Source organism: Clostridium estertheticum, assembly GCF_018861295.1.
In the GTDB taxonomy this organism is placed as follows: domain Bacteria; phylum Bacillota; class Clostridia; order Clostridiales; family Clostridiaceae; genus Clostridium_AD; species Clostridium_AD estertheticum_D.
Genome location: NZ_JAHLDM010000002.1, coordinates 115,343 through 230,685, shown reverse-complemented (window position 1 = coordinate 230,685; position 115,343 = coordinate 115,343). Strand labels below are relative to the sequence as shown.

Below are 115,343 nucleotides of genomic sequence, written 5' to 3'. Positions count from 1 at the left end.
TTGGACTTGAAAGGAGTAAATTTTTTATTGAAGTAAAACTTACAGATGAATTTTATAAAAATGGTTGTGATAAAGTTCAATTTTGTATAGCTACCAACCCAGGTGAACCATTAAATCCTTTAGAAGAAATAGTATCTGGGGGAGAATTATCACGTATAATGCTTGCACTTAAAACTGTGTTCGTGGATAAGGATGAAATACCCACTGTTATATTTGATGAAATAGATACCGGCATTAGTGGCAGGATTGCGCAATGTGTTGCAGAAAAAATGTATCTAATATCATTAAACCATCAAATTTTTTGCGTAACTCATTTGCCACAAATAGCTAGTATGGCAGATATAAATTATTTAATATCCAAAAATGTTGTAAATGATAAAACATATACTAATATTATACGAATGAATGATAATGAAAAACAACAAGAAATAGCTAGAATGATAGGTGGCACAGAGGTTACTAAATTAACATTAGAAAATTCTAAGGAAATGATAAATTTAGCTAATAATCGAAAGAAAAAATAGTTTTGATTTTTATAAGAATATAGTAATAAATATTTATTTAAAAGGGAAAAATAAAGTCATTATACTTGACTTTATTTTTTTTGTTTTTAAAGTTAGTGGAATTATAAAATTTTAAATGTGGGTAACATTATAATTAAATTAAATGAAATAGTTCAATGTTGTATTATTTATAAAATAATTGAAATACAGAAGAATTTTTTTAATTTATCATAATTTAGTTTTGAATCTATGTCTTTGACTGTTTTTGAATTAATATTAGAGCATAATATGGAGATTGTGAGGGTAACTTAAATTTATAACTATAAGAGAAAAGGAGATAAAGCTTATGAAAAAAAGATTGAATATATTTTGCTTACTTATAACGCCAATACTAATAATTGCTTTAGGTGTTTGCTACCAAAGTCAAAGTATAGCTGTTTCTGCATTTGACAAACCAATACAAACTTTATATTTTAACAACATTATAAATGCAAAAGTAAATACAAATAATGTTCTTTCAAATCATTATATAATTGAAAAAGGCAAAAAAACAAAAGAAGATACAGATAATATATTAAAAGCAAAATCGACTTTTGTGACGAAAAATCAAGATATAATGGTTTATCCAGGAGGGCAACCAATTGGTGTTAAACTAAATACTAAGGGCGTTTTAGTAGTGGCTTTATCTGATATTGATGGTATTAATGGTAAAACACAGAGTCCTGCTTCAAATGCAGGTGTAGAAATAGGAGATAGTATAATAAAAATAAATAATATTGTTATAAATCACGCCGAAGATATAAGCCGATTTGTTAACAAAGAAAAAGATCCGGAGCTTACACTTAAAATACAACGTAGAAATAGTTCCAAGATTTTTGATATAAAGGTTAAACCTACTATTGATTCCACAGATGGTAAACAAAAAATTGGGTTGTGGGTGAGAGATTCTACTGCGGGCGTTGGGACGTTAACATTATATGATAGTAAAACTAACAAATTTGCAGCTTTAGGTCACCCAATTACAGATACGGATACTGGAACAATATTAAGTATTAACAATGGTGTAATAATATCATCTAATATAGTTTCTATAAAAAAAGGTACGAGAGGAACACCAGGAGAGTTAAGAGGACTTTTTATAGATGAAAACAAAATAAAAGGTCAATTAATGAACAATACAGAATGTGGTATATTTGGAAATGGAAGTGAAAGTCTTATAAACAATAAATTTAATAAACCTATGAAAATAGGTCTTAGAAATGAGATAAAAGAAGGCGAAGCACAAATTTTAACTACTGTTAATGGTAATGAGCCGGAATTATTTAAAATAGAAATTCAAAAGCTATTATCACAAGATATACCAGGCTCAAAAAGCATGATAATTAAAATTACAGATCCCAGACTTTTAGAGAAAACAGGAGGCATAGTGCAAGGTATGAGTGGTAGTCCAATAATTCAAAACAATAAAATTGTTGGAGCGGTTACCCATGTTTTAATTAATAAACCTGACGTTGGATATGGTATATACATTGAATGGATGTTGAAAGATGCAGGCATTTTATCAAAATAACTAGCATTATCTAAAAAAAAGAGGTAAAATAGATATAATGAGATATAGAGTAGCATGTGTTATCCTATACATTACAAATAAATGATAATTTATCATTTATTTGTAATATTTTTTTTAATATAAGAAGGAATTGTAATTCTTTTGTCGAATTAATATTTGTTAAGATATGGGAATTTATTTATAAAGGGGAGTTAGAATATGGAAGAACCAAGAATTAGTGTGCTTATTGCAGATGATAATAAAGAGTTTTGTAATATTTTAAATGATTATTTGCTAAGCCAAAGAGATATTATGGTTACAGGTATTGCAAAAGATGGAATAGAGGCTCTTAAGCTAATAAAAGAGAGAAAACCTGATCTAGTAGTATTGGATATAATAATGCCACATTTAGATGGTCTTGGGGTACTTGAAAGATTAGGCAGTATGGATCTTAATCCAATACCTAAAATAATAGTTTTATCTGCAGTGGGACAAGATAAAATAACACAAAGGGCGATAGCACTTGGAGCAGATTATTATGTAGTAAAACCTTTTGATATGGAAGTTTTCACAAAACGAATAAGGCAGATGTTTAACAATACGATTTCTAGTGATAATAGTAAAAAATCAATCTCTTTTATTGATACAACTGAAGCTAGGAAAAGCAACCGTAATGAACCTATGGACTTAGAAGCTGAAATAACAAATATAATACATGAAATTGGAGTGCCGGCCCATATTAAGGGATATATGTATTTAAGAGAAGCAATTACTATGGTAGTAAATGATATTGAACTTTTATCTGCAGTGACAAAGGAATTATACCCATCTATTGCTAAAAAGTTTAATACCACTGCTAGTAGGGTGGAGAGAGCAATAAGACATGCTATAGAAGTAGCATGGGGACGTGGTCAAGTTGAAACTATAAACAAAATATTTGGGTATACCGTTCATAATGCTAAAGGTAAACCAACTAATTCAGAATTCATAGCAATGGTTGCTGATAAGTTAAGATTACAAAATAGAGTTAGCTAAATAGATAGATTAAGAGTGTCTTTAATAGATGCTCTTTTATTTTGTTTAAAATGAAAGCTTAAGAAAAATAATAGGATGTAAGCAAAAGCTTACATCCTTAATATTAATTAGAATTATAGTTATTAAGATATTCTTCAAAAGAATCGTAAATTAAATTATCATTAGAAATTGAATCTTCCTTAGAATTAAGTTTAGTAGTTAATTTTTTATTTGGTAGTTTTTCTATTTTTTTAGTATTGATATTGAATCACCTCTATATAAGTATTATAACATAAAATATGTAATTTGTAAAGGCGTTTTTTTATAGTGAAATTTATGGAGAAGAGGTGAATAAAATAAAATTGTAATGTGCTTATTAATGTTAAACTAAATATGCATATAAACTCCTTTGTTATCATAAATATTAATTAAGATATTGTAATTATTTATGCTCAATTTTATCTTAAATAAGGTGAAGCCAAGCATGAATATAACGTGAGTGGATTTTAATAACATATTATGAGTAGCTATAAAAAAATATAATGATTAACAAAGGGGGAAAAATTATGTCATCTAACGCATTAATAAGTAATGTAAATAAACATATACAAGAAAATTATTGGTTGTATATTATAAGTATTTTGTGTGTATTTACAGGTATAATTTTAGGGATTTATAGTGTGAAATATATGGGTGAATTTGAACACAAGGATTTAGTGAATTATTTAATTAATTTTATTGATCCTTCAAACACAAGTGGGATTAGTTACAAATTAATATTTTTTCAATCAATAAAAAACAATTTACCAGTAATTATTTTTCTATGGTTTTTAGGGTTAACTATTGTGGGTTTACCAATTATTGTGATAATTGATTTGTTAAAAGGGTTTACAGTTGGTTTTACCTTTAGCTTTATGATTAGTGGGCTAGGAAAGAGTGGTATTGGTATTGCAATACTAGGGGTATTACCTCAAAATTTAATTTATATTCCATGCATTATTTTTGCATCGGTGATATCAATGGAATTTTCTATAATGTTATTAAGAAACAAGTTCAATAAACAATGGACAAGTAGTATATCTAGCAGAATAATATATTATAGTGTAATATTTATTGTAATAATAGGTTTCTTGTTTATAGGGATAATTATAGAATCATATATTGCGCCTTATTTTGTTAAAAATCTTATTAATAATTTGGGAAGTCTAAGCAAATGAAGCATAAGGATTTATTCAGTTTTGTTATATTATCAATTAAATGTTTTATTATTTTAATAGTAATGGGTATTTTTCTCCCCAAATTTGTAGATTATTCACTTTCAAGATTAATTAATAACCCAAAGAGATATATAAACAGTGTTATGGTTTACAAATTAGTTGATAATAATTATAAATTAGTTTATAATTATGTTCTTACATTTTATTTATTTTTTAGAGTCTAATGCATGTAAAATATTAACATTCCCTATAATATAGGAGAGAAATTATGAATGATTTATTGACAATTTATATAAAAAAATTACAAAATAATAAGTTGACGAGAAATACTATTGACGCCTACACGAGAGATGTAAAACGATTCATTGACTTCACGGAGAATAGAAATGAGACCCAGGAAACGGTTGATAACATAACAATAATGGCTTATTCTGAGTATCTTAAAAAAGAAGGCAAAGCGAATAGTTCGATAGCAAGAAGTATTGTTTCTATTAGAAATTACTATAAATATCTTATTAAAAGCAACCTTGCCCAAAATGATCCAACAGCTTATTTTTCTCTCCCAAAAATCAAACGGAATATACCTCAGATTTTATCAATTGAGGAGATAGATGAATTATTAAATCAACCAGATCAATTAACAATTAAAGGATGTAGAGATAAAGTGATGTTAGAATTAATGTATGCAACAGGCATGAAGGTTTCAGAACTTTTAAGTTTAACAGTATATGATATTAATTTAGATTCGTTATACATAACATGTAATAATGGTAGAAAAAATGAAAGAATAATTCCAATAGGTAGACATGCGATTAGCTGTATGTCAGAATATTTAAAGATTAGATATAAAATAAACTTAAATAACTTAAATTTACTTTTTTTAAATACAAAAAGTGAGAAAATGACAAGGCAAGGTTTTTGGAAAATCATTAAAGAATATGCTAAAACCACTAGCATAAAAAAAACAATAAATTCTTATACAATAAGACATTCATTTGCTGTACATTTATTACAAAATGGTGCAGGTATAAGTGCAGTTCAGGAGCTACTTGGACATAATAGTATGTCCACAACTCAAATTTATTCAACAGTAGTTAAAAAAAATAAAATTTCAGAGATTTACAAGAACACATTTCCTAGAGCATAGATATTGATTTAGAAAATAATTTCAATAAATTAATTAGGTTTCATGTCATAAAGTGAACAGAGAAAAATAAGAATTCGTCTTTATAAATAAAGATGAATTCTTATTTTTGTTCTATGGATAAAATAAATTTTTTAATTATTATAGATAAATAGTGATAATATCAATATGTTTTGGTAAAAATAATGTTATGAATTTTAAGCAGTGCAGATGGCTTTTAAGAATTGTTATCTAGCATAAAGGATTATGAGGAGGATAAATATGAAAAGAAGATTTAGAAATGTATTATGTTTAATTTTATCATTAATTTTTACCACGCAGTTTTGTAATATTCCTGCTAAAGCAGAAAATAAAGATGACAAAGGGATTGTCGTTCAGGCAAAGTCAGCATTATTAATGGAACCAACTAGTGGTAAAATAATATATGAAAAAAATTCTCATGAAAAATTTGCTCCAGCTTCGGTAACTAAAATAATGACTATGTTACTTGCTATGGAGGCAGTAGATTCTGGTAAAATCAAATTAACTGATAAGATAACTGTAAGTGAAAACTCAAAAAAAATGGGTGGAAGTAGTATGATACTTGATACAGGTGAAGTTAGAACCGTAGAAGAAATTTTAAAAGGAATTGCTATTGCATCAGGAAATGATGCAGCTGTTGCAATGGCAGAGTACTTAGCAGGTAGTGAAGGGGCCTTTGTTAATATGATGAATGCAAAAGCTAAAAGTTTGGATATGAAAGATACTAGTTTTAAAAATTGCACTGGTTTAAGTGCAGATGGACATATTACAACAGCATATGATATTTCAATTATGTCTAGAGAATTATTAAAACATCCTAAAATATTAAAATATTCATCAACATACATGGAAACTATTTCTGAGGGAAGGAAAGCTCCTATAGGTCTCGTAAACCATAATAAGCTTGTTAGATTTTTTAATGGATGTGATGGACTTAAAACTGGATTTACAAATGAAGCGAAATATTGCATATCAGCTACTGCAAAACAAAATAATGTTAGAATGCTTGCAATAATTATGGGTGCGCCAACTTTTAAAATAAGAAATAGCGATGCAAGCATGTTGATGAATTATGGTTTCTCTAAATTTGAAACTAAAAAGGTAATAGTGAAGGATCAAAATTTAGAAAAAATAATTTTAAATAAAAAGGGTGACAAGTTTATAATTGCTAAAGCACAAGAAGATTTTCTTATAACGCTTGAAAGAGGTAATAAGAATATGATAACTAAAAAATTTGTTCTAAAACAAGGGTTGAAAGATTATAAAAAAAATGTAGTTATTGGATCTTGTGAAATATATGTTGATAACAAACTATGTGGCAAGATTAATATCTATAGTGATAGAGATATTAAAAAATCTAGGGTATGGGATAACATTATAAATAATTTTACAGACTTATTTGATAAAGCAATTTAACTACCATATATTTTAAAGATAAATAAAATAACTTTTGAGCAAATAAATACTTGCTTAGAGGTTATTTTTTATAAAATGTATCATTTTATATATTTTAATATTATACTTAAATTAAACTTGATATAAAGAAATTAAAGTAAAATGAATATTTCTTTATAATTATTTGTTTATAATAGGAGAGAGTGTACATGCCAGTAAGTATAAAGGTAACTAATTTTGAAGGCCCGTTTGACTTATTATTGCACCTTATAAAGAAAAATAGGATGAATATTTATGATATTAACATTGTTGAAATTACGAATCAGTATTTGGAGTATCTTAGAAGTATGAAAGAAATGGATTTAGAAATGACATCAGAATTTATTGTTATAGCGGCAACTTTAATTGAAATTAAATCAAAATATTTGTTGCCCAAAAATAAAGAAGACGTTAGTACTGAGGATGAATATGATGTGGAAAAGGAATTAATGGACAAACTAGTGGAATATAGAAAATATAAAGTTATAGCTGAAAATTTGAAGGTGATGGAGCAAGAGACAGGTATAATGATTAGTAAAAAACCTGAAATAATTGAAGAAGATAATCAGAATACTAAAGAAGTAGATTTTCTAAAAAATATTACAATTTTTGATTTACATAATTTATATAATAGTTTAATGGAAAAATATAAAAATAAGATGAATACAGATATTATTGTAAATAAAGAAATATTGATAGATGAATATAAAATAGAAGATAAAATGGAGGAATTAAAACAAAAGCTAAATCATTTTGGAAAAATCCACTTTACAAATTTAATCTATGGTTACTCATCTAAAATAGAAGTTATTGTTATGTTCTTAGCATTACTTGAGTTAATTAAGATTAAGAGTGTACGAGTATTTCAAGAAAGCAATTTTAAAGCTATATATTTAGAAAGGGTAAATTAATATGAATGAATTTAATATTAAACAATCAGTAAGTAAGGATATTTCTACTAATAATATATATTATTCTATTATTGAATCGTTGCTATTTGTTGCTGGAGAATCATTAAAACTAACAGAAATTGCAAATATTTTAGAATGTAGTATTGAATTTACAATGAAGTTAATAAATGAATTAAAAGTAAAATATGAGCAGGAGCAGAGAGGCATTAGAATTATAGAAACTAATGATGAATATCAACTTGTTACAAAACCATGTAATAGCGAATATGTCCAAAAGCTATTAAAGATAAATGTCAGGCAATCTTTATCTCAAGCTTCACTTGAAACTTTAGCCATAATTGCTTATAAGCAGCCAATGACGAGAGTGGAGGTTGAGGACATAAGAGGAGTTAAGAGTGATAGAGCAATTTACACCTTGTCAGAAAAAAGACTAATAAAAGAAAGTGGACGAAAAAATGTTCCGGGAAGACCAATCATATATGTAACCACAGATGAATTTCTTAAACATTTTAATTTTCTTAACCTAAATGAAATGCCTTCTTTAGAAGAGTTTAACAAAGAAAATTTGCAACCCGATGTTGATATTAATCAGGTAAAGTAAATATTTAAAATATTAATTATATATATAGCTGTAACCCCAACCTAATAAAGTTTTTAAATTAAAAAACTTTATTAGGTTGGGGTTATTATTTTAACTTTATAAGTTGTTATATATATTTAATAAAGATTATTCATCACACTTCTGGTTATTGTTGGATTCTTTATTTTCGGGTTCTGTATCATTAGCACATTTATCTTTAAACATACCTTTAATAATATCGATAACTTGTGGTACGGTATCAACAATTTTATCATATGTGTTTTGCTGATCTACAGATAATAGCCTAATTGAATCATTTTTAACAACTAAAAATGCGACTGGTTTAACCGTGACTCCAGCACCAGAACCACCTCCGAAAGGATATTTATTAGTTGAGTCAGTAGTATTGATATTATTAAATTCACTACCTCCAGATGCAAAACCAAAACATACTCTTGATATAGGAATAATTGTAGTTCCATCTAACGATTTTACAGGGTCGCCTACAATGGTGTTAACATCTATCATATCTTTTATACTCTCCATGGTGCTCCTCATTAAATTTTCAATTGGATGATTATCCATGTACATTTCCTCCTCTATATTTTTTAAAATTTGTTTTGTTATGTTTTATGTTTATAAGGCAAGGTAATATTATAAATGCCATATAAATAATTTTTACAAAATTGATGTATATTATACTCGAAATTTCCATATTTAGATTATTTTCTTTAAAATGAGGCGTAACTTTAAGATCAATGTTTTTAACTTTAACAAAATTTATTAATATCAAATACAAAATACTGTAGGTTGAATGAATTAAACCAAATACGATAGCTACCAAGGCAGCATCGTCGAATCCATATTCTAGTTTAGTATTTAAAATTAATGTTGGCTTAAATCTTAAATTCTTAAATTTATGACTAATTAAATTTATATCTATTAAATTTAATGGTTTAAAAGATATTTTTGCAGGTTTAGACTTTAATTGATCATTTGAATTACTTTTTAAAGGTTTATTTACCTCTAGTTTCTTTTTATATATATAAATTTCCAAGACTTTGTTTGTGTATTTAAGAGTTATTTTTAAATGGATTGGAAATAATATAATTGTTAACACAAAAAGAAATGCTACTATAAATTTAAACATCACAACCTCCAATCTATCTAATAATTGGTATTATGCTCAATAACCAATAAAAAAATCAATAAAGGACATAATATTTTTTAAGAGAAAGAGATACTTTAAAAGTTATGAAAATTAAAAGAGGTGAAATCATGACAAAAAAATCTAAAGTGTATTTATCATTATCTTTAAGCTTAGTTTTATTATTTTCAACCGTAGTTCAAACTGTTCATGCAGAAGATCTATATGTTAATGCGATAAGTGCTATAGCGTTAGATTGCGATTCAAAAGTTGTCTTATATGAAAAGAATGCATATACTCCAATTGAAATTGCAAGCACTACAAAGATAATAACTGCACTTGTTGCAATTAAATGTGGAGATTTAAACAAGAAAATGATTATATCAAAAAAGGCAGCAACTGTACGCGGTTCTGAAATAGGGTTGAAAGAAGGAGAGGAGATAACTTTAAAAGAATTATTGTATGGCCTTTTAATGAGATCTGGGAACGATGCAGCAATTGCAATTGCTGAAGGGGTAAGTGGGAGTGTTGATGAGTTTTTAAAACTTATGAATGAGTATGCCTTAGAAATTGGATTATTAAATAGTAATTTTGAATCTCCGCATGGATTAGATAGTAGTAATCATTATTCAACTGCATATGATTTAGCTTTAATAACTGCCAAGGCAAAAGAGGTTAAAACTTTTAATGATATAGTAGGCTCAAAAGATATTATTGCAAATGACTATGATTTTACTAGAAGTTATCATAATATCAATAAAATTTTGTCTATTTTACCAAATTCAACAGGTGTAAAAACAGGATTCACAGGCAAAGCAGGTAAATGTCTAGTGACTTCTGTCAAAATTCAAAATAGAGATATTATTATAATTACATTGAATTGTACCCCAAGGTGGAAAGAAACTGAAAAAATAAATAACTATATTGAAAAAACTTATAAATATAAAAAGCTTGTAAGTAAAGGTGATATTCTAGGAAAAATTATTTTGAAAAATGGAAATAGCAATGTAGAAATAGTAAGCAAAAGAGATATTATAATTCCAGTTAAAAATGATCAAAAAATTGAAATTAAAGTTAAAAAACCATTATATGAGGTTTATGCACCAGTACATCAAGGTGAAAAAATTGGAAGGTTAGATGTATATGCAAATAATAAACTTTTATTAACGGAAAGTTTGGTGTCTAAGAGTAGTGTCGAAAGTAAAACTAATTTTAGATTTAGATTTAATAAAATTAAAAATTTCATTTTACAATAAAAAAGAGCCATAATCGGCTCTTTTTTTGTTTTGTTTTTTAAATACATAGGTATATGTATTTAACATAGCTTATATACAACTCTTAGAGCTAGTATAAGAGAAAATAAGCCTCAATAAGTATATCTTATAGAATAAATGATTACACCTTTTTAAATGGCTTATATAGCTTTTTAATGACATTTGGCAATTACAGCTTTTAACTAAAAGTTGTAACCAATTTGGAGTTGGTTAGTTTTTATAGTAATTAAATAATGTTTACAACTTTATTTTTGTAAAATCATTGAAAGAATTGTAATTTTCCGTTAAAATAGTCTTTGAAGAAAGGACTGATTGTTTGAAAAATCTTTTTAAAAAGTTATTACCATTAGTGCTTATAGGTTCTGTTCCTTTTTCTAATTTGTTTTATTGGACATTAAATAGTACTCATAGAGGCGTTTATGATCTTACTACAGATTTGGATAGGTCTATGCCCCTTATAAAAATTTTTATAATACCTTACATGACTTTATGGTTTTTTTTAGCCTTTTGTTTTGTTTATTTGTGTTTTAAAAACAGAAAAGTTTATTATAAAATTATGATTACTTTATTTCTATGTTATGTTGTTGCATTTATTACATACTACTTTTTTCAAACTACGGTTATAAGGCCTATAGTTACTGGTAATGATATATTGTCAAAGATGATTTTATTTACCTATAATTCGGATGAGCCATATAATTGTTTCCCAAGCATTCATGTCATTACAGCATATCTAGCTGTTAAAGGAATCAATGCTACTAATGCTAGAAAGTCAATTAAAATACCAGTTAACATAATTGGATTTCTTATTATTATATCTACTGAATTCGTAAAACAACACGTGATAATGGATATATTTTTCGCAATGTTCTTATGCAGTGGAATTTATAACTTGGTTATTTATCTAGAACAACAGTATAATATTTATAATCCGTCAAAAACATATGATTTGGATAAACAAGAGATAGAACAATAATAAAGTTAAAAGCTACTGAAAATTATTCAGTAGCTTTTGACTTTTTATACTATAACTATTTTATCATCTTGTAATTCTACAGATATATTTGATCCTTCACTAAATTCATTTTGGAGATAATGCTCTGCAATCTCATCTTCAATATATTTTTGAATAGTACGTCTTAGCGGTCTTGCTCCATATTTATCATCGTACCCTTTTTCTAATATAAAGTCAGCTACTGCTTTTGAGACATTCATTGTAATATTCTTTTCGCCTACCTCTTCAATTACCTCCGTAATCATTAAATCTACTATTTCTCTAAGTTCTTTCTTTTCAAGAGGCGTAAATACAATTATTTCATCTACCCTATTTAAAAATTCAGGTTTAAATGTTTGTTTTAATGCATCTTTTACACGTGCCTCTAATATACCGTAATCACCGTTAACAAAGCCAATGTTGCTTGATTTAAACTCAGTTCCTGCGTTTGATGTCATTATTATTACAGTGTTTTCAAAGAAAACAGTTCTGCCTTGGCTATCTGTTAGGATTCCATCATCAAGAATTTGAAGTAACATATTAAATACATCAGGGTGAGCTTTCTCTATTTCATCTAGTAGAATTACTGAATATGGTTTTCTTCTTACTTTTTCAGTTAATTGTCCACCTTGATCGTATCCTACATAACCTGGTGGGGCACCAATTAGTTTTGAAACCGTATGTTTTTCCATATATTCAGACATATCAATTCTTATTAGTGCATCCTCACTTCCAAAAAGTTCACAGGAAAGCGTTTTAACAAGTTCTGTTTTTCCAACACCAGTCGGTCCAACGAAAATAAAAGAGGATGGCTTTTTCTTTTTTCTAAAGCCTGAACGATTTCGCCTTATTGCTCTAGACAAACTCTTAATAGCTTCATTTTGACCTATAACCCTTTTGTGAAGCCTGCTTTCTAAATTTAATAGTTTTTTCGCTTCTTTTTCTGTGATTTTTTGAATCGGAATTTTAGTCCATGATTCAATAACAAAAGCAATATCTTCTATAGTAATTTGAACCTCAGCACATGTTTTTTGAGTTTCGTTAATATCTTCTTTTACTTTGCATAACTTAGTCCTATATTCAGCAGCTTTTTCAAAATTCCCATTAGCCTCTGCTTCATCTTTCTCTGTTTGAATCCTGATTGACTCCTCTTTAAGTCCTAAGAGTTCAATGAGTCCTTTGTTTTTTAGGTTTGCTCTAGAACCAGCTTCATCAATTACATCAATTGCTTTGTCTGGCAAAAATCTATCTGTTATATATCTCTCAGATAAAGTTACAACTTCTTCAATTACTTCATCTGATATTTTGACTTTATGATAATCTTCATAGTAGCCTCGTATGCCTTTTAAAATCTCTATTGTTTCAGTTACACTAGGTTCCTCAACTAGAACTGGCTGAAATCTACGCTCTAGTGCTGCATCTTTTTCTATATATTTTCTATATTCTTCAAGAGTTGTTACACCAATAACTTGTATTTCACCTTTTGCTAAAGCAGGTTTTAAGATATTAGCTGCATTCATTGCTCCACCCTGAACTTCACCTGCACCCATAATATTGTGTACTTCGTCAATAACTAATATTATATTTCCATTTTCCTTAGCCTCTTCAATAATTGATTTCATACGACTTTCAAATTGTCCTCTAAATTGTGTTCCTGCAACTACAGCTGTTAGGTCAAGTAAATAAACTTCAGCATTAAATAATTTTTCTGGAACTTGTTTTTCTATGATTCTTACAGCAAGACCCTCAGCAATTGCTGTTTTACCTACACCGGCCTCACCGATTAGGATAGGATTATTTTTACCTCGTCTATTTAATATTTGAACCACACGATCAATTTCCTTATATCTCCCAATGACTTTGTCTACACCATTTTGTTTTGCTTTGTCTGTTAAGTTTATCCCATATGTATCTAAATGTTTTCGTTTCTTCTTAAACCAGTTCTTTTTTGATTTATCATCCGATGCATTCTTGATTTTTGGGGAAGGTTCAACATCACCGTCTATAAAATCATTACCTTTATCTACAGATGAGAACAATCCATTAAAAATGTTGCCAATAATATTTTTCTCTTCGCCATTTTTAATATTCTTATCTGATATGTTTAAATCATCACTATTTACATCTTCTAAATTCATATCGTTAAACATGGTACCCATTTGTTCATTTAAGCTTTCAATATCCTCTGAGGATAATCCAGCTTGCTGCATTAATTGATCCATTACCGGAATGCCCTTCTTTTTAGCACATTCTATACATAATCCTATAGTTTCAGTTTTGCCGTTTTCAATTCTTGAGGTTAATATCATTGCTATATTTTTTTTGCATATTTCACATAACTTCATTTAAATCATCTCCATATTTTATGATGTATTGAATATTATTATTATAGTATATCATTTATTAACAGAATTTGTTCAATATATTCGGATTGTTTACTTTTCATTATCAAATATTATTCTTTATTACCTTAAAATAGCACTCAATACTTTATTCTATTCTCATATATATATTCCTCTTTAAAATTAATAAATTATTAGCTTTTTTAATCTTAATATATTATAGTATGTATTTTTAAGATCAGTGTTACAAAAATGGGAATAGTTAGATATATTTAATATGCACATTTATTTGTAATTTTACATAGTTTAATATAATAGTGCTTAAGGAGGTTATATTATGAGTTATGAGCCCTACGACTGTATTGATGTAGGAAGTGAATTTTGTCCGTGTCACCTTGCTGAAACAGGAGATTGTATATTATGTTCACAGCTAGCGGGGAAGGATTTTTGTGACTGCTGCAACTTTAATGGGGTATGTATTTATCAAGAGTATGCAACGAATGGTTATAAAGCCAAAGAAAGTAGAAAAAATTATAATTGTAGAATATTAGAGAAAAATAGATTTGAAGACAATGTTATTGTACTTACTGTTTGCGCAAGTGATAAATTGGTAAGTGAATTGGTTCGTGTTGGAAGTTATATTTTTGCTCGAAGGCCAAGTGCAGAGGCTAGGTTTGATACACCGATATCAATAATGGATACTGATACGACAAATAATACAATCAGTATTGCGATAGAATTAAAGGGAGCTAAAACTAAAGCATTAGATACGTTAAAGATAGGAGATGAACTACTCATAAAAGGACCATTTTGGAATGGTACTTTAGGATTGAAAAACATAAATGGAATTAAAAACAGTAAGTGCTTAATTGTAGCAAGAGGTATAGGGCAGGCACCTATGATACCGGTACTTAAACATTTACATGCAAATAATAATGAAATTATAGTTGTGATTGATAATTCACCATATAAGAATAGCTTTGCATGTGAGTATATAAAGAAATATGCATCAAAGGTTATAGAATGTAATATAATAGCCGCAAATGGCATAATGACAGAGAAATTTAATAATTTATTAAAAGAACTAACTATTAATAATGATATTAGTTTAGTTCATTGTGACGCTGTAGATATCCTAAATTATGAACTGATGAAGAGTGTGGAATATATAGATAAAAACATTAAATATTCTTGCTGTAATAACGCAAAAATGTGTTGTGGAGAAGGAGTGTGCGGTTGTTGTACAAGAACTAATAACGATCTTAAATTAAGAAGACTCTGCAAAATGCAGACAGAACCTAAATATGTATTAGAAGGGAGGAGAACATTTTGAAGGTTATCGTAATTGGTGGTGGATGGTCTGGTTGCATGGCAGCAATCACGGCAAAACGAGCAGGAGCGCAGGTCGCATTATATGAGAAAACTGATATGCTTTTAGGACTTGGAAATGCAGGTGGTATAATGAGGAATAATGGTAGATATACTGCAGCGGAAGAATTGATAGCACTTGGGGCAGGTGAGTTGATACATGTAACTGATGAGAATAGTAGACATAAAAATGTTGAATTTCCTGCACATAAAAATGCTTGGTTTTATGATGTAAATAAAATTGAACCAGCAGTGGTTAAGTGTTTAAAAGATATGGATATAGAATTAAACATGATAACAAGGGTAGTAGATGTTGAAAAAGAAGAAAATAAAATAAAAGGGATATATTTATCAAACGGCGAGTATGTAGTGGCAGATGTATTTATAGAAACTACAGGTTCAACAGGCCCAATGGGCAACTGCTTAAAGTATGGAAATGGATGTTCGATGTGTGTGTTAAGGTGTCCAGCATTTGGCCCTAGAGTAAGCATAAGTTATAGAGCAGGTATTGAAGATTTAAAAGGGGAAAGGGGGGAGGATGTATATGGAGCATTCAGTGGTTCGTGTAAACTAGCTAAGTCTTCTTTAGGTGATGAGGTTATGAAGGAACTTAATGAGAGTGGAGTGGTTATTTTAAAAGTACCAGAGGAAGATGTGAATTTAGATAAGCTTAAAGTGAAAGTATGTCAGCAATATGCACTTAAAGAATTTGCAGAAAATATGATTCTCTTAGATACAGGTGATGCAAAGCTTATGACGTCATATTATCCACTAGATAAGCTTAGAAAAATCAAAGGTCTTGAAAAAGCAAAATATATAGATCCAATTGCAGGTGGGAAGGGAAACTCCATAAGATATCTGTCTGTAGCTCCAAGAACTAATAATATGAGGGTTGTAGGTCTCGATAATTTGTTTTGCGCAGGAGAAAAGGCTGGCTTATTTGTAGGTCACACAGAAGCCATGTGCACAGGTGCTTTGGCAGGACATAATGCCGTTCGAAATTATCTAGGAATGCCTCTTTTAATATTACCAAATGCTCTTGCTATTGGTGACTTAATATCATATGTAAATGAAAAAATGAAATCCAAAGAAGGAAGAAGAAACAGATATACATTTGCGGGAGCAGAGTATTTTAAAAGAATGCAGGAACGTGGACTTTATATTTTAGATATTGATGATATTAAGAAGAAAGTTGCAAAATTGAATTTGACTGATATATTTAAAGAAAAACTTATATAGAATTATTAGTATATTTTAAAATGTAACACACACAATATCATTATGTGGAAGAAATTTATTATATATGGACTTTTAGGTCTTTTAGGAGAGGTTTTTTGGAATGCTTTTGGCGCAATGCTTAATGGAGATATATTACTTAGGGGCACAACTTGCATTTGGATGTTTCCTATATATGGTCTTGCTGTGTTTCTTGAACCAGTCCATAATAGGATCAGGCATCTTCCGCTTATAGTTAGGGGAGGCATATATATGGTTCTTATATTTGCAGTAGAATTAATTAGCGGACTATTGCTTAGGTTGGTTTTAGGGGAGTGCCCATGGAAATATGTAAATAAAACATTATCAATATGCGGAGTAATCACATTAGATTATGCACCAGTATGGATCATCTATGGAATTTTGTTCGAAAAAATACATGATGTTTTCTCATGTATTGAGAAAAGAATTAATCGTAATGATAACTAGGGTTATATTAGAGATTGATAATTACAAAAAAATAATGTAGTAAGTTTAATTTTAAAAACACATTAAACTTACTACATTAAATTTTACATTTTTTTATTGTTAGAAGTTAAATTTGATAATAATGAATTAACATTTTCCTTAAGAGTAATTGCATTCTCAAGTGAAAGACCTGTAGAGCAAAAGATTTCTTTTGGTATACAAATAGCCATTTTTTTTAATTCAACACCTGCAGGAGTTAAGGTAATATATACATTTCTCTCATCTACAGTATCTCTAGTTCTTTTTACTAAGTTCATACACTCTAATTTTTTAAATAGAGGGGTTAAAGTGCCAGAATCAAGATGCAGTTTTATTCCAATTTCTTTTACGGTTATATTATCTTTTTCCCATAACACTAAAAGAGCAATATATTGGGTGTAGGTTATACCTAATTTATCCAATTCTGGCTTGTAAAGTTTTGTTATTTCACGGGAACAAGCATATAGAGCAAAGCACAATTGATTATCTAATTTAAGGGATTCATCTGTCACTCATAATCATTCCTTTTCATTTAAAGTAAATTTTGAATTTGATTTTATCTAATTATATGAAATTAAATTGAATAAAATCTATCCTCAAATTAAACATATCATTTCAGTTGCAGAATGTCAAGTATTAGCCTTAGTTGGTTATATACTTGATTTTTAATTAGAGGGTTTTGGAACATTAATTTTATTTACCATGAAGCCTGATACATAATCAAATTGATGCCATTTTTCAATTTGAACTTTATCACCTAAGTAAGCTGACTCAACTGGTGAACTACTACTAAGATAAAGGTTAGAGGTAGAGTTGAATAAGAATACTCCATCAGCACCAGCTTCATATACATCATAGGCCCGTAATAAATACTGCTCAATATCTAAATACTCTTTGTTGTTTATATATAATCCTTGTTTTACTAATTGTTCTTCTTCTTTTGTTATATCATGTCCACTAACATCTGCTGTGATAGCTACATATAATTTTACATTTGTATTTTTAACCATTTTTACATAAGATGAAATTTCAAAGGATTTGTCTTCAGTACCAATGCTTGAAGGTATTAACGTATCAAGTAAACCTTCTTTAACCCAAGTATTAACATCAAAGCCATACTGAATGGGGTTTTTCCAGGGAACTCTTATAGAAATTGTTTTATTTTTTGGAAGTTCTTTTCGCAAAGTTCGTAAAAATTCATTCATAATTAATACTTTTTGATCATTTGGAGTTTCACTTCCAAAAACTATTGGATACCTACAAAAATCTAATGTCACACCATTTACATTATTAAAAGAACCTAACTCTAGAAGTATATTTTTTATATAATCTCTAACTTCTGTGTGATAATAGCTTAGATAAAAACTACCAGGTTGAGCGAATTTTTTGTACTCATTATACATATTTCCATTTAAAAAACCGTAAATAGCTGGATTATAAAATGTATCCATTCTAAGGGAAGCATTAACAGCTATTCCTTTATCGGCGCCTCTATCAGCTACAATTTCGAGTGGTGACTTTCCAGAGGTTAATATATTTAATGTTTGAGATTTTGCTAACCTGTCTCCATCTCTAAGCTCAGAATCGAATTCTTCAGTTCCCTCAAACGCATTTCCAGCATATTTGCTATTATAACTTAAAGTACCTGTAGTTCCTAAACACCAATTTATTGTTCCGACATTTTTGCCATTAAGTCTATCTACAGTTTTATTCTTAAGTGTTTCAACAGTGGGGTATTTTCCGGAAAAGAAATCAGAATATCCATCAAAATCATACATAACTGTTTGTTTATTCATATTTTCCTTTTGATATAAAGTAACTTGATCAGCTGTTAATCCTATTAGTTTAACATATGCAATCCTTGCGTTTTTATAAGGAACTGCATTGATTTCAATTGAATTATTATTAAAATTTGATATTATTGTAGATTTTTCATTAATCCATTGATCTCCATATGAATTGTCAGACTTAAGAGAAACCTCACCATTTACCTGTGTCATTGAGGTACTTCCAGTTGTTCCTATCCTAAAACTATCTGTACCAGTAACATAACCTACATAAACTCTAAACCAACCATTTAGGGTTACTGGCATTTTTAATGTTAAGGCACTATTCCCATTTTCAATTATTGAACCACTCTTAGTGGTTTCAGAATTCACGTAGGATCCCAATTTCCAACCGGAACTCACTGCATCACTTTGGCCTATTGCTGCCATCTTATCCATTTGAGTATATAAATATATGCTTCCGGGGGTGGAAGTTATAGTTTGACCCGGAACTAAATTAGCTGTTGAAATATTCATGCTGATAGTCCTTGTTGTTTCATCAATTACCTGGTTGCCTGTAACAAGTTGCTGCACAAGCTTCATTTCCCCAGATTGGGTTATGTTATTAAGGGTCGATAAAATTGTTTTCTTATCCAGCGCAGTTGTAGATTCTGCTATGATCTTATCGTTTTTGTATAGGTAAAATTTAATATTATATTGTTTAACACTTATGAGATTTTCATCTGCAATAGTCATAGCTGTTGAAATATTTATAGTTTGATTTTTTTCATCAGGTATTACAGTAGAATTTTTTAGTGCTAATGATTTTACTATTGCAAAATTATCAATATATACTTTATTGGTGCCAGTAAGTACATCAGTCATATCACTATAGAGGATAACCTTATCAGTAAGCCCAGCAGCATCTAGTTCGGGATTAGAGAAGGTACCAATAGTTTTTCCATCTATCAATACTGATATAGTTTTATTTCCATCATTTTTGATTGACCATCTATGAATATCATCATCTTTAGGTAAATATGTAGTAAATGTTTGAAAAAGATTTGTTCCTGAATTTTTATTTAATAAGTTTATATTTACTTTATTGTCGGAGTCTTTGCTATTAATACTAAGACGGTATCTTTTATTGTTAGCAATTATATCCAGAGCAAAACCTCTCCAACCTCCATTTGTAGCTGGAGTTTGTAAATCTGTTATTTTAGCATCAAATTCTACATTGAAAGGACCAGTGCCTATTTTTACATCTTTACTTATTTTGGATATCGAATTTTGAGTGGTATTATAAAACAAATATTGCCCATATGGAATATGTGTATTATATTTTTCACTTTCACTAGTGTCTGCTATAAATGAGTCGTTAGTATATTCGTCACTTTTGCTCCAACAACTAGTATTAAGATTATTGCAGTTATCATTAAAAATTGACTTAATATTTTCATTATTTTCTACAGGTACATTATTATTGATTTTAAAGGTCATCTGTAAAATATTTTGCAATTGTGTATTGTCTGTTGAATAAATTTCTTTATCCATTTTCAAAGTATACGTTTCACCAAGAGTATATCCTTTTACTGGTGGATTAATTAAAATAGATTTCTTATCTAGACCGAGCTGCGTTGATATATCCGATGATTTCCCTTTGCTATCTACTATAGTTATAGATTTTTTTAAGGTATCATCAAATTTAAGCTCTTTATTAAACTGGATATTCCAGACTTTGTTTGCGCTAACTACTTGATTATTAGTTGGTTCAAACGCATATGAATTATGAGTAGATATTAATAAAAAACAAAACAATAGAATAAAGGTAGTTGTTAATAGTTTTTTCATTTCTTGTAATCCCCCTGTTTAAACTTTCTTTTATATTCTTTTGTATTTTAACACAATTTGCCTTATTATATAACAAGTTTGGGAAATATTAAAATATAAATTACTCACTTATATATATATTATCTAAAAGTAATTTAATATACCTTATATTTAAAAGTTGATAATTAATGAACTGAAATAAACAATTTAGTAAAATGTTTTAATCTAGTTATATAAAAATAAATTTTAGCTTATTACTACGTATAATATATAAATCTAGAGAGAAAATAATAAAGTAAAAGATTTTAAAATTATTTTAATTAAAGGGGGTTTTAAAGATGCCTGATCATCAACATGTTGGTGGTAGCAAAAATAGTAATATTGATATTAAACGTGATAATGTTCATAAACCTAAGAAAAGTAACGGAGATAAGAAAAACCAACCTTTGTATAAAAATTTTAATGGGGAAATTCTTGATTAAATCATAAAATATTACCTTGAATTTAATGTGTAAACAAAATAGTTTAAAATAACTTTATTTAAGGGAGTGACAATGATATGCAAAAGGGCAAGCAAAGTGAAACCAATAGTAAAAAGGTTAATATTGGCACTAAAAGAACGGAGCCTAGTGATAGACAGAAGAAGGGAGAAAAGGAAAGAAAAAATCAAATTTAAATCTAAGCTATATATCTGTGGATGTAAAAGGAGAGTGATTTAATGGTTAACGAAGGGGAGCATTTTATAAATGAAGGTTATAAAATAATGAAATTTGAGAGAGATATTGATAAAATTACTGGGCAAGAAATAGGTACAATTGAGGTAAAGGCATTGGATGGTCAAAGGCAGTATATAACATTTGATGATAACGGTGCGGATGAAATAGAGAAAAGTTTATTCGAATATTTAAAAAACAAATAGAATCATGAAAATAAGGCATGCTCATAATTTGTATGCCTTATTTTCATTTATTGTCATTTATGAAATTTTATAAATAAAAGATGTAATTTTTGCAGGTATATTGTAGAATAGAATTTGTTTCTTAAAACTCAAACATAAATTATCCAAAGTGAATTTATGTTTGAGTTTACATAATACACGAGAGTGAAAACAGATTATTTTATTTTAAAACTAAGATTAGGAGGCAATTTAAATGAAAAAAGTTGTGGTTATTTTTAATGGCGGCACAATTTCTATGACACTCGATCCAAGAATAAAAGCGGCAGTTCCAACTCTAAGTGGAGAAGAAATAATGTCTATGGTTACAGGAATTGAAAAATATGCGGAAATAGAATCATATACTTTTTCAAATCTGCCTGGACCTCACATGACGCCAGAACTCATGATGGATTTGTCTAAATACATACAAAAGTTTTTAACTCGAGAGGATATATGTGGGGTTGTGGTTACTCATGGTACAGATTCACTTGAGGAAACAGCATATTTGCTACATCTAACTATCAATAATCCAAAGCCTGTAATTGTTACAGGTTCAATGAGAAATGGTTCGGAACTTGGGTATGATGGTCCTGCAAATTTATCTGCTGCTATTTGTACTGCTATTTCGCTGGAGGCGCGTAATAGGGGAGTATTAGTGTGCTTAAATGATGAACTTAATTGTGCTAGTGAAGTTACTAAAGCACATTCAATGCATCTAAACACTTTCCAGAGTCCCGAGTTTGGGCCCATAGGAATTATAGACAACAATGAAGCAATATTTTATAGAGATAGTTTAAAAAAAGAACATATAATAACAGATAAGGTAGAAACTAGAGTAGATTTAATAAAAGCTTGTGCTGGTATGGATTCAAAACTAATTGATTTTTGTGTAAAGGAAGGCGCAAGAGGAATTGTTATTGAAGCTATGGGAAGAGGAAATATTCCGCCGGAAATGGCAGAGGGTGTAAAAACTGCTATTGAAAAGGGCGTAGCGGTTGTTATGGTGTCTAGATGTTTTAAAGGAAGAGTATTAGACTCTTATGGATACCCAGGTGGTGGAAAAGAACTCAGGAATGCAGGCGTTATTTTTGGGGATAGTCTTCCGGGTCAAAAGGCTAGAATTAAACTTATGCTGGCACTTGCGAGTACAACAAATTTAAAAGAAATAAAGCACATGTTCGAAAATGGAAGGTATAAAAGCCGAATTTAACGAGATAAATATAATTTAACATTCGCCATGGTATTGACGAAAACTTCCATTTTTGATATTATGTTTGTATAAAAAATAAAATACAAGATAGGGGAGAAACATGAAATCAACAGAAAACAGTGAAAAAAGTTCTATATTTGAGAAGCTTTTTAAATTAAGAGAAAACAAAACAACAGTTAAAACAGAAATACTTGCGGGTATAACTACATTTATAACTATGGCATATATTATAATTGTAAATCCCAATATTCTTAGATTTTCTGGAATGAATCTGCCAGGTATAAAGGGAGAGGGGGCAGCAGCTTTTACTGCCTTAAATGATCCAGTTGTAGCAGCAGTTTTTGCAGCTACATGCCTTACAGCTGCAATAGGTACTTTTGTAATGGCTTTTTATGCTAATCTTCCGTTTGCACAGGCACCCGGAATGGGATTAAATGCATTCTTTACTTATAGTGTATGTTTAGGCCTCGGATATACATGGCAACAAGCACTAGCTGCGGTTTTTATATCAGGAATTTTATTTATAATAATAACACTTACATCAATACGAGAAAAAATAGTAGATGCTTTGCCACAAAATTTAAAACTTGCTATTTCAGGTGGTATCGGATTATTTATAGCCCTTATAGGTTTTAAAGGTGGCGGAATAATTGTAAGTAATAAAGATACTTTAGTAGCCTTTGGTAGGCTTACATCTCCAAGTGCATTAGTGACACTAATAGGCATATCTATTACGGCAATATTTATGGCTAGAAAAATAAAAGGATCTATACTAATTGGAATTGTTATAACTGCTATAGTGGGGATTCCGTTTGGAATTACAAAACTAGCAGGTGTTCAGGTGTTTAGTGCACCACCATCTCTTGCACCAACATTTATGCAATTTGATTTTGCAGGTCTTTTAGGATCAGGAGCTGGTAAGGGATTATTTTCAGCAATAATGAGTGTAGTAATGGTTGTAATAACTTTTAGTTTAGTGGATTTATTTGACACAATAGGAACACTTGTAGGAACAGCAACAAAAGCTAAGATGCTCGATGAGAATGGAAGAGTAAAAAATATGAATAAGGCATTAATGTCAGATGCATTAGCAACTACTGCAGGAGCAATTATGGGAACAAGTACAGTAGTAACTTATGTTGAATCCACAGCAGGAGTTGCGGAAGGTGGAAGAACAGGTCTTACATCAGCTACAGTGGGAGTCTTATTTTTAGCTTCATTATTTTTTAGTGGACTTGTAGGAATAGTACCAACGGAGGCAACTGCCCCAGCACTTGTAATAGTTGGAGTACTTATGATGAGTTCAATTACAAAGATTGATTTTGAAGATTTTACGGAAGCACTCCCAGCATTCTTAACAATAGCAATAATGCCTTTTAGCTATAGTATAGCTAATGGAATAGCAGCAGGAATTATTTTCTACCCAATAGTAAAAGTAGCAACAGGGAGGTATAAGGAAGTAAGTCCTATAGTTTATGTTTTAGCAGGTTTATTTATAATTAGATTTATTATATTACCTTAAGGCTGAAATGTCATTAAACTGGTACTTATAGAATAGATATTTTAAGATATCTATTTTATAAGTGCCAATTTTTAATTTAAGATTCTTTTTTACTGTAAATCAGGCGAATGTAACAAAGTTAGTATTATCTGAATAATATAATAAAAACTATATAAAGGATGATACTATGAAAATAAATAATAGACTGTCTAATGTATCCGAATATCATTTTAAAAGGATTGATGATATTAAAAATAAAGCAATAACTGACCGTAAAAAGATTATTGACCTTAGTATAGGAGATCCAGATTTATCAGTCAATTCAAAAATAACAGATGCCCTAATAGAGGCCCTAAAATGTGAGAAATATAATAACTATCCTCCTTATGATGGAATAATGGAACTCAAAAAAGCAGTTATAAAATACTATAATGACGTTTACAATGTATGCCTAGGTTTAGATGAAGTAATAATTCTTATAGGATCAAAGGAAGGTATAAACAATATAATTCCGGCTGTATGTGATATAGGAGATTGTGTAATAGTGCCTGAACCTGCATATCCAGTTTATAGTATTTGTTCAAAACTATGGGGTTGTGTTCCATATACTGTGCCATTAACACAAAGCAATGGATATATGCCAAGGATTAATGCTATTCCTGAAATCATTGTTAATAAATGCAAATTGATGTTTATAAATTATCCGAATAACCCAACAGGTGCAGTAGCAAGTAAAGAGTTCTATAAGAATATTATAAATTTTTCTTATGATAATAATATTGTTTTATGCAATGATTCGGCATATAATGAGATAATTAAGGAAGATAAAGAACCGATTAGCCTTATGCAATATGATGTATTAAGGCAAAATGTGGAATTTGGAACTTTATCTAAAACTTATAATATGACAGGATATAGAATAGGGTATGCTGTAGGTAATGCTAAAGTAATAAATGCTCTTTTAAAAATAAAAAGCAATTGTGACTCTGGTCAATTCATACCAGTGCAAAAGGCTGCAGTTGCTGCTCTTAATTTAGAACGTGATTATGTTCATAATATAAGAAAAATATATGACGAAAGACGTGAAGTTGCTAAAAGTATTTTACTAGAAAAAGATATAAAATTCTTTGATGCTGAAGCTACTTTTTATTTATGGTGTAGAACACCTAAAAATTATACTACAAATGAATTTTGTGAAGAATTGCTGATTAATCATGGAATTGTGGTTACACCAGGCAATGTTTTTGGAAAAATTGGGTACGATTACTTCCGTATAGCGCTTACAAAAGATAAGCATATTATTGAAGAAGCTTTAAAATCTTTAAAAAAATGTGGTGATTAATATTATTATTGGTATAATATAAGTTATATAGGAAATATTTAATTAATAGTATGAGCTGTTTTTAAAATCTATAAAATTACAGCTTGATGGTATTTTTTTTATGAAAATCGTAATAAAAGTAAAAACTTATAATTTTAGCTTGAAATTAAGGTAATACTTTATGTATACTTATTACGAGGTCACAATGAACAATGGAAGGATGTCTTGTTATGATTAGGAGTATGACCGGATTTGGGAGAGGAAACTCTGAAAAAGATGGTAAAAGTTTTACAATTGAGATTAAAAGTGTTAATCATAGATATTTTGAAACTAATATAAGAATGCCTAGAGTATTAATATCTTTTGAGGATAAAATCCGTAAAATAATTGGTGAAAAAGTAAAAAGGGGAAAGCTTGATGTTTTTGTAACTCAAGGCAATTATGATAAGGAAGATGTCGAAGCATATTTGAATGAAAATTTAGCAGAAAGTTATATAAATTGCCTTGGAATCTTAAAAGATAAATATGGTCTAAGCGATGATATATCTGTTGAAACAGTAGCTAAATTACCTGAAGTAATAACACTTAAGCAAAAGGAAGAAGATGTTTCGGAAACATTTGAGCAGATTGACTTAGCATTAACAAAGGCGCTTAGGGCTCTTATTTTTATGAGAGAAAGAGAAGGCAGAAAGCTACTTGAAGATGTTATAATTAAGTGCGATTTAATTAATGGATTAGTTGATAAGGTTAAGACAAGGGCACCTCTTGTTGTTTGTGAGTATAAAGCTAAGCTAACTCAAAGGCTTGATGTTTTGCATAAGGAAATTGATTTTGATGAAAATAGAGTCGCTATGGAAATTGCAATTTTTGCTGATAAAGCAGGAATTGATGAAGAAATTGTAAGATTAAATAGTCACATAAATCAAATGAGGGAGACTCTGATTTTAGACGAACCAATTGGTAGAAAGCTTGATTTTATTATTCAAGAAATGAATAGGGAAACTAACACTATAGCATCAAAAGCAAATGATTTAGAAATTTTAAACACAGTAATTAGTATGAAAAGTGAAATAGAGAAAATTAGAGAACAAATACAAAACATAGAATAAACTGGAGGCAAACGATGAGTATAAAGTTGATAAACATAGGGTTTGGGAACATTGTTTCAGCAAATAGATTGGTAGCTATAGTCAGCCCTGAATCAGCGCCTATAAAAAGAATAATTCAAGAGGCAAGAGATAGAGGAATGCTAATTGATGCTACATATGGAAGAAGAACCAGAGCGGTTATTATCACTGATAGTGATCATGTTATCTTATCGGCTGTTCAGCCTGAAACTGTTGCACATAGATTATCTGTTAAAGATGATGAACATTTAGACGAGGTAGAGGAATAATGAGGAGCAAAGGACAGCTAATTGTAATTTCAGGACCTTCCGGTGCTGGTAAAGGGACTGTATGCGAGGCGCTTCTTAAAAAAAATGACTTCTGGATTTCAGTTTCAGCAACTACGAGAAGCCCAAGAAATGCTGAAATAGAAGGTATAAACTACTATTTTATATCTAGAGAAGAATTTCTAGAAAGGATAACATCAAAAGACTTTCTTGAGTATGCAGAGGTTTATGGAAATTGCTATGGTACACCTAAATCTGAGGTTCTAAAAGTGCTCGAGAGTGGCCGTGATGTAATACTTGAAATAGACATTCAAGGCGCTCTTAAGGTGAAAATGGCTTATCCAAATGGCTTATTTATTTTTATTCTTCCGCCATCTATGGAGGAATTAAGAAACAGAATTACAAATAGGGGCAGTGAAACACCGGAGTCATTAATGACTAGATTTGCATCTGCTCATGAAGAAATAAGTTTTGTATCAAAATATGATTATGCAGTTGTGAATGATACTGTGGATAGCGCATGTGAGAAAATTCAGAGCATTGTCATTGCAGAAAGATGCAGAGTCGATAGAATGAATGGAGATTTTTTAAAGGAGGAGATTATAAATGAATAATTCAATGATTAGTCCATCAATAGTAGATTTGTTAAAAAAGGTTGACAATAGGTATTCTTTAGTTGTAGCAACATCAAAAAGAGCAAGACAAATAATAGAAGGTCAAAGCCCACTTGTACAGGTGGATTCGACAAAACCTGTTACTATTGCTATAGAGGAGATTTCTGAGGGAGCTATTGTTGCCATCACAACCAAAGAAGGAATAAAATAGTATGGAAAATACAAAGACAGTAGTTGTTGGTGTTACAGGTGGAATAGCTGTATATAAGGCTCTAGACGTTATTAGTAGGTTAAAAAAAGAAAATGTTGATGTGCATGTTATAATGACAAAAGCTGCTATAGAGTTTGTAAATCCAATAAGCTTTCAATCACTCAGTCAGAACATGGTTATACATGATATGTTTGAGGAACCTAAAGCATGGGAGATACAACATATATCTCTTGCTAAAAAAGCAGATCTATTTCTTGTAGTTCCAGCAACTGCTAATATAATTGGTAAAATTGCAAATGGAATTGCAGATGATATGATTACTACTACTATTATGGCAACTAAGGCACCCGTGATTTTTGCTCCGGCAATGAATGTTAATATGTATAATAACCCAATCCTACAGAGTAACATTCAAAAACTAAAGGGTTTTGGTTATGAGTTTATTGCTCCGGTATCAGGAAGGCTTGCTTGTGGTGACATAGGAGAAGGAAAACTTGCACAAACTGAAGATATTTTTGAAGTAATTATGAGTAAATTATATCCTATAAAGGATATGATAGGTACTAAGGTTTTAGTTACAGCTGGACCTACAATTGCACCTATTGATCCTGTAAGATTTATAACTAATAGATCAACAGGGAAAATGGGTTATTCAATTGCGAGAGAAGCAAGAGACAGAGGGGCAGATGTAACTTTAATATCGGGACCATGTAATGAAAAAGCACCTTTTGGTGTAAGTATAATTAAGATAAATACTAATGATGAGATGAGGACCGCTGTAATAAGCAATTATGAAGATAGCGACATAGTTATAAAAGCAGCAGCTGTATCTGATTATAAACCTAAGGTATACTCGAGCTTTAAAATTAAGAAAAGTGAAGATATCTTAAACTTAGAGTTTGTACGGGATAACGACATTTTAAAAGAGCTTGGATTACATAAAAAGAATCAAATTTTAGTAGGTTTTGCAGCAGAAAGTAATGATTTACTTGAAAATGCAAAAGAAAAACTATTTAAGAAAAATTTAGATTATATAATTGCTAATGATATAACAAAAACAGACAGTGGGTTTGGAACTGAAGAGAATAAAGTGATTATTTTAAGCAAAGATAACGATCCAATAGTATTAGACATAATGTCTAAGAAACAAGTTGCTAGGGAATTGTTTAATTTAATAAATAAAAAGCGCTAATGCGCTTTTTTATATTATAGAAAATTATAAAATTAAAAGGGTGATTAAGTGTATCAGTATGCTGGAGTTGTAGTGAATAACGATTCAGTTCAAGTGGATAAAATTTTTACCTATAAAATACCTACTAGTTTATTAGGTGTTTTACAGTTAGGATTTAGAGTTAAAGTACCATTTGGTAGAGGAAACAGAACATTAGATGCTTTTGTACTAGAACTTTATCAGCAATGTGAGAATGTGAGTTATATTAAGGAAATAACTAGTATATGTGATGAAATGCCTCTTCTTAAAATAACCGATATTGAACTTGTAAAAATCATGAAAAAAAAGTATCTCTGCACGTATCTAGAGTGTATAAAAGTTATTATTCCCAGGGGAATAACAAAGGGAATAAAAAAGAAGACCTCACTATTATTAACTGTAGGTAAGCAAATAGAGGGCAAATTTTTAAATGAACCTTATAAAAATATTTATGACTTAATAGAATTAAATAAAATGAAATATAATAAAAATGAATTTAGCAAAAATTTTAATTTATCATTATCGTCAATTAATACAATGATTAAACATGGGTTCTTAATTGCGCAAGAGGTTACAATTAATAGGTATAATCAAAAACATTATGCTAAGTACGAAGAAAAAATACTGAATGAAAGGCAACGCCAATCAGTGGATTTTATAATGAATTCTAAGAAAAATAAATTCTTAATTCATGGAGTTACCGGTAGTGGAAAAACTGAAATATATATGAAATTGGTTAGTTATATGTTAGAGGAAAATAAGCAATCTATAATACTTATACCAGAAATATCGTTAACACCTCAAATGGTTGAAAGATTTAAAGGACGGTTTGGTCCTGAAATCGCGGTTTTTCATAGTAGATTGTCAGATGGCGAGCGTTTTGACGAATGGATGAGGGTAAAGCTTGGAAATACCCAAATTGCCATTGGAGCAAGGTCAGCTATATTCTTGCCTTTTGAAAACTTAGGATTAATTGTTATAGATGAGGAGCACGAGGCTAGTTATAAATCAGATAGTGATCCCAAATTTGATGCTCGCGAAATAGCATATATGAAATGTGAACTTGAAAATTGTAAGTTAGTACTAGGATCAGCTACACCGTCAGTTGAGAGCTATTATAAGTCTACCATAAATGAGCTTTCATTAATTACTATTAATGAGAGAGCAGATGGTGCAGCAATGCCAAAAGTAGAAATTGTAGACATGCGGGAAGAACTTATGAACAACAACCGTTCAATATTTAGTATGTCACTACATGATGGCATTACGCAGTGTTTAAGTAAAAATGAACAGGTAATTTTGTTTCTAAATAGAAGAGGATTTTCAACATTTGTATCCTGTAGAAAATGTGGGTATGTTTTTAAATGTAAAAAATGTGATATTTCATTAACATATCATAGCGCAGGTGAATACTTAACATGTCATTACTGTGGTGAGAAGGAAAAGATCAGTAAAGTTTGCCCTAGTTGTGGCAGTAGTTATGTGAAATATTTTGGTGTTGGAACAGAAAAAATTGAACAAGAAATTAATAGGATTTTTCCAAGTGCAAGAACATTAAGAATGGACTTTGATACAACACGGAAAAAAAATTCTTATGAATATATATATAATACCTTTAAAAATAAAGGAGCAGATATTCTAATTGGAACTCAAATGGTTGCTAAAGGCTTAGATTTTAAAGATGTTACATTAGTCGGAGTAATAGCTGCTGATTTATCACTTAACTTACCAGATTATAGGGCGTTTGAGCGGACATTTCAGCTACTTACTCAAGTCTCAGGAAGATCAGGTAGGGGTAGTAAGGAAGGTAAGGTTGTTATTCAAACGTATAGTGCAGATGAGTTAACAATTAAGTATGCAGCAAGCAATGATTATGATAGTTTTTATAAAAATGAAATTATGATGAGAGAGGCTATGGATTATCCGCCTTTTGCAAGTATTTTAGTTATAACTATGAGTTCTGAGGATGAAAATATGTTAATAAAAAATATACAAAATGTTGGCGAAAATTTAAAATATAAGATCAAAGATAACAATAAAATTACACTGCTGGGACCATGTACTTGTGGGGTCTCTAAAATTAAAAATTTCTACAGATGGCAAATTATTATTAAAGGTGATATTAATGAAACAATTGCTTTAGAAATAAAGAACTCAGTTTATGAATTAGTAAAAAATGTTTATAGCAGTATAAGAGTTAGTATAGATATTAATCCAAGTAATATGATCTAGCAGCACAAAGATTATAATTTAGTTAGAAGGAGGGTAACACATGGCTACAAGAACAATTAGAATATATGGTGATGAGTTATTAAGGAAAAAAAGCAGAGTCGTAGGTGAAATTAATCAAAGAATTTTATTATTAATCAAAGATATGAAAGAAACTATGTATATTTCTAATGGGATAGGACTTGCGGCGCCTCAGGTTGGCATTTTAAAAAGAATAGTTGTTATTGACATTGGGGATGGTCCTATAGCATTAATAAATCCAGAGATCATTGAAATGGAAGGTTCACAAATCGCAAGTGAGGGTTGTTTAAGCATACCAGGAACACAAGAGAATGTTGATAGGCCTCAAAAAGTAAAAGTATCCGCATTAAATGAGTTGGGAGAAAAGATAGTAATTGAGGGAGAGGGTCTTCTTGCAAGGGCGTTCTGCCATGAAATTGATCATTTAGATGGTATATTGTTTATAGACAAAGCAATAGAGGGTGAGGAATAATATGAAGATAATTTTTATGGGTACACCGGAATTCTCAGTGCCATCTCTACAATCACTTATAAATGAATTCGAAGTTTCCGCTGTTTTTACTCAGCCTGATAGACCAAAAGGAAGAGGGAAAAAATTAGCTATGTCACCTGTTAAGCAGTTAGCAAGTTCATGTAATATACCGGTATACCAACCTTTGAAACTTAAAAATAATGATGAAATGATAGATACAATTAAGAATTTAAAACCAGATTTTATTGTAGTAGTGGCATTTGGTCAATTACTTCCAAAGGAAGTACTAAATATTCCTAAATATGGATGCATAAATTTGCATGCATCTTTATTGCCAAAATACAGGGGGGCAGCTCCTATAAATTGGTGTATAATTAATGGTGAGAGTACTTCTGGTAACACAACAATGCTTATGGATGTTGGTCTTGATACCGGTGATATTCTCTTAACAAATGAAGTCGAAATTACTGCAGGTATTACAGCAGGTGAACTTACAGACATTCTTAGTAGTAGTGGTGCTAAGCTATTAGTTGAAACAATAAATGCAGTAATAAATAATAAAATTAAACCTATTAAACAAGGGGATAGTATTAGCTCATATGCGTCTAAGCTAGGTAAGAAAATGGCAAGTATTGACTGGGCATGTAGTAGTACTGATATTCATAATTTTATAAGAGGGTTAAATCCAACACCAACTGCATATACTCATTATGACAATATTGTAATGAAAATATATAAGTCAAAAATATTAAATGAATTATCAAGTAAGCAAGCTGGATGTATTATAGATGTTTCAAAAGAGGGGTTAAAGGTATCAACTGGCAGTGGGGTTTTACTTATTGAGGAGATTCAATTTCCAGGTAAAAAGCCTTTAAAGGTAAAGGATTATATAATAGGTAATAAAATAGATGTAGGCATGATACTTAAATAAAAGGGAAATTGAGGTAAGAGTATGAGTAATAGTAGACTAGTAGCAATTACAGTTATAGAAAAAGTATTAAATGAGAATGCTTATTCGAATATTGTTTTAGGGTTAGAACTTAATAAATCCGAACTAAATGATAAAGATAAAGCACTAGTTACAGAAATAGTTTATGGAACCTTAAAATACAAATATACTATAGATAAAATATTGCAACACTTCGTTAAAAAGGGTTTTGATAAGCTAGAAAGCTTTGTTTTAAATATATTAAGAATATCAGTTTATCAAATTAAATATTTAGACAAAGTTCCGAGTTTTGCAGCTGTTAATGAGGCTGTAAATTTAACTAAGAAAAAGAGCAACATAGGAGCATCAAAGCTTGTTAATGGTGTACTTAGGAGTTACCTTAGAGAAACAGATGCAAAGTATTACAATGAAGAGAATGATATTGAAAGATTATGTTTTGAGTATTCATTTACTAAAGCGTTGGTTAAACTATTTATAAAGCAATATGGACCTCAAAAGGCTGAAGAAATTCTTAAGGGGCTAAATTATAAACCTGATGTTACAGTTAGAGTTAATACTTTAAAATTAACTTATAAAGAAATATGGGAAAAACTTATAGAAAATGGCTATAATATAGAAGAAGGTTATGCATCATCTGAAGCAATCCGAATTATTAAAGGAAAAAATATAGAGAATAATGTTTTATTTAACGAAGGTAATATAACGGTTCAAGATGAGAGTGCAATGCTTACGGCACCCTCTATGGATTTAAAACTAAATATGAAAGTTTTAGACCTTTGTAGTGCACCAGGTGGAAAAACAACACATATAGCAGAACTTATGAAAAATACAGGTAAGGTTCTGGCGTTTGATGTGCATAAAAACAAATTGTCTTTAATCGAAGAAAGCATAAAGCGAATAGGAATTACAAATACAACTTGTGAAGTTCAAGATGCTACTGTATTTACCAAAGATTTATTTGAATATGCAGATAGAGTACTTATAGACGTACCATGTTCAGGGCTAGGAATCATCAGAAAAAAACCTGAAATAAAGTGGAGCAAAAATATAAAAGATATAAATAATATAATAGACATACAAAGAAGTATAATGGATAATGCTTCAAAATATGTAAAAAAAGGCGGAGTACTTGTATATTCAACATGTACCCTAAACAAAGATGAAAATGAAGGTAATATTGATTGGTTTATAGAGTCACACTGCGAATTTAAGATAGAACCTGTATTTTTTGGTGAATTTGATAATATAAAATATAGTGACAAAGGTTATGTTACTATATTTCCAAATGAATACATGGATGGCTTTTTTATAACCAAACTTATAAAGTCATAGTGGCCTTGTAAAATTAATTAGTGTTTAAAATGATTGGGTGTGTAAAATGATAAATATATTAGATATGGATTTAGAGGAACTGAAACAGTGGATGAAAAGTAATGGGGAAAGTAAATTTAGGGCTAAGCAAGTATTTGACTGGATTTATAAGGATATTTGGGAATTTGAAAATATGAATAATATACCACAGAGTGTAAGAGAAAAGTTGCAAACTAATTTTTATATAGGAATACCTAGGATTATAGAAGAATACACTTCAAAACATAATGATACAAGAAAGTACCTTTTTGAACTGGGTGATGGTAATTTAATTGAATGTGTTGTTATGAAATATAAACATGGAAATTCTATATGTATATCTACTCAAGTAGGATGCAGAATGGGTTGCAAATTTTGCGCATCTACTATAGGTGGAATGATTAGGAATATAACACCTGGAGAAATGCTTGCCCAAATATTAAAATCACAGCAGCTTATTAGGGAACGAATTTCTAATGTTGTACTAATGGGAAGTGGGGAACCATTTGATAATTTTGACAATGTAATGAAATTTCTTGAAATTGTGAATTCAGAGAATGGACTAAATATTGGACAAAGGCATATAACTATATCTACATGTGGTATAGTTCCAAAAATCAAAGAGTTTGCGGATTTTAATATGCAAACCACGCTTGCTATTTCGCTTCATGCGCCTAGTGATGAAATCAGAGTGAAGAGTATGCCAATTGCAAATAAATATTCTATTGCAGAAATTATTGATGTTTCTAAGTATTATATAGATAAAACTAATAGGCGAATAACATTCGAATATGCTCTTGTTAAAGGTCTTAATGATAGTAAGCAAGATGCAGAGAAACTAAGTGCTTTGTTAAAAGATATGTTATGCCATGTTAATTTAATCCCGGTTAATGAGATAAAAGAAAATGAACTAAAGAGATCTTCAAATGATGATGTGGTTGAGTTTAAGAGGGTCCTCGAGGTTAATAATATTCAGACAACGATAAGACGAGAAATGGGGCTAGATATTAATGCTGCATGTGGACAGCTTAGAAGAAGCCATATTAAAAGTGAAGAACTTAAATGAGGGGGTTTAACAATGCTTGGGGTTTTATCAGATGTTGGGAATGTTAGAAAAATAAATGAAGACTCTGTAGGTTATTTAGAAAGTAGTGAGTACGATATTTATATTGTTGCGGATGGCATGGGAGGACACAATGCTGGAGAAGTAGCAAGTGATATAGCTATTAAGGTTATAATGGAATATATAAAGAACAATCACAAAGGCAAAGAACTTAAAAAAGTTCTTTCAGAAAGTATAAAAAGTGCAAACAAGGAAATTTATGATATGGCGAGTCAAAACGATTCTCTTAAAGGGATGGGCACAACTATAACAATTTGTATTAGAAAACAGAATGAAATGGTTGTTGCAAATGTAGGGGACAGTAGTTGTTATATTATAGATAGTAAAAGAGAATTAGTAAAAGTTACAAGAGACCATTCTCTAGTGCAACAGCTTTTAGATAATGGGTCTATAACTGAAGAAAAGGCAAGAAATCATCCCAATAAAAATATTATTACAAGGGCACTTGGAACAAATGAGTTAGTAGAAGTTGATTTGTTTGACCTTGATTTGACGAGTGTTATCAAATGTATTTTATGTACTGATGGTCTTACTAATGATGTGACTTATTCTGAAATGTATGATATTATTGTTGGAAATGATAATGATACAAGTTGCAAAATGTTAGTTGATCTAAGCAAATTTAATGGTGGACGCGATAATATATCTGTTATCGTATTTGAAGGAGGGTGCAGAGATGATAGGAACCCTATTAGGGAATAGATATGAACTCCTTGAAAAAGTTGGAGAGGGTGGAATGGCAATAGTTTATAAAGCTAAGTGCCATTTGCTCAATCGTTTTGTTGCTGTAAAAATACTAAAAGAAGAATTCTCAAATAATATAGACTTTATGGAAAAATTTAGAAAAGAGGCATTGTCTGTAGCTAGCCTTTCATCAAATAATATAGTTAATATTTACGATGTTGGAAGTGAAAGGGATATTAACTATATAGTAATGGAATATATAAAAGGAAAAACACTAAAAGAAATTATAGTTGAAAATGGTAGCATGAATACTGAATTAGTATTAGACTATGGTATGCAAATAGCAAAAGCACTTGAGTGCGCTCATAAGAATAACATTATACATAGGGATATAAAACCTCATAATATTCTAGTAACTGAAGATGGAACAGTTAAGGTTACAGATTTTGGTATAGCAAAAGCAGCTAGTTCTGTTACTATAACTAACACTAGCACTGTAATGGGATCAGCGCATTATTTTTCGCCAGAACAAGCTAAAGCAAGTTTTGTAGACTGCAGAACAGACATTTATTCATTTGGAATAGTGCTTTATGAGATGGTTACAGGTAGAGTGCCTTATGATGCAGAAAGTCCGGTATCGGTAGCCTTAAAACATATACGAGAAAAAGTTGTTCCGCCTAAGGAAATAAATAATAAGGTTCCAGAAAATTTGAACAAATTAATACTAAAAGCTATAGAGAAGGAACCTATAAAGAGGTATCAAACTGCTAAAGAAATGTATTTGGATCTTCAGAGAATACAAAATAATAGTGAGTATACTATTGCTAGTAATAGCATGGATAATGAGTACACAAGAGTTATGGCACCTGTAAATATGGCCGACTATGAAAAAGAAGAAGACGTGGTTGAAAGTCCAGAGCCAATAGTCAAGAATGAAAATAAAAATAATAATGAAAATAAAAACAAAAACAAAAAAAAGACAATAATCACCACTTTGATAATTTTATTAGTTGTTATATGCAGTGTGGTAGGGTTCGTATATATAAAATCAATTGCTAACCATAATGCAACAGTTGAAGCTAAAATATTAGTCCCTAAAATAATAGGCCTCGATAAGGCAGCGGCAGAAAAATTAGTAACAGCAAAGGGTCTAAGTTTTGTAGTTGATAAAGAAGTAACTAGTGACGAGCCAAAAGGTTCTGTTACAGCATGTTTTCCTGATGAGGGAACAGAAGTAAAAGATAATTCAGAAGTAAGAGTTTACGTGAGCAAAGGACCAGAGGGGTTCAAGATGATTTCGGTTATAGGAATGGATAGACCTTCAGCCAAAGCTAGTATAGAAGAAAAAGGGTTAGAACTTAGTAATGTTATAGAAGAGTCCAGTGATACCGTTGCTAGTGGTATTGTAATAAGTCAAAATCCTAATGAAGGTAGCTTAGTTCAAAAGGCTGATAAAGTAGATTTAGTAATAAGCACGGGACCAAAAGTTAAGGTTACACAGGTTCCAAGTTTACTTGGAAAAACGCTAGATCAAGCATCGATATTATTGCAAAATAGTAATTTAACATTAGGCGATAAAAAACAAATACAAACTAATGATAAATCACAGGATGGCAAAATTTCTAGTCAAAGTATTGATCCAAATACGAGTGTTTCGCAGGGTAGCTCTGTATGGGTTGGCATTTATACTTATAAAGAACCTGAAAAACAGCAAGTTGATGTTCCGGAATTTAAGGGAAAAACTGTTAAAGATGCAAGAGATTTAGCTTCTAAAAACAATGTAAACATATCGGTATCTGGTAATGATGAAGATATAATTCAAACGCAAGATAAGGATGCAGGAACTAAGGTAAGTGCTGGAGATACTATAACTTTAACATCTAAGGCAACGACTCAGGACCCAACTAAAACTGATCCAACAACAAATCAAAATCCCAAAAAAGGTCAGTAAAAACAAATATTAAATTAAAGGTAAATGGTGGAGGATATATGCAGGGAGTAATCACAAAAGGTATAGGTGGTTTATATTTTGTAAAAGTTAAAGATAGGGTAATAGAATGTAAGGCAAGAGGAAAGTTCAGGTACACTGGACTTTCTCCTGTTATTGGTGATAAAGTAGAAATAATGCTCGAGACAGATGATACTAAGGGTGTAATTGAAAAAATTTTTACAAGAGACACAGAGATGATACGCCCAGTAGTTGCTAATGTTACTCAAGCATTTGTAGTTTTTGCATTTAAGAAACCTGATTTAAATATGGAACTTCTAAATAAATTTTTAGTGCTTTGCGAGCATTATAGACTAAAAATAGTTCTTTGCTTAAATAAGTTGGACTTAATTGAAAAAGTTGATGAGGATCTTATAAAAGAATTAGAAAGTGTTGGATGTGATATAGTATTTTTAAAAGCAAAAGAGGGAGAGGGCCTTGGCGAGCTAAGGGCGAAGATAAAAAATAATATATCTGTTTTTTGTGGACCGTCTGGAGTCGGAAAGTCAACTATACTTAATAGCATACTTGGAAGAGAAGCAATGAAAACTGGAGACATAAGTAAAAAATCGCAAAAAGGTAAGCATACCACACGTCATAGTGAACTTATTGAGTATGAGGAAGGATTTTTATTAGATACTCCAGGGTTTTCATCATTAAGTTTAGATTTTATAGAGAAAGAACAATTACAGCACTGTTTTCCGGAATTTGAAAAATATAGATATGAATGTAGGTTTTCTAATTGCATGCATTACAAGGAACCTAATTGTGGAGTTAAGGAAGCTGTAGAGGTTAATGAAGTTTACAGAGATAGATATAAATTTTACATAAAAACTTTAGAGGAAATTATTGCTAGGGGGAATAGAAAATGATAAAAATAGCACCATCAATACTGTCAGCAGATTTTTCAAGGCTAGGAGAACATATTAAGCAATTAGATGCATATGGTGCTGATATGATTCATATTGATGTAATGGATGGTATGTTTGTACCTAACATTTCTTTTGGTACTCCAATTATTAAGAGTATTAGAAAACTAACAAGGATACCATTTGATGTACATCTTATGATAGAAGAACCATCTAGGTATGTAGAAGAATTTGTACATGCGGGTGCTGATATTATAACTGTTCATTATGAAACCGATAGGCATATTGATAGAACTATTAACTATATAAAAAGTTTTGGGGTTAAAGTAGGAGTTGCATTAAACCCTGCTACTCCTGTAGCTTTAATAAAGCATTTAATAAGTAATGTTGATATGGTGCTTATTATGACAGTGAACCCTGGATTCGGAGGACAGAAATTTATTGAATACTGCTCGGATAAAGTTAAAGAAGTTAGAGAACTTTCAAATATTTGTAATAAAGATATTATGATTCAAGTGGATGGTGGAATTGACGAATCTAATATTCATGGTGTTGTGAGCAGTGGTGCTAATGTCATTGTAGCTGGGTCGGCTGTATTTAAAAATGATGATATTGAAAAAAACATAAAAAAATTAAGAGCTGGAATTTAATAATTTTTATATGATTAACAGCTTCGAAGGTGATGATTAACATGAAAGTTATAATAATATCTGGAGGGGCACCTCCCTCAAAGAAATTACTCATAAAGGAAATGGCAAAGGACATATTTTTAATTGCAGCTGACAGTGGTGCTAATTGTTTATATCACTATAATATTAAACCTGATTTACTTGTAGGAGATTTTGATAGCATAGATAAAGAAATATTGGATTATTATAAAAAAAACAAATGTATCATAGATATTTATCCGACAGAAAAGGATTTTACTGATACTGAAATTGCAGTTAGGAAGGCTATAGGTATGAAGCCAAGTGAAATAGTGCTTTTAGGATGCACAGGCAGTAGAATTGATCACCTGCTTGGTAATATTGGGATGCTTAAGATTTGCTTAGAAAACAAAGTTAATGCAAGCATTAAGGATGATAATAATATTATTACGTTAGTTAATGATTCGACACTATTAAATGGCATTATAGGTAAGATATTTTCAGTACAATCTTATGGTGATGAAATAATCGGATTAACGATTGAAGGAGCGAAGTATCCTTTAGATAATTACAATTTAAAGATTGGGGAAAGTATAAGTATTTCAAATGAGTTTGCATGTCCTCAAGTTAAACTAAAATTTAAAGCTGGAACGCTGATGATAATATTATCAAAAGATTAATATTTATATAAAAAACTATTTTTTTATTGATTACTTCAATAAAAAAATAGTTTTTTATTTTGTAAACATTATTAAAAGTAAATCATATAATACTATTGGAATACTTTGAGAGGGGAATAACTTATGAAAAGGTGGTTTAGGTGTTTACAAAGGCAACTTGGAGTAATCATAACATGTTTAGGAATAGGAATCATAACAGTAGTAATAGTTCCATTTTGGTGGTGGATAATCGTTGTGGGAGGAGGAATTGTTTATTTTGGTTTTAGTATAATGAATCATAACGATCATTGTTAGTGATATGTAGAATATATGGGAAGTATTTCAATAAATCAATAAAGTTTAGTGATTTTTAGTTTTTAAAAGATTATAATTAAATATTTTTATATATTATGTTTGGGAGGTAAGAAAATGAGAATTGTGGCTATTAAATTACCGAAATTTATGTCCCGAATAATTAAATTTTTTTTAAAAAAATAACATAGAAGAGTAAAAAGTGCAACTTTATAGTTGAATTTAAATAAAAAATACAACTTTATAGTTGGATTTAAATAAAAAATGCAGCTAAAAAGCTGCATTCTTATTTCTTAATTATATAGCACGTTGTACTTTACCTGAACGAAGACATCTAGTACATACATGTATAGACTTAGGCGTTCCGCTAACTATAGCTTTAACTTTTTGAATATTTGGAGCCCATTTTCTTTTTGATTCACGGTGTGAGTGACTATATTGGCTACCTGAAACAACACCTTTATCGCATATTTCGCATTTTCTTGACAATGAAAACACCTCCTTAAGACTATGAAGAAAAAATTCTTCTCAATTGAAACACGCATTATTGTAACATAGATACTACTACTCTTGCAAGTTAAAAATTCTATAATTACTAAGGAGAATAATTATAGAATTAATTTTGTTGAATAAATTAGTGATATAATATAATATAATCTATATAGCTTTATAAGGAGGAATTACAATGATAGGTAACATTACAAACGAGAATGGTATTATATATTATTCAGAGGAAGCGTTAGCTAACATAGTTGGCATTTCTACAACGGAGTGTTATGGAGTTGTAGGCATGGCTCTTAAAAATGCCAAGGATGGATTTTGGCAATTAATAAAAAGTGATGGTTTAAATAAAGGAGTTAAAATTAATTCTAAAGAAAATAAACTATTTATCGAATTATATATAATTGTTGAATATGGAACAAAAATTTCAATAATAGCAAATAATATAATTCAAAAAATAAGATATAACGTTGAAAATTATACAGGACTAAAAGTTGCAGAAATAACTGTAAACGTACAAGGTGTAAGGGTTTAAGGGGGCATGGAAAGTGGAATACTTAAAGATTAATGGACGACATTTTCGAAATATGGTAATTAACGCATCAAACAGGTTAGAAGATGAGAAAGAATACGTAAATTCGTTAAATGTATTTCCAGTTCCAGATGGAGATACAGGTACTAATATGTCAATGACATTTAAAGCAGCAGTGCGAGAAATTGAAAGCATACAAACCGAATCTATTGCTGAGATAGCTAAAATACTGGCTAGGGGCGCGCTTATGGGCGCAAGAGGCAATTCGGGAGTAATATTATCGCAAATATTTAGAGGTATTGCAAAGGGCCTAGAAGGCATAACAGAAGCTACATCTGAAGAGTTTGCTAAAAGCATTTTGGAAGGTGCAAAATTTGCATATAAAGCTGTTATGAGGCCTACTGAAGGAACTATTTTAACTATTATTAAAACTGCGGGTGAATGTGCAGTTAATAGTGAGACTTCAGATATTGTAGAACTTATGAATGAGGTTTGCAAGCAAAGTGAAATAATGCTAAACAAAACTCCAGATATGCTTGCAGCATTAAAAGAAGCAAAAGTAGTAGATGCAGGTGGTATGGGGCTTCTTATATTGTTTAAAGGGATGAGGGAAGCTATAAGCAATAACATCGAGGCTAAAATTTATAATACAAACAAACAAAGTACTAAAAAAGAAACTATTGCATCTTCGGCTGTAGAGGTTCCTATAGAAATAAAGTTTGGATATTGTACAGAATTATTAATTATAGCGAAAGATGTTGATACAAATAAATTAAAAGAGTATTTGGAAAAAATTGGAGACTCAATGGTGGTAGTTTCACAAGATGAGTTTCTGAAAATTCACATACATACAAATGATCCAGGGCTTGTGCTTTCAAAAGCAGTAACACTAGGGGAACTGTCTAAGGTTAAAATTGAAAATATGAGAGAGCAACATAGAAACTTATTAGGCATAGCTGATGAGAAAGTAGAAAAAGTTTTAGAGAAAGATATAACAAAAGCAGATTTAATAGAAAGTAAAAAATATGGATTTATATCTGTTGCGCTTGGAGAAGGGATCAAAAATATTTTTGAGGATTTAGGTGTGGATGTTGTAATAGAAGGCGGACAAACTATGAATCCGAGTATACAGGATATAATAGATAGCATAAGTAAAATTAATGCTGAAAATATATTTGTATTACCTAACAATAAGAATATACTTATGGCAGCGCTTCAAGCAGCTGAATTGTCAGATAAAAATATAGTGGTTATTCCATCGATTACTATCCCACAGGGAATAACTGCTGTAACAATGTTTAATCCAGATGTTAGTGTAGAGGAAAATGAGAAAAAATTGAAAGAAGCAATAAAAAATGTTGCGACTGCTTCTGTAACATATGCAGTTAAAGATACTGAATCTGATGGAAAAATAATAAAACAAGGAAATATTTTAGGATTAGTTGAACAAAAAATTTGTGAGGTTGGAACCGATATGTATAAAGTTTGCGCTGATATTATTGAAAGCATGGTAAATGATAATAGCGAACTTATTACAATTTTTTATGGAGAAGATTGTGTTTTAGCCGAAGTAGAAAAGCTTATTTCTAAGTTAGAACATAAGTATCCAAATTTAGACATTCAACAATATAATGGAAAACAGCCATTGTATTATTTTATTGCTTCAGTTGAATAAAAGCCCTCGGGCTTTTTTTCATGTGGCTTAAACCGTAAGAAATGAAAGAAACACAATTATTAATAAAATATTATTTTCGGGGTGGTATTTATGGATACTTATAGCGATATAAAATATGTAAAAGGTGTTGGCCCTAAAATGGCAGAGAGTTTGAATAAGTGTGGGATTTTTAATGTGTTAGATTTGTTATTATATTTTCCAAGAGATTATGAGAATGTATCTGTCCGTAAAAGCATCTTAGACTGCGCAAAAAATGAGAAAGTGATTATTGAGTGCACTGTTTTAAATGTATTAGGAGACATTAGGTTAAAAAATAACAAAACTCTTTCTACTATAATTTTCTGTCAAGGAGATAATGAATTTAAAGGTAAGTGGTTTAATCAAACTTATGCAAAAAATAGTTTTAAAATCTCTAGCAAGTACCTTATCACAGGTAAAGTGGATAAATTTAAGGAAGAAATCACAATTATGAATCCTAAAATAGTAAAAAATACGTCAATGGATGAAAATGAAATTATTGCTACGTATCCTCTTAAAAATAATATTACAAATAATTTTTTTAATAAGATTATTTCTGATGTACTCTGTAATATTATAATAACAGAGAATTTGCCAAAAGGTATAATAGAAAAATATTCTTTTTGCTCTTTAAATGATGCAATCCGTGATATTCATAGTCCTAAAAGCTTAGAACTCCTTAATGAAGCCAAAAGAAGACTTAAATTTCAGGAGCTTTTTACATATTCATTAAAAATATTAATGTTAAAAGAATTTATAAAATACCATAATAATGGTATCCAATTTAAAATGGCAAAGGAACTTACAACTTTAAAGGCGATGCTTCCTTATAATCTTACAAAGGCACAAAGCAAAGTTGTAAGAGATATTTTAATAGATCAAAAGAAGGATATTGGTATGAATCGCTTGCTACAGGGGGATGTTGGAAGTGGTAAAACTATAGTTGCTATTATTACTATGTTTAATGTTGTAAAAAACGGTTATCAAACAGCTATGATGGCACCAACTGAAATTTTAGCAAAGCAACATTATGAAGAAATTAAAAATATATTAAAGGATTTTTCATTAAACATACAAATATTGAGTGGAAGTACAACTGCTAAAAACAAACAATTAATTAAAAAAGATTTAAAAGATGGAACTATTGATATTATAGTTGGGACTCATGCACTTATTGAGGATAATGTGGAATTTGAAAATTTAGGTATGATTGTTACTGATGAGCAACATCGTTTTGGAGTATCGCAAAGAAATAGATTTTCTAATAAGGGAAAAAATATAGATATTCTTGTAATGACAGCGACTCCTATCCCGAGAACTCTATCTTTATATTTATATGGTGATTTAGATGTATCTATTATCGATGAATTACCACCAGGTAGGCAGAAAATTGATACATCTTATGAGAGTATGGATAACAGTTCCAAAGTGTATGAATTTGCTTTAGACCAGATTAATAAGGGAAGACAAGTTTATATAGTTTGTCCACTTGTTGAGGAAAATGAAGAAATGAAGTTAAGCTCGGTTGCGATGCTTTATGAAAAATTGAAAAAAGATCAATTTAAATATATAGAAGTAGGAATGGTATACGGCAAAATGCCTAGCAAACTTAAAAACGAAATTATGGATAAATTTAAAGCAGGAGAAATTAAAGCTTTGGTTTCAACTACAGTAATTGAAGTTGGTGTAAATGTACCAAACGCTACAGTCATGATAATTGAAAATGCAGAAAGATTTGGACTTGCACAGCTTCATCAACTTAGAGGAAGAGTAGGAAGAGGTGAACATAAATCTTATTGCATACTACTTGCAAATATAAAAAACAATATAGTAAGAAAAAGACTCGGAATACTTATAAAAAGTAATGATGGTTTTTTTATTGCAGAAGAAGATTTGAAAACTAGGGGTGCAGGAGAATTATTTGGCATAAGACAGCATGGCGAATCAGGTTTGATTTTATCAGATGTAATTGATGATATCAGTATTTTAAAACTCGCAAATAGTGAAGCAAAGAGGTTGATACAAAGTGATGATGCATGCGATGTTATGGTTAAAAATGAGATATTACAAAAAATTGAGTTGACTTCTAGTTATATTTGCTTTAATTAGGTAAAAATATCTTTGTATAAAATACATATCTATGTTAAAATATTATCGAAACTTGCTTAGATGGAGGAATAAACATATGAGAATTATATCGGGAAGTGCAAGAGGAAGAAAGTTATTGTCACCTGTTGGGATGGGAACGAGGCCAACATTAGATAGAATAAAAGAAGCTATATTTAATATAATTCAAAATAGAGTACGTGATGCTGTAGTTGTGGATATGTTCTCAGGTACAGGTAGCTTAGGACTAGAGGCAGCAAGTAGGGGAGCAGCTAAATGCTACCTTATTGATATGGGTGATACTACCTTTGAAATGTTACAAAGTAATGTAGATAATTTAAAGTTTAATGATATATGTAAATGCTTAAAAGGTGATACGTATAAATACATGGAGCAGTTTGCAAATGAAGGGATTGTGTTTGATTTAATTTTTATAGATCCACCATATGCAAAAGATATGATCCCACCTGCTATTGAAATAATTTCTAGCAATAGTCTTTTAAGTAAAGAGGGGCTTATAGTCTGTAAAATAGATTCATCTGAAGAAATATATGAAGGCAATGGTATTATTCATCTGTCTGATTCAAGAAAATATGGAAACACTACTGTATTGTTTTATAAATATAAGGAGACTAATAATTAAAATTATTAGTTTCCTTTAGAAAATACAGGGGGATAATTAATAATTGTTATCTAACCCAGAGGAAAACATGGAGGCATAACATGAAAAAAGCAATTTGTCCTGGAAGTTTTGATCCAATAACAAATGGACATTTAGACATTATTGAGAGGGCGTCAAAAGTATTTAATGAATTGATTGTAGGAGTAGTGGTTAATCCTGCGAAAAAATGTCTATTTTCAATAGATGAGAGGGTAGCACAAATAAAAAACGTAGTTAAAGATTTGCCTAATGTACGTGTGGAGAAGTTTAGTGGTTTACTTGTTAATCTTATGAATAAAGAGGATGCTAGGGTTATTGTTAAAGGTCTTAGAAGTGTTTCTGATTTCGAATATGAGTTTCAAATGGCAGCAATGAATAACAAGCTTGATCCAAGTAAGGAGACGGTGTTTATGATGACAAAAACGGAGTACTGTTATATAAGTTCCACGTCAGTTAAACAGGTTGCAATGCTTGGAGGATCTATTAAAGGGTTAGTACCTGAGGAAATCATTCCAGAGATTATTAGGAAAATTAATTCTAAATAGGGGGCAAATATGGATGTTATAAAGCTTTTAGAATATCTTCAAGGAATTATTGAGAGTTCGTCTAAAATACCTGTTACAGGTAAAGCAGTTATAAATAAGAGAGAAATATTAGATATAATTGATCAAATTATAAATCACTTGCCAGATGAATTTAAGAAGGCACAGTGGGTTTGTGATGAAAAAGAACGAATCTTAGTTGATGCAAAAAAACAAGCTAAGATTTTTGAGGAAGAGACAGTTGACAAAATAAGAAGAAGAGTTGAAAAACAAGACCTAGTTAAAGAAGCATTAAATCGATCTGAAGAAATTATAGCTTCAGCCCAAAGAGATGCTAAAATCATGAGACTCGGAGCCAAGGATTATGCGGATGAAATATTATCCCAATTGGATAAAGAAATTGAATTAAAAGGACAGAAAATGCTTCATGAAATTAAAGGTGATGTTCAAGACTTCTTAATACTTATGCAAGGTGAAGTTACAAATACTACAACATCAATAAGGGAAAATGTAAAAGAATTAAGAGGTATGAAATAATTTAATTATAGTTATAAGTAATGACGGTATAATTAAAATTACTAATATTAACAAGTATAAATTACAATTTTTATATAGACTCATATTATTAAAAGTAAGAATAGATGAAACATTTAAAAAAATATAATATAATATTATTGTTAAAATCGAAGAGATTATACCTTGGAAAAATTTTCTTGTAATATATTTTTTTATTGATACAGTATATTTATATGTATAGCTATATACTTGAGAAATAATAGATAGACCACTAAAAGCAATTAAAAAACTCAAAACTGGAAGTTTTACATAAAGATTTGAATTGCTAGAGGATATTAAATAACATCCATTGGTCATCTCAAGCATTCCGAGAAGTATTCCTTCTATAAAATTACTTGAAGCGCCAATAATTAAAGATAACTTATTTATGACAATGTTAAATATGACATTGTCTTTAATTATGCCTGTTATTACTGAGAATATCACAATAAAACCACCTATACTTAGCGTGTTTTTAATGGCATCTTCAATACTGTTTTTTAATATAATACCAATATTTAGGCTGCTTGACTCAGCTTTAGAAAAATTACTACTTCTATACTTAATTCTAAAAGCATAATTTTTAGAGGGAATAATTAATCCCATAAAAATACATGACAGAATATTAGATGACAATAGTATATAACCAATTTTAGGACTAGACATCATAGATGTGCCTACTGATCCTAAAATGAAAAGTGGGCTTGCATTAGAAGCAATATTTAACAATCTTTCACAGGAATTTAAATCAATTATGTTTTTTTCATATAAATCGCAAGTATACCGTGCACCTAGTGGATATCCGCATAGTACACTAACTAAAAGTGCAAAGTTACATTCTTTTGGCAATTTTAATGGTCTACATATTAAATTCCCTAGTAATTTAGAATAAATGTGAATACCGTCGTAACCTATTATGATATTTATTACAACTAAAAATGGGAAAAGAGATGGAAAAATTGCATTGAAAAATAATTTTGCGCCAGAAATAGTGTATTGAATACAAATATTCGGAGCTAATATTATTTGAACAATAATAAGGGAACAAATCAATGTCACAGATAAATTTATTTTTAAAGTTTTAAACAACTTAAATAATAAAAATAATATAGAGATTAATAATATAACTAATAGTAATTTCAATTTTAAGCCCCTCCTTAAAGTACTACTATACTAAATATATTTGAATTTAATGAACTTATGTATTAGAAATACTAATTTTAAATATAATAAATGCGACTATCGAATTACGATAGTCGCATTTGTTATTATTTTATTATAAATGTTTTATTATTTTATTATAATAGGGGATATTAAATAGTCGCTACTCGGGTCTATGCTTCTATTTAAGATGCTGTAAGCCCTTGTAGATTGAATGTCAAGACTTAATGTTTCATTAAATTTTTTAGAAATCTTAGTATAAAGTGGAATGCTGCTGTTTGATTTTATAGATTTTAAAATTGACTTTCCTTTTGAGTTAAATCCTAAAACTCGAGCATAAGGGCAAGGCTCTGATCTTAATCTCGTAGTATCAAAATTATCAAAGCCTATAAAGTATTGGCATAATATTCTGCTGATTCGGCTATAGGTGTAACGTTTGCTTTTTATATCTTCAAGTGTACTTGCGTAGGTCAAATTATTTTGTAAGGATTTAATAATTTTATTATCAAGCCCCTCAGATACATCTGGTAAATTTATTAAGGAGTTTTTTGATGTAGCCGATTTATATTTAATGTATGGGAACATAGAATCTTCAAATATAAACTTGTTATCTTTTGAGTATAAATCTTTAATTTCAGTTAATACTGATGGTGGTACATAATCTTTTAAATTTGTTGAAATACCATTTTCTTTTACAAATTTTCTTATAGCAGTGGCACTTGAAAACTCATTATTTATAGAATTACTGTTGTAAGAGGCACCTTTTCTTTTTAAGGTATAAGGTGTGATTGAACTATTGAGCTTTATTAAGCTTTTACAATACTCGATACCTAGTATATTATTAGAAGAATTTAAGAAATTACCTAATAATAAGTTTGATATGATCATGTTTGAATTTTTTAAATAGTCATAAAGTGCATTAGCTCTTGCTAAGGGGTATGTAATACCTTTGGATAGATATATTTTTAACATTAATTTAAATTCAATAGGTTCTTTAAGTAGTATATTTGAAATATTATATATATCATTAATGTCACCATGTTCACTACCAAAGCAAATGTTATCTACTATTCCTAAGCTGTTTAAAAGACTGATAGCTCCCTGTGCAAAAAATTCTGCTGAAGACACACTGTAGATAGTTGGTAGTTCTATTACTAAATCTATTCCATTGTTTAAAGCCATTTTAGTTTTTGTCCATTTGTCAATACTCGATGGAATTCCACGTTGAGTAAAATTACCACTCATAACACCAATTAAGACATCGCAATTTGTAAGTTCCTTGGTTTTATTAATATGATATACATGGCCATTATGCAGTGGATTATATTCAACGATTATACCTGAAACATTCATTAAGTCACCTCTTGGAAGCTCATATAAATTATAAGCTAATAATTTATGTATAATAAAAGTGTAAGAATCTAATATCTCTTTGAAATATATATTAACCTAAAATTAAAGAATTTTTTACATGTCTTATATATTATATAATATATAATGAATTATTAAAAGTAGATATATTTTAGTATAAAAAGAAACAAAAGTTACACAATAAAAATAAATTATTATACACATAATTAAAAAATAAATTACGTTGCTTTTCAGTTTTGTACAAATTAATATTGTATTATTTAAAGAAATATATGAGATTTAAGAAAGCAAATATTTCATAAAATCATTAGTATAATTTTGGATTAGGGTAAAGGTTATTTTGTTGGATTCTTATGAAATATAGATGAATTATGTTAATAATTTATCTATATTGAAATGTACAGATTAAATAGTGTATATTATAAATGGACACAATTCGATAGTAATTGAGAGGAGATAAAACAATGACATTTATAGAAAAAATGCATAAAATGGCACAAGCAGACAAAAAAAGAATAGTACTTCCAGAAGGCGAGGAAGAAAGAACTATAAAAGCTAGTGAAATTCTTAAAAATAATTCATTAGCTGAAGTAATATTAATAGGTGATGCAAGTATAATACAAAATAAAGCCGCTGAACTTTCAGTAAATATTTGCGGTATAGAAATTGTAGATCCAAAAAATTCTGAAAAAACTGAGGTTTATGCAAAGAAATTTTATGAGTTAAGAAAAAATAAAGGAATGACTATAGAAAAAGCGGCTGAGACTATGAAGGATTGTGTGTATTTTGGAACTATGATGCTTAAGATGGGAGAAGCTGATGGAATGGTTTCAGGAGCAGTGCATTATACAGGAGATTTACTTAGACCTGGAATGCAAATAGTTAAAACAGCACCAGGAATTAAGGTTATTTCAAGCTTTTTTATAATGGAATTGCCTCATGATGAATATGGAGAAGATGGACTGCTTTTATTTGCAGATTCTGCTGTTAATATAAACCCTACGGCAGAAGAATTAGCAGCTATCGCTATTAGCACTGCAGATAATGCAAAATTATTATGTGGTTTTGAACCTAAAGTTGCGATGCTTTCTTTTTCAACTATGGGCAGTGCAAAGCATGAAAAAGTTGATAAAGTAGTGAGGGCTACTGAAATAGCAAAGAATGCTAGACCAGATTTACAAATTGATGGAGAACTTCAGTTAGATGCAGCTATTGTTGCTAGCGTAGCAAAACAAAAAGCACCAAATAGTACTGTGGCTGGAAAGGCAAATGTTTTAATATTTCCAGATATACAATCTGGAAATATTGGATATAAATTAGTGCAAAGATTTGCGAAGGCAAAAGCTATTGGACCAGTTTGCCAAGGATTTGCAAAACCTATAAATGATTTATCAAGAGGATGTAGTGTGGATGATATAGTTAATGTTGTTGCAGTAACAGCAGTTCAAGCTCAAATTCAAAAATAATTATGATATAATGAGGGGAGAAGAAAATCAATGAAAATATTAGTTATAAACTGTGGAAGTTCATCGCTTAAGTACCAATTAATAGATATGGAAAATGAACAATGTGTAGCCCTTGGATTAGTTGAGAGAATAGCAACAAAGAAGTCAATATTAACTCAAAAGGTTGATGGAAAGAAATATATTATTGAAGAGCCAATGGAAAATCATACAGATGCTATTAAAGTGGTACTTGGAGCACTTGTAGATCACGAACATGGAGTTATTAAAGATTTATCTGAAATAGGTGCAGTAGGACATAGAGTAGTTCATGGTGGAGAAAAGTATGCAAATTCAGTTATACTTAATGATGAAGTAATGAAAGGTTTAGAAGAGTGTACAAAACTTGCACCTCTTCACAATCCAGCTAATATAATTGGAATTAATGCTTGCAAAGCATTGATGCCAAATACGAAAATGGTGGCGGTATTTGATACTGCATTCCATCAAACAATTCCAGAGGTCGCATATATATACCCACTTCCATATTCGCTGTATACTGACCATAGTGTTAGAAAATATGGATTTCATGGAACGTCTCACAAATATGTCTCAGATAAAGCTGCGCAAATGATGGGTAAGGATATAAAAAAATTAAAATTAATAACTTGTCATTTAGGAAATGGAGCAAGTATTTCTGCAATTCAAAATGGTAAGTCAGTAGAAACTAGTATGGGATTCACTCCACTTGAAGGAATGGCTATGGGAACTAGATGTGGAAGTATAGACCCAGCTATAGTAATATATATGATGAAAGAATTGAAATTAACAGTTGATGAAGTAGATAACTTAATGAACAAAGAGTCAGGTCTTTTAGGTGTATCAGGAGTAAGTAGTGACTTTAGAGATGTAAATTCAGCTGCAACAAATGATGGAAATCAAAGAGCCCAACTCGCAATTGATATATTTTGTTATAAAGCTAAGAAATTTATAGGTGCTTATGCAGCAGTAATGGGCGGAGTAGATGCAATTATATTTACTGCCGGACTTGGTGAAAATTCTTCTAGAATAAGAGAAGGAGTATGCTCGGGACTAGAATTTTTAGGAGCAGTTTTAGATAAGTCAAAAAACAATGTTTCAGGAATTGAAGCAGAAGTAAACACAGATGATTCGAAAACTAAAATATTAGTTATACCAACGAATGAAGAACTAGTAATTGCAAGAGACACTATGGCTCTTATAAAATAAAATTACTAAATTCTATGATAAATAATTCTTGACTTTTTATTGTATTGTTTATATAATAGACTGTGTTTGAAGTAAGTAAAAAACAATTTAGTTAGGAGGGACGCAGAAGCTTTGCTCGAGCTGTATAATTTTTTTATACAAGATATAGAGATTTTCTTTATATGAGAAGGATCAATTAATATTTGGTTTTTCAGAGTGGATAGTATGGTAATAGACGTTTCAGAATTATTTAGTAATAAAAAAGCAAGAAAAGAAATTGATTTAGATTTAGAAAAAGCTAAGTTTTGCTATGATAATGAATTTATACAATTTTCTAAACCAGTTAAAATGCATTTGACTTTAAAATCTAATGATGATGATATAGATTTAACTGGAAGTATTGATACAGAACTATTACTTGCTTGTTCTAGGTGTCTTGAGACCTTTTCTTATTTAATACATATTGAATTAAATGAAAGATTGTCGAAAACTCTAAAGAGTGAAGATGAGGATATTATTTTTATTGAAGATGATAGATTAGATTTAAATGAGATTGTGGAAAATAATATCATTTCTATTCTGCCTATAAAAAGACTTTGTAATAAAGATTGTAAAGGCTTATGCCATCAGTGTGGAATTAATTTAAATCATAATACATGTAATTGTGTTATTGATGATATTGATCCAAGGTTGGCAAAATTAAAAAATTTGTTTTCAACTGATTAAGGAGGTGTTACAATGGGAAATCCTGCTAGAAAATTTTCTAAAGGTAGAAGAGATTCTCGAAGAGCGCAAACATTTAAACTTGGTTTACCAGGAATAGTTGAATGTCCTCAATGCCACGATATGAAGCTTGCTCACAGAGTATGTAAAAACTGTGGATATTACAAAAATAGAGAAGTTGTTTCAATGGAACAAAAATAAAAAGGAAAGTCGAAAGACTTTCTTTTTTGTTTTTAAATACAAATATAATTATATTTGCATTTTAGCATTGTTAAGACTATAGATATTTAAATAATATGGTATATAATATAAGTAAACAAATAAATAACCAAATAAATAAATATATATTTATTCGTTTATTTGGAAGATTCAAAGTGAGGGTTTAAAATGGTAGTTGTTGTAGATGGAATGGGTGGAGATTTCTCTCCAAATGCTGTGGTTGGAGGTTGTATTGCAGCGATAAAAGAATACAATATAAATATATTAATAACTGGCAGTGAAGATTTAATAAGAGAAGAGTTAAAAAAGCATACCTATGATACTAATAAAATAAAAATTATTAATACTACAGAAGTGATTGATGTAAGTGAGCATCCGGTAATGGCTGTTAAGCGTAAAAAAGATTCTAGTTTAGTAAAGGCCTTAAATCTTGTGAAAAATGGAGAGGCAGATGCCATTATTTCAGCAGGAAGTACAGGCGCATTTTTGGCTGGATGTACACTTATAGTGGGAAGAATAAAGGGAATAAATAGACCGGCTTTAGCACCAGTAATGCCAGGTAAAAAAATGCCTTTTATGATTATTGATTGTGGAGCAAATGCAGAATGCAAACCCAATTATTTATTGCAATTTGGACTTATGGGAAAAATATATTTTGAAAATATTTTAAATGTAGTTAATCCATCTGTAGGCCTTGTAAATATAGGGAGTGAAGAAGAAAAGGGGAATGAACTTTCTAAAGCGACGTTTAAGTTATTGAAGGAAGCAAATTTAAATTTTGTAGGCAATGTGGAAGCTAGAGAAATTCCGACTGGAGACGTTAATGTTTTAGTATGTGATGGGTTTACTGGAAATGTAATTTTAAAATTATATGAAGGTACTGTTTCTACTATATTTGATTTATTAAAAACAAGTATAATGGCATCAGTTAGAACTAAGATTGGTGGTATGTTATTAAAACCAGTCTTTAAAAAGTTTAAAAAAGACTTCGATTATAAAGAATATGGTGGAGCTGCATTTCTTGGAGTAAATGGTATTTGCATAAAAGCTCATGGAAGTTCAGATGCCAAAGCTTTTAAAAATGCAATTAAACAGGCAACAATATTTTATGATAATAATGTTGTTGACAAATTAAAACTAGAAATTGAAAAGCTATCAGATAAGGAAAAAGCATAAATTGGATACTGGTGATTATTATGTAAGATATAAAAATACAAGGAGGTGAAAATTATGTTTGAAGAAATTAGAGCATGTATATCATCACAGTTAAATATAGATGAGGAAGAAATAAAAATAGAATCATCTTTTATGAATGATTTAGGTGCAGATTCTCTTGATATTGTAGAATTAATTATGGAACTTGAGGAAAAATATGATATAGAAATTCCTGATGAAGATGTTGAGAAAATTGCCACTGTTGGTGATATAGTAGAATATATTAAAGCTCATTCTGAGGAATAAGTGATATAACTACGGATAAAATTTTTAAAATAAACTTCCGAGAAGGAGTAATGATTATGAAAAATGATATACAATTACAAGACCTTGAAAATAAACTGAAATTAAATTTTAGCGATAAGGATTTATTAAAAACTGCAATTACCCATAGTTCTTATGCAAATCAAAAAAAGAAGGTTGAGTTTAATGAAAGACTCGAGTTCTTGGGGGATTCCGTATTGCAGCTTATAATATCTGAACACTTATATAGTCGTTTTACGCAGAAACCTGAAGGTTATTTAACTAAAATTAGGTCACTGATCGTGTGCGAAAATTCGCTTTGTGATATAGCCAATAGTTGGGAACTTGGTTTATATATGAACATGAGTAAAGGTGAAGAAATTACTGGCGGTAGAAATAGAGTGTCGATACTTGCTGATTGTGTTGAAGCAGTGCTTGCTGCCGTATATTTGGATAAAGGAATAGAGTATTCTAAGGAGTTTATACTTAATAACTTTAAAACAACTATTGAGAAAGCAATTAATAATGAGATAATTTTAGATTATAAGACAAAACTTCAAGAGATATTTCAGCAAAATGGAGAAGTGAATATCTGTTATGAGCTTGTAAAATTTGAAGGACCACCTCATAGACGAAAGTTTTTTGTTAATATTTTGATAAATGATTGTGTGAAAGGTTCAGGGCAAGGGTTTAGCAAAAAAGAAGCAGAACAAAATGCAGCTAAAGAGGTTATGGTAAATAAGGATGATGTACATGAGTAATTTGCATTACATTATTCCTATATTTGTTCCACATGAAGGGTGCCCCCATGAGTGTGTATTTTGCAATCAAGATAGTATAACAGGCACAAAATCGAAAGTCGATGCAATGTATGTGGAAAAAACAATAAATGAATACCTTGAAACCATAAAGTATGATGATGCTATTATCGAAGTATCCTTTTTTGGAGGGACATTTACAGCTATAAAAATAGAAAAACAAATAGAATTATTAACTGTTGCTAAAAAGTTTAAAGATAATAATAAAATAAAATATATTAGGTTATCTACAAGACCAGATTACATTGATGATAATATATTAAAAAATTTAAAAAAGTACTCTGTAGATATTATAGAACTTGGAGTGCAATCTATGGATGAAGAGGTGCTGTTAAAATCTGGACGGGGTCATACTGCGTCAGATGTAGAATATGCATCTAAGCTTATAAGGCAATATGGTTTCACTTTAGGACATCAAATAATGATAGGCCTTCCAGGAGATAATATAACTAAAGATATTGAGACAACTAAAAGAGTTATTGCTCTTAAGCCAGATATTTGCCGTATATATCCTGCTCTTGTGATTAAAAACACTCAAATGGAAAAAATGTACATAGAGCATAAATTTAAACCTTATTCACTAAGTGAGGCGGTAAATATAAGTAAGATTATTTATATCATGTTGACCCAAAATAAAATAAATGTTATTAGAATAGGATTACAACCTACAAGTGAGATATCAGAGGGACATGATCTTGTTGCGGGACCATTTCATCCTGCATTTAGAGAGCTGGTTGAGGGTAGCATATATAGTGATTTAATATATGATGTTATCATGAATAGTTTTAATAAAGAGGTTATTCAAGATAGGGCTTTAGTAAAAATTAATCCAAAAGATATTTCAAAGCTCTATGCTAATGGAAAAATTTATTTTAATGAACTAAAAAATAGATTAAAAACAATTTCTATAGATGTATCTCAAGATATTACAGTTAAACGTGGAAGTCTTAGCATAAAAATAAAAGAACAGTGTATTATTATGACTACATATGAGTATGTGTCTATAAAGTATAAAAAAAATTCTGATTTAGTGTATAAAATATAATTTCAATTCTTAAAAGGTTAATAAAGTATATATTGCATTTAACAAATTTACAGTAATATATTCTTTTTTATATTAAAAAAATTGAAAAATTAAAATATGAGGTGACGTATGAAAAAGGCAAAAAGAGATAAATATACAAAGGTAATAATTTATGGCATTGTTTTTATTTTCACTATAGGTTTTGTATTGCCAATGTTATTTAGGTAAAATAGGAGAGTGTTTCATGTTCTTAAAATCAATTGAAATAAGAGGATTTAAATCCTTTGCAGATAAGACTGAATTAACATTTGAGAAAGGTATTACAGCAGTAGTGGGACCTAATGGAAGTGGGAAAAGTAATATCTCGGATGCTGTAAGATGGGTCCTTGGAGAACAAAGTGTGCGAAGCCTAAGAGGCGATAAAATGGAAGACGTTATATTTGCAGGTACACAGTTTAGAAAACCAGTGGGGCTAGCTCAGGTGTCGTTAACACTTGATAATAGTGAGTCGGAATTGGATATTGACTATGCTAATGTAACTATATCAAGAAGATTATATCGCTCAGGAGAAAGTGAATATTTAATAAATAATACATCTTGTAGGTTAAAAGATGTTCAACAGCTTTTTATGGATACAGGCATAGGAAAAGAAGGATATTCAATTATTGGTCAAGGTAAAATTGATGCTATTTTAAGTGGTAAAGCTGAAGAAAGAAGAAAATTATTTGAAGAAGCAGCAGGAATTGTTAAGTATAAAACAAGGAAAGAAGAAGCAGAAAAAAGACTAGATAATACAGATCAAAATTTAATTAGAATAAGTGATATCTTAAGTACTTATGAGGAACGATTGGAACCATTAATGAATGAAAGTGATAAGGCAAAAAGATTTCTAAAGCTTTTCGAAGAATTAAAAAGCAAAGAGGTTAGCATAATTATTGATTCTATTACTAAAGTAGAAGAAAAAATGGAAGGATTACATGATGAATTAGATAATTTACAGGTAGAAGTTGTAAAAACTACGGAAGAAAAAATATCTTTTAAGAAAGATGTTGAATTATTAAATGATAAGTTTGAAAAATTTGAAAATAAAAGCCAGGAAGAAAAACAATTATTTTATGATAATAAAATAAAATATCAAAATAATATTTCACAAATAAATATTCTTCATGAGAGAATAGAAAATTTAGAAAAAGTCATTGATAAAACAACTAATGAGAGTTGTATAACTCATAAAAGTTTGTTAGAACTTAAAAACAATAACACAAAAGCCGAGGATTCATTAAATAATATAAAAAAGATTCAAATAGAAATAGATGAAGAAATCAAATCAGAAGAAATAAAAATAAAAATGATTCAGGAAAATATAGAAATTGAAAGCAATGAAATTAAATCGCTTAAGGAAGAAAAACAAAATAATATTAACGGAAATATGGTGTCTAGCAATAGTTTGTTATTATTAAATAATAACATAGATATATCTAAAAATAGAATAATTATGCTTACAAACACTATTTACGATCTTGAAAATTCAATAAAAGCGAATCTTACTGTAAAAATAACGCTTGAAAATGAAATGAAAGAAGTAAGGCACAAGATAATACAATGTCAAAGTCAACTTGATAAAAATAAAATCGAAATAATTAAACTTCAAAATATTTTAGCTACGGATGAAAAAGATATGAAGAATTGTAGTTTTAAAATTAATAAGGCGGAAGCTAATTTTAATGTGCTTACAATACTCGAGAAAAAACATGAAGGTTATAATAAATCGGTAAAAAACTTAATGCAAAACGTTAATGAAGGTAAAATAGGTAACGTTCATGAATGTTTTGTACTTGGTGAAATTATAAGGGTCGAAAAGTATTTAGAAGTAGCTTTAGAAATTGCTTTGGGTGGTACTATATCACACATAATAACTAAAGATGAAAACGTGGCAAGAACATTAATAAATTATTTAAAAGCAAATAAACTTGGACGCGCGACATTTTTACCACTAAACATTATTAAGGGCAGAAAGATTATCATTGATAATGAAACTAAAAGTAATCCAGGTTTTGTAGGAATAGCAAGCGAACTTATAGAATATGATGAAAAATTTTGTGAGGTTATGGCATTTATTTTAGGGAGAACAATTATCTGTAAAGATATGGATTCAGCTTTGCAGATATCAAAATGTAATAATCATAGAATCAAAATTGTTACGTTATCGGGTGAGGTTATAAACGTTGGTGGGTCACTAACTGGTGGAAGTGTATATACAAAAACATCAAGTATAATTGGAAGAAAAAGAGAACTTAAAGAATTAGATAAGGATTTATCAACTCTAAAAAAGGAAAATACTATTTATCTAGAAAAAATAAAAAAAGGTAAAACTGAAATTTTAAGATATGATGATGAAAATTTAAAAATAAGAGAAAAAATTCACTTTGAAAACATTGAGGTAGCAAAAAAAGAGGCTAAAATAAACTCAATAGTGGATGATACAAATAGATTGCAGAGCAATAGTAGAAATTCAAATATTGAAAAATCTTTAGAAGATAGTAAACTTAAAAAAGGATACATAGAAATTGAAGAAAAAAATATGTTAGTTACTAAGTTCACACATTTAAAAGACGAAATAGAGCAAAATTTAAATAGAATTGAATTTAAATTAAAAGATAAATTGCAAGAAATTGATAATATAAAAGAAGTAATTACAGAGTCTAAGATAAAAAAAGCTCGAATTTATGAGGCGTTACGTAATAAGGAGTCCGAAATAAAAAGATTGAATGTAGACATATTATCTCGAAGTGAAAAAATAATTATGTATTCTAGAGAAATAGAAGAGGCTATAAAAAATAAGGAAACAAGTATATGTTCAATTCAAAGTGTAGAAAAAAAGGCAAATGAAATAATGATTAACATAGAAGATATGAAAAAAAACTTTGATGATTATGAAATTCAAAGGATTAAGATTAAAGAGAATATAAAAACAAATGTGGGTCAGTTTGATAATGTTACGTCGATACTTGAAAAAACAGAAAAAAGTTTATATAAGTGTCAATTAGCCCTAGCAAAAGTAAGTATGGAAAAGGATAATTACTATAAAAAATTGAATGAGGACTTTGAACTAACATATGCGGAGGCGCTAATATTTAAAAAAGAAATTGATGATATTCATAAACTTAAAAATGAAATAGCAACATTAAAAGGGGATATAACACTTCTCGGTAAAATAAATGTAAGTGCTATTGAAGAGTATAAAGAGGTCAAAGACAAATATACATTTATGAATACTCAAAAGGAAGACTTAGTATCAGCTAAAAATGAATTATTGACTGTAATAAGTGGAATGACGCAAAAAATGAAAAAAATATTTGCGGAAAATTTTATTATATTAAGACAAAATTTTAATGAGACATTCATGGAGTTATTTAAAGGTGGTAGCGCAGATTTAATACTTACAGAGGGCGATGAACTTACAGCGAAAATTGATATAAACGTGCAGCCGCCAGGAAAAAAACTTCAAAATATAAGTTTAATGTCTGGTGGGGAAAAAGTTTTATCAGCGATTGCACTATTATTTGCAATACTCAAAATGAAACCAACGCCATTTTGTATTTTGGATGAAATAGAGGCAGCGCTCGATGATGCAAACGTTGTTAGATACGCAGAGTTTTTAAAGAGATTTGCGGACAATGTTCAATTCATTATAATAACCCACAGGAAAGGAACTATGGAGGCTGGGGATGTATTGTATGGTGTTACTATGGAAGAAAAAGGTGTGTCAAAAATAGTATCCATTGATTTAAAAAAGTAAAGATTTATAATAATCATTTTGTTCATAAAAGTAGAAACAAGGAGGACTTGAAATGTTTGGAGGATTTTTTGATAAATTAAAAGATGGATTAGCAAAGACTAGAAATAGTATTACAGAAAAAGTTAGTGAAGTATTAAATTTAGCAATTACAATTGATGATGAATTGTATGAGGAACTAGAGGAAATATTAATCACATCAGATATAGGTGTAGATACTTCTGTTTATGTAATTGAAAAACTTAGAAAAAGAGTAAAGGAATTAAAAATAAAAGACCCATCAGAGATTATACCATGTTTAAAAGAAGTTTTAATGGATATATTAGGTGAAGAGGAAGATCAAATAAAGGATGTAGAGCTACCAAAGGTAATTTTGGTAATAGGAGTTAATGGAGTAGGGAAAACTACTTCCATTGGTAAAATGGCATCATCATTAAAGTCTAAAAAGTATAAAGTTCTTATTGCTGCAGCAGATACATTCAGAGCAGCGGCAATTGATCAGTTAGAAATTTGGAGTAGTAGAGCAGATGTTCCATTAATAAAACACCAAGAAGGTTCTGATCCTGCGGCTGTAGTTTTTGATGCTGTTCAAGCAGCTAAAGCTAGAAAAGTTGATGTGCTAATTTGTGATACAGCAGGAAGGCTTCATAATAAAAAAAATCTTATGGATGAATTAGCAAAAATAAATAGAGTTATTATAAGGGAATACAGCGAGGCTCATATGGAAACACTACTAGTTATTGATGCAACTACTGGTCAAAATGGAATTCAACAAGCTAAGCAGTTCATGGAGATATGTCCGATTGATGGTATAATACTAACTAAATTAGATGGCACGGCCAAAGGTGGCGTTGTAATATCGATTAAGAATCAACTTAATATACCTGTTAAATATATAGGTGTTGGTGAGGGGGTTGATGATTTACAAGAGTTTAATTCTAAAGATTTCGTAGAGGCTTTGTTTTAAAGTGTATATAAAAAATATAAAAATATATGCCTGTTAAGTAAAACTACTTGACACTACATTTAAACTCTGATATTATATTATTTGTGAGTCGGTGATGAAATGGAAAAAAGATTTGAAATTTCACTATTATTAGATTTTTATGGAGAATTACTTACGCAAAAGCAACGAACCATAATGGATTTATATTTTAATAATGATTTGTCTTTATCTGAAATAGCAGAAATAAATAATACTAGTAGGCAAGCTATTCATGATACTATAAAAAGATCTGATAACGCGCTTTTAGTATATGAAGAAAAATTGAAATTATTAAATAAAGACCATGAATTAAAGAAAACCTTTGACAATATAATATTAGAATTAGATGAATTACAAAATAATATAAAAGATGAAAAAATGAATCAGCTTATATGTGACATAAAAACACAAATTATCGAGAATGTTTAGGGGGTTTATTATGGCTTTTGAAGGGTTATCTTCTAAGTTACAGGATACCATAAGAAAATTAAAGGGTAAGGGTAAGCTTTCCGAAAAAGATATTAAAGATGCTATGAGAGAAGTGAAATTAGCATTATTAGAAGCTGATGTTAATTATAAAGTAGTTAAAGATTTTGTGAAAAATGTAAGTGAAAAGTGTTTAGGTAATGGAGTATTACAAAGCTTGACACCTGGGCAACAAGTTATCAAAATTGTTAATGATGAGTTAACTAGTTTAATGGGTAATTCAGAAAGCAAGTTAGAGTTTTCAACTAGTGGGTTAACAGTTATAATGCTTGTGGGGCTTCAAGGTGCGGGTAAAACTACAATGGGTGGTAAACTTGCTCTTTCTCTTAAAAGAAAAAATAAAAAACCGCTATTAGTAGCTTGTGATGTATATAGACCGGCTGCAATTAAACAATTGCAAGTAGTTGGAAAACAAATTGAAGTTCCGGTATTTACCATGGGAGATAAAGTGAGTCCTGTAGATATAGCAAAAGCATCAATAGACTTTGCTCGTGAAAATGGTAATAATGTAGTTATATTAGATACAGCAGGAAGACTTCATATAGATGAAAACTTAATGGAAGAACTTCAAAATATGAAATTAAGTGTAAAGCCAAATGAAATAATGTTAGTAGTAGATTCCATGACCGGTCAGGATGCGGTTAATGTAGCGGATAGTTTTAATTCACAGCTAGATATAACTGGAGTGATTTTGACTAAATTAGATGGAGATACAAGAGGTGGCGCAGCACTATCCATTAAAGCAATAACTGGAAAACCTATAAAATTTGTTGGTTCTGGTGAAAAAATGAATGATTTGGAAGTGTTTTATCCAGATAGAATGGCATCAAGAATACTTGGTATGGGAGATGTGCTATCATTAATAGAAAAAGCACAGGATTCCTTTGATGAAAATGAAGCAAAAGAACTTGGTAACAGAATGTTATCTCAAGAATTTAACTTTGATGATTATTTGGCATCAATGCAGCAAATGAAGAAACTTGGACCACTTAATAAAATAGTTGAAATGATTCCAGGGTTCAATAAAAAGGAATTGCAGGGTGTAGACTTATCTCAAGGTGAAAAGCAAATGGGAAAAAGTGAGGCTATCATAAGATCAATGACTGCATCAGAAAGAAAACATCCTAATTTGGTTAGTGGTTCTTCATCTAGAAAAAAGAGAATTGCTAATGGTTCAGGTACTTTAGTCCAACAGGTAAATAAGGTTATAAAAGAATTTGAAATGATGAAGAAAATGATGAAACAAGCAAAAGGATTCCAAAAATCCGGCAAAAAAGGAATGTTTGGTAAAATGCCTTTTTAATAAAACACTTGATAGATTACTAGATACAGATTTAAGGAGGTGATATACATGGCAGTTAAAATAAGATTAAAAAGAATGGGCGCTAAACATGCTCCATTTTACAGAGTTGTAGTTGCAGATTCAAGATCTCCTAGAGATGGTAGATTTATTGAAGAAATAGGATACTACAATCCAACAACAGAACCAACAACTATTAAAATTGATGTTGAAAAAGCAACTAAATGGATGAAGAATGGTGCACAACCATCTGATACAGTTAAAAGGTTACTTAGCAAAATAGCAGTCAACTAGAAAAGTTTGTAAGTAATGAATGGAGGAGTTTTCCATGAAGCAGTTACTTGAAGTATTGGCAAGGTATTTAGTTGATAAACCAGAAATGGTAGTAGTAAACGAAGTAGCACATGAGCATACAGTACTTTTAGAATTATCTGTAGCACATGAAGATATGGGGAAAGTTATAGGAAAACAGGGTAGAATAGCGAAAGCTATTCGTACTGTGGTAAAAGCAGCTGCTGTTAAAGAAAATAAAAAGGTAGTTGTTGAAATAAAGTAAGAGTTAGGTTCAACCTAACTCTTATTTTATTTAAATATCGAGATTTATTTATAACATAAATAATATTGAAAGGAGGATTTTAAATGAAAGAATTTATGAGCGTAGGTACGATAGGTAAGACACATGGCTTAAAAGGTGAAGTTAAAGTTTTTTCGTTAACTGATAGTCTCGAAAGATTTAAAAAATTAAAAAATGTGTATATTGATGGTGAGATTAGAAAAGTTGAGGGTTGTAAACTTCAAGCAGATAAAGCAATACTTAAAATTGAAGGCATAGATACCATAGAACAAGCAGAGACATATAGAAACAAGTATCTGATGGTTAAACGAGAAGATGCAGTTAAGCTAACAGAGGGAAGCTACTATGTTGCTGACTTGCTTGACTGTGGTGTCTTCGAGGAAGGCTCAGATGAAGAACTAGGTAAGGTATTTGATGTTCTTAATACACCCGGAAATGATGTATACTGGGTTAAAGGAAAAGAGGAATTACTTATTCCAGTGCTTAAGAATATTGTAGTTAGTGTAGATATTAATAAACATATAATAATAATTAAACCAGTAAAAGAATGGCAAGAATGAAAATAGATATATTAACTCTATTCCCTGAAATGTTTGAAATTTTTAATTATAGTATGATTGGAAAAGCAATAGAGAAAAACATAGTTAATATAACATCTCATAATATTCGTGATTACACAATTGACAAACATAAAAAAGTAGATGATTCTCCATATGGTGGTGGAGCTGGTATGGTAATGCAAGTTCAACCATTAGTTGATTCAATTCGTGATGTTAAATTAAGAAATGGTGGAAAAGTAATATTTTTAGGACCAAGAGGAATTACATTTACTCAAGATGTTGCAAAAGAGCTATGTAAGGAAAAAGAATTAATATTTGTATGTGGTCATTACGAGGGCATTGACGAGCGAACTTATGAGTATATAGATATGGAAATGTCTCTCGGAGATTTTGTTTTGACTGGTGGGGAAATGGCATGTATTCCTATTGTGGATAGCATTTGTAGGTTAATCCCAGGAGTATTATCTTGCACGGAGAGTTATACAGAGGAATCTTTTTATGACGGGGTACTTGAGTACCCACATTATACAAGACCAGAATGTTTTGAAGAGAAAAAAGTTCCGGAGGTTTTGATATCTGGGCATCATGAAAACATACGAAAGTGGAGAAGACTGCAATCATTATTAATCACTAGGGAAAAAAGACTAGATTTGTTTCAAAAACTTAAGCTTACGAAAGAAGATAAAAAATTATTAAGTGATAAACAAAAAATAGAATAATGAATAGTTATTTGCAGCTTAAATATCTTTAATATAAGAATAAAAGACAATTTTATGTTGATATATATATATATTTATGATAAAATATAGTTTGTGCTAGTACGGGCGCTCCTCTGCCATAATTTAATGAGTACGAACGTCACAATAAAATTTTAGGAGGGAATGCACATGTTAGAAATTATAAGATCAATAGAAGCAGAACAAATCAGAACTGACTTACCAGTATTTAATGTAGGTGATACAATTAAGGTTCACATTAAAATTAGTGAAGGTAACAAGGAGAGAGTCCAAGTTTTCGAAGGAACCGTTCTTAAAAGACAAAATGGCGGTATCAGAGAAACTTTCACAGTAAGAAGAGTAGCATCTGGTGTTGGTGTTGAAAAAACATTCCCAGTTAATTCTCCAGTAATTGAAAAAATTGAAATTGTAAGATTAGGTAAAGTTAGAAGAGCTAAACTATTCTACTTAAGAGATAGAGTTGGTAAATCTGCTAAGGTTAAAGAAAGAATGAGATAAAATGGGGGGGCTGAAAAGTCCCTTTTTACATTTAACGACATTTTAAATGGGAGTCTTCCACTGCTACAAGTGTGAGGTATATACCCTAATAAATATAAAACTTCAGTGCAAGTATAAATCCTCTTCTGGAGTCGTTAATACATCTTCTATGAATCTGTGAAGCGACCCAGGAGATGATTTAGCTATAATATAACATACATAAATAGGAAAGTTATTAATGTATATTACAAAAATAAAAAAATTGTAAGATAGGGAGGATTAGATAAATATGGCAATGACCATAAATTGGTTTCCGGGACATATGGCGAAAACTAGAAGACAAATTGGAGAGAGCTTAAAACTTGTTGATGCTGTGATAGAAATTAGAGATGCAAGGATAGTTAAATCAAGTGCAAATCCACAAATTGATGAGATATGTAAAGATAAGCCTAGAGTTATTTTGCTAAATAAGAGTGATTTAGCTGAAGATAAAGTTACTAAACAATGGATAGAAAAACTTACAACTGATACTGTAAGGCCACTTGCTGTAAATTGTATTACGGGTCAAGGGTTAAAAAGTATAAAAATCACACTTGATGAATTATTGAAACAAAAACATGATAGGCAAAGAAAAAAAGGCTTAGTTAATATAGTTACGAGAGTTATGGTAGTGGGTATACCTAATGTTGGTAAATCTTCTTTTATAAACAAACTTGGGAAAAACAACATTACTAAAACTGGTGATAGACCAGGAGTTACTAAAAGCAAGCAATGGGTAAGAACTACCTTAGGAATAGAGTTAATGGATACTCCAGGTGTATTATGGCCTAGATTTGAAGACGAGACAGTTGGGCTTAATTTGGCATTTACAGGTGCTGTAAAAGATGAGGTCATAGATATAGAGGAATTAGCACTTAGATTAGTAGAAAGACTTCAAATTAATAATGCGCAGCGATTAATGGAAAGATATAAACTTACAGAAATTATGGAAAATCCTTTAGATAACTTAGATAATATAGCTAAAAAAAGGGGAGCTGTGATTTCAGGGGGTAATATTGACTATAACAGAGTTGCAGTTATGCTTTTGGATGAATTTAGAGGTGGTAAATTAGGTCCTATATCTCTAGAGAGAGTCAAGGAAGATTAGGTTTATACATATAAGATATCACATACAAATATTGATTAAAGTATAAAGGCATCTTAAAAAATTAGCCAGGTGTTCTAATGTTTTTAAGATGCCAAATTCAAGATATCTGTCGATTATAAAGGAGAAATATTATGAATTTTAGTGTGGATTTTTCAAGCATGAAATATAAAGAAGTAAAAGAATATATTTTGAATATAGAAGATATTGAAAACGTTTCCAGTAAGGCCGAAAAAGAAAATATAATAAACAGACTTTTGCAAGATAAGAGAAAAACTGTTCAAAAACTAGGGATTAAAACGTCTAAAATATTAGAGGAAAAAGAAAAAGAAATTCAAAGGGTAAGGAAAATGTATGACTTTGATCGAAGTTTTGGAGACTTTAGATATGTAGCTGGGGTAGATGAGGTTGGGCGTGGACCTTTAGCTGGACCAATAGTTGCAGCGGCAGTATTATTTGATTCAAAAGTAGTCGAGGACAAAGACTTAATATTAAGAGCTAATGACTCTAAAAAATTGTCGATATCTTGTAGAAAAGAACTATCACTTATTATTAAAGAAAGGGCATTAGCTTACACGATTATTGCTATTGATAATAAGCAAATAGATGAAAAAGGAATTGCTTGGTGCAATAATGAAGTATTTTTAGAATCCTGTGCAGGATTAACTACTAAGCCGGATTTAGTTTTATCTGATGGATATAGAATAAAAAATTATCCTGATTTAAATGAATTTGTAATAAAGGGAGATACGTTAAGTATAAGCATAGCATGTGCGTCTATAATTGCAAAGGTATATAGAGATGAATTAATGGCAGATTATCATGAAAAATATCCTAATTATGGATTTGATAGAAACGTTGGATATGGTACTCAGGAACATGTACTTGCGATAAAAAAGTTTGGAATTATTCCGATACATAGAAAAAGTTTTTTAACAAAAATCTTAGAATAAATTAATAAAAAATTTACAAATGCACTTTGCAAACTACTAGGTGCATTTATAGAATTTATTTTAAGGATACTTAAAATTACAATTGGAAAGCATCTTCAATATGATTAACTAAAAAATCATTATTATCCTTATTTAACAATACTTCAATAACATCAAATCTAAAATTTCTGTCTATAATATTTTTCTTTAAAATATAAACCTGAGCTGTTTTATAAATTTTATGCTGCTTATAAAGAGTAACTGACTCTGCTGGTATTCCAAAGTTTATTCCATATCTAGTTTTTACCTCGATAAAGCAAATATAATCTTTATGTTTTGCTATTATGTCTATTTCACCACATTTGCAGCTAAAGTTTTTGTCTATTACTTTGTAACCTAAATTCTTTAAAAAAGTTTCCGCTATTTCTTCACCAAATGTTCCAATGTCTTTATTAAAAGTTTTCATGAAAAACATCCTTCCTTAATAATGCATAAATTACAAAAAATATATATACACTAATATTAAAATAAAAAGTATTAAAAATCAATACTTATCTTCTTATAAGAGGATAAAAAATCATGTATTTAGGCAGAATATTATGCTGAAATGGAAATTATATAGTTTTATGTAGAAAATTAGATGAATAAGGATTATAGTATAATTATATTGGTTTAAAAATGAAAAATTTAATTGTTCTTAATATTATTTTACAACACTAATATTATATAATCGGGGTGTAAGCGAATGGAAAAAAGATGTATACCTATTTTAGAGTGTGAACTTGGTGAAATAATTGCTCAAAAAGTGGTAAGCAAGTACGGTTCGACTATTGTTGTTGAAAACACTACAATAAATAGTTATATTAAAAATAAATTAATTGCATTTGAAGTAGATTATATTTGGATTTATGGAGTTTGTATAGGGGAATATATTAAATATAAAGACAATGATCTAAATCAATTAAAGCGGAGTTATAACAGAAATATATTAGAGATCAAAAAAATAGTGAATGATTTAACTATTGGAAATAATGTAAGTATTGAAAAAATAGATTTAATATCTAATTCTATATATGAACCTATAAACAATGAATATCATGTTGTTCGATGTCTAAATGAATTAAAATCCATGGATGAAGATGCTTTTACTCATAGCATAAATGTGTCGCTGTACGCTATGTTATTGGGAAAATGGATGCTGTTACCAGAAAGCAAAATAAAAGATCTTATACAAGCAGCATTGCTCCATGATGTTGGGAAAACAAAAATACATAATTCCATTTTGAATAAAAAAGGAAAATTAGATATTGAAGAATTTGAAGAAATAAAAAAACATCCTATTTATAGTTTTGAAATTATAAAAGGTATTGATGGTCTTTCAGTGGAAAGCAAGGAAGCTGTATTAAAACATCATGAAAGAGAGGATAAATCAGGTTATCCAGAAGGTATAGGAGGATCTGAGATGAGTATATGTTCCAAAATTATAGCAATTACGAATTTCTATGCTTCAATAACTTCTGAAAGGACTTATAGAAAAAGAGTACATCCTTTTGAGGCTTTTAAGATTTTTCAAAGTCAAGGTAGTGTTAGTTTTGATATACATATAGTAAATACTTTTTTATCAAATATAGCTGCTTGTTATGTAGGTACGAAAGTCTTGTTAAATAATGGGAAGATTGGTGAAATTGTATATGTGCCACCACAGGCTATTACTAAACCAATCGTGTGCGTTGATTCTGAGTATTTAGATTTATCTAAGGAAATTAATTTAAGTATTGTAAATATGTTGTAAATTATAGGCGCGAAGTAAGAATTTGTAATGAATATGGACAGTTAATAATTTTTAGGATTATTAACTGTCCATATTTTTTGTATAATATTATAACTATTAAAAATTTAGTTTTTATTTCTGCTTGATATCTTCATTAAATCTTTTATTTTTAACCGTTTGCCATAGTGAAGAATAGCAGCAGAATATATTTTTATTGAAATCCAAGCTATAAAAGCGATAGTTATAACTAAGGAGAGGAGAGAAGCTGTAATTTGCCAAATAGGAACTTCTGTAGCTAAAATTCTAGAAGGCATGGAGAAAGGAGATGAAAATGGAATGATAGATGACACAATAGATACAGTTCCCTTTGGGACTGCAAGTGAAAAATTTCCCAAATAGAATGCAGCTATAGATATAAAGGAAATTGGCATAAGAGCTGAGTTAACATCTTCAGCTTTACTAACCGTGGCTCCAGCAACTGCATTCATCATAGCATATAGGAAATAACCTAATATGAAATATACAACTATCATTACAATACTAAAGGGTGTAAAACTTGAAAAATCAAGTGCTTGCCCACCTATAGAAAAATTATCAGGGAAAGTTAATTTATAGGTTAGTAAACCAGTACATACAACCATAAATACTTGAACTAAACCAAGCAGACCCATAGCAGCACTTTTTCCAAGAATTATTATTGAAGGTTTTGTTGAGGTTACAAGAAGTTCCATTACTCTTGAAGTTTTCTCAGAAGCGATAGACATAGCCACTCCATAACCATAATAATAAATTGAAAAGAAAAGTAATATACTTACAATCATACTTGATATAGAACTACCAACCTTTCCTTTTCCTAGTTCACTCACATTAAAGGAAACATCTGTTTGTAACATTTTGGTTATATTATTTGGCACCTTAGCTTCTTTTAGTAAGTTCGTTACAAAGTTGCTTTTTATATATTGACTTAGCGCAGAAGGATCTAATCCATCGCCAGATTGTTTAACTATATAATTAAAAGTGGGCACACCGTTTTTCTCATCTAAAATTAGAAGAGCGTTATTTTCTTCTTTTTTCACAGTTTTTTTGAGAGAATCAATGTTAGTAGTAGTTTCAGGTTTAAATTTATACTGAGAAAAGGCGGTGTTAAGTTTATTTAAATTTTCTTTTAAAATACCTTTAGAATCAACTACAAATATAACTCCTTTGGTTTTGGTGTTTGATGATTCTTGCTGCGTTTTATTTTTCGAAGTATTATTAAAGCTTTTTATTATAGCTGGCATGCTAACAATAACTGCGGTTAATATAAGTGTTATTATAGTTGAAATAATAAATGACTTTTTTCTTGAATTTTCTTTAAAAGTATATTTTAAAACAGTAAAAAATCCTCTCATTGTTATTCACCTACCTTTTCAATAAATATTTCATGGAGAGAGGGTTCACGAATCTCAAATTTATCAAGTCTTATTTTCGATGATATAATTTCACTCAGAAGGCTATAGGCTTGCTCATTAGATTTAATTTTTAGCTCATATCCAGTAGCATTTTTTGATATAAGATTTATACCTCGGTCGTTAATAAGTGTTTCAATTTCCTCTTTGCAGTTAATTGTAAGATTTGTCCTTCCATAACTAGATTTTATTTCTTTTAGATTTCCATTAAGAACTGTTTTCCCATCTTTTAGTATTATAAGGTCTTCACAATAATCTTCAATGGATTCCATTTGGTGACTAGACATTATAATAAATTTACCCTTTTCAACTAATTCATAAATTACACTTTTAAATAAATCAGCATTAACTGGATCAAGACCACTTAGAGGTTCATCTAAAATAATTAATTCAGGTTCATGTATGAGCGCTGTTATAAATTGAATTTTTTGTTGATTACCTTTAGATAATTGTTCTGCTGTAGAGTTTGAATATTCAGTCACTTTAAGTCTGTCAAACCAATAGTTTATGGCTTTTTTAACTGACTTTCCATCCATTCCTCGAAGTTTTCCAAAATAAGAAAGCTGATCGACTATCTTAGCCTTAGGATATAATCCTCTTTCCTCAGGTAGATACCCGAATTTTACAGTTTCCCTTGTAACGGGTTTTTCATTCCATTGAATGCTTCCACCATCTTTTTCAAGAATCCCTAGAATCATTCTTATGGTAGTGGTTTTTCCTGCACCATTTGTGCCAAGTAAACCAAATACACCTGGATTTTGAATTTTGAAAGAAATATGGTCTACTGCAGTCTTTTCACCAAAAGTTTTAACTAAGGATGATACATCTAATGACATTTTATAATCCCCCTTTGTATAGCTTATAGGGGGATTATATCATTATTTACAATAGTTTACTAACAATTAACCTTGATGGGACATTAATTTCACAAAAAATAAGTGTGTTTAGAAGTTATTTATTTATTTTGAAAGAAGATTCATAAACGTTGTAATGACACCCGCGTTACAAAAATCTATAAATAAACTACCAACGAGTGGTACAATAAAAAATGCTTTTGAAGAAGCACCATATTTTGTTGTCATAGCTCCCATGTTCGCCATTGCATTTGGGGTCGCACCCATGCCAAATCCACAGTTACCAGAAACAATTACTGCTGCATCATAATCTCTTCCAAGAACATTGAAGGTTACAAAATAGCAAAACAATCCTGTAAGAATTGTCTGAGCTAGTAACATTACTATTAGAGGTAACGCTAAAGCTGATAATTGCCATAACTTTAAGCCCATTAATGCCATAGTTAAGAATAAGGATAATGAAACTTCTCCTATTATATCAACTTCTTCTGAGTGAACTTTATATGCATTTGTACAATCAGATATATTCCTTAGAATTGCAGCTGCAAACATTGCTCCAATATATGATGGGAAAGTCATACCTGTTTCTTCTAAAACAATTGATATAATTGTACCTAGTCCCATGGCTAACAAAATCTGAGTTGCGGCACCCATGAAATTATCATGACGGAGTGGTTTTTCATTGCTTTCTTCGGTTTCTACCACTTGGTCATGTGCATTTGAGTTGATTTTCATAGGGTAGGAAAGATTGTTTTTTTCTATTAATCTTTTTCCTATAGGTCCACCAATGATGCTTCCCATAACTAAACCAAATGTTGCTGATGCAAGTGCCACAGTGGTTGCACCTATGGCACCCGCTTTTTCAAATATTGGACCAAAGGCACCTGCAGTTCCATGACCACCTACCATAGGAACAGACGCGGTAGAAAGACCGATAAGTGGATTTAAACCAAACATTTTAGCAAGTGTGACACCTGTAATATCTTGAAGAACACACAGTATTATGGATATACCTAAAAAAATTAAAACCCCTTTTCCACCTTTTTTTAGTAATTTAAGGCTTGCTGTAAGTCCGATAGTTGTAAAGAATACCGTCATAAATAATTTTTGAAGTGTTATATCCATATCAAAAATTAATAGGTTACTCATCTTTAGTATTAAAGTGATTATTGCAAAGATTAATCCCCCAATCACCGGTGCGGGTATACAGTACTTATCTAAAAAAGCGAGCTTGTTTTTAATCTGTTGTCCTATGAATAGAACAACAACAGCAAGGGACGCTGCTTGAACCATGTCTAATTTTAAAGCCATTTTTATTACCTCCTAGTATAGTGTGTTTGTAAGTGTTGGTAATAAACAAGCCATAATAACTATTAATGTCATCACTAAAATCTTATTTAATGTTTTAAACTCACAATTTAATTTGAATCTTATCTTAATTCAGCAAATAAAAAAGCGGAGAAGGGTTTTCTACAAAGCCTGTGTTAAGTGGAGTTTACAGGTATGTATTATATAACTCTTTTCCGATTGCTTTAGGATAAGAAGTATGTGAGCTTAATTATAAAGACTCACATCGCTAATTGTAACAAACATAATGAGATTATGAAAGTGAAAAATAAATTTCATGTAAGGTTATTTTGTTGATAATTATGTCAATAATTATGTAATATGAACTAGGAAATAAAAAAGGTAAGGGTGATAATATGGCAATACAAATTATGTCAGCAGCATTTACAGGAATTAAAGGCGTTATAGTTACCGTTGAAATTGATATAACTAGGGGACTACCAGCCTTAAATATCGTCGGACTTGCAGATATATCTGTTAAAGAATCAAGAGAACGAGTACGTTCTGCAATACTGAATTCAGGATTTGATTTCCCGGTAAATAGAATAACTATAAATTTAGCACCAGCTGATTTAAAAAAAGAGGGATCGTTATTTGATTTACCAATAGCGATAGGGATTCTTCTTGCAACTAAACAAATAAGTGTTAATGATATTAATGATTATCTTTTTATTGGAGAATTATCATTATCAGGTAAATTAAAAAAAATTCGTGGAGCCTTACCTGTAGTTATGGAAGGAATTGAAAATAAAATTGAAAAGTTTATAGTTCCGACATATAACGCAAGAGAATGTAGTCTTGTTAAATCTGCAAAGATATTTCCTTTGGATGATTTAAAACAAGTAGTAGACTTTTTAAATTATAAAGATTTAATGCCTTATGAGAGAGGCAAAGATATAGAAGTATTAATTAATGAAGAGTTAGATTACGCGGATGTTATGGGACAAGAAAGTTCGAAACGTGCCATTGAAGTAGCAGCTGCTGGGGGACATAATCTGATTATGTATGGGCCACCGGGCTCTGGTAAATCAATGATGGCTAAAAGAATCCCTAGCATACTACCGTCTTTAAGTCAAGAGGAGTCACTCGAGGTTACAAAAATCTATAGTGTTTCTGGAAAGCTTGGCAATAATGAAGGGATTGTTTTGCAACGACCATTTAGAAGTCCTCACCATACTATATCGCGGATTGCTTTAGTTGGTGGTGGAAATAAAATAATACCTGGAGAAATTTCTTTAGCTCACACGGGGGTATTATTTCTAGATGAAATATTAGAATTTAAAAAAAATGTCTTAGAAGTGTTAAGGCAACCTTTAGAGGAGAGAAAAATAACTATTTCAAGAGTTAGTGGGACTATAGAATACCCATCTAATTTTATGTTTGTAAGTGCATTAAATCCATGTCCTTGCGGATACTATGGATCTTACGTGCGGCAATGTAGTTGTACTGAATATGAAAGAAGAAGGTATTTGAGTAAGCTTAGCGGACCACTACTAGATAGAATTGATATATTTACGGCAGTTAATTTTTTGCCTTATAATAAAATAATTGGTAAAAAAAGCAGTGAAAAATCTAGTATTATTAAAAAAAGAGTCATCGAGGCAAGAAATATTCAAGAGAAACGTTTTAGTACGGAAGAAATTCACTGCAACGCAGAGATGAACCAAAAGTTAATTAAAAAATATTGCCATATAGATAAAAAAGCAAGTAAAATTCTTGAATTAATGTACAATAAATTTGCTTTAAGTACAAGGGCTTATTCAAGAATCATTAAAGTATCTAGAACTATAGCAGATCTAGATGGAAGTGAAAATATCTTAGATAAACATATTATTGAGGCAGTGCAATATAGAAAATTTATTGATGAGCAAATAGTTTAATGACATTTCAGAAGGAAAGTCTCCCATTTCTATAAATACGAGTTACATACTCTAATAAATAGAAAACTTCAGTGAAAGTATAAATCTCCTTCTGAAGTCGTTAATGCATCTTCTTCGAAGCTGTTGCAGCGACCCAGGAGATGATTTGATTATTAATATAAGTTGTTATAAAAAATATATGCAGGAGGTATAGAAAAAGGATGAATGACTACGATATATGGTTTTCATTAGTTAAATTATCCCCAAAAATAAAACTGAAATTGATAAATGATTTCCATAATACGCAGCAAATATGGTATTATGGTGTACGTAATAAAAAAACAGAATATTTTAATAATACTTTAATTAATGTTCTAACTTGCGCTTGGAGTGATAAAGAAATTGATAATGTACGAAGGAATTTAGAAACTAATGAAATAAAATCCATACAATACTACGAGGATGGGTATCCTCAAAAATTAAAAAATTATGATGATGCACCATACACATTGTTTTACAAAGGCAATATAATGCCATTAAATGAAGGGTATAACATTTCTGTAGTGGGATCTAGAAAGTATTCAAATTACGGAAAGGATGTTACTAAAATTATATGTTCAGATTTATGCGCAAGTAAAGTTAATATTATCAGTGGCATGGCAAAAGGGATTGACACGTTTGCTCACGAGAGTTGTTTAGCGAATGATGGATACACTTGTGCAGTTTTAGGATCAGGACTTGATGTAATATATCCTAAAGAAAATTATAGAATATTTAATGAAATAATTCAAAAGGGTGCTGTTATTTCGGAATTCTTACCAGGAACGCCACCATATGCTTATAATTTTCCTCAAAGAAATAGAATTATAAGTGCTCTTGGTGACATTATTATTGTAATAGAGGCTGGCGAGAAAAGTGGTTCTTTAATTACTGCAAATTTGGCACTTGAGCAAGGTAAGGATGTCATGGCTGTGCCGGGATCTATATTTTCATTCGAAAGTAAAGGAACAAATAAGTTAATTAAAGATGGAGCATTCCCACTTACATCTAGTAATGATATATTTGAAATACTTGGAATAGATATTAAAACTAAAAAAAACACCGCTGTAAGGTCTTTAAATAGTAAGCTTAGTGAAAAAATATATAGCATTATAAGCGATAGTCCATTACATATTAATGACATTATTAGAATAACTAGCATTGACATAAAACAATTATATGAGGTATTATTTGAAATGCAGATTAAAAATGAAGTATTATGTCTAGCAGGAAACTATTATGTAAGAGTAAATGACAAAATATAAGTAAATATAAGTTAATTATATTAGAATACATTGATGGAGGGGATAAGATGGGACAAAAACTTGTTATAGTTGAGTCACCTGCAAAAGCTAAAACCATAAAGAAATATTTAGGTAGTAGTTATGTAGTAGAAGCGTCCATGGGACATGTTAGAGATTTACCCAAAAGCCAATTGGGTGTTGATATCGACAACAATTATGAGCCTAAATATATAACTATCCGTGGTAAAGGTGAACTTTTATCTAAATTAAGAAAAGCAGCTAAAAAAAGCGATAAAATTTATTTGGCAACAGATCCTGATAGAGAAGGTGAAGCTATTGCGTGGCATTTAGCAAAAGCATTAAAAATAGATGAAAAAGATAAGTGCAGGATAGAATTTAATGAGATAACAAAAACGGCTGTTAAAAACGCTATAAAATCTCCAAGAGTAATAAATGCAACACTTGTTGATGCTCAACAAGCAAGGCGTATACTTGATAGACTAGTTGGATATGAGATTAGTCCTATACTTTGGAGAAAAGTTAAATGGGGATTAAGTGCAGGAAGAGTTCAATCAGTTACCCTTAAAATAATTTGTGATAGGCAAAAAGAAATAGAAAAATTTATAACTAAAGAATATTGGACTATAGAATGTGAGTTATATAAAGAAGGGGATCCTCAGAAATTAAGTGTTAAATTAAATTCAAAGTGTGGAGAAAAGTTTGAAATAAATTCTAAGGAAGAAAGTGAAAAGGTTATTAATAACCTTAGTGAAAAAGAATTTGTTGTAAGTAAAATAAAAAAATCATCTAAAATTAAGAATCCACTACCACCATTCATAACAAGTACACTTCAGCAAGATGGTTATAGAAAACTTAACTTTGCAACAAAACGAACTATGTCTATTGCTCAACAACTATATGAAGGTATGGAAATAGAGGGACATGGAACAGTAGGGTTAATTACATATATGAGGACCGATTCCACAAGAATAGCTGATGAGGCTCAACAAAGTGCAAAAGACTTTATTTGCAGCAAATATGGTGAAAAATACTATCCAAGCACACCAAGAATATTTAAAAGTAAAAAAAATATACAAGATGGGCATGAAGCTATTAGACCATCTAATATTGAAATAACACCAGAAGTTGCGAAAAAAACACTTAAAGCTCCACAATACAAATTATATACATTGATTTGGAATAGATTCGTAGCAAGTCAAATGGAGACATGTTTACTTGATACTGTATCTATAGATATAGTAAATGGAGAGTATAGTCTTAAAGCATCTGGATCTAAAGTAGCTTTTGATGGATTCAGAAAAATTTATGGTGAAGATTTAGAAGATGAAGAAAATAATCTAAAGTTCCCAGAACTTAATAAAGAAGATATTTTATATAGTAAAAAAACTGAAGGAAAACAGCATTTCACTTTGCCACCTGCAAAATTTTCTGAGGCATCTCTTGTAAAAACACTAGAGGAAAATGGTATAGGGAGACCTAGTACTTATGCACCAATTATTTCTACTCTTCTCAATAGAAAATATGTGGAAAAAGATAATAAATCGTTAGAAGTAACGGAAATTGGGAATATTGTAAATAATATTTTAAGTGAATACTTCAAACAAATAGTGGATATTGAATTTACTGCACAAATGGAAAACAATTTAGATTATGTAGAGGAAGGGAAAGAAAAGTGGCAAAACATAGTTAATAATTTTTTTACACCGCTTAAAGAAGATATTGAAATTGCAGAGAAAGAGATAGCGAAAATTACAATTGAAGACGAAGTTACAGAAGTAGAATGTGATAAATGTGGAAAGTTCATGGTAATAAAACATGGAAGATTTGGTGACTTTTTAGCGTGCCCTGGGTATCCTGAGTGTAAAAATACAAAAGCGATTACTAAGGAACTAGATGTTCCCTGTCCTAAATGTGGTGGAACAATTTTAGAAAGAAGAAGTAAAAAAGGAACTAAATTTTTCGGCTGCAGTAATTATCCTAAATGTGATTTTGTAAGTTGGCATGAACCAACTGATATAAAATGTTCAGAGTGTGGGACATATATGGTTAAACGATATAGTAAAACAAAAAGTGATTATATGGAATGTTCAAATGCAGAATGTAAACATAAGGAATATAAAGAGGAAGAAAATAGCGAAGAGAAGAAAGATTAGGATACTAAAGTAGAAATCGATTAATATTCGATAAATAAAATGTCGAAACATATATTAATACTGTTGATATAGCATGAATGTTGTGATAATATTATAAACGAAACGATTCTAAAAATTTAAAATATTTTGAACTATACTTATTCTAAAGTAAATTGACTTTGTGAATTCGTTTAAATAATATAGGTTGTATTTTATAACAAAAACGAGGAGGAATATTGTGTCATTATTAGATAAAACGAGAATGTTGAATAAAATATTACAAAAATCTGGAACAGAACCAGTGGTTTTTGATGATATATGTAATTTATTAAGCGATGTATTGCAATGTAATGTATATATTATTAGTAGAAGAGGAAAAATATTGGGTTATGATTTATCAAGTGGGTTTGAATGTGAAGTTGTAAAGGATGAAATCATAAAAAACATGAGGTTTCCAGAGGATTACAATAACACCTTGCTTAATATTAATGAAACGAAAGCTAACCTCACAAATGATAATATTTGCGTATTCCAAGATGATAAGGAATGCGGAGTAGAAAATAAAATGACAACTATAGTACCAATAAACGGTAATAGAGAAAGATTAGGTACTCTTTTACTTTCAAGGTTCGATAAGATGTTTACAGAAGATGATCTAGTTTTAGTTGAATATAGTGCTACGATAGTTGGTCTTGAAATTTTAAGGGCTAAAAATGATTTGATAGAAGAAGAAGCAAGAAAAAAAGCAGTAGTGCAACTTGCCATTGGAACGTTATCTTATTCAGAACTTGAAGCAGTACAACATATATTTAATGAATTAGATGGTAGTGAAGGGTTGCTCGTAGCGTCTAGAATAGCAGACAAGGTTGGAATAACTAGATCTGTTATAGTTAATGCGTTAAGAAAATTTGAAAGTGCAGGAGTAATAGAATCAAGATCGCTTGGAATGAAAGGTACACATATTAAAATATTAAATGAGAAATTAATGGATGAACTAAAAAAAATAAAATAGTCTAAGGCAGAACAATTTTGTTCTGCCTTAAAAAAATTAAATTAATAAAGTATAAATATGTATGAAATGAGAATATTAATGGGGAGAGTAGTTATATAATTCAATAAAAGATTTAATTATATTAAAGATTTTTATTGAATACATTATTAGCTTATGTTATACTACAAAAGTGAGAAAATACACACATTGCTTAATTATTGAAGGGTGCCAATATTTGGTCTTTAATAAGATGATGGTAATGGAGGTAAAAACCAAGGAGGTTATTATTAATGGCAGTTATATCAATGAAACAATTATTAGAAGCAGGTGTACATTTTGGACATCAAACAAGAAGATGGAATCCTAAAATGGCTCCGTACATATTTACAGAAAGAAACGGAATTTATATCATCGATTTACAAAAAACAGTTAGAAAAATAGATGAGGCATATGATTTCATTAAATCAGTATCTGAAGAAGGTAAGGATGTTCTATTTGTAGGTACAAAAAAACAAGCTCAAGAAGCTATTAAATTTGAATCTGTAAGAGCAGGAATGCATTTTGTAAACAATAGATGGTTAGGTGGAATGTTAACTAACTTTAAAACAATCAAAACAAGAATAGCAAGATTAGAAACATTATATAAAATGGAAGAAGACGGAACATTTGAAGTTCTTCCTAAAAAAGAAGTTAGTCATCTTCTAAATGAAAGAGAAAAACTAGAAAAGAATCTAGGCGGAATTAGAAGCATGGATGCAAATAAAATTGGAGCTCTATTCGTTGTAGACCCAAGAAAAGAAAAAAATGCTATTTCTGAAGCTAAAATTCTTGGAATTCCTGTAGTTGCAATAGTTGATACAAACTGTGATCCAGATGAAGTTGACTATGTAATCCCAGGTAATGATGATGCTATAAGAGCAGTTAAATTGATAACTGAAAGATTAGCTGATGCTATTATAGAAGGAAGACAAGGCGAACAATTAACTGAAGAATAGTAATTAGATTTATCTAATAGAATAATTATGAGTATAACAGTGAGGGGTAGGTGGAAGTTAATTCTTTCATTTACCTTTTAAATTAGATAGGAATAGGAGGAAGTAATAATGGTTACTGCAAGCATGGTTAAAGAGTTAAGAGAAAAAACTGGAGCAGGAATGATGGATTGTAAAAGAGCTCTAAGTGAAACAGATGGTGATGTGGAAAAAGCAATTGAACTTCTAAGAGAAAAAGGGTTGGCAGCAGCTGCAAAGAAATCTGGAAGAATAGCTGCAGAAGGATTAGTATGTACATATATTTCAGAAGATATGAAAGTTGGAGCAGTAGTCGAAGTTAACTGTGAAACTGATTTTGTTGCCGTTAATAATGATTTTGTTACTTTAGCAAATAACACAGCGAAACAAGCAGCACAAACTAATTCAACAACTATCGAGGAATTCACTTCTGAAAAATGTATGTCTGATGAAACAATTACTATTAATGATGCAGTTACAGCTTTAATAGCAAAATTAGGCGAAAATATGTCTGTAAGAAGATTTCAAAAATTTTCTATTGAAAATGGTGTTGTTCAAAGCTATATTCATGGTGGTGGAAGAATAGGAGTCTTAGTGGAACTCGCATGCGAAAAGCAAGATGATGTGCTAATTAGGATTGCTAAAGATGTTGCAATGCAAATTGCGGCTGCTAGTCCTTTATTTTTAGATAATACATGTGTTGATAAAGATACTTTAGAAAAAGAAAAAGAAATATATAGGGTTCAAGCAATAAACGAAGGAAAACCAGAAAAAATTGTAGAGAAAATGGTTATGGGTAGAGTTAATAAATATTTTAAAGAAGTTTGTTTACTTGAACAAGTTTGGGTTAAGAACGCTGACTATACTATTACTAAATATCTTAAAGAAGAATCGAAAAAACTTGGTGCTGAGATAAAGGTAACAAGATTTGAAAGATTTGAAAGAGGAGAAGGTATAGAAAAGAAAGAAGAAAATTTTGCTGAAGAAGTACAAAGACAAGTGCAAGGTAAATAAAAATTAAAGGGAACACAAAGTGTTCTCTTTTTTAAAATAAGTAATACTTTAAATCAGGAGGTACAATGTTTATGGAGGTTGCTAAATACAAAAGAATTATGTTGAAAATTTCAGGAGAAGCTTTAGCTGGTGATACAGGATTTGGAATAGATTTTGAATTCACAAATGTTATAGCACTTCAAATAAAGGAACTAGTTAAGTTAGGTGTTGAAATAGGAATAGTTGTTGGAGCTGGAAATATATGGCGTGGTAGAAGCGGGGATGGTATGGACAGGACTACTGCAGATTATATGGGGATGATGGCAACTTGTATTAATGCATTAGCACTTCAAGATTCTTTGGAAAATATAGGCGTAAATACTAGAGTACAAACTGCCATTGAGATGAAGGCAGTAGCAGAACCATTTATAAGAAGAAAAGCTATGAGGCATTTGGAAAAAGGAAGAGTTGTTATATTTGCGGCTGGGACAGGTAATCCATATTTTTCAACGGATACAGCAGCAGCACTTAGGGCAGCAGAAATAGAAGCTGAAGTAATACTCCTTGCTAAAAAGGTTGATGGAGTATACGATAAAGATCCACACATATATGATGATGCAAAAAAATTCGATAAACTTAGTTATATTAATGTGCTTGAAAAAGGACTTCAAGTTATGGATTCTACGGCTACATCATTATGTATGGACAACAATATACCTATATTAGTTTTTGGACTTGATAAACCAGAAAACATAAAAAAAGCAGTCTTAGGTGAAAAAATTGGGACTTTAGTATCTGATTCTGCTAAATAACCAATATAAAATGGAGGGAATTCTATGATTAAAGAAATTATTAGTATTGCTGATGAAAAAATGAAAAAGACGATTGCAGTTTTGAAACATGAGTTATCAAGTATGAAGGCAGGAAGAGCAAATTCTGCAATGCTGGATAGAGTTAATGTTGAATGCTATGGTAGTCTCGTGCCATTAAGCCAAATTGCAAACATATCAGCACCTGAAGCGAGAGTATTATTAATTCAGCCATGGGATAAATCTTCTATGAAAGAAATAGAAAGAGCTATATTAAAATCTGATTTGGGATTAAATCCATCAAATGATGGAATATCAATGAGATTAATTATTCCAGAGCTTACGGAAGAAACAAGAAAAAATTTAATGAAGAATATTAAGAAAACCGGAGAAGAAGGCAAAGTAGCTATAAGGTCTATAAGGCGAGATGCTAATGATAAAATTAAAGCATTGAAAAAAAATAGTGAAATTTCTGAAGATGAAGTTAAAAAAACAGAAGATATCATCCAAAAGGAAACAGATAAATTTATTAAAGAAGTAGATAAAATAATTGATACTAAAGAAAAACAAATAATGTCAGTTTAGTCCTTAATTTTAAATAGAACCTGCATTTATGCAGGTTCTATTTAAAATTATACTATAACTAGTAAAAAGGAGAGAATTTTATTGAAAAAATTATTCGCTTTCTTAAAAAAGAATAAAGTTATGAGTAATGAACCAAACTTAGATATGAGTAAAATACCTAAGCATATTGCAATTATAATGGATGGAAATGGTAGATGGGCAAAAGAGCGTAATTTGCCTAGAGCACTTGGACATAAGGCAGGTGTTGAAGCAATTAGGAAAATTGTAAAAGAATGTGATAGGTTAGGGGTTAAATATTTAACATTATATGCATTTTCAACTGAGAATTGGAATAGACCTATAAAAGAAGTTGATTCTTTAATGAAGTTGTTAGTGGAGTATTTAAAAAAAGAAGTCGAAGAATTAAACGTTAATGATGTTGTTGTTAATTCTATTGGTAATATTTCGAAATTGCCTTTGATATGTAGAGAAGAATTAAATAATGCATATGAAAAAACAAGAAATAATAAGGGATTGATTTTAAATCTTGCTTTAAATTATGGAGGAAGAAGTGAAATAGTAGATGCTGTAAAAGAGATTTCATCGGATTTAATTAATAAAAAAATATCTAAGGATCAAATAAATGAAGAATTATTTTCAAAATACATGTATACAAGTAAAATGCCAGATCCGGATCTAATAATAAGACCAAGTGGTGAGTTAAGATTAAGTAATTTCTTGCTTTGGCAGGGTGCATACTCAGAACTTTGGTTTTCAGACATTAATTGGCCGGATTTTCATGAGAAACAGTTACAAAGTGCAATAATGGATTATCAAAAAAGAGATAGAAGATTTGGAAAGGTTAAATAGGGGAGAAAATCATGAATAATAGGTATATAGGGGCTCTTGTTTTAGCTCCGTTCATAATATTTTTATTTTTAGGTGGGGTGTATTTAAAATATATTGTAATGGTAATTTCACTTTTTGGTATGTACGAGTTCTATAAAGTTTCTAGAAAAAAACATTATAAGCCAATTGCACTTATAGGATATGTATTATGCATAGTATATTACTTAAATATGAACAAGAATTTTTCACAAAGTTTTAATATATATATTTTAATTGCAACAATTTTCTTGTTATTATGTATTCCTGTGGTTTATACAAGTTACAATTTTGTAGATGTTGCGCTTACCTTATTTGGATTTTTGTATGTAGCAGTATTTTTTAGTTTTATAGTGTTTATAGACAATAAAACTTATGGTCAATATTTAGTATGGATTATATTCATTTGCTCATGGGGATGCGATACCTTAGCTTATTATTCTGGAAGGATTTTAGGCAAAGGAGGCAAACATAAGCTTTGTCCTAAAGTTAGTCCTAATAAAACAATAGAGGGTTCGATAGGTGGCCTATTTGGGAGTACTATAGGATGTATGATTTATGGATATGTTATTTCAAAATATGGCGTGCATATAGAACTATATCATTATGCTATAATTGGTGTTTTATGTGGCGTTTTTGGACAGTTTGGAGATTTAATTGCATCGTCGATAAAGAGATATGTAGGGGCTAAGGATTACAGTAATCTTATACCGGGACATGGTGGGATTTTAGACCGTTTTGATAGTATTTTATTTGTGTCTGTGGTAGTATTTTATTATATTACATTTATAATAAAGATATAAATTTATATAGTTTATTGCTTAAGAAAATCATATATTGGGCAGGATGCAAAAAAATAATTCAGAGTGAATTGGCATTGATGACTTTATATGATTTTATTATTACATAAAGCATTAAAAAAATAACGGTGTTATATTTTATATTAATATCTGAACTTAATAATGAATATAATATTACAAATAATAGCTTGCTATAAAGAATGTTACAAATTGTATATTGTAGTAAGCACTTTATTTTAATAGCTAACTATGTTATATTTAATACTACTAATATGCAAAAAAATAGAAATAAATTGAAAATATTATCATGATGTTTCCTTTGGTATTGGGACATAATTACATACATTGGCATAGCTTTAGTATTTTAATTTTGATGACATAATAATTATAAATTGTAACATTATAGGAATGGGGAGATTAAATGAAAAAACTTACTATTTTAGGAGTTACAGGATCAATTGGAACTCAAACTTTAGATGTTATTCGATCGGATATTAAAAATTTTATTATTATAGGGATTTCTGCAAATACTAATTATGAGAAAATTATACCTATCATAGAGGAATTTAAACCTAAATATGTTGCCATGATGGATGAGGAAGCTTCACTAAAACTTAAAAAACATTGCGCCTTAAAAAAATATACAACGGAAATATTGCATGGATTAGATGGCTTAAATTATATAAGTACTTTACCTGAAGTTGATCTTGTAGTGACATCGGTTGTAGGAATGATAGGACTCGTTCCTACTATAAAAGCTATTGATGCAGGAAAGGATATTGCTTTAGCTAATAAGGAAACACTAGTTGCCGCGGGAGAACTAGTTATGGAAGCTGCTAAAAAAAACAATGTAAATATTTTGCCAGTTGATTCAGAACATGGTGCTATTTTTCAATGTTTGCAAGGTAATAAGTTAGAAAATGTTAATAAGATAATAATAACTGCATCTGGTGGTCCATTCAGAGGGAAAAGCAGACAAGAATTAATAGATATAAGGCCTGAAGATGCTATTAAGCATCCTAAATGGAACATGGGTAAAAAAATATCTGTTGATTCGTCAACCCTTATGAATAAGGGACTTGAGGTTATAGAAGCACACTGGTTATTTGGGGTAGATTACGAAAACATACAAGTGGTAGTTCACCCACAAAGTGTTATACATTCTATGGTTGAGTATATAGATGGTAGTATAATGGCACAAATGAGTTCTACTGACATGAGGCTTCCTATTCAATATGCCATAAACTATCCAAAGAGAAATATAGCTGTAATTGATAAATTGGATTTTTATAATATGAGCAGTTTAACTTTTGAAAAACCTGATAGTGAGACATTTAAATGTCTTAAATTAGCATTAAAAGCAGGTAAGATGGGCGGGAATATGCCTGCTATAATGAACGCTGCAAATGAGATAGCTGTTGCACTCTTTTTAGATTATAAAATTAAATATCTCCAAATAGAAGATATTATAGAAAAATGCATGAATAAATTTGATCACAATATTAAACCGAATTTAGAAGAAATTTTAGACGTTGATTTAAAGGTTAGGGAATATGTAAAAAACAATTATGATGAAAAATAGGGAGGAAAATTGTTATGGGTAGTATTTTACCGAATATACCATATATTATTATGGCTATTTTAGCCTTTAGTCTTTTAGTAATAATACATGAATTAGGTCATTTTATAATGTGCAAGTTAAACGGAGTAAAGGTAAGTGAATTTTCCTTAGGAATGGGGCCAAAACTTTTTGGAATAAAAGGAAAAGAAACAGAATATTTGATTAAAGCTTTTCCTGTTGGTGGTTATGTTAAGATGGAAGGTGAAGAGGAAAGTAGTGATGATCCTAGATCTTTCACTAATAAAACACCAGTTCAAAGATTAAGCATAGTTTCTGCTGGAGCAATTATGAATTTTATTTTAGCGTTGGTTTTATTTGCTATTGTAGGTGCCTCAATAGGTCGTATATTACCTATAATAGGGGAAGTAGTACCTAATAGTCCAGCCATGCATGCTGGAATAAAAGTTGGAGATAAAATTACTAAGATTAATAAGGTTAGTATAGATAAATGGGATCAAGCTTTAAATGAAATTTCCAACAATAAAGGCAAGAGTATGAATATTGAAATACTTAGAGATGCAAAAGTGAAAGAAATTTCTCTAACCCCCCGTAAAAGTGTAGAAGAAAAGAGATTTATAGTAGGAATCTATGGTTTACGAGAAAAAATTAATTTTGTAGAAAGTGTAAGTTATGGAGTTGATCAAACTATTAGCACATCAAAACAAATTTTCGTTTTTTTTGGGAGCTTATTTCACGGGAAAGTTTCTGTCAATGATGTAGGAGGACCAATAAGTATAATTAGAATTTCAACAATGGCTGCGCAAAATGGAATAGTAAATTTAATGATGTTAACAGCAATGTTAAGTGTACAACTAGGAATATTTAATATAATACCTTTCCCGGCTTTAGATGGAGGTTGGATTTTTATGTTATTATTTGAAATAATATCAGGTAAAAAATTAGATGATAGTAAGGTAGGAACTATAAATTATATTGGATTTATGTTTTTAATGGCGTTTATGGTGTTTATAGTTATTAAGGACATAGTTAGTCCGATGAAATTCTAGGAGATGAATATTGTGGAAGCTAGAAAAACAAAAAAAATTAAAATTGGTGATTTATATATAGGTGGAGATTCAAAGATTGCAGTGCAGTCAATGACGAATACTGATACACGAGATGTAGAAGCTACGATAAAACAAATACTTGAGCTTGAAAAAGTAGGTTGCGATATTGTACGCTGCGCAGTGCCAGATATGGTAGCTGCGGAGGCAATAAAAGATATAATGAAAGGTATTCATATACCTCTAGTTGCAGATATTCATTTTGATTATAGGCTGGCTTTAAAAGTTATTGAAAATGGAGTATCTAAACTAAGAATTAATCCAGGTAATATTGGAAATATTGATAGAATAAAATTAGTTGCAGATGCAGCTAAAGCGAAGGGTATTCCCATTAGAATTGGTGTAAATTCAGGATCGCTAGAAAAAGATATTCTTAAAAAGTATGGACATGTATGCGCACAGGCATTAGTTGAAAGTGCGCTAAAGCATGTTGAAATACTTGAAAGTTTAAATTTTTACGATATAGTTATTTCTATAAAATCATCAGATGTTGTAATGATGATTGATTGTTATAAACTATTATCAGACAAGGTAGATTATCCACTTCACCTTGGGGTTACTGAGGCTGGAACTACATGGAGAGGAACAATAAAATCAAGTGTAGGAATTGGAGCATTACTAGCTTCAGGTATAGGTGATACTATAAGGGTATCTCTAACTGGGGATGTAGTAGATGAGGTTAAAGTTGGAATAGAAATCCTAAAATCATTAGGTTATATAGATGATGGAATTAAATTTGTATCATGCCCAACATGTGGTAGAACGCAAATAAATCTTATAAAGATTGCAAATGAAGTAGAAAAAAGATTGGAATTTTGTAATAAAAATATAAAGATTGCAGTGATGGGATGCATAGTTAATGGTCCGGGTGAAGCAAGAGAGGCTGATATTGGCATCGCTGGCGGAGATGGAGTTGGTCTTATATTTAAAAAAGGTGAAATAATTAAAACTGTTAAGGAAGAAGATTTAGTAGAAGAACTTATTCGTGAAGTAAATAACCTATAACATGTCTTCTCAGGAGGAGTATTAATGAACGCAAGTCTAGCTCAAATGTTGAAAAATGATCTTGATTTAAATGAAGAAACATTAGTAGATAATATTAAGGTATTAAGGGTTCAGTACCTTAAGAAAAGCAATAAATTAAGGGTGATTATTAAATCTTTTGAGGATACAGATGATAATAAAAAACTACTAATTAAACAAATTATATCAAAACGACTATGTAGTTTTAACGATATACAGTTGATTTGCTACCATGATGTATCAAATGCAACTATAGAAGATGTAAAAGATAAGTTTTGGCTCGATGTAGTTAATGTAATATCTATCTCAGAGCCATCAAGTAAAGATAGTTTACTTAAGTCAACTAGAATAATTGAGAATGGTATACTTAAAATTCAGTGTGGTAATGATTTTATGTGCAAAATTCTAAGAGATAAAAACATAGAACTTCTTATGAAAAATACTATAAATGATATGTTTGGAGTTAGTTCAGTAGTTAAATTAGAACATAACAGTGAACTTTCTAAAGATGATTCTTTTATGAAGAAAGAAAAAGAAAATGAAACTATAATTAATGAAATAGTTAAAAATATGAATATAGAAAAGACAGACAAGCCCCGTAGTGGTGGGCAAAGTAACGATAATAGCAATGGCTACAAAGCTAATAAGTTTAGTAGACCGGGTTACAAAAAGGGTGAGGTTGCTGATAAAAATACTATTATGGGAAGAAACATTAATGATGAAAGTATAGAAATAAAAGATATAAGTGAGACCTCAGGAATAATTTGTGCTTGTGGTGATATTTTTAAGGTGAATATAATTGAAACCAAAACGGGAAGAATAATTATAACGTTTTATATTACAGATTATTCTAGTTCAATTACAGTGAAATGTTTTCCAAAACCTAAAGAAGTAGAAAAGATGATGGAAGAAATCAAAGTTGGACTCTTTTGCAAGATACGTGGAGAAGCAAGTTATGATACCTATGCAAGAGAAGTTGTAGTTATGGCTAGAGATATAATTAAACTTAAAAAAATAGAAAGAATGGATACGGCTAAGGAGAAAAGGGTTGAACTTCATCTTCATACTCAAATGAGTGCTATGGATGGTATTAGTCCTGCATCTAAACTTGTTGAAAGAGCAGCTAAGTGGGGGCATAGCGCAGTAGCAATAACTGATCATGGCGTAGTTCAAGCATTTCCAGAAGCCATGGATGCAGCTAAAAAGAATAAGATTAAGGTTATTTATGGTGTTGAGGGTTACCTGGTAGACGATGGAGTGCCAATTGTTATTAATAATAAAGGTGAAACTTTAGATGACCGTTTTGTGGTTTTTGACCTAGAAACAACGGGGTTATCTAGTGAAAATGATAAAATTATAGAAATTGGTGCATTGAAGATAGAAAATGGAAAAATAGTAGATAGATTTAGTGAATTTGTAAATCCAGGAATAGACATACCTTATAAGATTATAGAACTAACTGGAATTACAAATGATAATGTTTCTGATGCAGCATCTATAGAAGAAGTTCTTCCTAAGTTTTTAGAGTTTACAAAAGATAGTGTGCTCGTAGCACATAATTCTGACTTCGATGCATCTTTTATTAAAAAAAATTCACAGAGGTTAGGCTTGAAGTTTGAGAATGCAATTATGGATACAATTCCTTTAGCTAAATATTTACTTAAAGACCTTAAGACGTTTAAGTTAAATACAGTAGCTAAATATTTGGGCATAACCCTAGAAAATCATCATAGAGCTGTAGATGATGCTAAAGCTACCGCGGACATACTATTACATTGTTTTGGGCTACTTCGTGAAAAAAACATTTTAGACTTAGATACTTTAAACAAAGAATTTCTAGCTGACTTTAATGTGAAAAAAGCGAACACTTATCATGTGATTATTTTGGTAAAGAATCAAATAGGCCTAAAGAACCTTTATAAGCTTATTTCATTTTCAAATTTAGAATATTTTCATAGAAGACCAAGGCTTCCTAAAACTTTAATTGAAAAGTACAGAGATGGTCTTATAGTTGGATCGGCGTGTGAAGCTGGACAAGTATATAAAGAAGTGCTTCAAGGAAAATCTGAAGAAGATATTAATAAAATAGTAAAGTTCTATGATTATTTAGAAATACAACCTTTACTAAATAATAAATTTATGATTAAAAATGGAATAGTAAAAGACGAAAGTGAATTAATGGACATTAATAGGAGAATATGCACTATTGGTGATAAAAATAATATGCCAGTAGTTGCTACAGGGGATGTACATTTTTTAGAGCCTTTAGATGCAGTTTTTAGAAAAATATTGATGGCGGGTAAAGGGTTTTCAGATGCGGATGATCAACCACCATTATATTTTAAAACTACAAATGAGATGCTAAGTGAATTTTCATATTTAGGAGAAAAAAAATGTAAAGAAGTAGTAATTTATAATCCAAATAAAATTGCTGAAATGATAGAATTTGTAAAACCAATACCAGATGGAACTTTCACACCTAAAATACCGGGGGCAGAAGATGATATCAGAAAGATGACATCAGATAAAGTTCATTCAATATATGGAGATCCATTGCCTGAGATAGTTGAAAAAAGATTGGAAAAAGAATTGAATTCTATTATTGGAAATGGATATGCTGTACTTTATTTAATAGCTGAAAAATTAGTGGCAAAATCACTTGCAGATGGTTATTTGGTAGGTTCGAGAGGGTCAGTTGGATCTTCTTTTGCAGCTAATATGTCTAATATAACAGAAGTAAATGGGTTACCACCACATTATATATGCCCTAATTGCAAAAAGAGTGAATTTATTTTAGATGGATCTATTGGTTCAGGTGCTGATTTACCTGATAAAGAATGTCCTGATTGTGGAACGTTATATAAAAAAGATGGTTTTGATATTCCATTTGAAACATTCTTAGGATTTGAAGGAGATAAAGAACCGGATATAGATTTGAATTTTTCAGGAGATAATCAAGCAGACATACATAGATATACAGAGGTGCTGTTTGGAAAAGGACATACTTTTAAGGCTGGAACTATTGGAACCATTGCTGATAAAACTGCTTATGGTTATGTGAAAAAATATTTAAATGAAAAGGATGTTATGGTACCTCAAGCTGAAATTGAGAGACTTGTACAAGGATGTACTGGCGTTAAGAGGACCTCAGGACAACATCCAGGTGGAATAATGGTTGTTCCAAGTGACAATGAGATATATAATTTTTGCCCTGTGCAACATCCGGCGGATGACCCAACATCAGATATTATTACAACACATTTTGATTACCATTCTATAAGTGGTAGGTTACTTAAACTTGATATTCTTGGTCATGATGATCCTACAATGCTTAAAATGCTTCAAGATTTAACGGGACTTGACCCTTTAACTATCCCATTATCTGATGATAATGTTATAAGCTTATTTACATCGCCTAAGGCACTTGGACTTACAGCTAAGGAATTGGGTTGTGAAGTGGGAAGTTATGGAGTTCCCGAATTTGGTACAAAATTCGTTAGACAAATGCTTTTAGATACACAACCAAAATCTTTTTCAGATTTAGTAAGGATTTCAGGATTATCTCATGGAACTGATGTATGGATTAATAATGCACAATATTATATTAAAGAAGGATTTACAACGCTTAAAGATTGTATTTCTACAAGAGATGATATAATGGTTTACTTATTGCATAAAGATCTTGAGCCTAAGACTGCTTTTACTATTATGGAGAAAGTACGAAAAGGTAAGGGGCTTTCAGAAGAACATGAGAAAATAATGAAAGAGCATGATGTTCCGGATTGGTATATAGGCTCATGTAAAAAAATAAAGTATATGTTCCCTAAGGGTCATGCAGTAGCATATGTAATGATGGCCATTAGAATAGCATATTATAAGGTTTATTACCCAAAAGAATACTATGCTACATTTTTTACTATAAGAGCAGATGACTTTGATGCAAATTTGATAGTAAAAGGTGACAGTGCTATAAGGGTTAAAATGGATGAACTCGAAGCTTTAGGTAAGGATATAGGAGTGAAAGAAAAAGGACTTTTAACTGCTCTCGAGTTATCTTTTGAAATGTATAAAAGAGGAATTAAATTGTTAAATGTTGATCTATATAAGTCAGAGTCAGTTAAATTTACAATTGAAGAAGATTCACTAAGACCTCCTTTAAATGCACTTGAAGGGGTAGGAGAAAATGCTGCTAAAAGTATAGTAATAGAAAGAGTGCATGGAGAGTTTATATCAAAAGAAGATTTGAGAACTCGATGCAAAGTGTCTAAAACAGTTATTGAAGCATTAGATAATCATGGATGTTTGAAGGATCTTCCTGATACAAATCAGCTGTCGTTTTTTTAGGGAAATGCAATTAACCCTTGAAATAGCGGATTTTATATGATAGAATAATAGATATTAGTTATCACTAGTTATTTTATTGAAAGAGAGTAGGCCCGCCTACTCTCTATTTATTGAAACGCAACTCATGGTTGCGTTTTAATTATAATATTATGATTAATTATGTTAATAATAGTATAAAATACTAATAAAAGGAGGGTGTTAGAATGAGAAATGATACCTTGTTGCAAAAGCTTAGAAAAATCGCTTTGCCAATAGTTGAAAAAAACAATTGTGAATTATATCATTTGGAGTATGTAAAAGAAGCTGGAGAAAATTATTTGAGAATTTATATAGATAGTTCAAGTGGAATATCTTTGGAAGACTGCGAAAAAACTAGCAGAGGCATAAGTGAAATATTAGACGTTGAAGATCCAATAACAGATAGTTACTGTTTAGAAGTATCTTCACCAGGAATTGAGAGGATTTTATATGATGATAATCATCTAAAAAAATACATAGGTCAGAATGTACTAGTTAATTTAAAGAGCCTATATGAGGGAACTAAAAAACTTGAGGGCGATTTAGTGGGATTTTCTGATGCACAAATAGAAATTCAATATGATGGGAACAATATAGTTATTCCAAAAGAAAATATTTCCATCGTAAGTTTAAAACCAGTGCTGTAAGGAGGAAGTTGTTAAAATGAATCAAGAATTTATTGAAGCATTGAGAGAAATTGTAGACCAAAAGGGAATTAGCGAGGATTTACTTTTTGAAACTATAGAAGATGCGTTAGTTGCAGCGTATAAGAAAAATTTTGCTACGCTATCAAATAATAGTCAAGATGTAAAAGTAACAATGAACAGAGAAACAGGAGAAATACATGTCTATGGTCAAAAGACGGTTGTAGAAGAAGTTGTTGAGGAAGCTAGTGAAATGTCCTTAGAAGAAGCTAAAGAGTACAGTCATAAATATCAAATAGATGATATTGTTGATATTGAAGTTACTCCAAGAAAATTTGGAAGAATAGCTGCGCAAGCTGCAAAGCAAGTAGTTATTCAAAGAATTAAAGAAGCTGAAAGAAATATAATATACAATGAATTTATAACCAAAGAGTTTGATATTATTACAGGAAGTGTAATAAGAAAAGACAGAGGCAATGTATTTATAGATTTAGGTAAAATTGAGGCTGTACTTGGAGCTAATGAACAAATGCCAGGTGAAGAATATAATTTTAATGAAAAATTAAAATTGTATATTGTTGAAGTTAAAAACACTACTAAAGGTGCTCAAGTTGGAGTGTCAAGAACTCATCCAGGCCTTGTAAAACGATTATTTGAATTAGAAGTACCAGAAGTTTTTGGCGGGGTTGTCGAGATTAAGAGTATTTCGAGAGAAGCTGGCTCAAGAACTAAAATTGCAGTATACTCAAATGATGAAAATGTTGATGCTATGGGAGCTTGCGTAGGACCTAAGGGTGTTCGCGTTCAAAGCATAGTTAATGAATTAAGAAATGAGAAAATTGACATCATCAAATGGAGCAAGAAAGCTGAAGAATATATTTCAAATGCTTTAAGTCCTGCAAAGGTATTAAATGTAGTAGTTGAGGAAGTTTCTAAATCTGCAAAGGTCATAGTGGAAGATAATCAATTATCTTTAGCTATTGGAAAAGAAGGCCAAAATGTTAGATTAGCAGCAAGATTAACTGGTTGGAAAATAGATATAAAAAGTAGAACACAAGCTCAATACAACATGGATATAAATGAAATAGAGGTAAATGAAGTAGTTAAAAGTGAAGCAGATGAAAGTGAAGTAATTGATAGTCAAGTAGTTAAAGATCAATCAACGCAAGAGCAAGTAATTGAAACCATTACACAGGAGTAGGTGATAGTTTTATGAAAGTTAAAAAAATACCTCAGCGTATGTGTACAGGGTGTATGGAAATGAAACCCAAGAAAGAACTATTGCGCATAGTCCATAGTAAAGAAGGCGAAATCTCTATAGATTTAATAGGGAAAAAACCAGGTAGAGGTGCATATGTTTGCATGAACATAGAATGTTTTGAAAAATCTTATAAGACAAAAAGGTTAGAGCGAAATTTAGGTGGCAAAATAAGCGAAGAAATTTATGCAAAGCTAAAGGATGAGATAAATCATGAATAATAAATTTTTTCAATTTTTGGGTTTAACTAAAAAGGCAGGTAAACTTATTGAAGGTTACAATCAGTGTGAAGATGCACTATCACATGGTAGAGGAACCCTTATAATTTTATCTGAGGAAAGCGCTGTAAATACTAAAGATAAGTTTAAAAGATTGTCTATTAAAAATGTTATACCACTTATTGAAGGTGTTTCAAATGAAACGCTAGGTAAATGTTTAGGTAGACCAGAAATTAATGTTTTATGCGTAAATGATAAAAAAATGACGAATAAGCTATTAAGCTTATGGAATGAAAACATTGAATAAATTAAATTTCGGGGGTGAATGATTTGGCAAAAGTCAGAATATATGAATTAGCTAAAGAATTAGAAGTGTCAAGTAAAGAATTAATTAATGTACTATTCGAAGAGTTTAGTATAAAGGCCAAAAATCATATGAGTGTGATTGAGGAAGAGGACGCTGAATTAATTAAGGAACTTTATAGTGACGAAAATTCAGGACTTAAGGATAATAAAAATGAAACAGTAGAACACTATGAAAACTTAGCTAACGAAGATGCTAATAAAGTTGTCATAAGAAAAAGAGGTAGAAAAGGTCGCGATGAATTAGGAAGTGGCAACAATGCTGTTGAACCAATCGATGACGAAGTTGTAGTAATCGAAAGTACTATTACAGTTAAAGATTTGGCTGATACGTTAAAAAGACCTTATGTTGAAGTAATAAAACAACTTATTTTCATAGGAGTTATGGCTGGAATGAATCAAGAAATAGATTTTGCAACAGCTGAAAAAGTAATAGAAAAATATGGTGCACTTGCTGTACTAAAAGACCTTGAAGAAGGAAAAATTGCTGATGATGAAGATATTGAGGAAAATGACGCTGAATTAGGTACTGATAAAAAACCAGCAGTTGTTACAGTTATGGGTCATGTTGATCACGGCAAGACATCATTACTTGATTGTATTAGAAAATCTAAGGTTACAGAAACAGAAGCTGGCGGAATAACACAACATATAGGTGCATATACCGTTAATATTAATGGTGAAAAAATAACATTTTTAGATACACCTGGTCATGAAGCTTTTACAGCAATGAGGGCGCGTGGTGCTCAAATAACAGATATAGTTATTTTAGTAGTTGCGGCTGATGATGGTATTATGCCACAAACTGAAGAAGCTATAAATCACTGTAAGGCTGCTAATGTACCAATGATAGTAGCTATAAATAAGATAGATAGACCAGGAGCTAATATAGATAAAGTTAAACAAGAACTAACAGAACATGGACTTGTAGCAGAAGATTGGGGTGGAGACACAATTTGTGTTCCAGTATCAGCTCATACTAAGGAAGGTATTGATACTTTACTTGAAATGATACTAATTACTGCAGAAATGTTGGAGCTTAAAGCAAATACTAAAAGACATGCAAAAGGAACTGTAATAGAAGGAAAACTTGATAAAGGTCGCGGACCACTTGCTACATTACTTGTACAAAATGGTACACTTCACACTGGTGATTCTATAATAGTTGGATCAACTTACGGAAGAATAAGAGCAATGTTTGATGATAAGGGTAAAAAAATAAAGACAGCAGGACCATCTATACCAGTAGAAATACTTGGATTATCTGATGTACCATCAGCTGGAGATAGATTTAATGTAATTAAAGATGAGAAAACTGCAAGAAATATGGCTGAGGCTAGAAAAACAAATCTAAGAGAAGAACATTTTCAAGCTAGTAATAGAGTTTCTATGGAAAACTTATATAACCAAATACAAGAAGGATCTGTTAAAGAACTTGGCGTAATTGTTAAAGCAGACGTTCAGGGATCTGTAGAAGCTGTAAGACAATCACTTGAAAAATTATCTACTGATAATGTTAAAGTAAGAGTTATACATTCTGGAGTTGGAGCTATAACAGAAACTGATGTTGTACTTGCGGCTGCATCAAATGCAATAATTATAGGGTTTAATGTAAGACCTGATAATAATGCTGCAATAGTTGGAGAAAAAGAAAAAGTAGAAATTAAAACATATAGAATAATTTATGATGCTCTTGATGATATAAAATTAGCAATGCTTGGAATGCTAGATCCTGTATATAAAGAAGTTGTTTTAGGAAGAGTTGAAATAAGACAAATATATAAAGTTTCAAATGTAGGTACAATAGCAGGGTCTTATGTATTGACTGGTAAAATTACTAGAAATAGTAGCGTAAGAGTTCTTAGAAATGGAATAGTTATAACTGAATCAACTTTAGCTTCATTAAAGAGATTTAAAGATGATGCAAAAGAAGTTGCTGCTGGATTTGAATGTGGATTAAGTGTAGAGAAATTCAATGACCTTAAAGAAGGAGACATCATTGAAGCATTCATAATGGAAGAAATAAAACCAAAACTAGTATAAGATAAGGAGTAGTGGGTTGTATGGTTAGTTATAGAAATGGTAGAATAAATGAAGAAATAAAAAAAGATGTAAGCAATACAATTCAAAACAAAATAAAAGATCCTAGATTAAGTGCTATGGTTAGTGTAACAAAAGTAGATACAACAAAAGACTTAAGTTATACAAAGATCTATGTTAGTATATTTGGAAATGAAATTGAAAAAAAAGAAACAATTCAAGCACTTAAAAGTTCAACTGGTCTTATAAGAAAAGAAATAGGGATGCATGTTAAGTTAAGACATGTTCCTCAGGTTATTATAGAACTAGATGAAACCATAGAACGGGCAATACATTTAGAAAATATTTTCCATCAAATAAAGGCAAAAGATAAGGATGAACATGAAAAAAAGATTGAAGAAGAAACAAAGATTGAGGATGAAATAAAAAGTGAAGATAGTAATGAAGAATAATGATATTAACGATATCATTAACAAGATAAAAATGGTGTTAAAGTAAGTTTTGATAATACTAAAGTTAAATTAATGGAAATTTTAGAAAAAGAGTTGATGAAATGAATGGTATATTAAATGTATTCAAACCTACAGGAATTACTTCTTTTGATGTAGTGCGTTTAATAAGAAAAATCAGTAAAGTGAAAAAAGTAGGCCACGCTGGCACTCTAGACCCTGAAGCTAGCGGGGTCTTACCTGTTTGTATAGGAAAAGCAACAAAGGCTATAGACTATATAATGGGTGACTTTAAAATTTACGAAACTGAATTAAAATTGGGCGTTATTACAGATACTTATGATAGAGAGGGGAAAATTCTAAAAGAAAGTGAAGTTAATTCAGGCGTAGATGAAATTACGCTAGCTATTAATTCATTTATAGGAGAGATAAAGCAAGTCCCACCTATGTACTCAGCTCTAAAGATTAACGGAAAAAAACTTTATGAGTTAGCGAGGGCTGGAATAGAAGTAGAGAGGCAGCCGAGACCTATAACGATTTATGACATAAATATTACGGACATTAAATTACCTTATATAAAATTCACGGTAAAATGTTCTAAAGGTACATACATTAGAAGTCTGTGTTATGATATTGGGGAAAAATTAAAATGTGGTGGCATGATGTGGAATCTACAAAGAACGGCTACAGGTCAATTTCATATTGATAATGCTATAAATGTTAATGAATTAAATGAAGAAAATATAAACAAATATATTATGCCTATAGAAACTATTTTTAGTGCGAATGCTAGAATTACCATAGAGGATAGATTTGTTAAGTTCTTATTAAATGGTGTTATAGTAAAGGATAAGGCACTAATTTGTAAGTTTGAATCTGGCATTATGTATAGTATATATAATAATGATAATGATTTTATTGGAATTGCGGACAAAAGTGATGATGGTGTTAGGTTAATAAAATCATTTATATAGGAGTATATTAAAATGTTAATTATAGAAGATAATTTTAAAACTAATCTTAAATATCAAACTTTTATTGCACTCGGAAGTTTTGATGGACTACATTTGGGACATATGCACCTTATAAATAAAACAGTAGAATTATCAAAAGCAAATAATGCTAAAAGTATGATCTGTACTTTTAAAAATCATCCATTGTCTGTTATAAATAAAGAAATTTGCCCAAAGCTTATAATGGGTAATGATACTAAAATAAAATTACTGGAAGACACAGGTATAGATATAGTTAATTTAGCTAATTTTGATAAAGATTTTATGAAGATAACTCCTGAAGAATTTATAAGCAATATGGTTAAGTGCTATAATGTTAAGGGAATAATTGTTGGTTTTAATTATAGATTTGGTTATAAGAATTTAGGTGATGTAGAAATGCTTAAGGCATATAGCACAATACTTGGATATAATCTATATGTTTGTGATGCAATTAGTGTCAATGATGAAATTGTCAGCAGTTCAAAAATCCGTCATCTAATTGCTGAGGGTAATATTGTTAAAGCAAATGAACTTTTAGGACGTCCACATACTATTACTGGGAAAGTGATTACTGGTAAACAACTTGGTAGAACTATTGGTTTTCCAACTGTAAATTTAAATTATAATAAGGAATATATTCTTCCAAAGGGAGGGGTATATTATACTATAATTGAATATGATAATTATCTTTATAAAGCTATAACCAATATAGGATACAATCCTACTGTAGAAGGTGGTAAATTATCAGTAGAAACACATATTTTAGATTTTAACAAGCAAATTTACAGTGAGATAGTTAAAATAAACTTTATAAACAGAATAAGAGATGAAGTTAAATTTAATACTGTAGAGGAACTAAAACAGCAGCTTGTAAAAGATAAGGAATATGCTTATAATCAAAAAATAGAATAATAAACGTAAAGATGTAAAAATTAATTTACAATTTAATCTTAGTTTGTTATAATTGATTTGAACCTTATGCTAAGTTAGCCGAATCACCAACGGTATACTTGGAATATGGGGATTTTATTCGGAGGTGTTGTAAAATGACAAAGACTACAAAACAAGAAATAATGGTAAAACATGCAAGACATGAAGGAGATACAGGTTCTCCAGAAGTACAAATTGCACTTTTAACTGAAAGAATTACAGAGTTAAATGAGCATTTAAAAGTTCATAAAAAAGATAACCATTCAAGAAGAGGTCTATTAATGATGGTTGGTCAAAGAAAAGGTATGTTAGGTTACTTAAAGAACAAAGATATTGAAAGATATCGTGCAATTCTAGCAGAACTCGGACTAAGAAAATAATTCAGAGCGGCTTAGCCGCTCTATTATTTTAGGTTAGGGCAAAATATATACGATTAGCTACCAATATTTACACAAATATTGGTAATTTAAATTGAGGGGAGGCAAATATATGATTCATACTATAGAAACGATTGTAGCAGGTAGAAAGCTTAAAGTTGAATATGGTAAGGTTGGAATGTTATCAGACTGTGCAATTTTTATGAGTTATGGTGAGACAGTAGTTTTAGTTAATACAAATGCTTCAGAAAAACCTAGGGACGGTATCGACTTCTTTCCATTAAGTGTAGAATATGAAGAAAAACTTTATGCTGTTGGTAAAATTCCTGGTGGCTTCATAAAAAGAGAAGCAAGACCATCAGAAAGAGCAATTTTAACTGCAAGAGGTATAGATAGGCCTCTAAGACCACTATTTCCTAAAGGTTATAAAAATGATGTTCAAATTGTTTGTACAGTACTATCAGTTGAACAAGATAATTCACCTGAAATACTTGCTATGAATGGGGCGTCACTAGCATTATGTATATCAAGTATACCTTTTACTGATGCTGTCGCAACGGTTTCAGTTGGTTTAGTAGATGGTAAATTCATATTAAGCCCAACAGCAGACGAGAGAAAAGTAAGTGTTATGAAGCTTACAGTTTGTGCTACAAAAGACAATGTAACAATGATAGAAGCTAGTGGAGACGAAATAGCTGAAGATGTAATGATAGCTGCAATCGACTTTGCTTTTGAAGCATGTAAAAAAATAGTAGCTTTCCAAGAAGAAGCTATAGCTAAATTTGGAAAGAAAAAAAATATTCCTGAGTTTAATAAAATAGATGAAACTCTCGAAAGTGAAGTTAGAAAATTCTCATTTGATATGGTGAAGACAGCAATGTACATAATGGATAAAGATGAGAGAAACGTAATGGTTGATCAAATTAAAGCAAAAATAAGCGCTGAATTTGATGAAAAGTATGCTGATAAAAAATCAGATATAGGCGAAATTTTCTATAATATTCAAAAAGAAATAGTTAGAAATATGATGTTAAATGAAAATAGAAGACCTGATGGAAGAGCTTTTGATGAAGTTAGACCAATAAGTTGTGAGGTAGGTATACTTCCAAGAACTCATGGAACGGGTCTTTTTACAAGAGGACTTACTCAAGTTATGGGAGTTGCGACACTTGGAGCATTAAAGGAAGCACAGATACTAGACGGAATAAGTGATGAAGATACTAAAAGATATATGCATCATTATAATTTTCCAGCTTATAGCGTAGGAGAAACTAAACCAATGCGTGGACCTGGAAGACGAGAAATCGGACATGGTGCTTTAGCTGAAAAAGCAGTAGAACCACTTTTGCCATCTGTAGAAGAATTTCCATATGCGATTCGTGTGGTATCAGAAGTATTAAGTTCTAATGGTTCAACATCTCAAGCAAGCGTAAGTGCAAGTATTTTGGCACTATTAGATGCTGGAGTTCCAATTAAGAGACCTGCAGCTGGAATTGCAATGGGACTAATTACAAATGATGATTTATCTAAAGAAAAAGTTATAACTGATATTCAGGGTATAGAAGATTTCTTTGGCGATATGGACTTTAAAGTAGCTGGAACTGTTAATGGTATTACAGCTATACAAGTTGATACAAAACTTCATGGATTATCTAATTACTGCATTAAAACTGCAATTATAGATGCTAAAAAAGCTAGACTTCATATAATTGGAAAAATGAATGAATGTATAGCAGCTCCAAGAAGTGAAATGTCAAAGTATGCTCCTAGAATGTATGTACTAAATGTTGCACCTGACAAGATTAGGGATGTAATAGGTAAAGGTGGAGCAACTATAAAGAAAATTATAGCGGAAACTGGTGTTAAAATAGATACTAGTGATGATGGAAAAATTGTAATTATGTCTAACGATGGCGTGAGTGCAAATAAAGCAGTGGAAATAATTGAACAGTTAACTAAATCTGTTAAAGTTGGAGAAATATATTTAGGAAAAGTAACTAAAATTGCTGCTTTTGGAGCATTTGTTGAAATTTTACCTAACAAAGAAGGATTAGTTCATATTTCTAAACTTGATTTTGAGAGAGTTAATAAAGTAGAAGATATTGTATCAGTTGGCGATGAAATATTAGTAAAAGTAATGGAAATAGATAATCAGGGAAGAGTAAATCTTTCAAGAAGAGATGCTATGAAAGATAGCGAAAATGAAAAAAAAGAGAATGAAAAAAAATTGAATGAATAATAATAGAGGGGCTTAGGTGCCTTTTTATTTTTTTTAAATAAAAAATACTAATATGCACATAATAAATATAAAATCTCACTAAGGAGAGGCGCATATGTATAATTTGATTAAGTTAGATAATGGTTTAAGAATTGCAGTTGAAAATATTGAATATGTGAATTCTGTAAGTGTAGGCTTATGGGTGGAAAATGGCTCTAGAAATGAAAATACAGTTAACAGTGGAATATCACATTTCATTGAACATATGCTTTTTAAAGGAACGACAGTTAGAACTGCAAAACAAATTGCTGAAACCATTGAAGATGTCGGTGGTCAAATAAATGCATTTACAAGTAGGGAAGCTACATGTTTTTATATAAAAGCATTAGACACTCACCTTGATTTATCATTAGATATTATTTCGGATATGTTGTTTAACAGTACCTTTTGTGAAGAAGATATTGAAAAGGAAAAAGGTGTAATTGTTGAGGAAATAAATATGAGCGAGGATTCACCAGAAGATGTTTTAGCTGACCTGCATACAAAAGCAATTTGGGAATCAGACTCTATTTCGCTACCAATTTTAGGAACAATTGCTACTGTAAATTCTTTTAATAGAAAAATGATAGTAGATTATATAGATTCGTATTATATACCAGAAAATTCAGTAATATCTATTTCTGGTAAATTTAATATGGAAAATATAGAAAAACTTGTTGAAAAATATTTTGGTAAGTGGCGCTATAAAAATAAACAGATTACTAAATATAGTAGCCCAAAAATATTTAATAACCATTATTTTAGAAAAAAAGATATTGAACAACTTCATATAAGTTTAGGAATTCCGGGTGTAGGTCTTGGAGAAGATGATATTTATACATTAATATTATTAAGCAATATACTTGGTGGTGGAGCGTCATCATTATTATTCCAAAAGGTTCGTGAAGATTTAGGGGTATGTTATTCGATTTATTGTTATATATCAGCATTTAAAAATACAGGAGTTGTAAGCATTTATGCTGGGCTTAATCCAAAATATGCACAAGTTGCTATTGATGTTATAAAAGAAGAAGTTAGTAACTTTGCGAAACTAGGAATCACTAATGAAAAATTAAGTAAAGCTAAAGAACAGTTAAAGGGTAGTTATATTTTAGGACTTGAAAGCACAAGTAGTAGAATGTTTAGCAACGGAAAATCGGCTCTGTTTATGGACAAAATAAATACACCTGAAGAAATATTACAAAAAATAGATGAAATAGATATGATAAGAGTAAATGCTGTAATGGAAAAGACCTTCAAAATAGGTATAATAAATTCGTCATATGTAGGAAGAGAAAATGAAATGCTTAAAAAGGTTTTTGATGGTAATGTTATTTCTATGGACAAGTGAATTATTTGATAAAATATAAAAATAAGGCATATCTCCTTAATATAATCCATAGTATTTTATGAGAAGTGTTAAGGAGATGTTTATATGGAAGACAATGTAAAACTGTATAGTGAAATGGAAAGATATGAAATCATAAATATTAATGATGGTGATAAATATAGCAACCTAGGTAGTAATGATGTAGTTATTGATGAGAATGGCTTTTTAAAATTTTTAATTATAAATGATGGCAGTTCTAAGTTCAGCTTTTTTCGAAATAACGATATTATTGAAGTTCCTTGGGAATATGTTAAAAAAATCGGATCTAGAACTATAATTATTGATGTTGATAATGAATTATTAAAAAAATCTCATGTTTAACGATATTTCAGAAGTTGTTAATATTGCAGTTTAAATAAATGATTATTCCAGGAGGTCAAAAATGAAGATATTAGTTCAAAAGTTTGGCGGTACATCTGTTTCAACTAAGGAAAAAAGAAAGCTTGTAGCAAGCAAAGTAATAAATGCAAAGGCTAAGGGGTATTTTCCCGTGGTAGTGGTATCTGCTATGGGAAGGAAAGGCGAGCCTTATGCTACCGATACACTGTTATCACAAATAGACGATGATTTTAAAGGTGCAAATCCATTAGCAATAGATTTGCTAATGAGTTGTGGTGAAATTATAAGCACTGTAATAATGTGTAATGAATTAAATAATAATAAAGTTGATGCTGTGCCTTTAAATGGAGGACAAGCAGGTATAATTACAGATAGTAGTTATACAAATGCTGAGATACTTAATGTAGATACAAAAAGGATATTAAGTATTCTGAAAAACGGAAAGGTTCCTGTAGTTGCAGGATTTCAAGGTATGGATGACAAGGGCTATGTTACGACCATTGGGAGAGGTGGAAGTGATGTTACAGCAGCACTACTTGGCGCAGCGCTTAACGCAGTAGAGGTCCGAATATACACTGATGTAGATGGAATTATGACAGCGGATCCAAGGATAGTTTCTGAGGCAACTTTAATAAAAAAAATAAGTTATGATGAAATATTTCAATTTGCGGATCAAGGAGCAAAGGTTATACACCCAAGAGCAGTCGAGATATGTAAAAAAAATAATATACCACTCGTAATAAAAAATACTATGAACGAGTGCGACGGAACTGTAATTTCAAATTTTGAAAGTGAAGATGATAATAATATAATTACAGGAATTACACATATGAATAATAGGGTTCAAATAAAAGTAACTAAAAATTCAGGTTCTAGCTATGATGATCTTTTTGATATTCTAGCTGAAAACTTTATAAGTATAGATCTTATAAACGTTTTTCCTAAAGAGAAAATATTTACTATTGATGAAAAAGACTTTACTAAATTTACTAATTTAATAAAAAAACTTAATATATCTTATTCTTTTGTGAGGGATTGTAGTAAGCTTGCAATTATTGGTTCAAAAATGAGAGGTATACCTGGTGTTATGGCGAGAATACTCAAGGCGTTAACAAAACAAAAAATTGAAGTATTACAAACAGCGGATTCTCATATGACAATATGGTGTCTTGTAGAAACAAAAGATGCCCCAAAAGCTATTATCGCACTACATAGAGAATTTAAATTAGGTTAAAAAATGTATATAGTTTCTCTTAATGCACAAAATAAAGTGAATTAGGAGGAATGCAAATGTTAAAAACTCAAAAAAACAATGAAGATAAAAATAATGATCAGGTAGAAAGTATCAAAGAACTTGGAACAACTAATGTTGCAACTCAGGATGATAGAATTCAAGTTTTACCAATTATTGGGCAAATAGAAGGACATATGATGTTATCTCCTCAAACAAAGGCTACTAAGTATGAACATGTTATTCCAGAACTTATTGCTATGGAGAGAGATGAAAAAGTAAAAGGTATTCTTATAGTCCTAAATACTGTAGGAGGAGATGTAGAAGCAGGACTTGCAATAGCAGAGATGATTCGCAGCGTAAGTAAGCCAACAGTGTCACTTGTAGTCGGTGGAGGGCATTCAATAGGCATACCACTAGCAACAGCTGCTGGGTACTCATTTATTTCTCCATCTGCAACTATGATAATTCATCCTATAAGAATGAATGGTTTAATCATAGGAGTACCTCAAACTTTTGAGTATTTTAATAAAATGCAAGAGAGAATCACAGAATTTATTATTAGAACCTCAAAGATTGACAAGGAAACGGTAAATAGATTAATGCTTCGAACTGATGAGCTTTTAAATGATATGGGTACTATACTTATAGGAAAACAAGCAGTGGATAATGGACTAATAGATGAAGTTGGTGGAATAAGTGAAGCTTTATCAAAATTAAATGAAATGATAGATAAAGCATAAAAACAGATATAAATAGGTCTAAATGACCTATTTATATCTGTTTTTATTGACTGTTTACTATAACCATTAGATTCTAATGGTAATTCTTATAGAAGTAGTTTAAAATACATTTATAAATCTATTTAAAGTTAAAGGGGATTTATAATGTTTGTAGAAATAATAAAGATAGAACTAATAAAAATTGAGGTGATACTTTGGCCAGAAAAAAGACTAAATCTAAAGGATCTAAGATTGTAGATAGTGATAGTGAAATTTTTGGAATTGTATTAATAACAATAGGCATATTAATGTTATTAAGCATATTCTCAACTATATTTTCAAATTCTAATTCAATATCAGGTATGATTGGTAATTTTATTAATCATCTACTTTTTGCGACTTTGGGGTTAGGTGCATATCTTTCTCCGTTTTTGATATTATTTATAGGTTTTTGTGATATTGTTAAGAAAGGTAAGATAAATTTTAGTAAAAAGTTTTATGGAATAATGCTTACTATAATGAACACATTGCTATTTATACAAATGTTAACTTTGGATGAGTACTATGTTAAAAAAGATTTTTTGCTTGGGATAAATAAAATATATAAATCATCAAGTGTTTTACATGGGGGTATTATTAGTTATTCCATTGATGTACCAATGTACACATTATTTGGTGATGTTGGAAGTTATATAATTTTTATTGCAATTTATGTAATTTGCTTAATTATAATATTAAACGTATCGCTAAATGATGTATTTATGTATTTTAAGGAAAGATTTATGACTAAAAGAGATACTAATAAAAACGATAGTAAGGAGCTATATATAGAAAATAATGATAGTCAAGAAGAGTTAGCGGTTTCAAGTGAAGGAAAAAACAAATTTATTAAAGATATTAGCAACAAAATTAAAATAATTGATTTTATAAAATCAAATGATATTGAAACGGAAGGGCAAGTACCAAATGAAGATGAAGCTTCTAATATTAATAAGAGTGATAATACAAGGGGAACAAAAGTAAAGCACATAGATAATTCTATAAAGCAAGAGCTTGAACAAGAAATTCAATTAAATAGTGTGCAAATAAAGCCTAACTATAAATATGAATATCCTACGTTAGAGTTATTAAATGAAAATATTACTTCTAAAATGAATAAAAATGATAAAAAAGAATTACTTAATAATGCGAATAAATTGCAAGAGACATTAAGCAGCTTTGGAGTTGAGGCAAAAGTTATTCAAGTTACCAAAGGACCTTCAGTGACAAGGTTCGAGCTTCAGCCAAATGCTGGGGTTAAGGTGAGCAAGATTGTGAATTTAGCAGATGATATTGCATTGAATTTAGCTTCGTCGGGTGTAAGAATTGAAGCACCAATACCCGGTAAGGCAGCTGTAGGAATTGAAGTGCCAAATAAAGAGTTAAGTGCAGTGTACTTAAGAGAAGTAATAGAGTCTAATGAATTTTTAGAAACAAACAAAAATTTGTCTTTTAGTTTAGGAAAAGACATAGGTGGTAATTGTGTTGTTTCAGACTTAACAAAAATGCCCCATTTATTAGTAGCGGGGGCTACGGGCTCCGGAAAGAGTGTTTGTATAAATTCATTAATAATAAGTTTACTTTATAAATATTCCCCAGAGGAGGTTAAGTTATTACTAATTGACCCTAAGGTTGTTGAATTAAATATTTATAATGGAATCCCCCATTTATTAATACCAGTTGTAACAGATCCAAAAAAATCAGCAGGTGCTTTAAATTGGGCTGTGAATGAAATGACAAGAAGATATAAGAGTTTTGCCGAAAATAATGTGCGAAGTATTGAGGGATATAATGAATTAGTTAATAAAGGCATTCTTGATGAAAAATTACCATGGATTGTTATAATAATTGATGAGTTAGCGGATTTAATGACGGTTTGTGCAAATGATGTAGAAGAGTATATTGGTAGGCTCGCACAGATGGCAAGGGCGGCAGGTATGCATTTAGTAATTGCTACGCAAAGGCCTTCAGTCGATGTTATTACAGGAGTTATAAAGGCTAATATACCTTCAAGAATATCATTTGCAGTTTCAAGTCAAATAGATTCAAGAACAATTTTAGATTCCTCTGGTGCAGAAAAATTACTTGGTAAAGGAGATATGCTTTTTTATCCGTCTGGAGAGGCTAAACCAATTAGAATACAAGGAGCTTTTGTATCAGAAGAAGAAGTTGAGCGAGTTGTTAATTTTATAAAAGATCAGAAGACAGAAGTGAATTATGAAAAAGAAATAATAGATGAAATAGAAAGTAGTTCGGTAAAGAAAGATGATAATGACGGCATTGACGAATTATTAAATGAAGCAATTAGAATAGTTGTTGAAAATGGTCAAGCATCCACTTCCTTATTGCAACGTAAGCTAAAAATAGGTTATAATAGAGCAGCAAGAATTATAGAACAAATGGAGGAACGTAGGATTATATCTGGTAGAAATGGAAGTAAACCTAGGGAAATATTGGTAAGTAATGCTGAGCTTAAAAATTAATAAAACAAATTTTTGTAAGAATAATTGTAAATACCCTTGTTTAATTTGTAAATCACATTTACAATAATTTATGTATACAAATATAGAAGGATAATAGGTTAATAGTTATTATCTGTTTTAAGAACTAAACAATGAGAAGAAAAGTTAATAAATGGGATTTACCCGCAGAGACAAACAAGGAGGCTGACTGATGGAAAAATTGAAAGTTGGAGTTATAAATCTAGGTTGTGATAAAAATAGAATTGATAGTGAGATTATAATAGGTAGTTTAAGTGAAAGATATAATATGACAAATGATCCTAAACTAGCAGATATAATTTTAGTAAATACATGTGGATTCATAGAATCTTCAAAACAAGAGTCAATAGACACTATTTTAGAAATGTCTGAATATAAGGAAAAGTATAAGTGCACAGTATTAATTGCAACGGGGTGCTTAACTCAACGCTATGGATCAGAGCTGCTTGAACTTATGCCAGAACTTGATATTATGCTCGGAGTTAACGATTATAATAAGTTATTAAGTAGTATAGAAGAGGTGCTTTTAAAAAAAATTAAAGTACAATATTGTAGTTATAGTGATGAAAATATCAATGAAGGACAAAGAGTATTAACTACAGAAACCTATTCTGCTTATGTTAGAATTTCAGAAGGGTGTGATAATGCTTGTACATATTGCGCAATACCAAATATTAGAGGAAAATATAGAAGTAGAAAGATGGAAAATATAATACAAGAGGTAAAGGAATTAAGTGAACATGGATGTAAAGAAATTATATTGGTAGCTCAAGATACAACCAGATATGGAATTGACCTTTATGGTAAAAAGAACTTACACACACTGATTAGAAAAATTTCTCAGATAAGCACAATTGAATGGATTAGAGTACTTTATTGTTATGCAGAAGAAATCACAGATGAAATAATTAATGAAATAGCTTTAAATGATAAAGTTTGCAAATATGTAGATATACCAATCCAACATATAAGTGATGATATTCTTAAATTAATGAAAAGAAAAGGCAGAAAAAGCATTATAACAGAAAATATAGATAAGATGAGAAAGAATATTAATGGATTAGTACTTAGAACTACTCTAATTGTAGGATTTCCAGGAGAAACCCAGGAAAATTTTGAAGAATTAAAACAATTTATTAAAGAAACCAAGTTTGATAAGCTGGGGGTTTTTCAGTACTCTAAGGAAGAGGGGACTGAAGCCTGCGAAATGGAAAATCAAATTTCAGAGGAAATAAAAGTTAAGCGTGAAGAAGAATTAATGATCATGCAACAAAGCATATCAAAAGAAATTAATAATAAAAAAATAGGAAAGATTTATAAAGTTTTGGTAGAAGGTTTTAATGGTGAAACTTATTATGGTAGAAATTATGAAATGGCACCAGAAGTAGATGGTAATATTTTCTTCGAATCTGATAAAGTTTATGATAAGGGAGAATTTGTTAAAGTGAAAGTTACTAAGGCTTTAGAATATGATTTAATAGGAGTTGTGTGCTATGAATCTTGCGAATAGACTTACGATGATACGGATTTTTTTAGTACCTATATTTTTACTTTTTATAGCAGCTAAAGGTATACCTTATGGAAGAGAACTTGCTACAATTATTTTTATTGTAGCTTCTCTTACTGATAAATTGGATGGGTATATAGCAAGGAGTAGAAACCAAATAACTAATTTTGGAAAGTTTATGGACCCACTAGCCGATAAGTTATTAGTAACTGCGGCGCTTGTATCGTTAGTTGAACTTCATATAGTGTATGGGTGGGTAGCTATGATTATAATTGCTAGAGAATTTGCAGTTTCAGGTCTTAGAACAATAGCTGCGTCAGAAGGAAAAGTGATTGCAGCTAGTAAGTGGGGAAAACTAAAAACCGTTATTCAAATAGTAGCTATAATAACAGCTCTGATAAATTTATCTTATGTGAATAATACATTAAATATATTTACTGATGTTTTCATGGGTGCGGCAGTAATTATTACAATAATATCAGGTGTTGATTATTTTGTAAAAAATAAAGGTACAATTAGGGTTGATAAGTGATTAAATTATTAAAGATTGTTAATAATAAAAATAAGCACTTACTATAGTGTTACAAAATTGGAAATATTATATTATAATGCATGTTGACCATGTAAAATAAATAGTGTATACTTACAATGGAACAAACGTTCGTTAATAAAGGATGGTGAGCCCAAAGGGGAAATTTATGAATAATGAAAAATTAAAAGCATTAGAAATTGCTATGGGTCAAATAGAAAAACAATTTGGAAAAGGGTCTGTAATGAAACTCGGAGCAAATAGTAAGTTAAATATAGAGGCCATTTCTACCGGCTGTTTAGGACTTGATATAGGACTTGGTATAGGTGGAGTACCTAGAGGAAGAATGATTGAAGTTTTTGGACCAGAATCTTCAGGTAAAACTACAGTTGCACTCCATATAGTTGCAGAAGCTCAAAAAAATGGTGGAACAGCTGCATTTATAGATGCAGAGAATGCATTAGATCCTGAATATGCTAAGGCTCTAGGAATAGATATAGAAAATTTAATAGTTTCACAACCAGATACTGGTGAACAGGCTTTAGAAATCACAGAGGCGTTAGTGCGCTCTGGAGCTATTGATGTAATTGTTGTGGATTCAGTAGCGGCATTAGTACCTAAAGCTGAAATTGAAGGCGAGATGGGAGACTCTCATATAGGACTCCAAGCAAGACTTATGTCTCAAGCTTTAAGAAAACTTGCAGGTTCAATAAATAAGTCTCAATGTGTTCTTGTATTTATAAATCAGTTAAGAGAAAAAGTTGGAGTAATGTTTGGTAGCCCAGAAGTAACTCCTGGTGGTCGAGCGCTTAAATTTTATGCATCTGTTAGAATAGATATTAGAAAAATAGATACAATTAAGCAAGGTGACGAATTTATGGGTAATAGAACAAGAATAAAAATAGTTAAAAATAAAGTAGCTCCTCCATTTAAGAAAGTTGAATTTGATATTATGTATGGTCACGGAATATCTCGTGAGGGTGATGTCCTAGATATAGGTGTTGCAGAAGAAATTGTACAAAAAAGCGGGGCATGGTTTTCCTATGGAGATATACGTCTTGGACAAGGAAGAGAAAATTCAAAACAATATTTTGCCGAGAATCCCCTTGTTATGCTAGAAATAGAAAACAAAATAAGAACAAAACACAATTTGCCATTATACAATAACCCAGAAATCAATAAAAAAGAAGTTACTAAAAAGGAAGCTAGTAAGAAGGAAGCATAAAGCAAGTTTATACTTGCTTTTTTCTTTAATTAATTATTAATTATTTGTTTATTAATTTTATATAATTTTAGTTAAATTTATAAGTAATACATATAACTAAAGAATATTAGTATAGTACTGGATATATAACGATAAATAGATTATTTAATTCTTATAATCTTGACATTAATTGAAAAGTAATATAAAATAAATACAAATACTGGTTTGCATATTTTAATTGCTACCAACTAAATAAATATAGCACCTTTTCTAGCTTTCATATTTACTCTTAAATAGATTTGAAATAAGCAAGGGAGGTGTTGATAATCGATGAATACTAAAGGTTTACCAATTTTCATAGTAGTTTGTGCTATTTTGATTGTTGTTTCTGTAGTTGTTTTTGTTGTAATTTATACTAGAAAAAATAAATCTCAAGCAAATATTTCTGAGGCTGAAAAAGAAGCTAAAAAAATTCTTGAGGATAGCGCGAAAGAAGCTGAGACAAGAAAGAAAGAAGCTATTTTAGAGGCGAAGGAAGAAGTTCACAGACTTAGAACTGATTTAGAAAAAGAATCAAGAGAAAGACGTAATGAAGTTCAAAGGTTAGAAAGAAGAAATATCCAAAGAGAAGAATCTTTAGATAAAAAAGGTGATGTGCTAGAGAGAAAAGAAGAAAATCTTAATAAAAAGCAACAAGAAATTGAGACTGTAGAAACAAGTGTACAAGATTTATACACAAAACAAAGGGGAGAATTAGAAAGACTATCAGGATTAACATCTGATGAAGCAAAACAAGTATTGTTAGAAGAAATAAAGAAAGAAATTAAACACGATGCTGCAATTATGATAAAAGAAATTGAAACTAAAGCTAAAGAAGAAGCAGATAAAAGGGCAAGAGAAATTATTACTTATGCTATTCAAAGATGTGCGGCTGATCATGTTGCGGAAACAACAGTTCATGTGGTTTCTCTTCCAAATGATGAGATGAAGGGAAGAATAATAGGCAGAGAGGGTAGAAACATTCGAACGCTAGAAACACTTACGGGCGTAGATTTAATAATAGATGATACTCCTGAAGCAGTAATTCTTTCCGCATTTGATCCGATTAGACGAGAAGTTGCAAGAATTGCACTTGAGAAGCTAATAGTGGATGGAAGAATTCATCCTGCAAGGATTGAAGAAATGGTAGAAAAAGCTAAAAAAGAAGTTGATAGCGATATAAGAGAAGAGGGAGAACAAGCAACTTTCGAAACGGGAGTTCATGGACTTCATTCAGAAATTATTAGGCTACTTGGAAGACTAAAATACAGAACTAGTTATGGTCAGAATGTATTAAAACATTCAATAGAAGTTTCATACTTAGCGGGACTTATGGCTTCAGAACTTGGAATTGACCCAACACTTGCTAAAAGATGTGGGTTACTTCATGATATAGGTAAGGCTGTGGATCATGAAGTTGAAGGACCACATGCACTTATAGGTTCAGAAATCGCTAAAAAACATCATGAGTCGCCTATCGTAGTAAATGCTATTGCAGCGCATCATGGTGATGTTGAGTTACAATCTCTAGAGGCGATACTAGTTCAAGCGGCAGATGCTATATCAGCTGCAAGACCAGGTGCAAGAAGAGAAACTTTAGAAGCATACATTAAAAGATTAGAGAAACTAGAAGAAATTGCAAATTCTTATGAAGGTGTGGAGAAGTCATATGCTATCCAAGCTGGAAGAGAAGTCAGAATTATGATTAAACCAGATGTAATTGATGATGCTGGTGCTGTCGAAATGGCAAGAAATCTAGTTAAGAGAATTGAAAATGAACTTGAATATCCAGGGCAAATTAAGGTGAATGTTATTCGTGAAACACGAGCTATTGATTATGCGAAATAAAAACATATAATAATAAATCCTCTTGAAATCTAGAATATTTCTAAATCTTAAGAGGATTTTTTTGCGCAAAGTATCAACCGTACATTAAATAGAAAAACTTGTAATTATAAATAAATTATTCCATTTACATCATAAAAAAATAATGATATATTAGTACAATGTGAGTTATGTAGTTTATTTAAAGAAACAAAATTGTGTTAATATAAAACATACAATTAATATAGATATCGGGGGTAAAAAAAATGGTATTATCTAAAAAAGCTGGTAAAATATCAACATCTTTAACATTAGATATAACTGCGAAAGCAAAAAAAATGAAGGCTGATGGTGTTGATGTAATAGGGTTTGGTGCCGGTGAACCTGATTTTAATACACCAAAGAATATTAGAGAAGCAGCTATAAAAGCAATAAACGAAGGAATGACAAAATACACAGCGGCGTCTGGTATTATTGAACTAAAACAGGCAATAATTAAAAAACTTAAGAAAGATAACAGTTTAAATTACACAACAGATCAAATTATAGTTTCAACTGGAGCAAAACAATGCTTAGCTAATGTTTTGCAAGCTATATTAAACCCAGGAGACGAAGTTATAATTGGAGCTCCATATTGGGTTAGTTATCCAGAATTAGTTAAACTTGCGGATGGGGTACCTGTTTTTGTCGAAACAGAGGAAAGTAATAAATTTAAGTTAACAATTACAAAGCTTAATAGAGCGATAACTTCTAAATCTAAAGCAATAATATTAAATAGCCCAAATAATCCTACAGGAACAGTGTATTCAAGGGAAGAACTTATGAATATTGCTGAGTTTGCAAAAATAAATAGCTTAATAATAATATCTGATGAAATTTATGAGAAACTACTATATGCAGCAAATGATCACATTAGTATAGCAAGCCTTTCAGAAGATGCTTATTTAAGAACTATAGTAATTAATGGTCTTTCTAAGGCTTATGCTATGACAGGATGGAGAGTAGGGTATGCAGCGGGTAGTAAAGAAATCATAGCATTAATGTCAAATATACAAAGTCATACCACTTCTAACCCAAATTCAATTGCTCAATATGCATCAGTTGAAGCTTTAAGCGGTGAACAGGATGATGTGCATAGTATGATAAAACAATTTAAATTACGAAGAAATTATATGGTAAAAAGAATAAATAGTATTAATAATTTATCTTGCATAGAACCTGAAGGTGCTTTTTATGTTATGGTGAATATAAGTAATATATTGAATAAATTAATCGATGGAAAAGTGATAAAGGATTCAATTTCTTTTTCAAAGATTCTACTTGAAAAGGAAAAGGTTGCAGTTATACCGGGCATAGCATTCGGAGCAGAGAATTTTATTAGACTATCATATGCGACTTCCATGGAAAATATAAAGCAAGGACTTGATAGGATAGAAAGTTTTGTTAGTAATATTTAAAATTGATTTACATACTTATTAATGATATTATGTTGGTATGGGCTAATGTAAAGTGTTTTATATTAGTTCATACTAATAATAAGATATTGAGGTGAAGTAAATTGATAACAAAGGAAGTTATAGTTAATAATCCTAAAGGATTGCATGCTAGGCCAGCTACATTGTTAGTAAGAAAAGCAGCTTCTTTCAAGTCAGATATAGGTATAGAATTTATGGGCAAAAAAGCCAATATTAAAAGTTTGATAGGTATTTTATCATTAGGTGTTGGATCTAATGTAGCTGTAAACGTTATTGCAAATGGTGTTGATGAAAAATTAGCGTTAGAAGAAATAGTAAAATTAATCAACTCTTTAGAAGAATAATTAAGACCTATAAATTTTAAAAAGCTGCTAACGTACTGTTTGCAGCTTTTTAAAATTTATAGAAAAGTTTAAGTATTAAAGGAGAATATTTATGCAAAATGAAATTATTGGATTTAATTACAAATCAGATCTAATGTTAGATAATGAAAATTTTATAAGATATTTTCTTGAGATTAAATCTAGAAAAAGTATCTATACATCTAAAAGTTATGAACGGGATATAAAAGACTTCTTCTGTGTGAGTTCTATTTCTGATATTAGTATAGATGATATTAAAAAAGTTAATATATTA

107 protein-coding genes and 1 pseudogene (2 of these 108 running past the window's edge) are annotated in these 115,343 nt (G+C 30.3%); 96 read left to right on the top strand and 12 right to left on the bottom strand.

What is annotated here, in order from left to right; genetic code table 11:
- From recN to scpB, 8 genes are all read left to right on the top strand, one after another.
- Positions 1-524, top strand: partial view of a DNA repair protein RecN gene (gene recN / locus KPL54_RS03480; RefSeq protein ID WP_216104751.1) — the end only. 1,165 nt of this gene lie to the left of the window's left edge; 524 of the gene's 1,689 nt are visible here — the last part of the coding sequence; its start codon lies beyond the left edge, outside the window; the stop codon is at positions 522-524.
- A 325-nt stretch (positions 525-849) separates the two neighbouring features.
- Positions 850-2,073, top strand: coding sequence for a SpoIVB peptidase (gene spoIVB, locus KPL54_RS03475; protein WP_216104749.1), 1,224 nt, complete (start codon positions 850-852; stop codon positions 2,071-2,073).
- A gap of 198 nt (positions 2,074-2,271) precedes the next feature.
- On the top strand, positions 2,272-3,087 hold the full coding sequence (spo0A, locus tag KPL54_RS03470) for a sporulation transcription factor Spo0A (protein ID WP_216104747.1): 816 nt from the start codon (positions 2,272-2,274) through the stop codon (positions 3,085-3,087).
- Positions 3,088-3,632: 545 nt separating this feature from the next.
- Complete coding sequence (spoIIM, locus tag KPL54_RS03465) at positions 3,633-4,283, top strand: stage II sporulation protein M (RefSeq protein ID WP_216104745.1); 651 nt, start codon at positions 3,633-3,635, stop codon at positions 4,281-4,283.
- Positions 4,284-4,551: 268 nt separating this feature from the next.
- Entirely contained in the window at positions 4,552-5,430 is an 879-nt protein-coding gene (locus KPL54_RS03460; protein ID WP_216104743.1) for a tyrosine recombinase, read from the top strand.
- Between the two features lie 258 nt (positions 5,431-5,688).
- Positions 5,689-6,864, top strand: coding sequence for a D-alanyl-D-alanine carboxypeptidase family protein (locus KPL54_RS03455; RefSeq protein WP_216104742.1), 1,176 nt, complete (start codon positions 5,689-5,691; stop codon positions 6,862-6,864).
- A 188-nt stretch (positions 6,865-7,052) separates the two neighbouring features.
- Entirely contained in the window at positions 7,053-7,793 is a 741-nt protein-coding gene (locus tag KPL54_RS03450) for a segregation/condensation protein A (RefSeq protein WP_216104734.1), read from the top strand.
- 1 nt (position 7,794) lies between these two features.
- Positions 7,795-8,394 carry an SMC-Scp complex subunit ScpB gene (gene scpB, locus KPL54_RS03445; RefSeq protein WP_216104732.1) on the top strand — a complete coding sequence of 200 codons (600 nt, stop codon included), beginning with the start codon at positions 7,795-7,797 and terminating at the stop codon, positions 8,392-8,394.
- Positions 8,395-8,520: 126 nt separating this feature from the next.
- Here scpB and ytfJ read toward each other — a convergent pair whose 3' ends face one another.
- Positions 8,521-8,958 carry a GerW family sporulation protein gene (gene ytfJ, locus KPL54_RS03440; protein WP_216104730.1) on the bottom strand — a complete coding sequence of 146 codons (438 nt, stop codon included), beginning with the start codon at positions 8,956-8,958 and terminating at the stop codon, positions 8,521-8,523.
- Complete coding sequence (locus KPL54_RS03435; RefSeq protein ID WP_216104728.1) at positions 8,951-9,523, bottom strand: DUF2953 domain-containing protein; 573 nt, start codon at positions 9,521-9,523, stop codon at positions 8,951-8,953. The genes ytfJ and KPL54_RS03435 overlap by 8 nt, the downstream gene beginning before the upstream one ends.
- A gap of 128 nt (positions 9,524-9,651) precedes the next feature.
- On the opposite strand from KPL54_RS03435, the gene KPL54_RS03430 reads away from it, so the two are divergent.
- Together KPL54_RS03430 and KPL54_RS03425 are read left to right on the top strand one after the other, a co-directional pair.
- Complete coding sequence (locus KPL54_RS03430) at positions 9,652-10,776, top strand: D-alanyl-D-alanine carboxypeptidase family protein (RefSeq protein WP_216104726.1); 1,125 nt, start codon at positions 9,652-9,654, stop codon at positions 10,774-10,776.
- Between the two features lie 334 nt (positions 10,777-11,110).
- Complete coding sequence (locus tag KPL54_RS03425) at positions 11,111-11,770, top strand: phosphatase PAP2 family protein (protein WP_216104724.1); 660 nt, start codon at positions 11,111-11,113, stop codon at positions 11,768-11,770.
- A gap of 44 nt (positions 11,771-11,814) precedes the next feature.
- Here the strand turns inward: KPL54_RS03425 and KPL54_RS03420 are convergent, their stop codons facing one another.
- Entirely contained in the window at positions 11,815-14,133 is a 2,319-nt protein-coding gene (locus KPL54_RS03420; RefSeq protein ID WP_216104722.1) for an ATP-dependent Clp protease ATP-binding subunit, read from the bottom strand.
- Positions 14,134-14,467: 334 nt separating this feature from the next.
- Here KPL54_RS03420 and KPL54_RS03415 point away from each other — a divergent pair, with 334 nt between their 5' ends.
- The 3 genes from KPL54_RS03415 to KPL54_RS03405 are packed head-to-tail and all read left to right on the top strand — an operon-like array spanning position 14,468 to position 17,202.
- Positions 14,468-15,463, top strand: a complete 996-nt coding sequence (locus KPL54_RS03415) for a sulfide/dihydroorotate dehydrogenase-like FAD/NAD-binding protein (protein ID WP_216104720.1) — start codon at positions 14,468-14,470, stop codon at positions 15,461-15,463.
- Complete coding sequence (locus KPL54_RS03410) at positions 15,460-16,737, top strand: FAD-dependent oxidoreductase (RefSeq protein WP_216104718.1); 1,278 nt, start codon at positions 15,460-15,462, stop codon at positions 16,735-16,737. Before KPL54_RS03415 ends, KPL54_RS03410 begins: the two co-directional genes overlap by 4 nt.
- Before the next feature lie 42 nt (positions 16,738-16,779).
- The gene (locus tag KPL54_RS03405; protein WP_216104716.1) at positions 16,780-17,202 is read left to right on the top strand and encodes a putative ABC transporter permease; all 423 of its coding nucleotides are present in this window, start codon (positions 16,780-16,782) and stop codon (positions 17,200-17,202) included.
- 83 nt (positions 17,203-17,285) lie between these two features.
- Here KPL54_RS03405 and KPL54_RS03400 read toward each other — a convergent pair whose 3' ends face one another.
- Entirely contained in the window at positions 17,286-17,732 is a 447-nt protein-coding gene (locus KPL54_RS03400) for a MarR family winged helix-turn-helix transcriptional regulator (protein WP_216104714.1), read from the bottom strand.
- A gap of 153 nt (positions 17,733-17,885) precedes the next feature.
- Complete coding sequence (locus KPL54_RS03395; RefSeq protein WP_216104712.1) at positions 17,886-20,837, bottom strand: hypothetical protein; 2,952 nt, start codon at positions 20,835-20,837, stop codon at positions 17,886-17,888.
- Between the two features lie 317 nt (positions 20,838-21,154).
- Here KPL54_RS03395 and KPL54_RS03390 point away from each other — a divergent pair, with 317 nt between their 5' ends.
- From KPL54_RS03390 to KPL54_RS03290, 21 genes are all read left to right on the top strand, one after another.
- Complete coding sequence (locus KPL54_RS03390; protein ID WP_153882475.1) at positions 21,155-21,298, top strand: hypothetical protein; 144 nt, start codon at positions 21,155-21,157, stop codon at positions 21,296-21,298.
- A 236-nt stretch (positions 21,299-21,534) separates the two neighbouring features.
- Complete coding sequence (locus KPL54_RS03385; protein ID WP_216104710.1) at positions 21,535-21,735, top strand: hypothetical protein; 201 nt, start codon at positions 21,535-21,537, stop codon at positions 21,733-21,735.
- A gap of 232 nt (positions 21,736-21,967) precedes the next feature.
- Positions 21,968-22,963: an asparaginase gene (locus tag KPL54_RS03380; RefSeq protein ID WP_216104708.1), complete on the top strand. Its 996-nt coding sequence runs from the start codon at positions 21,968-21,970 to the stop codon at positions 22,961-22,963.
- A 100-nt stretch (positions 22,964-23,063) separates the two neighbouring features.
- Positions 23,064-24,485 (top strand): NCS2 family permease, encoded by a 1,422-nt coding sequence (locus tag KPL54_RS03375; RefSeq protein ID WP_216104706.1) that lies wholly within the window; start codon positions 23,064-23,066, stop codon positions 24,483-24,485.
- A 166-nt stretch (positions 24,486-24,651) separates the two neighbouring features.
- Entirely contained in the window at positions 24,652-25,806 is a 1,155-nt protein-coding gene (locus KPL54_RS03370) for an aminotransferase class I/II-fold pyridoxal phosphate-dependent enzyme (protein ID WP_216104704.1), read from the top strand.
- 209 nt (positions 25,807-26,015) lie between these two features.
- Positions 26,016-26,894, top strand: coding sequence for a YicC/YloC family endoribonuclease (locus KPL54_RS03365; RefSeq protein ID WP_216104702.1), 879 nt, complete (start codon positions 26,016-26,018; stop codon positions 26,892-26,894).
- Positions 26,895-26,908: 14 nt separating this feature from the next.
- On the top strand, positions 26,909-27,181 hold the full coding sequence (remA, locus tag KPL54_RS03360; protein WP_216104699.1) for an extracellular matrix/biofilm regulator RemA: 273 nt from the start codon (positions 26,909-26,911) through the stop codon (positions 27,179-27,181).
- Entirely contained in the window at positions 27,181-27,792 is a 612-nt protein-coding gene (gmk, locus tag KPL54_RS03355) for a guanylate kinase (RefSeq protein WP_216104698.1), read from the top strand. The genes remA and gmk overlap by 1 nt, the downstream gene beginning before the upstream one ends.
- Positions 27,785-28,003 carry a DNA-directed RNA polymerase subunit omega gene (gene rpoZ, locus KPL54_RS03350; protein WP_216104695.1) on the top strand — a complete coding sequence of 73 codons (219 nt, stop codon included), beginning with the start codon at positions 27,785-27,787 and terminating at the stop codon, positions 28,001-28,003. Before gmk ends, rpoZ begins: the two co-directional genes overlap by 8 nt.
- A gap of 1 nt (position 28,004) precedes the next feature.
- Entirely contained in the window at positions 28,005-29,195 is a 1,191-nt protein-coding gene (coaBC, locus tag KPL54_RS03345; protein ID WP_216104693.1) for a bifunctional phosphopantothenoylcysteine decarboxylase/phosphopantothenate--cysteine ligase CoaBC, read from the top strand.
- 48 nt (positions 29,196-29,243) lie between these two features.
- The gene (priA, locus tag KPL54_RS03340; RefSeq protein ID WP_216104691.1) at positions 29,244-31,445 is read left to right on the top strand and encodes a primosomal protein N'; all 2,202 of its coding nucleotides are present in this window, start codon (positions 29,244-29,246) and stop codon (positions 31,443-31,445) included.
- A 40-nt stretch (positions 31,446-31,485) separates the two neighbouring features.
- Positions 31,486-31,935, top strand: a complete 450-nt coding sequence (gene def, locus KPL54_RS03335; RefSeq protein WP_216104689.1) for a peptide deformylase — start codon at positions 31,486-31,488, stop codon at positions 31,933-31,935.
- 1 nt (position 31,936) lies between these two features.
- Positions 31,937-32,866, top strand: a complete 930-nt coding sequence (gene fmt, locus KPL54_RS03330) for a methionyl-tRNA formyltransferase (RefSeq protein ID WP_216104688.1) — start codon at positions 31,937-31,939, stop codon at positions 32,864-32,866.
- A 21-nt stretch (positions 32,867-32,887) separates the two neighbouring features.
- On the top strand, positions 32,888-34,216 hold the full coding sequence (gene rsmB / locus KPL54_RS03325; RefSeq protein ID WP_216104686.1) for a 16S rRNA (cytosine(967)-C(5))-methyltransferase RsmB: 1,329 nt from the start codon (positions 32,888-32,890) through the stop codon (positions 34,214-34,216).
- A gap of 46 nt (positions 34,217-34,262) precedes the next feature.
- Complete coding sequence (gene rlmN, locus KPL54_RS03320; protein ID WP_216104684.1) at positions 34,263-35,300, top strand: 23S rRNA (adenine(2503)-C(2))-methyltransferase RlmN; 1,038 nt, start codon at positions 34,263-34,265, stop codon at positions 35,298-35,300.
- A gap of 12 nt (positions 35,301-35,312) precedes the next feature.
- A complete protein-coding gene (locus tag KPL54_RS03315) occupies positions 35,313-36,059 on the top strand; it encodes a Stp1/IreP family PP2C-type Ser/Thr phosphatase (RefSeq protein ID WP_216104682.1) in 747 nt (248 codons plus the stop codon).
- On the top strand, positions 36,034-37,992 hold the full coding sequence (pknB, locus tag KPL54_RS03310) for a Stk1 family PASTA domain-containing Ser/Thr kinase (protein WP_216104680.1): 1,959 nt from the start codon (positions 36,034-36,036) through the stop codon (positions 37,990-37,992). The genes KPL54_RS03315 and pknB overlap by 26 nt, the downstream gene beginning before the upstream one ends.
- A gap of 38 nt (positions 37,993-38,030) precedes the next feature.
- Positions 38,031-38,900, top strand: a complete 870-nt coding sequence (rsgA, locus tag KPL54_RS03305) for a ribosome small subunit-dependent GTPase A (RefSeq protein ID WP_216104678.1) — start codon at positions 38,031-38,033, stop codon at positions 38,898-38,900.
- Positions 38,897-39,547, top strand: coding sequence for a ribulose-phosphate 3-epimerase (gene rpe, locus KPL54_RS03300; RefSeq protein WP_216104676.1), 651 nt, complete (start codon positions 38,897-38,899; stop codon positions 39,545-39,547). Before rsgA ends, rpe begins: the two co-directional genes overlap by 4 nt.
- A 41-nt stretch (positions 39,548-39,588) precedes the next feature.
- Positions 39,589-40,224, top strand: a complete 636-nt coding sequence (locus KPL54_RS03295) for a thiamine diphosphokinase (RefSeq protein WP_216104674.1) — start codon at positions 39,589-39,591, stop codon at positions 40,222-40,224.
- Positions 40,225-40,347: 123 nt separating this feature from the next.
- Complete coding sequence (locus tag KPL54_RS03290; protein WP_216104672.1) at positions 40,348-40,518, top strand: hypothetical protein; 171 nt, start codon at positions 40,348-40,350, stop codon at positions 40,516-40,518.
- A 294-nt stretch (positions 40,519-40,812) separates the two neighbouring features.
- Here KPL54_RS03290 and rpmB read toward each other — a convergent pair whose 3' ends face one another.
- Complete coding sequence (gene rpmB / locus KPL54_RS03285) at positions 40,813-41,004, bottom strand: 50S ribosomal protein L28 (protein ID WP_071613258.1); 192 nt, start codon at positions 41,002-41,004, stop codon at positions 40,813-40,815.
- A gap of 196 nt (positions 41,005-41,200) precedes the next feature.
- Between rpmB and KPL54_RS03280 the strand changes: the two genes are divergently transcribed.
- The 6 genes from KPL54_RS03280 (at position 41,201) to KPL54_RS03255 (ending at position 47,087) form a co-directional block, all read left to right on the top strand.
- Positions 41,201-41,551: an Asp23/Gls24 family envelope stress response protein gene (locus KPL54_RS03280; protein ID WP_216104670.1), complete on the top strand. Its 351-nt coding sequence runs from the start codon at positions 41,201-41,203 to the stop codon at positions 41,549-41,551.
- A 13-nt stretch (positions 41,552-41,564) separates the two neighbouring features.
- Positions 41,565-43,223 (top strand): DAK2 domain-containing protein, encoded by a 1,659-nt coding sequence (locus KPL54_RS03275; RefSeq protein WP_216104668.1) that lies wholly within the window; start codon positions 41,565-41,567, stop codon positions 43,221-43,223.
- A gap of 90 nt (positions 43,224-43,313) precedes the next feature.
- Positions 43,314-45,350 (top strand): ATP-dependent DNA helicase RecG, encoded by a 2,037-nt coding sequence (gene recG, locus KPL54_RS03270; RefSeq protein ID WP_216104666.1) that lies wholly within the window; start codon positions 43,314-43,316, stop codon positions 45,348-45,350.
- 76 nt (positions 45,351-45,426) lie between these two features.
- Complete coding sequence (gene rsmD, locus KPL54_RS03265) at positions 45,427-45,990, top strand: 16S rRNA (guanine(966)-N(2))-methyltransferase RsmD (protein ID WP_152752592.1); 564 nt, start codon at positions 45,427-45,429, stop codon at positions 45,988-45,990.
- An 80-nt stretch (positions 45,991-46,070) separates the two neighbouring features.
- A complete protein-coding gene (coaD, locus tag KPL54_RS03260; RefSeq protein ID WP_216104664.1) occupies positions 46,071-46,553 on the top strand; it encodes a pantetheine-phosphate adenylyltransferase in 483 nt (160 codons plus the stop codon).
- Between the two features lie 9 nt (positions 46,554-46,562).
- A complete protein-coding gene (locus KPL54_RS03255) occupies positions 46,563-47,087 on the top strand; it encodes an ATPase (RefSeq protein ID WP_071613252.1) in 525 nt (174 codons plus the stop codon).
- Here KPL54_RS03255 and ylbJ read toward each other — a convergent pair.
- Together ylbJ and KPL54_RS03245 are read right to left on the bottom strand one after the other, a co-directional pair.
- A complete protein-coding gene (gene ylbJ, locus KPL54_RS03250) occupies positions 47,070-48,248 on the bottom strand; it encodes a sporulation integral membrane protein YlbJ (RefSeq protein WP_216104662.1) in 1,179 nt (392 codons plus the stop codon). The genes KPL54_RS03255 and ylbJ overlap by 18 nt on opposite strands.
- Positions 48,249-48,395: 147 nt before the next feature.
- Entirely contained in the window at positions 48,396-49,619 is a 1,224-nt protein-coding gene (locus KPL54_RS03245; protein WP_216104655.1) for a nucleotidyltransferase, read from the bottom strand.
- Between the two features lie 482 nt (positions 49,620-50,101).
- Between KPL54_RS03245 and pta the strand changes: the two genes are divergently transcribed.
- The 19 genes from pta to KPL54_RS03150 all read left to right on the top strand — a co-directional run bounded on the left by pta (position 50,102) and on the right by KPL54_RS03150 (position 67,560).
- Positions 50,102-51,103: a phosphate acetyltransferase gene (gene pta / locus KPL54_RS03240; RefSeq protein WP_216104653.1), complete on the top strand. Its 1,002-nt coding sequence runs from the start codon at positions 50,102-50,104 to the stop codon at positions 51,101-51,103.
- A gap of 30 nt (positions 51,104-51,133) precedes the next feature.
- Complete coding sequence (locus KPL54_RS03235; RefSeq protein WP_216104651.1) at positions 51,134-52,327, top strand: acetate kinase; 1,194 nt, start codon at positions 51,134-51,136, stop codon at positions 52,325-52,327.
- A 204-nt stretch (positions 52,328-52,531) separates the two neighbouring features.
- Positions 52,532-53,032: a YceD family protein gene (locus KPL54_RS03230; RefSeq protein WP_071613247.1), complete on the top strand. Its 501-nt coding sequence runs from the start codon at positions 52,532-52,534 to the stop codon at positions 53,030-53,032.
- Between the two features lie 12 nt (positions 53,033-53,044).
- On the top strand, positions 53,045-53,230 hold the full coding sequence (gene rpmF / locus KPL54_RS03225) for a 50S ribosomal protein L32 (protein ID WP_071613246.1): 186 nt from the start codon (positions 53,045-53,047) through the stop codon (positions 53,228-53,230).
- 186 nt (positions 53,231-53,416) lie between these two features.
- Positions 53,417-54,424 (top strand): phosphate acyltransferase PlsX, encoded by a 1,008-nt coding sequence (gene plsX, locus KPL54_RS03220; protein WP_216104649.1) that lies wholly within the window; start codon positions 53,417-53,419, stop codon positions 54,422-54,424.
- Between the two features lie 54 nt (positions 54,425-54,478).
- Positions 54,479-54,709, top strand: coding sequence for an acyl carrier protein (acpP, locus tag KPL54_RS03215; RefSeq protein WP_071613244.1), 231 nt, complete (start codon positions 54,479-54,481; stop codon positions 54,707-54,709).
- 56 nt (positions 54,710-54,765) lie between these two features.
- Positions 54,766-55,467 carry a ribonuclease III gene (rnc, locus tag KPL54_RS03210; protein WP_216104647.1) on the top strand — a complete coding sequence of 234 codons (702 nt, stop codon included), beginning with the start codon at positions 54,766-54,768 and terminating at the stop codon, positions 55,465-55,467.
- A complete protein-coding gene (locus KPL54_RS03205; RefSeq protein ID WP_216104644.1) occupies positions 55,460-56,569 on the top strand; it encodes an elongator complex protein 3 in 1,110 nt (369 codons plus the stop codon). The genes rnc and KPL54_RS03205 overlap by 8 nt, the downstream gene beginning before the upstream one ends.
- A 223-nt stretch (positions 56,570-56,792) precedes the next feature.
- Complete coding sequence (gene smc / locus KPL54_RS03200) at positions 56,793-60,347, top strand: chromosome segregation protein SMC (RefSeq protein WP_216104642.1); 3,555 nt, start codon at positions 56,793-56,795, stop codon at positions 60,345-60,347.
- A gap of 52 nt (positions 60,348-60,399) precedes the next feature.
- The gene (gene ftsY / locus KPL54_RS03195; RefSeq protein WP_216104640.1) at positions 60,400-61,311 is read left to right on the top strand and encodes a signal recognition particle-docking protein FtsY; all 912 of its coding nucleotides are present in this window, start codon (positions 60,400-60,402) and stop codon (positions 61,309-61,311) included.
- Positions 61,312-61,410: 99 nt separating this feature from the next.
- A complete protein-coding gene (locus tag KPL54_RS03190; protein WP_171296907.1) occupies positions 61,411-61,758 on the top strand; it encodes a putative DNA-binding protein in 348 nt (115 codons plus the stop codon).
- 10 nt (positions 61,759-61,768) lie between these two features.
- Positions 61,769-63,118, top strand: a complete 1,350-nt coding sequence (gene ffh, locus KPL54_RS03185) for a signal recognition particle protein (protein WP_216104638.1) — start codon at positions 61,769-61,771, stop codon at positions 63,116-63,118.
- A 48-nt stretch (positions 63,119-63,166) separates the two neighbouring features.
- Complete coding sequence (gene rpsP / locus KPL54_RS03180) at positions 63,167-63,409, top strand: 30S ribosomal protein S16 (RefSeq protein WP_071613237.1); 243 nt, start codon at positions 63,167-63,169, stop codon at positions 63,407-63,409.
- A 34-nt stretch (positions 63,410-63,443) separates the two neighbouring features.
- On the top strand, positions 63,444-63,671 hold the full coding sequence (locus KPL54_RS03175) for a KH domain-containing protein (protein ID WP_216104636.1): 228 nt from the start codon (positions 63,444-63,446) through the stop codon (positions 63,669-63,671).
- Between the two features lie 83 nt (positions 63,672-63,754).
- Entirely contained in the window at positions 63,755-64,249 is a 495-nt protein-coding gene (gene rimM / locus KPL54_RS03170; RefSeq protein WP_216104634.1) for a ribosome maturation factor RimM, read from the top strand.
- The gene (gene trmD / locus KPL54_RS03165) at positions 64,246-64,968 is read left to right on the top strand and encodes a tRNA (guanosine(37)-N1)-methyltransferase TrmD (protein WP_216104632.1); all 723 of its coding nucleotides are present in this window, start codon (positions 64,246-64,248) and stop codon (positions 64,966-64,968) included. The genes rimM and trmD overlap by 4 nt, the downstream gene beginning before the upstream one ends.
- Before the next feature lie 168 nt (positions 64,969-65,136).
- Positions 65,137-65,484: a 50S ribosomal protein L19 gene (rplS, locus tag KPL54_RS03160; RefSeq protein ID WP_171296911.1), complete on the top strand. Its 348-nt coding sequence runs from the start codon at positions 65,137-65,139 to the stop codon at positions 65,482-65,484.
- Positions 65,485-65,758: 274 nt separating this feature from the next.
- The gene (gene ylqF, locus KPL54_RS03155) at positions 65,759-66,610 is read left to right on the top strand and encodes a ribosome biogenesis GTPase YlqF (protein WP_071614976.1); all 852 of its coding nucleotides are present in this window, start codon (positions 65,759-65,761) and stop codon (positions 66,608-66,610) included.
- 131 nt (positions 66,611-66,741) lie between these two features.
- Positions 66,742-67,560 carry a ribonuclease HII gene (locus KPL54_RS03150; RefSeq protein ID WP_216104630.1) on the top strand — a complete coding sequence of 273 codons (819 nt, stop codon included), beginning with the start codon at positions 66,742-66,744 and terminating at the stop codon, positions 67,558-67,560.
- Between the two features lie 76 nt (positions 67,561-67,636).
- Here KPL54_RS03150 and KPL54_RS03145 read toward each other — a convergent pair whose 3' ends face one another.
- Positions 67,637-68,005: a YraN family protein gene (locus KPL54_RS03145; protein ID WP_216104628.1), complete on the bottom strand. Its 369-nt coding sequence runs from the start codon at positions 68,003-68,005 to the stop codon at positions 67,637-67,639.
- Between the two features lie 279 nt (positions 68,006-68,284).
- Here KPL54_RS03145 and KPL54_RS03140 point away from each other — a divergent pair, with 279 nt between their 5' ends.
- Positions 68,285-69,331: an HD-GYP domain-containing protein gene (locus tag KPL54_RS03140; protein WP_216104626.1), complete on the top strand. Its 1,047-nt coding sequence runs from the start codon at positions 68,285-68,287 to the stop codon at positions 69,329-69,331.
- Positions 69,332-69,435: 104 nt separating this feature from the next.
- Here the strand turns inward: KPL54_RS03140 and KPL54_RS03135 are convergent, their stop codons facing one another.
- From KPL54_RS03135 to gltS, 3 genes are all read right to left on the bottom strand, one after another.
- Positions 69,436-70,701 carry an ABC transporter permease gene (locus tag KPL54_RS03135; protein WP_216104624.1) on the bottom strand — a complete coding sequence of 422 codons (1,266 nt, stop codon included), beginning with the start codon at positions 70,699-70,701 and terminating at the stop codon, positions 69,436-69,438.
- A 2-nt stretch (positions 70,702-70,703) separates the two neighbouring features.
- Positions 70,704-71,594: an ABC transporter ATP-binding protein gene (locus KPL54_RS03130; RefSeq protein ID WP_216104622.1), complete on the bottom strand. Its 891-nt coding sequence runs from the start codon at positions 71,592-71,594 to the stop codon at positions 70,704-70,706.
- A 123-nt stretch (positions 71,595-71,717) separates the two neighbouring features.
- Positions 71,718-72,923, bottom strand: coding sequence for a sodium/glutamate symporter (gene gltS / locus KPL54_RS03125; RefSeq protein ID WP_216104620.1), 1,206 nt, complete (start codon positions 72,921-72,923; stop codon positions 71,718-71,720).
- Between the two features lie 392 nt (positions 72,924-73,315).
- Here gltS and KPL54_RS03120 point away from each other — a divergent pair, with 392 nt between their 5' ends.
- From KPL54_RS03120 to KPL54_RS02945, 36 genes and pseudogenes are all read left to right on the top strand, one after another.
- Positions 73,316-74,839: a YifB family Mg chelatase-like AAA ATPase gene (locus tag KPL54_RS03120; RefSeq protein WP_216104618.1), complete on the top strand. Its 1,524-nt coding sequence runs from the start codon at positions 73,316-73,318 to the stop codon at positions 74,837-74,839.
- Positions 74,840-75,039: 200 nt separating this feature from the next.
- Positions 75,040-76,122 (top strand): DNA-processing protein DprA, encoded by a 1,083-nt coding sequence (gene dprA / locus KPL54_RS03115; protein ID WP_216104616.1) that lies wholly within the window; start codon positions 75,040-75,042, stop codon positions 76,120-76,122.
- Positions 76,123-76,169: 47 nt separating this feature from the next.
- Positions 76,170-78,275, top strand: coding sequence for a type I DNA topoisomerase (gene topA / locus KPL54_RS03110; protein ID WP_216104614.1), 2,106 nt, complete (start codon positions 76,170-76,172; stop codon positions 78,273-78,275).
- Positions 78,276-78,489: 214 nt separating this feature from the next.
- Positions 78,490-79,266, top strand: a complete 777-nt coding sequence (gene codY, locus KPL54_RS03105) for a GTP-sensing pleiotropic transcriptional regulator CodY (protein WP_216105017.1) — start codon at positions 78,490-78,492, stop codon at positions 79,264-79,266.
- 269 nt (positions 79,267-79,535) lie between these two features.
- A complete protein-coding gene (gene rpsB, locus KPL54_RS03100) occupies positions 79,536-80,240 on the top strand; it encodes a 30S ribosomal protein S2 (protein ID WP_171296921.1) in 705 nt (234 codons plus the stop codon).
- A 108-nt stretch (positions 80,241-80,348) separates the two neighbouring features.
- Positions 80,349-81,269 carry a translation elongation factor Ts gene (gene tsf, locus KPL54_RS03095; protein ID WP_216104612.1) on the top strand — a complete coding sequence of 307 codons (921 nt, stop codon included), beginning with the start codon at positions 80,349-80,351 and terminating at the stop codon, positions 81,267-81,269.
- A gap of 71 nt (positions 81,270-81,340) precedes the next feature.
- Entirely contained in the window at positions 81,341-82,060 is a 720-nt protein-coding gene (gene pyrH, locus KPL54_RS03090) for a UMP kinase (RefSeq protein ID WP_216104609.1), read from the top strand.
- Positions 82,061-82,084: 24 nt separating this feature from the next.
- On the top strand, positions 82,085-82,642 hold the full coding sequence (frr, locus tag KPL54_RS03085) for a ribosome recycling factor (RefSeq protein WP_216104601.1): 558 nt from the start codon (positions 82,085-82,087) through the stop codon (positions 82,640-82,642).
- Positions 82,643-82,762: 120 nt separating this feature from the next.
- Entirely contained in the window at positions 82,763-83,491 is a 729-nt protein-coding gene (locus tag KPL54_RS03080) for an isoprenyl transferase (RefSeq protein WP_253203336.1), read from the top strand.
- A gap of 11 nt (positions 83,492-83,502) precedes the next feature.
- Positions 83,503-84,309, top strand: coding sequence for a phosphatidate cytidylyltransferase (locus KPL54_RS03075; RefSeq protein WP_216104596.1), 807 nt, complete (start codon positions 83,503-83,505; stop codon positions 84,307-84,309).
- 418 nt (positions 84,310-84,727) lie between these two features.
- Positions 84,728-85,888 (top strand): 1-deoxy-D-xylulose-5-phosphate reductoisomerase, encoded by a 1,161-nt coding sequence (locus tag KPL54_RS03070; protein WP_216104594.1) that lies wholly within the window; start codon positions 84,728-84,730, stop codon positions 85,886-85,888.
- 14 nt (positions 85,889-85,902) lie between these two features.
- Positions 85,903-86,934, top strand: a complete 1,032-nt coding sequence (gene rseP / locus KPL54_RS03065) for an RIP metalloprotease RseP (RefSeq protein ID WP_216104592.1) — start codon at positions 85,903-85,905, stop codon at positions 86,932-86,934.
- Positions 86,935-86,937: 3 nt separating this feature from the next.
- Positions 86,938-87,996: a flavodoxin-dependent (E)-4-hydroxy-3-methylbut-2-enyl-diphosphate synthase gene (gene ispG / locus KPL54_RS03060; RefSeq protein ID WP_253203326.1), complete on the top strand. Its 1,059-nt coding sequence runs from the start codon at positions 86,938-86,940 to the stop codon at positions 87,994-87,996.
- A gap of 24 nt (positions 87,997-88,020) precedes the next feature.
- Entirely contained in the window at positions 88,021-92,358 is a 4,338-nt protein-coding gene (locus KPL54_RS03055; RefSeq protein WP_216104588.1) for a PolC-type DNA polymerase III, read from the top strand.
- Between the two features lie 203 nt (positions 92,359-92,561).
- Positions 92,562-93,023 carry a ribosome maturation factor RimP gene (gene rimP, locus KPL54_RS03050; RefSeq protein WP_216104585.1) on the top strand — a complete coding sequence of 154 codons (462 nt, stop codon included), beginning with the start codon at positions 92,562-92,564 and terminating at the stop codon, positions 93,021-93,023.
- Between the two features lie 16 nt (positions 93,024-93,039).
- Positions 93,040-94,221 (top strand): transcription termination factor NusA, encoded by a 1,182-nt coding sequence (gene nusA, locus KPL54_RS03045; protein ID WP_216104583.1) that lies wholly within the window; start codon positions 93,040-93,042, stop codon positions 94,219-94,221.
- An 11-nt stretch (positions 94,222-94,232) separates the two neighbouring features.
- Positions 94,233-94,499 (top strand): RNase P modulator RnpM, encoded by a 267-nt coding sequence (gene rnpM, locus KPL54_RS03040; protein ID WP_071613209.1) that lies wholly within the window; start codon positions 94,233-94,235, stop codon positions 94,497-94,499.
- Positions 94,489-94,803 (top strand): ribosomal L7Ae/L30e/S12e/Gadd45 family protein, encoded by a 315-nt coding sequence (locus KPL54_RS03035; protein ID WP_187350212.1) that lies wholly within the window; start codon positions 94,489-94,491, stop codon positions 94,801-94,803. Before rnpM ends, KPL54_RS03035 begins: the two co-directional genes overlap by 11 nt.
- A gap of 23 nt (positions 94,804-94,826) precedes the next feature.
- Positions 94,827-96,902, top strand: a complete 2,076-nt coding sequence (infB, locus tag KPL54_RS03030) for a translation initiation factor IF-2 (RefSeq protein ID WP_152752567.1) — start codon at positions 94,827-94,829, stop codon at positions 96,900-96,902.
- Positions 96,903-96,922: 20 nt separating this feature from the next.
- Positions 96,923-97,282, top strand: a pseudogene (gene rbfA, locus KPL54_RS03025) (30S ribosome-binding factor RbfA); the annotation flags it as partial.
- Positions 97,283-97,452: 170 nt separating this feature from the next.
- Complete coding sequence (gene truB, locus KPL54_RS03020; RefSeq protein WP_216104579.1) at positions 97,453-98,322, top strand: tRNA pseudouridine(55) synthase TruB; 870 nt, start codon at positions 97,453-97,455, stop codon at positions 98,320-98,322.
- A gap of 12 nt (positions 98,323-98,334) precedes the next feature.
- On the top strand, positions 98,335-99,255 hold the full coding sequence (locus KPL54_RS03015; RefSeq protein ID WP_216104577.1) for a bifunctional riboflavin kinase/FAD synthetase: 921 nt from the start codon (positions 98,335-98,337) through the stop codon (positions 99,253-99,255).
- Between the two features lie 134 nt (positions 99,256-99,389).
- Positions 99,390-99,653 (top strand): 30S ribosomal protein S15, encoded by a 264-nt coding sequence (rpsO, locus tag KPL54_RS03010; protein ID WP_071613203.1) that lies wholly within the window; start codon positions 99,390-99,392, stop codon positions 99,651-99,653.
- 109 nt (positions 99,654-99,762) lie between these two features.
- Positions 99,763-101,889 carry a polyribonucleotide nucleotidyltransferase gene (locus KPL54_RS03005; protein ID WP_216104576.1) on the top strand — a complete coding sequence of 709 codons (2,127 nt, stop codon included), beginning with the start codon at positions 99,763-99,765 and terminating at the stop codon, positions 101,887-101,889.
- Positions 101,890-101,983: 94 nt separating this feature from the next.
- Positions 101,984-103,258, top strand: coding sequence for a M16 family metallopeptidase (locus tag KPL54_RS03000; RefSeq protein WP_216104573.1), 1,275 nt, complete (start codon positions 101,984-101,986; stop codon positions 103,256-103,258).
- Positions 103,259-103,342: 84 nt separating this feature from the next.
- A complete protein-coding gene (locus KPL54_RS02995) occupies positions 103,343-103,618 on the top strand; it encodes a YlmC/YmxH family sporulation protein (RefSeq protein ID WP_216102495.1) in 276 nt (91 codons plus the stop codon).
- A 61-nt stretch (positions 103,619-103,679) separates the two neighbouring features.
- Positions 103,680-104,870, top strand: a complete 1,191-nt coding sequence (gene dapG / locus KPL54_RS02990; RefSeq protein ID WP_216104571.1) for an aspartate kinase — start codon at positions 103,680-103,682, stop codon at positions 104,868-104,870.
- A gap of 56 nt (positions 104,871-104,926) precedes the next feature.
- On the top strand, positions 104,927-105,610 hold the full coding sequence (locus tag KPL54_RS02985; protein ID WP_375372974.1) for a ClpP family protease: 684 nt from the start codon (positions 104,927-104,929) through the stop codon (positions 105,608-105,610).
- 194 nt (positions 105,611-105,804) lie between these two features.
- Positions 105,805-108,111 carry an FtsK/SpoIIIE family DNA translocase gene (locus KPL54_RS02980; protein ID WP_216104567.1) on the top strand — a complete coding sequence of 769 codons (2,307 nt, stop codon included), beginning with the start codon at positions 105,805-105,807 and terminating at the stop codon, positions 108,109-108,111.
- Between the two features lie 190 nt (positions 108,112-108,301).
- Positions 108,302-109,639, top strand: a complete 1,338-nt coding sequence (gene rimO, locus KPL54_RS02975) for a 30S ribosomal protein S12 methylthiotransferase RimO (protein WP_216104565.1) — start codon at positions 108,302-108,304, stop codon at positions 109,637-109,639.
- On the top strand, positions 109,623-110,168 hold the full coding sequence (gene pgsA / locus KPL54_RS02970; protein ID WP_216104557.1) for a CDP-diacylglycerol--glycerol-3-phosphate 3-phosphatidyltransferase: 546 nt from the start codon (positions 109,623-109,625) through the stop codon (positions 110,166-110,168). The genes rimO and pgsA overlap by 17 nt, the downstream gene beginning before the upstream one ends.
- Positions 110,169-110,334: 166 nt before the next feature.
- Entirely contained in the window at positions 110,335-111,390 is a 1,056-nt protein-coding gene (gene recA, locus KPL54_RS02965; RefSeq protein ID WP_216104555.1) for a recombinase RecA, read from the top strand.
- Positions 111,391-111,699: 309 nt separating this feature from the next.
- Positions 111,700-113,256, top strand: a complete 1,557-nt coding sequence (gene rny / locus KPL54_RS02960) for a ribonuclease Y (protein ID WP_216104553.1) — start codon at positions 111,700-111,702, stop codon at positions 113,254-113,256.
- Between the two features lie 242 nt (positions 113,257-113,498).
- Positions 113,499-114,689, top strand: coding sequence for a pyridoxal phosphate-dependent aminotransferase (locus KPL54_RS02955; RefSeq protein ID WP_216104545.1), 1,191 nt, complete (start codon positions 113,499-113,501; stop codon positions 114,687-114,689).
- 101 nt (positions 114,690-114,790) lie between these two features.
- Positions 114,791-115,051: an HPr family phosphocarrier protein gene (locus KPL54_RS02950; protein ID WP_071613191.1), complete on the top strand. Its 261-nt coding sequence runs from the start codon at positions 114,791-114,793 to the stop codon at positions 115,049-115,051.
- Between the two features lie 91 nt (positions 115,052-115,142).
- Positions 115,143-115,343 carry the beginning of a tyrosine-type recombinase/integrase gene (locus KPL54_RS02945; protein ID WP_216104543.1) on the top strand. 777 nt of this gene lie beyond the right edge of the window, so 201 of the gene's 978 nt are visible here — the first part of the coding sequence; the start codon lies at positions 115,143-115,145; the stop codon falls past the right edge of the window.

Coding starts and splice junctions, on each gene's coding strand:
- KPL54_RS03380 (WP_216104708.1), top strand. CDS start 21,968: ATGAAAAAAGTTGTGGTTATTTTTAATGGCGGCACAATTTCTATGACA.
- KPL54_RS03375 (WP_216104706.1), top strand. CDS start 23,064: ATGAAATCAACAGAAAACAGTGAAAAAAGTTCTATATTTGAGAAGCTT.
- KPL54_RS03205 (WP_216104644.1), top strand. CDS start 55,460: ATGAGTAATTTGCATTACATTATTCCTATATTTGTTCCACATGAAGGG.
- gmk (WP_216104698.1), top strand. CDS start 27,181: ATGAGGAGCAAAGGACAGCTAATTGTAATTTCAGGACCTTCCGGTGCT.
- plsX (WP_216104649.1), top strand. CDS start 53,417: ATGGTAGTTGTTGTAGATGGAATGGGTGGAGATTTCTCTCCAAATGCT.
- spoIIM (WP_216104745.1), top strand. CDS start 3,633: ATGTCATCTAACGCATTAATAAGTAATGTAAATAAACATATACAAGAA.
- KPL54_RS03245 (WP_216104655.1), bottom strand. CDS start 49,619: ATGAATGTTTCAGGTATAATCGTTGAATATAATCCACTGCATAATGGC.
- ytfJ (WP_216104730.1), bottom strand. CDS start 8,958: ATGGATAATCATCCAATTGAAAATTTAATGAGGAGCACCATGGAGAGT.
- KPL54_RS03145 (WP_216104628.1), bottom strand. CDS start 68,005: ATGAAAACTTTTAATAAAGACATTGGAACATTTGGTGAAGAAATAGCG.
- KPL54_RS03415 (WP_216104720.1), top strand. CDS start 14,468: ATGAGTTATGAGCCCTACGACTGTATTGATGTAGGAAGTGAATTTTGT.
- pta (WP_216104653.1), top strand. CDS start 50,102: ATGACATTTATAGAAAAAATGCATAAAATGGCACAAGCAGACAAAAAA.
- rplS (WP_171296911.1), top strand. CDS start 65,137: ATGTTAGAAATTATAAGATCAATAGAAGCAGAACAAATCAGAACTGAC.
- ftsY (WP_216104640.1), top strand. CDS start 60,400: ATGTTTGGAGGATTTTTTGATAAATTAAAAGATGGATTAGCAAAGACT.
- KPL54_RS03150 (WP_216104630.1), top strand. CDS start 66,742: ATGAATTTTAGTGTGGATTTTTCAAGCATGAAATATAAAGAAGTAAAA.
- ylqF (WP_071614976.1), top strand. CDS start 65,759: ATGACCATAAATTGGTTTCCGGGACATATGGCGAAAACTAGAAGACAA.
- KPL54_RS03385 (WP_216104710.1), top strand. CDS start 21,535: ATGGTTAACGAAGGGGAGCATTTTATAAATGAAGGTTATAAAATAATG.
- recG (WP_216104666.1), top strand. CDS start 43,314: ATGGATACTTATAGCGATATAAAATATGTAAAAGGTGTTGGCCCTAAA.
- trmD (WP_216104632.1), top strand. CDS start 64,246: ATGAAAATAGATATATTAACTCTATTCCCTGAAATGTTTGAAATTTTT.
- dapG (WP_216104571.1), top strand. CDS start 103,680: ATGAAGATATTAGTTCAAAAGTTTGGCGGTACATCTGTTTCAACTAAG.
- KPL54_RS03005 (WP_216104576.1), top strand. CDS start 99,763: ATGATTCATACTATAGAAACGATTGTAGCAGGTAGAAAGCTTAAAGTT.
- KPL54_RS03235 (WP_216104651.1), top strand. CDS start 51,134: ATGAAAATATTAGTTATAAACTGTGGAAGTTCATCGCTTAAGTACCAA.
- truB (WP_216104579.1), top strand. CDS start 97,453: ATGAATGGTATATTAAATGTATTCAAACCTACAGGAATTACTTCTTTT.
- rpmF (WP_071613246.1), top strand. CDS start 53,045: ATGGGAAATCCTGCTAGAAAATTTTCTAAAGGTAGAAGAGATTCTCGA.
- KPL54_RS03365 (WP_216104702.1), top strand. CDS start 26,016: ATGATTAGGAGTATGACCGGATTTGGGAGAGGAAACTCTGAAAAAGAT.
- coaBC (WP_216104693.1), top strand. CDS start 28,005: ATGGAAAATACAAAGACAGTAGTTGTTGGTGTTACAGGTGGAATAGCT.
- KPL54_RS03315 (WP_216104682.1), top strand. CDS start 35,313: ATGCTTGGGGTTTTATCAGATGTTGGGAATGTTAGAAAAATAAATGAA.
- tsf (WP_216104612.1), top strand. CDS start 80,349: ATGGTTACTGCAAGCATGGTTAAAGAGTTAAGAGAAAAAACTGGAGCA.
- KPL54_RS02955 (WP_216104545.1), top strand. CDS start 113,499: ATGGTATTATCTAAAAAAGCTGGTAAAATATCAACATCTTTAACATTA.
- rimM (WP_216104634.1), top strand. CDS start 63,755: ATGAAAGAATTTATGAGCGTAGGTACGATAGGTAAGACACATGGCTTA.
- acpP (WP_071613244.1), top strand. CDS start 54,479: ATGTTTGAAGAAATTAGAGCATGTATATCATCACAGTTAAATATAGAT.
- rny (WP_216104553.1), top strand. CDS start 111,700: ATGAATACTAAAGGTTTACCAATTTTCATAGTAGTTTGTGCTATTTTG.
- KPL54_RS03255 (WP_071613252.1), top strand. CDS start 46,563: ATGGATGTTATAAAGCTTTTAGAATATCTTCAAGGAATTATTGAGAGT.
- KPL54_RS03395 (WP_216104712.1), bottom strand. CDS start 20,837: ATGAAAAAACTATTAACAACTACCTTTATTCTATTGTTTTGTTTTTTA.
- rpe (WP_216104676.1), top strand. CDS start 38,897: ATGATAAAAATAGCACCATCAATACTGTCAGCAGATTTTTCAAGGCTA.
- pyrH (WP_216104609.1), top strand. CDS start 81,341: ATGGAGGTTGCTAAATACAAAAGAATTATGTTGAAAATTTCAGGAGAA.
- KPL54_RS03000 (WP_216104573.1), top strand. CDS start 101,984: ATGTATAATTTGATTAAGTTAGATAATGGTTTAAGAATTGCAGTTGAA.
- rpsP (WP_071613237.1), top strand. CDS start 63,167: ATGGCAGTTAAAATAAGATTAAAAAGAATGGGCGCTAAACATGCTCCA.
- fmt (WP_216104688.1), top strand. CDS start 31,937: ATGAAGATAATTTTTATGGGTACACCGGAATTCTCAGTGCCATCTCTA.
- rsmD (WP_152752592.1), top strand. CDS start 45,427: ATGAGAATTATATCGGGAAGTGCAAGAGGAAGAAAGTTATTGTCACCT.
- rseP (WP_216104592.1), top strand. CDS start 85,903: ATGGGTAGTATTTTACCGAATATACCATATATTATTATGGCTATTTTA.
- ispG (WP_253203326.1), top strand. CDS start 86,938: ATGAATATTGTGGAAGCTAGAAAAACAAAAAAAATTAAAATTGGTGAT.
- KPL54_RS03280 (WP_216104670.1), top strand. CDS start 41,201: ATGATAGGTAACATTACAAACGAGAATGGTATTATATATTATTCAGAG.
- KPL54_RS03290 (WP_216104672.1), top strand. CDS start 40,348: ATGAAAAGGTGGTTTAGGTGTTTACAAAGGCAACTTGGAGTAATCATA.
- KPL54_RS03175 (WP_216104636.1), top strand. CDS start 63,444: ATGAAGCAGTTACTTGAAGTATTGGCAAGGTATTTAGTTGATAAACCA.
- ffh (WP_216104638.1), top strand. CDS start 61,769: ATGGCTTTTGAAGGGTTATCTTCTAAGTTACAGGATACCATAAGAAAA.
- KPL54_RS03080 (WP_253203336.1), top strand. CDS start 82,763: ATGAGTAATGAACCAAACTTAGATATGAGTAAAATACCTAAGCATATT.
- remA (WP_216104699.1), top strand. CDS start 26,909: ATGAGTATAAAGTTGATAAACATAGGGTTTGGGAACATTGTTTCAGCA.
- pknB (WP_216104680.1), top strand. CDS start 36,034: ATGATAGGAACCCTATTAGGGAATAGATATGAACTCCTTGAAAAAGTT.
- KPL54_RS03015 (WP_216104577.1), top strand. CDS start 98,335: ATGTTAATTATAGAAGATAATTTTAAAACTAATCTTAAATATCAAACT.
- KPL54_RS03430 (WP_216104726.1), top strand. CDS start 9,652: ATGACAAAAAAATCTAAAGTGTATTTATCATTATCTTTAAGCTTAGTT.
- spoIVB (WP_216104749.1), top strand. CDS start 850: ATGAAAAAAAGATTGAATATATTTTGCTTACTTATAACGCCAATACTA.
- rnc (WP_216104647.1), top strand. CDS start 54,766: ATGAAAAATGATATACAATTACAAGACCTTGAAAATAAACTGAAATTA.
- rimO (WP_216104565.1), top strand. CDS start 108,302: ATGGAAAAATTGAAAGTTGGAGTTATAAATCTAGGTTGTGATAAAAAT.
- KPL54_RS03190 (WP_171296907.1), top strand. CDS start 61,411: ATGGAAAAAAGATTTGAAATTTCACTATTATTAGATTTTTATGGAGAA.
- scpB (WP_216104732.1), top strand. CDS start 7,795: ATGAATGAATTTAATATTAAACAATCAGTAAGTAAGGATATTTCTACT.
- pgsA (WP_216104557.1), top strand. CDS start 109,623: ATGAATCTTGCGAATAGACTTACGATGATACGGATTTTTTTAGTACCT.
- KPL54_RS03450 (WP_216104734.1), top strand. CDS start 7,053: ATGCCAGTAAGTATAAAGGTAACTAATTTTGAAGGCCCGTTTGACTTA.
- KPL54_RS03420 (WP_216104722.1), bottom strand. CDS start 14,133: ATGAAGTTATGTGAAATATGCAAAAAAAATATAGCAATGATATTAACC.
- dprA (WP_216104616.1), top strand. CDS start 75,040: ATGAATGACTACGATATATGGTTTTCATTAGTTAAATTATCCCCAAAA.
- KPL54_RS03075 (WP_216104596.1), top strand. CDS start 83,503: ATGAATAATAGGTATATAGGGGCTCTTGTTTTAGCTCCGTTCATAATA.
- KPL54_RS03140 (WP_216104626.1), top strand. CDS start 68,285: ATGGAAAAAAGATGTATACCTATTTTAGAGTGTGAACTTGGTGAAATA.
- topA (WP_216104614.1), top strand. CDS start 76,170: ATGGGACAAAAACTTGTTATAGTTGAGTCACCTGCAAAAGCTAAAACC.
- spo0A (WP_216104747.1), top strand. CDS start 2,272: ATGGAAGAACCAAGAATTAGTGTGCTTATTGCAGATGATAATAAAGAG.
- KPL54_RS03055 (WP_216104588.1), top strand. CDS start 88,021: ATGAACGCAAGTCTAGCTCAAATGTTGAAAAATGATCTTGATTTAAAT.
- rnpM (WP_071613209.1), top strand. CDS start 94,233: ATGAAAGTTAAAAAAATACCTCAGCGTATGTGTACAGGGTGTATGGAA.
- gltS (WP_216104620.1), bottom strand. CDS start 72,923: ATGGCTTTAAAATTAGACATGGTTCAAGCAGCGTCCCTTGCTGTTGTT.
- recA (WP_216104555.1), top strand. CDS start 110,335: ATGAATAATGAAAAATTAAAAGCATTAGAAATTGCTATGGGTCAAATA.
- KPL54_RS03460 (WP_216104743.1), top strand. CDS start 4,552: ATGAATGATTTATTGACAATTTATATAAAAAAATTACAAAATAATAAG.
- rsgA (WP_216104678.1), top strand. CDS start 38,031: ATGCAGGGAGTAATCACAAAAGGTATAGGTGGTTTATATTTTGTAAAA.
- KPL54_RS03390 (WP_153882475.1), top strand. CDS start 21,155: ATGCCTGATCATCAACATGTTGGTGGTAGCAAAAATAGTAATATTGAT.
- KPL54_RS03120 (WP_216104618.1), top strand. CDS start 73,316: ATGGCAATACAAATTATGTCAGCAGCATTTACAGGAATTAAAGGCGTT.
- smc (WP_216104642.1), top strand. CDS start 56,793: ATGTTCTTAAAATCAATTGAAATAAGAGGATTTAAATCCTTTGCAGAT.
- KPL54_RS02985 (WP_375372974.1), top strand. CDS start 104,927: ATGTTAAAAACTCAAAAAAACAATGAAGATAAAAATAATGATCAGGTA.
- KPL54_RS03230 (WP_071613247.1), top strand. CDS start 52,532: ATGGTAATAGACGTTTCAGAATTATTTAGTAATAAAAAAGCAAGAAAA.
- KPL54_RS03135 (WP_216104624.1), bottom strand. CDS start 70,701: ATGAGAGGATTTTTTACTGTTTTAAAATATACTTTTAAAGAAAATTCA.
- coaD (WP_216104664.1), top strand. CDS start 46,071: ATGAAAAAAGCAATTTGTCCTGGAAGTTTTGATCCAATAACAAATGGA.
- KPL54_RS03435 (WP_216104728.1), bottom strand. CDS start 9,523: ATGTTTAAATTTATAGTAGCATTTCTTTTTGTGTTAACAATTATATTA.
- frr (WP_216104601.1), top strand. CDS start 82,085: ATGATTAAAGAAATTATTAGTATTGCTGATGAAAAAATGAAAAAGACG.
- rimP (WP_216104585.1), top strand. CDS start 92,562: ATGAGAAATGATACCTTGTTGCAAAAGCTTAGAAAAATCGCTTTGCCA.
- KPL54_RS03070 (WP_216104594.1), top strand. CDS start 84,728: ATGAAAAAACTTACTATTTTAGGAGTTACAGGATCAATTGGAACTCAA.
- KPL54_RS03370 (WP_216104704.1), top strand. CDS start 24,652: ATGAAAATAAATAATAGACTGTCTAATGTATCCGAATATCATTTTAAA.
- rlmN (WP_216104684.1), top strand. CDS start 34,263: ATGATAAATATATTAGATATGGATTTAGAGGAACTGAAACAGTGGATG.
- KPL54_RS03455 (WP_216104742.1), top strand. CDS start 5,689: ATGAAAAGAAGATTTAGAAATGTATTATGTTTAATTTTATCATTAATT.
- KPL54_RS02995 (WP_216102495.1), top strand. CDS start 103,343: ATGGAAGACAATGTAAAACTGTATAGTGAAATGGAAAGATATGAAATC.
- rsmB (WP_216104686.1), top strand. CDS start 32,888: ATGAGTAATAGTAGACTAGTAGCAATTACAGTTATAGAAAAAGTATTA.
- def (WP_216104689.1), top strand. CDS start 31,486: ATGGCTACAAGAACAATTAGAATATATGGTGATGAGTTATTAAGGAAA.
- KPL54_RS03405 (WP_216104716.1), top strand. CDS start 16,780: ATGTGGAAGAAATTTATTATATATGGACTTTTAGGTCTTTTAGGAGAG.
- nusA (WP_216104583.1), top strand. CDS start 93,040: ATGAATCAAGAATTTATTGAAGCATTGAGAGAAATTGTAGACCAAAAG.
- rpsO (WP_071613203.1), top strand. CDS start 99,390: ATGACAAAGACTACAAAACAAGAAATAATGGTAAAACATGCAAGACAT.
- rpsB (WP_171296921.1), top strand. CDS start 79,536: ATGGCAGTTATATCAATGAAACAATTATTAGAAGCAGGTGTACATTTT.
- KPL54_RS03295 (WP_216104674.1), top strand. CDS start 39,589: ATGAAAGTTATAATAATATCTGGAGGGGCACCTCCCTCAAAGAAATTA.
- KPL54_RS03130 (WP_216104622.1), bottom strand. CDS start 71,594: ATGTCATTAGATGTATCATCCTTAGTTAAAACTTTTGGTGAAAAGACT.
- rpoZ (WP_216104695.1), top strand. CDS start 27,785: ATGAATAATTCAATGATTAGTCCATCAATAGTAGATTTGTTAAAAAAG.